The sequence below is a fragment of the Pseudomonas sp. zfem003 genome (assembly GCF_032621675.1).
Lineage (GTDB): Bacteria > Pseudomonadota > Gammaproteobacteria > Pseudomonadales > Pseudomonadaceae > Metapseudomonas > Metapseudomonas otitidis.
This window is the reverse complement of record NZ_JAVYJG010000008.1, coordinates 57,406-171,191: the sequence shown is the minus strand read 5'-3', so window position 1 is coordinate 171,191 and position 113,786 is coordinate 57,406. Positions and strand designations below refer to the sequence as shown.

Annotated in this window: 102 protein-coding genes and 1 tRNA gene (2 of these 103 only partly in view); 36 read left to right on the top strand and 67 right to left on the bottom strand. The window is 66.8% G+C overall.

The window, feature by feature from the left end:
- The 6 genes from RTK35_RS20230 to RTK35_RS20205 form a co-directional block, all read right to left on the bottom strand.
- Positions 1–4,597 carry the 5' portion of a DNA repair ATPase gene (locus tag RTK35_RS20230; RefSeq protein WP_316908821.1) on the bottom strand. 647 nt of this gene lie to the left of the window's left edge, so only the first 4,597 of its 5,244 coding nucleotides appear in the window; its start codon is at positions 4,595–4,597; the stop codon falls past the left edge of the window.
- An 83-nt stretch (positions 4,598–4,680) separates the two neighbouring features.
- Positions 4,681–4,920, bottom strand: a complete 240-nt coding sequence (locus RTK35_RS20225; RefSeq protein ID WP_044405865.1) for a hypothetical protein — start codon at positions 4,918–4,920, stop codon at positions 4,681–4,683.
- Positions 4,921–5,022: 102 nt separating this feature from the next.
- Entirely contained in the window at positions 5,023–7,071 is a 2,049-nt protein-coding gene (locus tag RTK35_RS20220) for a flotillin family protein (RefSeq protein ID WP_316908820.1), read from the bottom strand.
- A 37-nt stretch (positions 7,072–7,108) separates the two neighbouring features.
- A complete protein-coding gene (locus tag RTK35_RS20215) occupies positions 7,109–7,750 on the bottom strand; it encodes an OB-fold-containig protein (RefSeq protein WP_044405869.1) in 642 nt (213 codons plus the stop codon).
- A 47-nt stretch (positions 7,751–7,797) separates the two neighbouring features.
- Positions 7,798–8,484, bottom strand: coding sequence for a PspA/IM30 family protein (locus RTK35_RS20210; protein ID WP_301153156.1), 687 nt, complete (start codon positions 8,482–8,484; stop codon positions 7,798–7,800).
- A gap of 14 nt (positions 8,485–8,498) precedes the next feature.
- Complete coding sequence (locus RTK35_RS20205; protein WP_044405874.1) at positions 8,499–9,116, bottom strand: YjfI family protein; 618 nt, start codon at positions 9,114–9,116, stop codon at positions 8,499–8,501.
- Positions 9,117–9,342: 226 nt separating this feature from the next.
- On the opposite strand from RTK35_RS20205, the gene RTK35_RS20200 reads away from it, so the two are divergent.
- Both RTK35_RS20200 and RTK35_RS20195 read left to right on the top strand, forming a co-directional pair.
- Positions 9,343–10,542, top strand: a complete 1,200-nt coding sequence (locus RTK35_RS20200) for a CaiB/BaiF CoA transferase family protein (RefSeq protein WP_069559275.1) — start codon at positions 9,343–9,345, stop codon at positions 10,540–10,542.
- 186 nt (positions 10,543–10,728) lie between these two features.
- Positions 10,729–11,289, top strand: a complete 561-nt coding sequence (locus RTK35_RS20195; protein ID WP_172434529.1) for an RNA polymerase sigma factor — start codon at positions 10,729–10,731, stop codon at positions 11,287–11,289.
- Between the two features lie 43 nt (positions 11,290–11,332).
- Here the strand turns inward: RTK35_RS20195 and RTK35_RS20190 are convergent, their stop codons facing one another.
- Positions 11,333–12,028, bottom strand: coding sequence for an EndoU domain-containing protein (locus tag RTK35_RS20190; protein ID WP_308724814.1), 696 nt, complete (start codon positions 12,026–12,028; stop codon positions 11,333–11,335).
- A gap of 188 nt (positions 12,029–12,216) precedes the next feature.
- Here RTK35_RS20190 and RTK35_RS20185 point away from each other — a divergent pair, with 188 nt between their 5' ends.
- The 3 genes from RTK35_RS20185 (at position 12,217) to RTK35_RS20175 (ending at position 13,843) form a co-directional block, all read left to right on the top strand.
- A complete protein-coding gene (locus RTK35_RS20185) occupies positions 12,217–12,840 on the top strand; it encodes a hypothetical protein (RefSeq protein ID WP_044405879.1) in 624 nt (207 codons plus the stop codon).
- 200 nt (positions 12,841–13,040) lie between these two features.
- A complete protein-coding gene (locus RTK35_RS20180; RefSeq protein WP_160481955.1) occupies positions 13,041–13,379 on the top strand; it encodes a hypothetical protein in 339 nt (112 codons plus the stop codon).
- Between the two features lie 161 nt (positions 13,380–13,540).
- Positions 13,541–13,843 (top strand): hypothetical protein, encoded by a 303-nt coding sequence (locus RTK35_RS20175; RefSeq protein WP_316908819.1) that lies wholly within the window; start codon positions 13,541–13,543, stop codon positions 13,841–13,843.
- Positions 13,844–13,910: 67 nt separating this feature from the next.
- On the opposite strand, the gene thrC is transcribed toward RTK35_RS20175, so the two are convergent.
- The 4 genes from thrC to xerD form a co-directional block, all read right to left on the bottom strand.
- Positions 13,911–15,320 (bottom strand): threonine synthase, encoded by a 1,410-nt coding sequence (gene thrC / locus RTK35_RS20170; RefSeq protein WP_074970934.1) that lies wholly within the window; start codon positions 15,318–15,320, stop codon positions 13,911–13,913.
- Positions 15,321–15,408: 88 nt separating this feature from the next.
- Positions 15,409–16,713 carry a homoserine dehydrogenase gene (locus RTK35_RS20165; RefSeq protein ID WP_044405888.1) on the bottom strand — a complete coding sequence of 435 codons (1,305 nt, stop codon included), beginning with the start codon at positions 16,711–16,713 and terminating at the stop codon, positions 15,409–15,411.
- 111 nt (positions 16,714–16,824) lie between these two features.
- Entirely contained in the window at positions 16,825–17,556 is a 732-nt protein-coding gene (locus tag RTK35_RS20160; protein WP_074970932.1) for a disulfide isomerase DsbC N-terminal domain-containing protein, read from the bottom strand.
- A gap of 350 nt (positions 17,557–17,906) precedes the next feature.
- Positions 17,907–18,803 (bottom strand): site-specific tyrosine recombinase XerD, encoded by an 897-nt coding sequence (xerD, locus tag RTK35_RS20155; RefSeq protein ID WP_044405893.1) that lies wholly within the window; start codon positions 18,801–18,803, stop codon positions 17,907–17,909.
- Positions 18,804–18,878: 75 nt separating this feature from the next.
- Here xerD and RTK35_RS20150 point away from each other — a divergent pair, with 75 nt between their 5' ends.
- Together RTK35_RS20150 and RTK35_RS20145 are read left to right on the top strand one after the other, a co-directional pair.
- Positions 18,879–20,693 (top strand): sodium:proton antiporter, encoded by a 1,815-nt coding sequence (locus RTK35_RS20150; protein ID WP_316908818.1) that lies wholly within the window; start codon positions 18,879–18,881, stop codon positions 20,691–20,693.
- 98 nt (positions 20,694–20,791) lie between these two features.
- Positions 20,792–21,469, top strand: coding sequence for a hypothetical protein (locus RTK35_RS20145; protein ID WP_044405897.1), 678 nt, complete (start codon positions 20,792–20,794; stop codon positions 21,467–21,469).
- Between the two features lie 15 nt (positions 21,470–21,484).
- Here the strand turns inward: RTK35_RS20145 and RTK35_RS20140 are convergent, their stop codons facing one another.
- Positions 21,485–21,907 carry an acyl-CoA thioesterase gene (locus RTK35_RS20140; protein WP_074970929.1) on the bottom strand — a complete coding sequence of 141 codons (423 nt, stop codon included), beginning with the start codon at positions 21,905–21,907 and terminating at the stop codon, positions 21,485–21,487.
- Between the two features lie 492 nt (positions 21,908–22,399).
- On the opposite strand from RTK35_RS20140, the gene RTK35_RS20135 reads away from it, so the two are divergent.
- Entirely contained in the window at positions 22,400–26,056 is a 3,657-nt protein-coding gene (locus RTK35_RS20135) for a transporter substrate-binding domain-containing protein (RefSeq protein WP_316908817.1), read from the top strand.
- 286 nt (positions 26,057–26,342) lie between these two features.
- Here RTK35_RS20135 and rplS read toward each other — a convergent pair whose 3' ends face one another.
- From rplS to ffh, 5 genes are all read right to left on the bottom strand, one after another.
- On the bottom strand, positions 26,343–26,693 hold the full coding sequence (gene rplS, locus RTK35_RS20130; protein ID WP_044405904.1) for a 50S ribosomal protein L19: 351 nt from the start codon (positions 26,691–26,693) through the stop codon (positions 26,343–26,345).
- A 44-nt stretch (positions 26,694–26,737) separates the two neighbouring features.
- Positions 26,738–27,490, bottom strand: coding sequence for a tRNA (guanosine(37)-N1)-methyltransferase TrmD (gene trmD / locus RTK35_RS20125; protein ID WP_044405907.1), 753 nt, complete (start codon positions 27,488–27,490; stop codon positions 26,738–26,740).
- A 10-nt stretch (positions 27,491–27,500) separates the two neighbouring features.
- The gene (gene rimM, locus RTK35_RS20120) at positions 27,501–28,037 is read right to left on the bottom strand and encodes a ribosome maturation factor RimM (RefSeq protein WP_044405908.1); all 537 of its coding nucleotides are present in this window, start codon (positions 28,035–28,037) and stop codon (positions 27,501–27,503) included.
- 9 nt (positions 28,038–28,046) lie between these two features.
- Positions 28,047–28,298 (bottom strand): 30S ribosomal protein S16, encoded by a 252-nt coding sequence (rpsP, locus tag RTK35_RS20115; RefSeq protein ID WP_044405910.1) that lies wholly within the window; start codon positions 28,296–28,298, stop codon positions 28,047–28,049.
- Positions 28,299–28,509: 211 nt separating this feature from the next.
- Positions 28,510–29,883, bottom strand: coding sequence for a signal recognition particle protein (gene ffh, locus RTK35_RS20110; RefSeq protein ID WP_044405912.1), 1,374 nt, complete (start codon positions 29,881–29,883; stop codon positions 28,510–28,512).
- A gap of 156 nt (positions 29,884–30,039) precedes the next feature.
- On the opposite strand from ffh, the gene RTK35_RS20105 reads away from it, so the two are divergent.
- From RTK35_RS20105 to RTK35_RS20095, 3 genes are all read left to right on the top strand, one after another.
- Complete coding sequence (locus RTK35_RS20105) at positions 30,040–30,840, top strand: inner membrane protein YpjD (RefSeq protein ID WP_074970922.1); 801 nt, start codon at positions 30,040–30,042, stop codon at positions 30,838–30,840.
- A gap of 1 nt (position 30,841) precedes the next feature.
- Positions 30,842–31,657: a transporter associated domain-containing protein gene (locus tag RTK35_RS20100; protein WP_074970919.1), complete on the top strand. Its 816-nt coding sequence runs from the start codon at positions 30,842–30,844 to the stop codon at positions 31,655–31,657.
- Positions 31,658–31,910: 253 nt separating this feature from the next.
- The gene (locus tag RTK35_RS20095; protein ID WP_222900160.1) at positions 31,911–33,227 is read left to right on the top strand and encodes an MFS transporter; all 1,317 of its coding nucleotides are present in this window, start codon (positions 31,911–31,913) and stop codon (positions 33,225–33,227) included.
- On the opposite strand, the gene RTK35_RS20090 is transcribed toward RTK35_RS20095, so the two are convergent.
- From RTK35_RS20090 to RTK35_RS20070, 5 genes are all read right to left on the bottom strand, one after another.
- Complete coding sequence (locus RTK35_RS20090; RefSeq protein ID WP_410478696.1) at positions 33,224–33,985, bottom strand: SGNH/GDSL hydrolase family protein; 762 nt, start codon at positions 33,983–33,985, stop codon at positions 33,224–33,226. The genes RTK35_RS20095 and RTK35_RS20090 overlap by 4 nt on opposite strands.
- A complete protein-coding gene (gene purT / locus RTK35_RS20085) occupies positions 33,982–35,163 on the bottom strand; it encodes a formate-dependent phosphoribosylglycinamide formyltransferase (RefSeq protein ID WP_316908815.1) in 1,182 nt (393 codons plus the stop codon). Before purT ends, RTK35_RS20090 begins: the two co-directional genes overlap by 4 nt.
- 61 nt (positions 35,164–35,224) lie before the next feature.
- Entirely contained in the window at positions 35,225–35,416 is a 192-nt protein-coding gene (locus RTK35_RS20080; protein ID WP_170832296.1) for a DUF1289 domain-containing protein, read from the bottom strand.
- The gene (locus RTK35_RS20075; protein ID WP_074970909.1) at positions 35,416–35,940 is read right to left on the bottom strand and encodes a gamma carbonic anhydrase family protein; all 525 of its coding nucleotides are present in this window, start codon (positions 35,938–35,940) and stop codon (positions 35,416–35,418) included. The genes RTK35_RS20080 and RTK35_RS20075 overlap by 1 nt, the downstream gene beginning before the upstream one ends.
- A 22-nt stretch (positions 35,941–35,962) precedes the next feature.
- Complete coding sequence (locus RTK35_RS20070) at positions 35,963–36,565, bottom strand: CoA pyrophosphatase (RefSeq protein WP_074970907.1); 603 nt, start codon at positions 36,563–36,565, stop codon at positions 35,963–35,965.
- A gap of 152 nt (positions 36,566–36,717) precedes the next feature.
- Here RTK35_RS20070 and RTK35_RS20065 point away from each other — a divergent pair, with 152 nt between their 5' ends.
- Together RTK35_RS20065 and RTK35_RS20060 are read left to right on the top strand one after the other, a co-directional pair.
- Positions 36,718–37,272 (top strand): NUDIX hydrolase, encoded by a 555-nt coding sequence (locus RTK35_RS20065; protein WP_044405930.1) that lies wholly within the window; start codon positions 36,718–36,720, stop codon positions 37,270–37,272.
- Positions 37,273–37,306: 34 nt separating this feature from the next.
- On the top strand, positions 37,307–37,810 hold the full coding sequence (locus RTK35_RS20060) for a murein L,D-transpeptidase family protein (RefSeq protein WP_069559298.1): 504 nt from the start codon (positions 37,307–37,309) through the stop codon (positions 37,808–37,810).
- A gap of 59 nt (positions 37,811–37,869) precedes the next feature.
- Here RTK35_RS20060 and RTK35_RS20055 read toward each other — a convergent pair whose 3' ends face one another.
- From RTK35_RS20055 to purL, 3 genes are all read right to left on the bottom strand, one after another.
- On the bottom strand, positions 37,870–38,187 hold the full coding sequence (locus RTK35_RS20055; RefSeq protein ID WP_044405934.1) for a YqfO family protein: 318 nt from the start codon (positions 38,185–38,187) through the stop codon (positions 37,870–37,872).
- Positions 38,188–38,345: 158 nt separating this feature from the next.
- Complete coding sequence (locus RTK35_RS20050) at positions 38,346–38,561, bottom strand: CDGSH iron-sulfur domain-containing protein (protein WP_244165697.1); 216 nt, start codon at positions 38,559–38,561, stop codon at positions 38,346–38,348.
- Positions 38,562–38,637: 76 nt separating this feature from the next.
- Positions 38,638–42,534, bottom strand: coding sequence for a phosphoribosylformylglycinamidine synthase (gene purL / locus RTK35_RS20045; protein ID WP_316908814.1), 3,897 nt, complete (start codon positions 42,532–42,534; stop codon positions 38,638–38,640).
- Between the two features lie 211 nt (positions 42,535–42,745).
- On the opposite strand from purL, the gene mltF reads away from it, so the two are divergent.
- Entirely contained in the window at positions 42,746–44,206 is a 1,461-nt protein-coding gene (mltF, locus tag RTK35_RS20040; protein ID WP_044405939.1) for a membrane-bound lytic murein transglycosylase MltF, read from the top strand.
- Between the two features lie 61 nt (positions 44,207–44,267).
- On the opposite strand, the gene RTK35_RS20035 is transcribed toward mltF, so the two are convergent.
- The 8 genes from RTK35_RS20035 to RTK35_RS20000 form a co-directional block, all read right to left on the bottom strand.
- Positions 44,268–45,524 carry an amino acid permease gene (locus tag RTK35_RS20035; protein ID WP_044405941.1) on the bottom strand — a complete coding sequence of 419 codons (1,257 nt, stop codon included), beginning with the start codon at positions 45,522–45,524 and terminating at the stop codon, positions 44,268–44,270.
- A 240-nt stretch (positions 45,525–45,764) separates the two neighbouring features.
- Entirely contained in the window at positions 45,765–46,256 is a 492-nt protein-coding gene (gene tadA, locus RTK35_RS20030; RefSeq protein WP_142014977.1) for a tRNA adenosine(34) deaminase TadA, read from the bottom strand.
- Positions 46,257–46,258: 2 nt separating this feature from the next.
- Positions 46,259–47,626 (bottom strand): multicopper oxidase family protein, encoded by a 1,368-nt coding sequence (locus RTK35_RS20025; RefSeq protein ID WP_074970901.1) that lies wholly within the window; start codon positions 47,624–47,626, stop codon positions 46,259–46,261.
- 166 nt (positions 47,627–47,792) lie between these two features.
- Entirely contained in the window at positions 47,793–49,274 is a 1,482-nt protein-coding gene (locus RTK35_RS20020; RefSeq protein ID WP_232060875.1) for an ABC transporter permease, read from the bottom strand.
- A 98-nt stretch (positions 49,275–49,372) separates the two neighbouring features.
- Positions 49,373–50,392, bottom strand: coding sequence for an iron ABC transporter substrate-binding protein (locus tag RTK35_RS20015; protein ID WP_044405948.1), 1,020 nt, complete (start codon positions 50,390–50,392; stop codon positions 49,373–49,375).
- A gap of 186 nt (positions 50,393–50,578) precedes the next feature.
- On the bottom strand, positions 50,579–52,159 hold the full coding sequence (gene guaA, locus RTK35_RS20010; RefSeq protein ID WP_160480932.1) for a glutamine-hydrolyzing GMP synthase: 1,581 nt from the start codon (positions 52,157–52,159) through the stop codon (positions 50,579–50,581).
- Positions 52,160–52,257: 98 nt separating this feature from the next.
- Positions 52,258–53,727 carry an IMP dehydrogenase gene (gene guaB / locus RTK35_RS20005; protein ID WP_044405951.1) on the bottom strand — a complete coding sequence of 490 codons (1,470 nt, stop codon included), beginning with the start codon at positions 53,725–53,727 and terminating at the stop codon, positions 52,258–52,260.
- A gap of 94 nt (positions 53,728–53,821) precedes the next feature.
- Positions 53,822–54,598 carry a sulfite exporter TauE/SafE family protein gene (locus RTK35_RS20000; protein WP_316908813.1) on the bottom strand — a complete coding sequence of 259 codons (777 nt, stop codon included), beginning with the start codon at positions 54,596–54,598 and terminating at the stop codon, positions 53,822–53,824.
- Between the two features lie 100 nt (positions 54,599–54,698).
- On the opposite strand from RTK35_RS20000, the gene RTK35_RS19995 reads away from it, so the two are divergent.
- The 7 genes from RTK35_RS19995 (at position 54,699) to leuA (ending at position 63,546) form a co-directional block, all read left to right on the top strand.
- The gene (locus tag RTK35_RS19995; RefSeq protein WP_316908812.1) at positions 54,699–55,613 is read left to right on the top strand and encodes a LysR family transcriptional regulator; all 915 of its coding nucleotides are present in this window, start codon (positions 54,699–54,701) and stop codon (positions 55,611–55,613) included.
- A gap of 51 nt (positions 55,614–55,664) precedes the next feature.
- Positions 55,665–56,216, top strand: a complete 552-nt coding sequence (locus RTK35_RS19990; RefSeq protein WP_107330739.1) for a sugar ABC transporter ATPase — start codon at positions 55,665–55,667, stop codon at positions 56,214–56,216.
- Positions 56,217–56,263: 47 nt separating this feature from the next.
- Positions 56,264–57,643 (top strand): exodeoxyribonuclease VII large subunit, encoded by a 1,380-nt coding sequence (gene xseA, locus RTK35_RS19985; protein ID WP_182850887.1) that lies wholly within the window; start codon positions 56,264–56,266, stop codon positions 57,641–57,643.
- A 3-nt stretch (positions 57,644–57,646) separates the two neighbouring features.
- On the top strand, positions 57,647–58,468 hold the full coding sequence (locus RTK35_RS19980) for a peptidoglycan DD-metalloendopeptidase family protein (RefSeq protein ID WP_316908811.1): 822 nt from the start codon (positions 57,647–57,649) through the stop codon (positions 58,466–58,468).
- A 130-nt stretch (positions 58,469–58,598) separates the two neighbouring features.
- On the top strand, positions 58,599–59,834 hold the full coding sequence (locus tag RTK35_RS19975) for a mechanosensitive ion channel family protein (RefSeq protein WP_074970887.1): 1,236 nt from the start codon (positions 58,599–58,601) through the stop codon (positions 59,832–59,834).
- 84 nt (positions 59,835–59,918) lie between these two features.
- A complete protein-coding gene (locus RTK35_RS19970; protein WP_316908931.1) occupies positions 59,919–61,592 on the top strand; it encodes a flagellinolysin in 1,674 nt (557 codons plus the stop codon).
- A 283-nt stretch (positions 61,593–61,875) separates the two neighbouring features.
- On the top strand, positions 61,876–63,546 hold the full coding sequence (leuA, locus tag RTK35_RS19965; protein ID WP_074970883.1) for a 2-isopropylmalate synthase: 1,671 nt from the start codon (positions 61,876–61,878) through the stop codon (positions 63,544–63,546).
- A 67-nt stretch (positions 63,547–63,613) separates the two neighbouring features.
- Here the strand turns inward: leuA and RTK35_RS19960 are convergent, their stop codons facing one another.
- From RTK35_RS19960 to trmJ, 23 genes are all read right to left on the bottom strand, one after another.
- The gene (locus tag RTK35_RS19960) at positions 63,614–65,335 is read right to left on the bottom strand and encodes a GEVED domain-containing protein (protein ID WP_316908810.1); all 1,722 of its coding nucleotides are present in this window, start codon (positions 65,333–65,335) and stop codon (positions 63,614–63,616) included.
- A 154-nt stretch (positions 65,336–65,489) separates the two neighbouring features.
- Positions 65,490–65,855 (bottom strand): winged helix-turn-helix transcriptional regulator, encoded by a 366-nt coding sequence (locus RTK35_RS19955; protein ID WP_044405973.1) that lies wholly within the window; start codon positions 65,853–65,855, stop codon positions 65,490–65,492.
- Between the two features lie 30 nt (positions 65,856–65,885).
- On the bottom strand, positions 65,886–66,680 hold the full coding sequence (locus RTK35_RS19950) for an amidohydrolase (protein ID WP_316908809.1): 795 nt from the start codon (positions 66,678–66,680) through the stop codon (positions 65,886–65,888).
- Complete coding sequence (locus RTK35_RS19945) at positions 66,668–67,816, bottom strand: pyridoxal phosphate-dependent aminotransferase (protein ID WP_316908808.1); 1,149 nt, start codon at positions 67,814–67,816, stop codon at positions 66,668–66,670. Before RTK35_RS19945 ends, RTK35_RS19950 begins: the two co-directional genes overlap by 13 nt.
- Positions 67,817–67,940: 124 nt before the next feature.
- A complete protein-coding gene (gene der, locus RTK35_RS19940; protein ID WP_107329403.1) occupies positions 67,941–69,419 on the bottom strand; it encodes a ribosome biogenesis GTPase Der in 1,479 nt (492 codons plus the stop codon).
- A gap of 78 nt (positions 69,420–69,497) precedes the next feature.
- Positions 69,498–70,637, bottom strand: a complete 1,140-nt coding sequence (bamB, locus tag RTK35_RS19935; RefSeq protein ID WP_074970873.1) for an outer membrane protein assembly factor BamB — start codon at positions 70,635–70,637, stop codon at positions 69,498–69,500.
- A gap of 2 nt (positions 70,638–70,639) precedes the next feature.
- Entirely contained in the window at positions 70,640–71,284 is a 645-nt protein-coding gene (locus RTK35_RS19930) for a YfgM family protein (protein WP_044405983.1), read from the bottom strand.
- A 26-nt stretch (positions 71,285–71,310) separates the two neighbouring features.
- Positions 71,311–72,600 carry a histidine--tRNA ligase gene (hisS, locus tag RTK35_RS19925; RefSeq protein WP_316908807.1) on the bottom strand — a complete coding sequence of 430 codons (1,290 nt, stop codon included), beginning with the start codon at positions 72,598–72,600 and terminating at the stop codon, positions 71,311–71,313.
- Positions 72,601–72,614: 14 nt separating this feature from the next.
- Positions 72,615–73,727 carry a flavodoxin-dependent (E)-4-hydroxy-3-methylbut-2-enyl-diphosphate synthase gene (gene ispG / locus RTK35_RS19920; protein ID WP_044405987.1) on the bottom strand — a complete coding sequence of 371 codons (1,113 nt, stop codon included), beginning with the start codon at positions 73,725–73,727 and terminating at the stop codon, positions 72,615–72,617.
- Between the two features lie 3 nt (positions 73,728–73,730).
- A complete protein-coding gene (locus RTK35_RS19915; protein ID WP_284547119.1) occupies positions 73,731–74,747 on the bottom strand; it encodes a helix-turn-helix domain-containing protein in 1,017 nt (338 codons plus the stop codon).
- Entirely contained in the window at positions 74,744–75,499 is a 756-nt protein-coding gene (pilW, locus tag RTK35_RS19910; RefSeq protein WP_253123685.1) for a type IV pilus biogenesis/stability protein PilW, read from the bottom strand. Before pilW ends, RTK35_RS19915 begins: the two co-directional genes overlap by 4 nt.
- A 13-nt stretch (positions 75,500–75,512) precedes the next feature.
- Positions 75,513–76,661, bottom strand: a complete 1,149-nt coding sequence (gene rlmN, locus RTK35_RS19905) for a 23S rRNA (adenine(2503)-C(2))-methyltransferase RlmN (protein ID WP_044405992.1) — start codon at positions 76,659–76,661, stop codon at positions 75,513–75,515.
- A 24-nt stretch (positions 76,662–76,685) separates the two neighbouring features.
- A complete protein-coding gene (ndk, locus tag RTK35_RS19900; protein WP_044405994.1) occupies positions 76,686–77,117 on the bottom strand; it encodes a nucleoside-diphosphate kinase in 432 nt (143 codons plus the stop codon).
- Positions 77,118–77,211: 94 nt separating this feature from the next.
- Positions 77,212–77,412, bottom strand: coding sequence for a Fe-S cluster assembly protein IscX (gene iscX / locus RTK35_RS19895; protein WP_044405996.1), 201 nt, complete (start codon positions 77,410–77,412; stop codon positions 77,212–77,214).
- A gap of 10 nt (positions 77,413–77,422) precedes the next feature.
- On the bottom strand, positions 77,423–77,761 hold the full coding sequence (gene fdx / locus RTK35_RS19890) for an ISC system 2Fe-2S type ferredoxin (protein ID WP_044405997.1): 339 nt from the start codon (positions 77,759–77,761) through the stop codon (positions 77,423–77,425).
- Between the two features lie 4 nt (positions 77,762–77,765).
- Positions 77,766–79,625, bottom strand: a complete 1,860-nt coding sequence (hscA, locus tag RTK35_RS19885; RefSeq protein ID WP_316908806.1) for a Fe-S protein assembly chaperone HscA — start codon at positions 79,623–79,625, stop codon at positions 77,766–77,768.
- A 49-nt stretch (positions 79,626–79,674) separates the two neighbouring features.
- Positions 79,675–80,196 (bottom strand): co-chaperone HscB, encoded by a 522-nt coding sequence (hscB, locus tag RTK35_RS19880; protein WP_044406001.1) that lies wholly within the window; start codon positions 80,194–80,196, stop codon positions 79,675–79,677.
- A gap of 8 nt (positions 80,197–80,204) precedes the next feature.
- Positions 80,205–80,528 carry an iron-sulfur cluster assembly protein IscA gene (gene iscA, locus RTK35_RS19875; protein ID WP_044406003.1) on the bottom strand — a complete coding sequence of 108 codons (324 nt, stop codon included), beginning with the start codon at positions 80,526–80,528 and terminating at the stop codon, positions 80,205–80,207.
- A gap of 16 nt (positions 80,529–80,544) precedes the next feature.
- Complete coding sequence (iscU, locus tag RTK35_RS19870) at positions 80,545–80,931, bottom strand: Fe-S cluster assembly scaffold IscU (protein WP_044406005.1); 387 nt, start codon at positions 80,929–80,931, stop codon at positions 80,545–80,547.
- 30 nt (positions 80,932–80,961) lie between these two features.
- A complete protein-coding gene (locus tag RTK35_RS19865; protein WP_316908805.1) occupies positions 80,962–82,176 on the bottom strand; it encodes an IscS subfamily cysteine desulfurase in 1,215 nt (404 codons plus the stop codon).
- Between the two features lie 30 nt (positions 82,177–82,206).
- Positions 82,207–82,713 (bottom strand): Fe-S cluster assembly transcriptional regulator IscR, encoded by a 507-nt coding sequence (gene iscR, locus RTK35_RS19860; protein ID WP_044406009.1) that lies wholly within the window; start codon positions 82,711–82,713, stop codon positions 82,207–82,209.
- Positions 82,714–82,851: 138 nt separating this feature from the next.
- Entirely contained in the window at positions 82,852–83,628 is a 777-nt protein-coding gene (gene cysE / locus RTK35_RS19855; protein WP_044406011.1) for a serine O-acetyltransferase, read from the bottom strand.
- Positions 83,628–84,401, bottom strand: coding sequence for a tRNA (cytosine(32)/uridine(32)-2'-O)-methyltransferase TrmJ (gene trmJ, locus RTK35_RS19850; protein ID WP_074970859.1), 774 nt, complete (start codon positions 84,399–84,401; stop codon positions 83,628–83,630). Before trmJ ends, cysE begins: the two co-directional genes overlap by 1 nt.
- 152 nt (positions 84,402–84,553) lie before the next feature.
- On the opposite strand from trmJ, the gene suhB reads away from it, so the two are divergent.
- Positions 84,554–85,369 carry an inositol-phosphate phosphatase gene (gene suhB, locus RTK35_RS19845; protein ID WP_316908804.1) on the top strand — a complete coding sequence of 272 codons (816 nt, stop codon included), beginning with the start codon at positions 84,554–84,556 and terminating at the stop codon, positions 85,367–85,369.
- A gap of 60 nt (positions 85,370–85,429) precedes the next feature.
- Here the strand turns inward: suhB and RTK35_RS19840 are convergent, their stop codons facing one another.
- The 6 genes from RTK35_RS19840 to queA all read right to left on the bottom strand — a co-directional run bounded on the left by RTK35_RS19840 (position 85,430) and on the right by queA (position 91,593).
- Entirely contained in the window at positions 85,430–85,996 is a 567-nt protein-coding gene (locus RTK35_RS19840) for a glycine zipper 2TM domain-containing protein (protein ID WP_044406016.1), read from the bottom strand.
- Between the two features lie 173 nt (positions 85,997–86,169).
- Positions 86,170–87,084: a protein translocase subunit SecF gene (gene secF / locus RTK35_RS19835; protein ID WP_074970857.1), complete on the bottom strand. Its 915-nt coding sequence runs from the start codon at positions 87,082–87,084 to the stop codon at positions 86,170–86,172.
- Positions 87,085–87,091: 7 nt separating this feature from the next.
- On the bottom strand, positions 87,092–88,954 hold the full coding sequence (gene secD, locus RTK35_RS19830) for a protein translocase subunit SecD (RefSeq protein WP_044406018.1): 1,863 nt from the start codon (positions 88,952–88,954) through the stop codon (positions 87,092–87,094).
- A 60-nt stretch (positions 88,955–89,014) separates the two neighbouring features.
- Positions 89,015–89,356 (bottom strand): preprotein translocase subunit YajC, encoded by a 342-nt coding sequence (gene yajC / locus RTK35_RS19825; protein WP_044406020.1) that lies wholly within the window; start codon positions 89,354–89,356, stop codon positions 89,015–89,017.
- A 57-nt stretch (positions 89,357–89,413) separates the two neighbouring features.
- Positions 89,414–90,529, bottom strand: coding sequence for a tRNA guanosine(34) transglycosylase Tgt (gene tgt / locus RTK35_RS19820; RefSeq protein WP_162484937.1), 1,116 nt, complete (start codon positions 90,527–90,529; stop codon positions 89,414–89,416).
- A 14-nt stretch (positions 90,530–90,543) separates the two neighbouring features.
- The gene (queA, locus tag RTK35_RS19815) at positions 90,544–91,593 is read right to left on the bottom strand and encodes a tRNA preQ1(34) S-adenosylmethionine ribosyltransferase-isomerase QueA (protein WP_316908803.1); all 1,050 of its coding nucleotides are present in this window, start codon (positions 91,591–91,593) and stop codon (positions 90,544–90,546) included.
- Between the two features lie 106 nt (positions 91,594–91,699).
- On the opposite strand from queA, the gene RTK35_RS19810 reads away from it, so the two are divergent.
- The 3 genes from RTK35_RS19810 to RTK35_RS19800 all read left to right on the top strand — a co-directional run bounded on the left by RTK35_RS19810 (position 91,700) and on the right by RTK35_RS19800 (position 92,928).
- Positions 91,700–91,785 (top strand) — tRNA-Leu (locus RTK35_RS19810).
- A 327-nt stretch (positions 91,786–92,112) separates the two neighbouring features.
- Positions 92,113–92,325: a cold-shock protein gene (locus tag RTK35_RS19805; RefSeq protein WP_044406025.1), complete on the top strand. Its 213-nt coding sequence runs from the start codon at positions 92,113–92,115 to the stop codon at positions 92,323–92,325.
- A gap of 105 nt (positions 92,326–92,430) precedes the next feature.
- On the top strand, positions 92,431–92,928 hold the full coding sequence (locus RTK35_RS19800) for an RDD family protein (RefSeq protein ID WP_172434559.1): 498 nt from the start codon (positions 92,431–92,433) through the stop codon (positions 92,926–92,928).
- A 49-nt stretch (positions 92,929–92,977) separates the two neighbouring features.
- Here RTK35_RS19800 and lptG read toward each other — a convergent pair whose 3' ends face one another.
- Both lptG and lptF read right to left on the bottom strand, forming a co-directional pair.
- On the bottom strand, positions 92,978–94,039 hold the full coding sequence (gene lptG / locus RTK35_RS19795; RefSeq protein WP_074970853.1) for an LPS export ABC transporter permease LptG: 1,062 nt from the start codon (positions 94,037–94,039) through the stop codon (positions 92,978–92,980).
- Positions 94,032–95,150, bottom strand: coding sequence for an LPS export ABC transporter permease LptF (gene lptF, locus RTK35_RS19790; protein ID WP_044406030.1), 1,119 nt, complete (start codon positions 95,148–95,150; stop codon positions 94,032–94,034). The genes lptG and lptF overlap by 8 nt, the downstream gene beginning before the upstream one ends.
- A 141-nt stretch (positions 95,151–95,291) precedes the next feature.
- Between lptF and RTK35_RS19785 the strand changes: the two genes are divergently transcribed.
- The 8 genes from RTK35_RS19785 (at position 95,292) to RTK35_RS19750 (ending at position 104,835) form a co-directional block, all read left to right on the top strand.
- Positions 95,292–96,776, top strand: coding sequence for a leucyl aminopeptidase (locus tag RTK35_RS19785; protein WP_316908802.1), 1,485 nt, complete (start codon positions 95,292–95,294; stop codon positions 96,774–96,776).
- 57 nt (positions 96,777–96,833) lie between these two features.
- The gene (locus tag RTK35_RS19780; protein WP_069559346.1) at positions 96,834–97,253 is read left to right on the top strand and encodes a DNA polymerase III subunit chi; all 420 of its coding nucleotides are present in this window, start codon (positions 96,834–96,836) and stop codon (positions 97,251–97,253) included.
- An 8-nt stretch (positions 97,254–97,261) separates the two neighbouring features.
- A complete protein-coding gene (locus RTK35_RS19775; RefSeq protein WP_182850904.1) occupies positions 97,262–97,774 on the top strand; it encodes a DNA polymerase III subunit chi in 513 nt (170 codons plus the stop codon).
- A gap of 90 nt (positions 97,775–97,864) precedes the next feature.
- Positions 97,865–100,714 carry a valine--tRNA ligase gene (locus tag RTK35_RS19770; RefSeq protein WP_208276412.1) on the top strand — a complete coding sequence of 950 codons (2,850 nt, stop codon included), beginning with the start codon at positions 97,865–97,867 and terminating at the stop codon, positions 100,712–100,714.
- Positions 100,715–100,793: 79 nt separating this feature from the next.
- Positions 100,794–102,143, top strand: coding sequence for a sodium:proton antiporter NhaD (gene nhaD, locus RTK35_RS19765; protein ID WP_316908801.1), 1,350 nt, complete (start codon positions 100,794–100,796; stop codon positions 102,141–102,143).
- A gap of 14 nt (positions 102,144–102,157) precedes the next feature.
- Positions 102,158–102,622 carry a hypothetical protein gene (locus RTK35_RS19760; RefSeq protein WP_316908800.1) on the top strand — a complete coding sequence of 155 codons (465 nt, stop codon included), beginning with the start codon at positions 102,158–102,160 and terminating at the stop codon, positions 102,620–102,622.
- A gap of 51 nt (positions 102,623–102,673) precedes the next feature.
- A complete protein-coding gene (locus RTK35_RS19755; protein WP_142014889.1) occupies positions 102,674–102,970 on the top strand; it encodes a helix-turn-helix domain-containing protein in 297 nt (98 codons plus the stop codon).
- 35 nt (positions 102,971–103,005) lie between these two features.
- Positions 103,006–104,835 (top strand): SLC13 family permease, encoded by a 1,830-nt coding sequence (locus RTK35_RS19750; protein ID WP_316908798.1) that lies wholly within the window; start codon positions 103,006–103,008, stop codon positions 104,833–104,835.
- 12 nt (positions 104,836–104,847) lie between these two features.
- Here RTK35_RS19750 and RTK35_RS19745 read toward each other — a convergent pair whose 3' ends face one another.
- Positions 104,848–105,309 (bottom strand): bacteriohemerythrin, encoded by a 462-nt coding sequence (locus RTK35_RS19745; RefSeq protein ID WP_165677086.1) that lies wholly within the window; start codon positions 105,307–105,309, stop codon positions 104,848–104,850.
- Between the two features lie 207 nt (positions 105,310–105,516).
- Here RTK35_RS19745 and rlmF point away from each other — a divergent pair, with 207 nt between their 5' ends.
- Positions 105,517–106,503: a 23S rRNA (adenine(1618)-N(6))-methyltransferase RlmF gene (rlmF, locus tag RTK35_RS19740; protein ID WP_316908797.1), complete on the top strand. Its 987-nt coding sequence runs from the start codon at positions 105,517–105,519 to the stop codon at positions 106,501–106,503.
- Between the two features lie 140 nt (positions 106,504–106,643).
- Here rlmF and sbcC read toward each other — a convergent pair whose 3' ends face one another.
- Complete coding sequence (gene sbcC / locus RTK35_RS19735; RefSeq protein ID WP_316908796.1) at positions 106,644–110,066, bottom strand: exonuclease subunit SbcC; 3,423 nt, start codon at positions 110,064–110,066, stop codon at positions 106,644–106,646.
- 152 nt (positions 110,067–110,218) lie between these two features.
- Here sbcC and RTK35_RS19730 point away from each other — a divergent pair, with 152 nt between their 5' ends.
- On the top strand, positions 110,219–111,703 hold the full coding sequence (locus RTK35_RS19730) for a PLP-dependent aminotransferase family protein (protein WP_316908795.1): 1,485 nt from the start codon (positions 110,219–110,221) through the stop codon (positions 111,701–111,703).
- Between the two features lie 4 nt (positions 111,704–111,707).
- Here the strand turns inward: RTK35_RS19730 and sbcD are convergent, their stop codons facing one another.
- Positions 111,708–112,928: an exonuclease subunit SbcD gene (sbcD, locus tag RTK35_RS19725; protein WP_316908794.1), complete on the bottom strand. Its 1,221-nt coding sequence runs from the start codon at positions 112,926–112,928 to the stop codon at positions 111,708–111,710.
- Positions 112,929–113,066: 138 nt separating this feature from the next.
- Here sbcD and RTK35_RS19720 point away from each other — a divergent pair, with 138 nt between their 5' ends.
- Positions 113,067–113,786, top strand: the 5' portion of a protein-coding gene (locus RTK35_RS19720) for a TAXI family TRAP transporter solute-binding subunit (protein ID WP_316908793.1). Its footprint extends 621 nt past the window's final position; 720 of the gene's 1,341 nt are visible here — the first part of the coding sequence; its start codon is at positions 113,067–113,069; its stop codon lies off the right edge, out of view.

Sequence of the window (113,786 nt, the reverse complement as noted above, 5' to 3'; positions counted from 1 at the left end):
ACTGGTCGGCCTGGGCGGCGCTGGCGATGTACTGCTGGTTGACCTTGAGCACCACGTCGCGCACCTGCATGAGGCGTTGCAGGGTGGTGGTGATCTCGTTGATCTCGGCGCCACTATAGCTGTGGCCCAGTTCGTTGGCGGAGAAGGGCTTGCCCTCGGCGCGGTCGACGAAGCGGTAGACGTCGGCCATGTCGCGGGTGGCCAGGGGCGCCAGCACCGGGTTGGAGGTCAGGGCGTTCTCGATGTAGCTGAGGGCGAAGGCGTCCTGCATGCCGCCCAGGGTGTCGCCGAGGTTATAGATGTCGGCGCGGTTGGCGAGCATGTCGGGGATGCGGAACACATCGCCGGACTCGGTGTAGGGGTTGCCGGACATCACCACGCAGAACTTCTTGCCGCGCATGTCGTAGGTCTTGGTGCGGCCCTTCCACACGCCCTCGATGCGCCGGGTACCGTCGCAAAGAGAGATGAATTTCTGCAGGAACTCCGGGTGGGTGTGCTGGATGTCGTCCACGTAGAGCATCACGTTGTTGCCCATCTCCAGGGCCAGGTTGAGCTTCTCCAGCTCCTGGCGCGAAGTGGCGTCGGGCGCCTGGGCCGGGTCCAGCGAGCGCACCTCGTGGCCCAGGGCCGGGCCGTTGATCTTCATGAAGATCAGGCCGAGGCGGTGGGCGACGTACTCCATCAGGGTGGTCTTGCCGTAGCCGGGGGGCGAGATGAGCATCAGGAGGCCCATCAGGTCGGTGCGCTTGTTCTCGCCGACGGTACCCATCTGCTTGGCCAGGTTGTCGCCGATGATGCCGAGGTAGACGTCGTTGATCAGTTTGTTGCGCACGAAGGAGGTCAGCGGGCGCGGCTTGAACTCGGCCAGGCGCAGGGCCTCGCGCTGGCGGGCGACCAGGGCCTGGCGCAGCGCCTGGTACTGGCGCAGGCCGGGCAGCACCTGCTCGCGGTGCTCGCGCAGGCGGCCGAAGAAGTCGTCCACCGCCAGCGCCAGGCTGTGGTCCTGGATGCGCGGGTGCTCGCCCATCAGGCCGCTGACGCTGAAGCGCAGGTCCACTTCGGTGAAGCGCTGCGGGAAGTCGGCACGCAGCAGCGCCAGGGCCACGGCTTCGGCGCGGTAATCGGCGAGACCGGCGAAGCCCTCTTCGCCGCAGAGGCCGTCGAGCCAGTGGCCGACCAGCGCCCACTGGGCCGCCGGGCGCCCGTCCAGGCGGCCCACGGCGGCCTGGTAGTCGTCCCACATGCGCGCGCCTTGCAGGCGCAGCTTGAGCCCTTCGTGCAGCTGGCGGGCGTACTTGCTGAAGGTGAATTCGATGCGCTCGGCGGCCAGTTCCTGCACCAGGTACTCGGCGGCCTCGGCGACCTGGCCCGGCTGCAGGGGCAGCGGGTGCTCGGCAAGGAAGGCCTGCAGGGCGTCGGTCACTTCGGCCTGCAGCGCCAGCAGGCCGTCGGCGCGGCCGAACAGCTGCTGGATGTGCCGGCTGGTGCGGGCACGTTCCGGCCAGGCGGTGCCGCTCTCGCCCTGCCGGGCGGCGTCCCAGAACAGCGTGGCGAAGGCCCGGGGCACGGCGCCGAAGCGCAGCAGCCCGGCGCTTTCGCGCAGGGGCAGCAGGTGCTGGAGGATGGCGGCGGCGTCGTGGTCGTGGATGCCCTTCTCGTAGCCGTCGCGGTAGCGCGGGGCGGCGAAGTCGCGCACCACCCGGGCCAGTTCCTCGGGCTGCGCCAGCAGGGCCTTGAGGCCGTCCAGGCTGAGGCCTTCGCGCTGGCCGTCAGCGGCGTCGAGGACTTCGCCGGCCAGGTATTCGGCGCGGTAGAGGCGCTCGGACTCGGACTCCAGCGCCACCTGCCAGTAGGCCTTGAGGGCGTCCAGCTCGGGGTCGTGCAGGGGTTCGAGGAAGTCGGTGCCGGTGAGGTGCAGGTAGAGCCCGTCGCCCCGGGGCAGCAGGGTCAGGTCCAGCTCCTGGGTGTTGACGCTGAAGCGGTGGCGCGGGCCGAGCTTGATGACGTTGCCGCCGGCTTCGAACAGTTCGCTCTTGTCGCGCAGGGCGCGCACGGCCTGGTCGCGGGCGCCCTTGAGGCGGGCTTCGACGTCGTCGGCCTTGACGCTGTCGTTGAGCTCGCGCAAGCGCTGGGCCAGTTCGCGCAGCTTGAGGATCAGCGGGTCGGCGGCGAAGAAGGCGTTGAGTTCCTCGGCCTGGGTGAATTTGGCGGTGCGTCGGCCGAGGCTGTCGAGGATGCGCCGGGCGGCGTCCTGCAGGCCCTGGGCCTTGCGCTGGCGCTCGTCGAGCAGGGATTGCTTGTGGGCCTCGAAGGTTTCCAGCAGCTCCTCGCGCTTGCTGAGGATGTCGCCGAGGAACTGCTCGTGGTCGCCGAAGCGGCTTTCCAATTCCTCCAGCTGCACCAGCAGGCGCGACAGCTGCTCGTCGCAGCGCTCGGGGTCCTGGGCCTGGGCCAGGGCGTTGACGATGCCCTGGCCGAACAGCTTGAACTGGGCGCCGAACTGGGCCACCGATTCGGTGGAGCCGAGGGCCTTGCGGCGCTGCTCGGCGCGGGCCTTGGCCTGGTTGAGGCGGGCGTAGATCTCGGAGATGGACTCGATGATGCGGGTGCGCTGGGTGGCGTCGTCGATCTGCAGCGAGCCCATCAGGTTGGACAGCATGTCCAGGTCGCCGGCCATGGCCTGCAGGGCCTCCAGCGGCGGTGCCAGGAGGGCGACGGTCTCGGCCTTCTGCGCGTCGGCGTCCAGCGTCTCCAGGCGGGTGACGAAGGGCTGCAGGGCCTGGTCGCTGGCGAGGAAGGTGGCGGTGGCGGCCGCGGTGCGCGCCTGGGCCTCCTGCAGCTCGGCCTCCATGGCGTCGATGCGGGCGACGTCGATGTAGCGGTAGTCACGGATGGTCAGCAGCAGGCCGCGCTGGGCGGTGATGCCGTTGAGGGCGTCGACGTAGTCCTGGGCCTGTTCCCAGCCGGCGGCCTGGAGGCGCCCGAGCAGGGCCTTCTGCTGCGCTTCGGCGCCGGCCATGGCCTGGTCGGACTGGCGGCGGATGCTCTCGACCTTCTCGTATTCGTCCAGCACCCGTTCGGCGGTGGCGGCCACTTCCCGCAGCAGCGGGGCGAGCCCGTCGAGCTCGTCGCTGCCGAGCCAGTGGTAGACGTCGAACAGGCGACGGGTGCCCTGGCACAGCTGGGTGTAGCGCTGCACCGAGACGGAGGGGGTCTCGATCTCGCGGCACAGGCCGTACAGGTCGGAGACGCCGCGCACCAGTTCGGCGTTGCCGATGCGCCCGAAGAAGCCGCTGCGGGCCGGCTGGCGGGCGGCGTACTCCTCGGTGAAGAACGGGGTCTGCCAGATCTGCATGGGGTGGATGCGGGTCGGCTCGTCGCCCTCGGCGGCGAAGATCACCATGCGCCCGTCTTCCAGGCGCGCGTAGCCGTGGCCGAACAGCGGGTTCTGCAGCTGGCGGCTGATGAGGTTGTAGGTGAGCAGGACCGAACGGCCCTCCTCGGGGTGGTAGAAGATGTACTGCACGTCTTCGCCGTTGGGCGAGCGCACGCTGCGCTTGAAGCGCATGCCGGCCATGGAGGCGTCGAAGGTCTTGTATTCGCCGTTCTGCAGGTAGCAGCCGCCGGGGAAGATGATGCCGTGGTCCTCGGGCAGCTGGACGCAGGCCTGGCCGATGGCGTCGATGCGCTCCACCTGGCGGGTCAGGCTGTTGTAGACCAGGTAGCGCCACTGCTCCTCGCGGTAGGGCAGCACCTTGAGCAGCACCAGGCTGCCGAGGCGGGCGAATTCGATCTGGGCGTCGTCGAGGGACTGGGTCTTGTCCACCACCTCTTCGCGGTAGATGCCGAGGCCGTCCTCGGTGTTGTTCTCCACCTTGATGGTGAGGTCGCCACCGATGGTCTCGACGAACACGGTGTCGAGGATGTTCAGGTGCGGGTGGCGGCCCTGGACCACCATCTCGCGGGTGGCCTTCTTCCATTCGAAGTCGAAGGGCGACGGCAGGGCGATGTCGCGCTCGCCGCGGTTGTCGATGTAGCGCACCTCGCGCCCGTCGCTGGAGAGGGACCAGCGGAACACGCGGATGTCGGTGATGCGCTCGCCGATCTGGAAGCTCGCCAGCAGCTTGCCGTCGCGGATGGCCAGCTGCAGCAGGCGGGTGTTCTTGTAGTAGGTGTAGAGCTCGTTGAAGTCGTTGAGGAAGCCCTGGGCGGCGAGGAAGGTGCCTTCCAGCGGCACCGGTTCGGCCTCATAGCCCTCCTCCCCTTCCACCAGGCGGTAGAGGGAGAAGACGTCGGCGATGCCGGTTTCCTTCCTCAGGCCGATGAAGACGTTGTAGCCGAACAGCAGGCAGTCGCCGACCTGGACGATGTCGCGGGCGATGCAGTTGTTCTCGGTGCGGATGCGCACCCGGCCGACCACGTCCATGCGGCTGTCGCCGAAGGCTTCGAGGCGGCGCTGGTTGAGGCTGTCGGTGGTCTGCCGCAGGCGCTGCCCCTGGTCCTGCAGGCGCTTGTGCAGCACCTCGTAGGCGCCGCCTTCGGCGACGGCCTTGTCCAATACATCCTGTGCGGGGGTTGCGGCGGTGACGTCCGACATCGTGTTCTTCCTGAATCTGCTGGGTCTGCGAACAGGGCCCCTCGGGCGGAGGGGCCGGGTACGCGGGGGCGCGGGGCCTGGGCTCAGGCGCCGATCTTGCGGGCGACTTCGGCCATCTGCTCGCGCAGGGCGGGGTCGATTTCCTCGGGCCTGACGTGGGCGAGGATCTTCTTCAGCACGCGCTTCTCGTTGTCGTCGATGACGCCGTCGCGCTCGGCGATGGCCAGCAGGGCGGCCAGTTCGTGCACGTCCAGGCGGCCGTCGTTGGCGAAGCAGTGGATGGAGCGGAAGGACAGCTCCAGGTAGTCACGGGATTCGGCCATGGCGAGGTTCCTCTTGGCGGGTAGGCGGGCCCGGCCCCTTTCGCAAGGCGGGGCGGACCCTCTGCGCGGCGTCGGGCCCCGGGGGTTCCGGGGCCCGCTCGATCAGGCTTCGGCAGCCGGGGCGGCGTCAGCCTTGGGCGCGACGGCCGGGGAGCGGCCGTTGAGCAGGCGGGCAAGCACGTCCTGCACCACGGGGCTCTTGCCCACCACGCCTTCGATGGCCTTGCCGACGGAGAGCGACTTGGCGAAGGAGTTGAAGAAGTCGCCTTCGCCGCCGACGATCTCGATCTTCGCCTTGCCCAGGGCGGTGGCGAGCACCTCGGCCTGGTCCTTGGCGATGTCCTTGTTGGCGGCGATGGCGGCCATGGCTTCCTCGAAGCTCTTCTCCAGCTGCATGCGGAACTCTTCGTGCTGGCGGGCGCTGTCGCTGAGGGCGTCGAGGGCGCTGAACTTCTTGCCCAGGCCTTCGGCCTCGGCGTTGAGGCGCTGCAGGAGGATTTCCGCTTCCGCCGAACCCAGGTCCTTGGTGGCCTTGGCCTTGGCGGCGCCGAGCTGTTCTTCGCCTCGGGCCTGGGCGCCGAGCTTCTCTTCCAGCACCTTGGCTTCGGCGAGACCGTCCTTCTCCTTGGCGGCGGCCTGGGCTTCGAGGATGCGGGCTTCGGCGAGGCCCTTCTCCTGCTCGCCACGGGCTTCGGCGATCAGCTGTTCGGCGCGCACGCGGGCGTCGGCCAGGCCGTCCTTCTCCTTCGCGGTGGCGGTCGCTTCCAGCACGCGGGCATCGGCCAGGCCGGGGGCGGCGCGCTCGGCCTCGATGCCTTCGGCCATGCGTTTCTTGGCTTCGGCCTGCTTGGCGGCAGCTTCCAGTTCGGCCTGGGCGAGGTTGTTGATCTCGACGGCCTTGTGCTTGGAGCGGGTCTCGTCGGCTTCGGCCTGCTTGACCTGGCGCACCAGCTCCTGCTCGGCTTCGGCCTGTGCCTGGAGCACGATGACCTGCTTGGCGCGCTCGGCTTCGGAGACTTCACGCACTTCCTTGATGCGCTCTTCTTCCTGCGCCACGGTCTTCTCGACGGCGACGCGCTCGCGGATCACGTTGGCGATGTTCTTGCGCTGTTCTTCCAGCGCCTTTTCCTTCTCGATGCGCTGCAGCTCGACTTCGCGCTCACGGGCGACCACTTCCAGGTCCTTGGCGCGGGTGACCTTCTCCACCTCGATGACCACGGCGCGCTGGCGGTTCTGCTGGGCCACTTCCACTTCGCGCTGGTGGTTCTCGACGCGGATGTCGATTTCCTGCTGGGCCTGGATGCGGGCCTGCTCGGCCTTGAGGCGTTCCTCTTCCTTGACCTTGGCGGTCTCGGCTTCCTCGCGGGCGCGGATGGTCTCGATCTCGCGCTTCTGCCGTGCCTCGGCGTCGGCCTGCTGGCGTTCGAGGGCCAGGGCGGCTTCGCGGGTCTCGACGTTCTTCTTCTGGATCGCCAGTTCCTGGTTGCGCTCCAGCTCGTTGGTGATGACGTTCTGGTTGGCGGTCAGTTCGGTGATCTTGCGGATGCCTTCCGCGTCGAGGATGTTGCTCGGGTCGAGGGAGTGCTTGGCGGTCTGTTCCAGGTAGTCGATGGCGACGTCTTCCAGCACGTAGCCGTTCAGGTCGTTGCCGATCACTTCGATGATGCGGTCGCGGAAGTCCTGGCGGTTCTCGAACAGTTCGACGAAGTCGAACTGCTTGCCGACGGTCTTCAGCGCTTCGGAGAACTTGGCGTTGAACAGTTCGTTCACCGCGCCCCGGTCGGAGGCGCGGTCGACACCGATGGCCTTGGCCACCTTGAGCACGTCCTGCTGGGTTTCGTTGACGCGCAGGTAGAAGGCGACGGTGATGTCGGCGCGCATGTTGTCACGGCAGATGAGGCCGTCCTTGCCACGGCGGTCCACTTCCAGGGTGATCAGCGAGATGCGCATGAACTCCTTGAGGTGGATGACCGGGTACACCAGGGCGCCGGTGAAGTGCACCTTGGGGGTGGAGGACATGTCGTTGACGATCAGTGCGGTGCCCTGCGGGACCTTGATGTAGAAGGCCTTGAACAGGGCCAGGAGCCCGACGACCACGAGGACGACGAGACCGACGCCGATCAGGATGGGCAGCAGCGAGGCTAGGTTCATTGCAATCATTCTCCTTTGATGCTGAGGCACACCGGGGTCAGAGCCCGCGGAATTCGTCCTCGGTGATGACCCGATAGGCGTGCTGCGCCTCCAGGTATTCCAGTAACACGACACGGTCGCCGCGCTTGAGCCCGAGGGCTTCGTCGGCACGGACCTTGAGGATCAGCCCGGCGCCACCGTCCTCCAGCACGGCTTCGCCCTGCCCGGCGGTGACGCGGCCACTGCGCACCACGGCCGTCTGGCCGATGACGCTGCGGGTGCTGGTGGCCTCGGCCTTGAGGAACAGCGGGCGCAGGGGGCGGCACAGGGTGGAGGCGATGGGCACGGCCAGTACCAGGGCGCCGATCATCACCACCAGGCCAAGCGGGTAGCGCAGCCAGCCGAGGGGCAATTGGCCGAGCAGCCAGAGTTCGACGAAGTAGCTGATGAACCAGCCGAAGAAGAACAGCAGGGTCAGCACCAGGGTGACCGGCACGCCGTTGAGCTTGAGCTTGGACAGCAGGCCGGCGAGGCCTTCGGCGTTGCCGTGGCCTTCGAGCAGGGAGTCGGCCTCGACATCCAGCAGGTCCACCTCCAGCAGGCCGAAGGCGACCACGGTCCAGTAGATGACCGCGATGAGCAGCAGGAAGCTGAACACCACGGTGGGGAACGAGAGGGCGGTGATCAGGAAGAGGTCCATCGTTTCCAGTCCTTGAAACAGGGCGGGCGGGGCCGCGGTCGGGTGGGTCAGCGTTTGTCCCGCAGCCTCGCCAGGACGCTGTCGGCGCTGCTGGGCCCGGTGGCGATGCCGGCGGCCCGCAGGCGCGCTTCCAGGTCGTCGCCGCGCTCGGCACTGGCCAGTTCGTCGGCCGCCTCCAGCCGCGCGGCACGCTCGGCCTGCTGGCGCTTGAGGCGCTCCAGCGAGTCCAGGGCGGTGCCCAGGCGGCTGTGGGTATCGCCCTGGCGCTGGGCCACGGCCTGCTGGGCACGCTGCACGCTTTCGGTGGCCTTGACCGTGTCCACCTGTTGCTTGAGGTGGCGGATGTTGGCCTCGGCCTGGGTCACGGCCTTGCGCAACTGGGCGACCTGCGCGCTGAAGCCTTCGGCCTGGTCGCGCTCGCTCTGGTGCTGCGCTTCCAGCTCGGCGATCTTCTCCGCCACTTCACGGGCCAGGGCCTCGTTGCCGCTTTCCAGGGCCTTGAGGGCATAGCCTTCGTATTCGTCGACCTTGGCCTGGCACTGGGCGGCGCGCTCGTCGGCGAGCTTCTGCCGGGCCATGACGCCGGCCAGGGCTTCGCGGGCCTGGCGCAGGGCCTGGTCGGCGTCGCGGATCTCCTGGTCGAGGATGCGCAGGGCCTGGCTGTCCACCAGGGCGTCGCCGGCTTCGCCGAGGCCGCCACGCAGGGCGTCGATCAGCTTGCTCCATACGTTCATGGGTTTCTCCGGGGTCAGGCCTGGGGCGCCAGGTAGCCTTCGTAGGCTTCCGTGGCGCGGATGACGTTGCTGGCCAGGGTCTCGATCTCGAACACCACGTTGGACAGGATCGAACGGGCGCTCAAGGCGCCGAACATGATGTAGCAACGCTCGCCGCCGGGACGCGTCTCCAGGCCGATGCTGGAGAGCGGAAAGAGCTGGCGGCTGAGCAGGATTTCTTCGTTGAAGCGCGCCACGTCGCGGACTTCGGACTGGGGCCAGAGCAGTGCCTCGACGAGGATCTGCTCGCCGTGCACGGCGAGGAACAGGGGCAGGTCGCCGAACTCGCGCATGGTCACCAGCAGGCTCGGCTCGGCGCCTTCGATCAGTTCCACCTGGGCCTCGCCCTGGCGGAACAGCTCGGTGGCGGCCAGGGCGTCGCACAGCGCGCGGGCGTTCCAGATCTGCGGCATCTCCATCGCATTCTCCTGTTCCAGGTGGACCGGCCCCGGCTGGGGCTGGCGCAGCGTCCGCTCCACCGCGAGCAGCGCGCGGGCGTTCTCGGGGAGGATCCAGACCTCTTTCTTGACCAGCCCCTGGTCACGCAGGCGCTGGCGGAAGAGTCGCTGGTAGTGGGCGGATGATTTCTGCATGGGGTCGGAGCCTAGACCATCACATGTGAGCCCGCAATAGCTCACATGTAATAGGCGAACACAAATTCACACCACCGATTCCCGAGCCGATTAGACCTGCCGATGCCGGCCAGGGACAGCACGGATGTCCCGGGGCGCGACGGGGTTCGCGTTACGCCGGTGGCTGCCAGGGGCGAAGGGATCGTCTAGGCTAGCGCGACCTTTTCCACTGCCCTCCCGGACGACCATGGACACCTCCCGCAAGCCCCTCGCCGGCCTGAAAGTGATCGAACTCGGCACGCTGATCGCCGGCCCCTTCGCCTCCCGCCTGTGCGCCGAGTTCGGTGCCGAGGTGATCAAGGTGGAGTCGCCCGATGGCGGCGACCCGCTGCGCAAGTGGCGCAAGCTCTACGAAGGCACCTCGCTGTGGTGGTTCGTGCAGGCGCGCAACAAGAAGTCCATCACCCTCAACCTCAAGCACGCCGAGGGCCTGGAGGTGCTCAAGCGCCTGCTGGCGGAGGCGGACATCCTCATCGAGAACTTCCGCCCCGGCGTGCTGGAGAAGCTGGGGCTGAGCTGGGAGGTGATCCACGCACTGAATCCGAAGCTGGTGATGGTGCGCCTGTCCGGCTTCGGCCAGACCGGGCCGATGAAGGACCAGCCGGGCTTCGGCGCGGTGGGCGAGTCCATGGGCGGACTGCGCTACATCACCGGCTTCGAGGATCGCCCGCCGGTGCGCACCGGCATCTCCATCGGCGACTCCATCGCCGCGCTGTGGGCGGTGATCGGCGCGCTGATGGCCCTGCGGCACCGGGAGGTGAACGGCGGGCTCGGCCAGGTGGTGGATGTGGCGCTCTACGAGGCGGTGTTCGCGATGATGGAGTCGATGGTCCCGGAGTTCGACGTGTTCGGCTTCATCCGCGAACGCACCGGCAACATCATGCCCGGCATCACCCCCTCCTCCATCCACACCAGCGCGGACGGCCGGCACGTGCAGATCGGCGCCAACGGCGATGCGATCTTCAAGCGCTTCATGCTCGCCATCGGCCGCGAGGACCTGGCCAACGATCCGCAACTGGCCAGCAACGACGGCCGCGATGCGCGCCGCGACGAGCTCTACGGGGTGATCGACCGCTGGGTGGCGGCGCTGCCGCTGGAGCAGGTGCTGGAGACGCTGAACCGTGCCGAGGTGCCGGCCAGCCGCATCTACTCCGCCGAGGACATGTTCAGCGACCCGCAGTTCCTCGCCCGGGAGATGCTGCTGCAGGCCCGCCTGCCGGACGGCCAGCCGTTCCGCATGCCGGGCATCGTGCCCAAGCTCTCGGACACCCCTGGCTCGGCGGACTGGATCGGCCCGGAGCTGGGCCAGCACAACGCCGAGGTGCTCGGCGAGCTGGGCTACGACGCGGCCCGCATCGACGCCCTGCGTGCCGCCGGGGCGATCTGACGCCCCTGCCCTTCCCCTAACGTTCTCTCCGCGCGCCCTGCCCATCGGGGCGCCATCCGCTCCCTCGTACGCCCCCTTCGTCCCCTTCACAAACCCGGGAAACCTTTCGTCCTGCTTGCTCCAGCCGGCCTGGCAAGGGCTGCCCCTGCAGCACCGCCACCGGCACCAACAAGGAAAGGTACGAGCATGGCGAGCAACCCGGACGCGAGCCTCGAGACAGGCACGCCGCATCATGTGTGGAAACTGCTGATCGAACATGAACCCGTGCTGCGCAGACGCTGCCAGCAACTCACCGCCAACCGCCAGGATGCCGAGGACGCCCTCAGCGAACTGCGCCTGCGGCTCTTCACCCTGCTGCTGCGCGAGCCCCAGCGCCTGGAGCGCATCGAGAACCTCCCTGCGTGGTTGCGACGGGTGGCCAGCAACCACTGCATCGACCGGCTGCGCAGCACCCCGAGCACCTGCAGCCTCGACTGGCTGGACCTGCACCCGGCCGACAGCGCCGGCAACGAACCCGAACGCCAGGCCTGCCTGCGGGAGGCGATGGAGACCCTCGGCAAGGCGCTCCACCAACTGCCGCCCAACCTCGGCGATGCACTCTGGCAGCACTGCGTGGACGGCATGGCCTACGGCGAGCTGGCGCGCCACCTGCAGATCAAGGAGCCCAACCTGCGCAAGCGGGTGCAACTGGCCCGCGATCAGCTGAGGCAACAGGTCGGCGGGTTGTGCCAGGGGCTGCAGCCCTGAGGGGCGCCGGAGAGCCCACCTCGCACGCGAGGTGGGCCCAGGTTCAGAAGCTGGCGATGGGGTAGACCGTGCTCAGCGTCCAGAGCCCCGCGACCTGCTTGATGTAGCCCCCGACAGTAAAGGGATTGCCCCCTTCACCGGTGCAGTAGCCCACGGCGCCGATCGAGGGAGCCGACGGGCCGGCAAAGAAGTTGGCATACGGGGGACGTGCAGGGCCACCAGGCGGCGGCGGAGGAACGAATGGGCCGACATCCTTGAAGGGATGGGTATAGGCGTAGCGGATCGAGGCGATCACCTGTACCTGGCTGCAGCTGTCCGGAAAGAAGGTGGACGGAGCAGCCTTGGGCACCATCACACCAGCGGCATTGGCCACCTGAATCCCTCTGCCCAGGTAGCGATAGGGGCCGGGGTGGTTGATGCCAGGCTGGACGATGTAATGCACCCCGGCGGTGATCCGGGCGGCGAAGGGCGCGCCAGGCGCTGCCCCCAACAGTGGGTCATGGCTGTTGGGCCGCGAGTGAAAGCCCGTCGCGACCCCGGCAGCATTGACCTCGCCACAGAAGACGTGGCGCTGGCTGATCTGCGGGTTCAGACGGCTGTTGGCCAAGCCAGCACCGATCTGCACCGGCACCGGGTTGACCCCGGCGGCACCGGCCGAGCAGTCGATCTGGGCGAGGGCCGGGAGGCTGCAGCAGGCAGCCAGCAGGCCGAGCGGCAATGCGTTAACGAAGCGATCCATGGCATTTCTCCTTTACTGGACTGGGCGGAAGGTGCCCAACAGGCAAGACGCAACGCGGCTGCATCCGTGAAGGCCGCACCGGCACCCAGCACGCGACGGCACGGCACTTCACAGCCGCCCCTGCCGGCCGTCAGGGAGACAGACCCGGGCATTCGCCGGGGTCACAACGGAACCAAGGAGAAAAGGACATGACGACTTTCAACGTGAACTTCAATGTGGACGACATGGAAGGCAAGACCGTGCTGGTCTTCCTCAAGCCGCAGAACCCGCAGCGCGACTACCGCGTCCACGCCTGGCAGGTGCTGACCGGCTCGGCCGGTGCCACGGAGTCCTTCGACTACGAGGCGGTGATCGAGACCGACGTGAGCAGCCTCGGCGAGAAGGCCGGCAACCAGATCATCTCCGGGCGCCGCCCCATCCTGCCCGGCCAGCTGCTGCAGGCGGTCAGCCCGAGCGGCCTGTCGCCGCAACTGGAGCCGGCCTCCACGTCGCTGGCGCTGGAGAAACTGACGCCCCAGCAGTGCGGGGTGATCAACAAGACCAACCCCTACACCCAGTTCGACAGCAACTGGTACGTCAACGGCCGCCCGGTGGTGACCATGCCCAAGGTGGACTCGCGCATGACCGTGAGCTTCGAGTACGAGCCCAACTTCTACTTCATGGTCGCCACCCCGCCCATGATCGGGCAGACCTACATCGTGCAGAACTTCTCGGACATGACCCGCTACGTGGCGCCCATCACCGCCACCGAAGTGGACGTGACCCTGACCCGCCCGAGCGGCCTGTGGACCTTCGACTTCATCGCCCGCTGAAGCCCTGGCGCACCCCATGAAGAAGCCCCCGGCGAGTGATCGCCGGGGGCTTCTTGGCATCTGGCATCCTGCGGCATTCACCCGGCATGCCGTGGGATGGCTCGGAACAGCAGGGGCGTGGCGCCGGAGTCCGTAGCACCTGGGGTAGGATCGGGGCCCGACGTCAGCACTGCGCCACCAGGCGCCAGGAGAGGTGAAAAATGGAACGTTTTACCGAGGATCTGGCCCGACTGGATCACTTCGTACTGCGCGCACTGCGCTTCCAGGCCATGGCCCTGGTCTTTCTGATGCTGGGCCTGCTGCCGGGGATCGCAGGCTTCTACATGCTGGAAGGCCTGGACTGGCACGAGGCCACGCTGAACGCCCTCTCCATGCTGGGTTCGGTGGGACTGACCCATACGCCCAGCAGCCTGGCCGGGAAGTACTTCGTTGCGCTGTACGGGCTGTTCCTGGACAGCGTCTTCCTGGTGGCGCTCGGTGTGGTGGTCACCCCGTTCGCCCACCGCCTGCTGCACCGCTGGAACCTGGCCAACGACTGAGCCTGCCATCAACCGTTTCCCGTACCTGAAAAAGGCCGGCTCCCTGAGGGGAGCCGGCCTTTTTCAGGTTGCATCTGTGAACAGCCATCAACCGGCAAAGGGGTGGGGACTGGCCCATGATCAGTGCTCGCACCGTTCGCGGGGCCCGATGGAGAAGGCACATGGAATACACACACAAGATCGACATCGATGCAGACGCCATCCAGCGCCTTGAGAAGCCGAAATACACGATCATCACAGCCAAGAAACCGGGCAGTTCATGCAACCCGGTCTGGTGCGCACCGACGCCCGCGGCGCCGCCCACGTGGATCGACTTCGACGCCGGCTACAGCCTCTACAAGGGTGACAAGACCGGTGAAGGCTTCGCGCCTGTCCACGTAGATGCAGCGAAGCTGGAGCCTTCGCCCCACGAGGCGCTGCCCCTGACGGAGCGGGACAACGCGGGAAAAGACCAGACGGACTGATCCCGGCACCAGAAACTGAAAAGCCCCTGGCGATCGCTCGCCAGGGGCTTTTTCATGGCCGTTCAGCTCAGAGCGGCTTGCCGCGGTTGCCGTGGGCCGCAACGAAGGCCTGGACCTGCTTGAGGTCGTTGGCCAGCACGGTGCAACGCTCTTCGCGCTGGAACAGGTCGGACAGGTGTGCCGGCAGTGCCGGGGCCTGGCCAACGCCGGCCTTCTCCACCGCTTCGGGGAACTTGACCGGGTGTGCGGTGCCCAGGGTGACCATGGGGGTGGACAGGCTGCGGCGGCATTCGCGGGCGGCGCGTACGCCGATGGCGGTGTGCGGGTCCAGCAGCTCGCCGCACTCCTTGTAGACCTCGGCGATGGTCTCGCAGGTCTGCTCGTCGGTCACGGCGAGGGAGTCGAACAGCTTGCGGGCTTCGGTCCAGCGGTCCTGCTCGACGCTGAAGCCGCCACCCTGCTTGAAGGTGTCCATCAACTGGGCGATGGCGGCGCCGTTGCGGCCGTGCAGGTCGAACAGCAGGCGCTCGAAGTTGGACGAGACCATGATGTCCATGGACGGCGACAGGGTCGGGTGCAGGGTTTCCTTGACGTACTGATTGCCGCTCATGAAGCGGTGCAGGATGTCGTTGCGGTTGGTGGCGACGATCAGCTGGCTGATCGGCAGGCCCATGTTGCGCGCCAGGTAGCCGGCGAAGATGTCGCCGAAGTTGCCGGTGGGCACAGAGAAGGCCACGGAACGCGCCGGGCCGCCCAGCTGCAGGGCGGCGTGGAAGTAGTAGACGATCTGGGCCATGATCCGCGCCCAGTTGATCGAGTTCACGGCCACCAGGCGGGTGCCCTTGAGGAAGCCCTGGTCGGCGAAGCTGGCCTTCACCATTTCCTGGCAGTCGTCGAAGTTGCCTTCGATGGCGATGTTGTGGATGTTCTCGCCGAGGATGGTGGTCATCTGCCGACGCTGCACCTCGGACACGCGGTTGTGCGGGTGCATGATGAAGATGTCGACGTTGTCGCAGCGGCGGCAGCCTTCGATGGCAGCCGAGCCGGTGTCGCCGGAGGTGGCGCCCATGATCACCACGCGCTCGCCGCGCTTGGCCAGGACGTAGTCCAGCAGGCGACCGAGCAGTTGCAGAGCGAAGTCCTTGAAGGCCAGGGTCGGGCCGTGGAACAGCTCCAGCACCCACTCGTTGCCGTTGAGCTGGCGCAGCGGCGCGACGGCGTTGTGGGCGAAGACGCCGTAGGTTTCCTCGAGGATCTTCTTGAAGTCGGCGTCCGGGATGCTGCCGGTCACGAAGGGGCGCATCACCTGGAAGGCCAGTTCGTGGTAGGGCAGGCCGGCCCAGGAGGCGATTTCCTCCTGGGTGAAGCGCGGCAGGTTTTCCGGGACGTAGAGGCCGCCGTCGCTGGCGAGGCCGGCCAGCAGGACGTCTTCGAAGTTCAGGGCCGGGGCCTGGCCGCGGGTGCTGATATAGCGCATTTCTTCAAACCTTCGGTTCGAGCCGCCGGCAGCGCGGCGCCCGGCGGCGTCTGAGCACCAGGCGGGCCTGCGCGCGGGCGGCTCCGAGTTAATTGAGCTGTTCGACGCGGATGCGGACTACGCTGCCCACCACGTCGTCGAGGGCTTCCAGTGCGGCGATGGCGTCGTTAACGCGCGCTTCGACGACCCGGTGGGTAACCAGAATCATCGGCACCAGGCCATCCTGCTCTTCGACTTCCTTCTGCATGATGGATTCGATGTTGATGCCACGTTCGGACAGGATGGTGGCCACCTGGGCCAGTACGCCCGGGTGGTCCTTGGCCTGGATGCGCAGGTAGTAGGCGCTCTCGCAGGCTTCGATCGGCAGGATCGGGTGATCGGACAGCGCATCCGGCTGGAAGGCCAGGTGCGGTACGTGGTTCTCCGGGTCGGCGGTCAGGGCGCGGACCACGTCCACCACGTCGGCGACCACGGCAGAGGCGGTGGCCTCCATGCCGGCACCGGCACCGTAGTAGAGGGTGCTGCCGGCAGCGTCGCCGTTGACCATCACGGCGTTCATCACGCCGTTGACGTTGGCGATCAGGCGGTCGGCCGGGATCAGGGTCGGGTGTACGCGCAGCTCGATGCCGCTGCTGGTGCGGCGGGCCACGCCCAGGTGCTTGATGCGGTAGCCCAGGGCTTCGGCGTAGTTGACGTCGGCGCTGGTGAGCTTGGAGATGCCCTCGGTGTAGGCCTTGTCGAACTGCAGCGGGATGCCGAAGGCGATGGACGCGAGGATGGTCAGCTTGTGGGCGGCGTCGATGCCTTCGACGTCGAAGGTCGGGTCGGCTTCAGCATAGCCCAGGGCCTGGGCTTCCTTGAGGACGTCCTCGAAGGCACGGCCCTTCTCGCGCATTTCGGTGAGGATGAAGTTGCCGGTGCCGTTGATGATGCCGGCCAGCCAGTTGATGCGGTTGGCGGCCAGGCCCTCGCGGATCGCCTTGATCACCGGGATGCCACCGGCGACGGCGGCTTCGAAGGCGACGATGACGCCCTTCTCGCGGGCCTTGGCGAAGATCTCGTTGCCGTGTACGGCGATCAGCGCCTTGTTGGCGGTGACCACGTGCTTGCCGTTCTCGATGGCCTTGAGCACCAGGTCGCGGGCCAGGGTGTAGCCCCCGATCAGCTCGATGACGATGTCGATCTCAGGGTTGTTGGCCACGTCGAAGATGTCGGCGGTGATGGGGGTGGCACCGGTTTCGCACTTCGGGTTGGGGCGACGGGCAGCGATCTGGGCAACCTCGATTCCACGCCCGGCACGGCGGGCAATCTCCTCGGCGTTGCGTTTGAGTACGTTGAAAGTGCCGCCACCGACGGTCCCCAGGCCACAGATGCCTACTTTTACCGGCTTCACGCTGAACTCCCCATTTCACTGCGAAAAACGGCCGGCGAATCGCCGGCCGTATAAAAGAACCGCACTTTACGAAGCGCCCGATTGTTGGTCAATCGAGCTGGCGCCCTCGCCTCACTTGGCGTCGAGCGCGAGCTTGGCCAGTTGCGGGGCGGGCTGGTAGCCCGGAATCAGTTGGCCGTTGCCGAGAACGATGGCAGGGGTGCCGTTCACACCGATCATCTGGCCCAGTTCGAACTGCTTGGCCACCGGGTTATCACACTTGGCGGCGGGCACGTCGAGGCGGGACTTGGCCTGGTTCATGGCAGCCTGGCGGTCCTTGCTGCACCAGACGCTGACCAGGGTGTTGTAGCCATGGCTGCCGATGCCCTGGCGCGGGAAGGCGACGTAGCGCACTTCGATGCCGCGACGGTTCAGCTCGGGTACTTCGCTGTGCAGTTTCTGGCAGTAGCCGCAATCGGTGTCGGTGAAGACGGTGATGTGGGCCTTGGCCGGCTGGTCCTTGGGTGCGAAGACCACCATTTCACCGGCGGGAATCGCATTGATTTCCTTGGCGATGGAGCGGCTTTCGGACTGCTCGGTGAGGTTCACCGGCTTGCCGTTCTGCACGTGGTACAGGTAGCCCTGCATCAGGTACTGGCCGTCGGCGCTGGTGTAGAGCATGCGGCCGCCCTTGAGCTGGACCTGGTAGATGCCGTCCAGCGGGCTTTCGCCGATGGATTCGACGGGCAGGCCGAGGTCAAGGCTGGCGAGGGTCTTGCGGATGGCCTGGTCCGGATCGTCGGCAAGGCTGATGGAGCTGACCAGGCCGAGGGCCATGGCCGCGAAAAGGCGGGTCACGCGCATGGTTACTCCTGTGGAGCGGCGACTGTCGGATAGGTGCGAAAGCCTAACACAGAAGGCCTGCCGGGCCGTGCAGAGGAGCCGAACGGTGGCTCGCCGGGGACGGCTGGGCGGTGCTGTGAGGGCTGCGCGGAGCTTGGAGGCGGTGTGGGCGGCCAGGTTCCCTGAAGCAGCCCTCGGAGGATGCAGGCGGCGGCCTTGGGGGGGTGTAGGCAAAAAGCGGGGCGACGCGGAGCGAAGTAGAGCGCCGTGCAAGACGTCCCTGTCGGGGCCACATCGCTCCGTTGAACCCCGGCCCGGCTATCCATGGCCGGTCGTTCTCCGGGGCGACGCATGCGTCGCCTTTTTCCGGCTCACCCCCTCGGGTGGTGGCGGGCGTGGAGGTCCTTGAGGCGGGCCTGGGCGATGTGGGTGTAGATCTGGGTGGTGGACAGGTCGGCGTGGCCGAGCAGCATCTGCACCACCCGCAGGTCGGCACCGTGGTTGAGCAGGTGGGTGGCGAAGGCGTGCCGCAGGGTGTGGGGCGACAGGGGCTTGAGGATGCCGGCCACCTTCGCCTGGTGCTTGATGCGGTGCCAGAAGGTCTGGCGGGTCATCTGCTCGCCGCGCAGGCTGGGGAAGAGTACGTCGCTGGGCTTGCCATCCAGCAGGAAGGGCCGCGCTTCGCGGACGTAGCGCTCGATCCAGGCGATGGCTTCCTCGCCCAGCGGCACCAGGCGCTCCTTGCTGCCCTTGCCGAAGACCTTGACCACGCCCTGGCGCAGGTTCACCTGCTCCAGGGTCAGCCCCACCAGTTCGCTGACCCGCAGACCGCAGGCGTAGAGCACCTCCAGCATGGCGCGGTCACGCAGGCCGATGGGGTCTTCCAGGTCCGGCGCCTCCAGCAGGGCCTCCACATCGGCTTCGGACAGCGACTTGGGCAGCGGCCGGCCCAGCAGCGGCATCTCCACCTGCAGGGTCGGGTCCTCGGCGATCTCGCCCTCGGCCAGCAGGAAGCGGTAGAAGCCTCGCGCGCCGGACAGGAAGCGTGCCGTGGAGCGGGCCTTGTAGCCCTGCTCCAGGCGCCAGGCGAGGTGATCCAACAATACGTCGCGCCCGGCCTCCGCCAGGTTGCAGCCGCGCTCGTGCAGCCAGCCATTGAAATGCGCCAGGTCGCTGCGGTAGGCGGAGCGGGTGTGGGGCGAAAGGCCTTTCTCCAGCCAGAGGGCGTCGAGAAAGCGGTCGATCAGGGGGTGGTCGAGTGCAGGCATGGGGAACGCTGGTGGGATGAACGGCGTCTAGTCTTCCACAAGGTTCCCGCCCCTCACCAGCGACAAGGAGTCCTGATGGACGAAACCCGCATCCTCCTGGCCCTCGGCGGCATCGGCCTGGCCGCGCTGTGCAGCCAGTGGCTGGCCTGGCGCCTGCGCCTGCCGGCGATCCTCTTCCTGTTGCTGTCGGGCATCCTCGCCGGGCCGGTGCTCGGCGTGCTGGACCCGGGCGCGCTGTTCGGCCCCCTGCTCTTCCCGCTAACGTCCCTGGCGGTGGCGCTGATCCTCTTCGAGGGCAGCCTGACGCTGCACCTGTCGGAATGGCGCGAGATCGGCTCGGTGGTCCGCCGCATGGTGACCCTGGGGGCACTGGCGACCTGGGTGGTGATCGCCGTGGCCACGCACCTGCTGCTGGGCTTCTCGTGGGAGCTGGCGGTGCTGTTCGGCTCGCTGACACTGGTAACCGGGCCGACGGTGATCGTGCCGATGCTGCGGGTGGTGCGGCCCAGGGCCTCGGTGGCGAACATCCTGCGCTGGGAAGGCATCGTCATCGACCCCATCGGCGCCCTGGCGGCGGTGGTGACCTTCAGCTTCATCGTCAGCCGCGACCAGGGCGGCTGGAGCCAGAGCCTGGCGACCTTCGCCGGGGTGATCGGCTGCGGCACGCTGCTCGGCGTGCTGGGCGGCTGGGCGCTCGGCGTGGTGCTGCGCCGCCACTGGCTGCCGGAGTACCTGCACAACCTGGCGGCGCTGGCGGCGGTGCTGGGTGTGTTCATCGCCTCCAACCTGCTGGTGCACGAGTCGGGCCTTTTGGCAGTGACGCTGATGGGGATGTGGCTGGCGAACATGCGTGGGGTCGATGTGAAGCCGATCCTGCACTTCAAGGAAAACCTCAGCGTGCTGCTGATCTCGGGGCTGTTCATCCTGCTGGCGGCGCGGCTCGACCTGAAGGCGCTGCTGGCCCTGGGACCGGCCACCCTGGCGCTGCTGGCGGTGATCCAGTTCGTCGCACGGCCGCTGAACATCGGCCTGAGCACCCTGGGCTCGGCTCTGGGCTGGCGCGAGCGGGCGCTGCTGGCGTGGATCGCACCCCGCGGCATCGTGGCAGCGGCGGTGTCCGCCATCTTCGCCCTGCGGCTGCAGGAGCACGGCGACCCGAATGCCCAGTTGCTGGTGCCACTGACCTTCCTGGTGATCATCGGCACGGTGGTGCTGCAGAGCGCCACCGCCCGCCCCCTCGCGCGCCTGCTGGGGGTGGCCGAGCCCGCACCGGCAGGCTTCCTGATCATCGGTGCCAACCCGGTGGCACGGGCGCTGGGCAAGGCGCTGAACCAGCTCGGCAGCCGGGTGCTGCTCACCGATTCCAGTTGGGAGAACATCCGCGCGGCGCGCATGGACGGCCTGCCCACCTACTTCGGCAACCCCACCTCCCAGCATGCCGACGCCCACCTGGACTTGGTGGGGCTCGGGCACCTGCTGGCGCTGTCACCCTCCAGCGAGATGAACGCCCTGGCCTGCATGCGCTTTCGCCACGATTTCGCCGAGCCTCGCCGCTTCACCCTGCCCAGCGGGGCGGACAGCCGGCGCAGCGACAAGCACCGCAGCAGCGAGCAGGTTCGCGGCCGTGAGCTGGGCCTGCCGGCACTCACCTATCCACAGTTCGCCAGCCGCCTCGGCCGTGGGGCGGAGATCCGCATCACCACGCTGACGGAGGCCTTCGACTGGGCGGCCTACCAGGCGTTCCACGGGAACCGTGCGACCTTGCTGCTGGCCCGTGACACCCGGGGCTGGGTGCACATCGCCGGGCCTTCGCAGGCGCTGGAACCCCAGCCGGGCTGGAGCCTGGTGGCCCTGGTGGATGCCGACACTGTCAGCGACGCGGAGTCATAGACCGATGGCGATGTAAGCCTATCCTTCGTTGGGTGACAGCCTCTTCCCACAAGAGGATGATTCTACCTTGCCACTATCCCTGCCCTGGTCCTGCCCCCATGTCCAACCATCAGAACTCGCGTCTTGGCCAGATCCTGGTCAACAAGGGACTGATCACCACCCAGCAGCTGGATGCTGCCATCAAGGTTCAGCTCACCAGCGACAAACGCCTGGGTGAGGTGCTCATCGAGCAGGGCCTGCTCAGCAAGCGGCAACTGGAGAAGGCGCTCAAGCGCCAGAGCAACCTGCGACTGGCGGCGACACTGGTGGCGGCGCTGCTGAGCCCGTTCCAGATGATCAGCGCCCAGGCCCAGCAACTGCCCAGCGCCATGAGCCAGGACTACGTGCCGCCCGGCATGCAGCCGCTGAGCGAAGCGGAGATGAGCAGCGTGAGTGCCCAGGGCCTGGACGATGTGCTGCAGGGGCTGTTCGTGCAGGCGGAGGCAGGCGACGGCATCGCCACGGTGCAGAGCCTGGCGCGCCTGGTGATGCCGGTGCTGAACAGCCTGGAGGCGGAAACTTCGATGAAGGGCGTGGTCTACGACACCTCGCGGCTGACCTCGACGATGAACGCCGACGGTTCCATCAACGTGCGCCTGCCCAGCTCCATCGGCGAGCTGCGCTTCGACAACATCCGCGTGGCCGGCAGCGGCCCGAACGCCGGGAGCTTCGGCAGCCTGACGCTGCACGACATCGACCTCTCCCAGGCGTCCCTGAAAATCGCCATGCGCCCCTGAAGGCAGCCCGCCGACTCAGTCGGCGGGGATTGCCGCTTCCGGCAGCACAGGCACCGGGCGCTTGTCGTCGTCGATGGCGACGAAGCTGAACGCGCCGCTGATGGCGCGCTCGCGCCCGGCCTCGTACATCCCTTCGACGAACACCTCGACCTCCACCTTGAGGCTGGTGTTGCCCACCTTCACCACACGCCCGATCAGCTCGACGATGGAGCCGGCCGGTATCGGGTGCTTGAAGTCGATGCGGTCGGTGGAAACCGTCACCAGCGGCAGCCGGCAGAAGCGGGTGGCGCAGATGAAGGACACCTCGTCCATCCAGGCCAGCGCGGTGCCGCCGAACAGGGTGTTGTGGTGGTTGGTGGTCGGCGGGAACACCGCCTTGGTCACACGGCTCTCGGACAAGGCGATGCGCCGTTCTATCTCTCGTTCTCTCGGGGTCATGCCACGACTACCTCGGTGAATCCCACTGTGGCGGCCACGTTTCGGTGACGGCTGGGCTTGCATGTGCACCCTGCGGTATACGCAGGGCCTCCACGCGCCTGTCGATCATCGGCAGGAGCGCTCTCCCCACGACCAGGCCGGGGGGCGCGGATTATTCCACAGCCACCGCCTCGACGATGGGGTGAGGAGCCGACGACGGGATACCCCTCCCTTGAGAAGGTCAGGTTCCGGCAACTGACAACGGTCTTTCCCGAAATCCGGCCCTGTATCAGCCGGGTCTCTCGCCCCTTGCAGGCACTTGCGCCGGACATGCTCGGAATAACCAGAATTTCCGACTTCAGGTAAGTAACGTCCGATCAAAAAGCGGGAAAAACCTGAAACATGCTCATTCCCCCTCCCCCTGCATAGGCCCGACCGGGGCACTGGGATATTTTCTCTGCGCGGCGCCCAGGGTCTGCAATCCAGACCGCCCGCCACCATTAGGAAACGACCATGTGCCTCCGTCTGCTCAAGCCCCTCGTGCTTCTCGCACTCACCGTGCCCCTGCTGGCGCAAGCCGCCTCCCAGTCGATTCCCCTCGGTGCCCGTCCCCTTGCACTGGAAGAGGACATCACCCTGGAGCCCGAGGAACGGGCCTGGCTCGCCCAGCGCGGTGAGCTGCGGCTGGCCATTGCGGACGACCTGCCCCCCTTCGACATCACGTCCAGCGGCCGCGACTTCGAGGGCATCACTGCCGACGTCGCCGGCCTGCTGTCGCGCCAGTTGCAGGTGCCCGTCCGTGTCGAACGCTACCCCAGTCGGAGCGCAGCCTTGCGCGCAGTGAGCAGTGGAGAGGCCGACCTGCTCAGTGCGTCCAACGACTTCGAAGGCCGCGAGCAGGCACTGGCCTTGAGCCTTCCCTATGCCCCCGACCAGCCCAGCCTGGTCGCCCGGCAACAGGACAAGCGCGACTGGCCCCGGGACCTGGACAGCCTGCGCATCGCCATCGTCGGCAACTACCTGCCCCTGGACATGGTGCAGAACCGCTATCCGGACGCCATCCTGACGCTCTACCCCTCCACCAGCGCGGCCCTCAACTCGGTGGTCGACGGCGACAACGACCTGTACCTGGGGGACCTGATCAGCGCGAACTACCAGATCAACCAAGTCTATGACGACCACCTGCACATCGTCCGCCTGGCAGACCTGAAGGCCAGCGGCATCAGCTTCGCCAGCGCACGCGGCAACACCCGCCTGCTGGCGCTGGTGAACAAGGTCCTGCAGCGCTTGCCAACGGGCAACCGCACGCCGCTGATCAAGCGCTGGAGCGGCGGCGCCAGCCCGAGCCTGCTGGACCCGGAACTGCCGTTCACCGAAGAGGAGCGCGCCTGGCTGGCGGCGCATCCGGTCATACGCGTCGCCACCTACGGCAACTACGCGCCGGTGTCGTTCTTCGACAATGAGGGCAACTACCACGGCATCACGGCCGACATCCTCGACCAGATCCGCATCCGCACCGGCCTGCGCTTCGAGATCGTCCGCACTCCCCAGCCCGAAGACATGATGAATGCCGTGCTGAACGGCGAAGCCGACATCGTCGGCGCTGACGGCATAGCCCGCATCCGCCAGCGCGACATGGCCTATTCGCGCCCCTACATGCACGTGCCGTTCGCCACCATCACCCTCAACGACGCGAAGTCCCCGTCCCGACTCAGCGAGTTGCACGGCCAGCGCCTGGCGGTGATCCGCGGCTACTTCCTCAACGACTACATCCGCAGCCGCTACCCCGGTATTCGCCTGGTGGAGACCAGCTCGCTGCTGGACTGCCTGGTGGCCGTCGCCAACGGCGAGGCGGAGGGCGCCGTGATGTCCACCATCGTCGCCGAGTACTACATCCGCCGGATGTTCCCGGAGCAGCTGCGCATCTCCGAACTCATCGACGTGCCCCAGGAAAGCATCGCCTTCGCCATGCGCAAGGAAGACACCCTGCTGCAGTCCATCCTCGACAAGGCAACCGCTGCCATCCCGCCGGATGAGCTGGCGGTACTGGTCAAGCAACGATGGCGTTCGAACGTCGAGATCAGCGGCACGCGCACCACGGTGAACCGTGAGCTGATCATGCAGATCCTCTCCATTTCGGGGCTCCTGCTGCTGGTGTCGCTGGGCTGGATCCTCTACCTCAGGCGCCAGATCGGCCGCCGGAAGAAAGCCGAGCAAGCCCTCAACGACCAGTTCCACCTGATGGAGGCACTGGTCAACGGTACGCCGCACCCGATCTACGTTCGCGATCGCGATGGCCGCCTGCTGATGTGCAACGACAACTACCTGCAGGCCCTGGCCCTCCGGCGCGAGGACGTGATCGGGCAACCGCCGCCCGCCGCCAAGCTGGGCAGCGAGGGGCAGCGCCAGACGCTGCTGGACGACTACCGCAAGGTGACCGAGTCCGGTGTGCCGTTGCGCTGCGACCGGGAGCTGTACAGCCAGGCCGGCCCCCTCAGCATCTATCACTGGATCGAGCCGTACCGGGACTTCCGTGGCGAGATCAAGGGCGTGGTCAGCGGCTGGATCGACATCAGCGAGCGCCTGCAACTGGTGGAGGACCTGCAGGCCGCCAAGGAGCGGGCCGATGACGCCAACCGGGCCAAGAGCACCTTCCTGGCCACCATGAGCCACGAGATCCGCACGCCGATGAACGCCGTGATCGGCATGCTGGAACTGGCCCTCGAACGGGCCGACCAGGGCCAGTGGGACCGCGCCGCCATCGAGATCGCCCACGGCTCCGCGCGGGACCTCCTGGAGCTCATCGGCAACATCCTCGACATCGCCCGCATCGAGTCGGGGCGTCTCAGCCTGTCTCCGGTGCGCAGCAACCTGCGGGAGCAGGCGGAAGCGGTGATCCGGGTGTTCGACGGCCTGGCCCGGCAGAAGAACCTGCGACTGACCCTGGAGTTCGACCACCGCGCGGGTGGTGACGTGCTGGTCGACCCGGTGCGCTTCCGCCAAATCCTCACGAACCTGGTGGGCAACGCCATCAAGTTCACCGACGCCGGCGGGGTCTCCATCGACATCCAGGCACAACCGCGCCCGGACAAGCGCCTGGGCATCCTGCTCAAGGTCGAGGACAGTGGCCGCGGCATCTCCGACGAGGACCAGGCACAGCTGTTCCAAGCCTTCAGCCAGGGCAGCGTAGGCGCCGACGAGGCACGCCGGGGCACCGGCCTGGGCCTGGTGATCTGTCGCGTGCTTTGCGAAATGATGGGCGGCACCATCCGCCTCGAAAGCGAACTGGGCCGGGGCACCTGCATCTGGGTGGAGCTGGACCTGCTGGAGCTGGACCCGCTCCCCCGCCACGCCCGCCAGGAGGAAGAAGACGCCCCCGTGGCACGGCAGGTGCCGCTGGACGTGCTGGTGGTGGACGACAACCCCGCGAACCGCGAACTGCTCAAGCAGCAGCTGACCTTCCTCGGCCACCGCGTCACCGAGGCGGTGGACGGCCGCGATGGGCTGGACCACTGGAGCAAGGGCCACTTCGACCTGGTGATCAGCGACTGCAACATGCCGGTGATGAACGGCTACGCCCTGGCCCGCGCCGTGCGGGAGGAAGAAGCCCGCCGGGAAAGCGGACGGGTACACTTCATCGGCTACACCGCCAACGCCCAGAGCGAGGAACACGAGCGCTGCCGCAAGGCGGGCATGGACGCCTGCCTGTTCAAACCCATCAGCCTGCGTCAACTGGCCCGGCAGCTGGCCACCCTGCAGCCCTCACAGGCGCTGGAGCCCATTGAGATGCCGGAGCTTCCGGCACTGCCGGCGACGCACCCGGAGGGCCTCTTCGGCATGAAGGAATTCCTGCAACTGGCCGGCAGCGACCCGGCACTGCGCCAGCGCCTGCTGGACACCCTGCTGACTGCCAATCGCGAGGACCTCGATCAGTTGCATCGCAGCCTGGGTGAGAAAGACTGGGAGGAAGTCGCCGCAGCTGCCCACAAGATCAAGGGCGCCGCGCGGATCGTCCATGCACAGCCCCTGGTCAGCTGTTGCGAGGCCCTGGAAGAAGCCTGGGAAGGTCGGCAGCCCGAGGACGTGATGGAGCAGCTCGCCCACGACGTCACCCAGGAAGTCGAACGCCTGGAGCAGGCACTGCTGGAGTTCTGCGCCGAGCCGGTATGAGCCCCGCCCCAACGGCGTGCCGATGGCCGCCTCGGGGGTGGCTCCCTACCAACCCGGCCCGCCGGCGTGACGAGCGCCGGCGGTCAACCGCCTACAACCATGCAAACAACGCCAGATGACGATAAGGCTCGTTTGCTACGACAAGAGCCAACCCCCGACTTCCACTGCCACTTCCTCAAAAGCTCGAACCCCCTGCCTACCCGAGTGCCTGCATATCGCTTTCTGCAGGGCAACAAAAAGCCCGCCGCGGTTTCCCGGGGCGGGCCTTTTGTTGTGGAAGCGGGTCTTAGACCAGCTTCTCCTTGATGCGAGCAGCCTTGCCGGACAGGTCGCGGAGGTAGTACAGCTTGGCCTTGCGCACGTCGCCGCGGCGCTTGACGGTCAGGCTGTCGACCAGGGGGGAGTAGGTCTGGAAGGTACGCTCAACGCCAACGCCGTTGGAGATCTTGCGTACGGTGAAGGCGCTGTTCAGGCCGCGGTTACGCTTGCCGATGACCACACCTTCGAAGGCCTGCAGACGGGAACGCTCGCCTTCCTTCACTTTCACTTGCACAATCACGGTGTCGCCAGGGGCGAACGCCGGGATCTCTTTGTTCATTTGTTCAGCTTCGATCTGCTGAATGATCTTGTTGGTCATCGCTGTGCTCCTAAGACAGGCCTTTCGGGCGTGCCATCGATACGTTAACTATCGTCCCGCTGGCGGATGTACTCCTCCAGCAGCTTTTTCTCTTCTCCAGAAAGCGAGCGGCAATCCAGAAGATCGGCCCGACGTTCCCAGGTGCGCCCAAGCGCCTGCTGCAAACGCCATCGCCGGATGTGTTCGTGGTTGCCGCTGAGCAGCACTTCAGGAACACGCTTATCCGCGTACACCTCAGGTCGGGTGTAGTGAGGACAATCGAGCAGGCCGTCCGTGAACGAGTCCTCCTCGGCGGAGTCCGCGTGGCCCAGCGCGCCGGGCAGCAATCGCGTTACCGCGTCGATCAGCACCATGGCCGGCAGCTCACCGCCGGACAGGACGTAATCGCCAATCGACCATTCCTCGTCGACATGCGTCTCGATGAAACGCTCGTCAATGCCTTCGTAGCGACCGGCGATGAGGATGAGGGCTTCCTCCTGCGCCAGTTCGCGCACGGCCGCCTGCTTCAGCTGGCGCCCCTGCGGCGAAAGGTAGATCACCTTCGCCCGATCTCCCGCTGCGGCCTTGGCGGCTGCCAGTGCCCGTTCCAGCGGTTCGATCTTCATCACCATCCCGGGTCCACCACCGAAAGGCCGATCATCCACCGTCTGGTGGCGATCCTCGGTGAAGCTCCGTGGGTTCCAGCAATTGAGCTTCAGGAGCCCTTGCTTGACCGCGCGGCTGGTGATGCCGTACTCGCTGATGGCGGCGAACATCTCCGGGAAGATGCTGATGACTTCGACCTGCATGCTTTTCATGTCATGCGGCTCAGAAGTCGGCGTCCCAGTCCACCCTCATTTCACCCGCATCCAGGTCGATCGCTTGCACGCATTGCTCCGTGTAGGGCAACAGGCGTTCGCGGTCATCCAGGCTGCCGGTGCAGGGCTTGACCACCATCACGTCGTTGGCGCCGGTCTCCAGCAGATGATCGACCTTGCCGAGCAGCTGCCCGTCCTGGTTGATCACGGAGAGACCTTCCAACTGGTGCCAGTAGAACTCGTCTTCCTCAAGTTCAGGCAGCTCGCTTTCGGGAACACGGATTTCAAAACCCGCGTAGGTCCTGGCAACATCGCGGTCGTCCAGCCCTTTCAGCTTCACTACCAGGAACTTGCCTTGGACACGTCCGCTGGCAACTTCGACTTGCTTGACCTCGCCGTCACGCGTGAGCGTCCAGCGGGGGTAATCGAGCACGTTATCCAGTGGATCCGTGAAGGAATACACCTTCACCTCGCCACGTACGCCGTGCACCGAGAAAATCTTGCCGAGAACGATCAGTTCATCGGCGGCGGCCGGCGTCGCGCTCATGGGAGTTGCTTAGGCAGCAGCCTTGGCAGCTTCCTTCAGCAGCTGAGCAACGCGCTCAGACGGCTGGGCGCCTTGGCTCAGCCAGTAGCTGACGCGCTCCTGGTTGACGGACAGCTTGACTTCGGAACCCTGGGCAACCGGGTTGAAGAAACCGATGCGCTCAACAAAGCGGCCATCGCGCGCGTTGCGGCTGTTGGTCACGGTCAGGTGGTAGAAGGGGCGCTTCTTGGAGCCGCCACGGGCAAGACGGATGGTTACCATTGAACTTCGTTCCTGTAGGTCGGTGCTTTTCAAGCGTGTGTGCACACATGGGCCATGGGCCCGAAAGGCCGCATATTCTAAGGATTATCCGGCCGAATGCAAATCTGTTTGTACGCGCCACCTGTCGGTGGCCCCGAAAGCCGCGCCCCGGGCGGGGCCTGGAGGCGCTGGCGCCTCACCACGGCTGACGGAGAGGACCGCTGGCGCGGTCTTACATCTTCGGCATGCCGCCGGGGAACATGCCGCCCATGCCACGCATCATGCGCGACAGGCCGCCCTTGGCGGTGACCTTCTTCATCATCTTCTGCATCTGCTTGTGCTGCTTGATGAGTCGGCCGACGTCCTGCACCTGGGTACCGGAGCCGAGGGCGATGCGGCGCTTGCGCGAGCCGCTGATCATCTCGGGATCACGGCGCTCGGCGGGCGTCATGGAGTTGATGATGGCTTCCATCTGCTTGAACTGCTTCTCGGCGGCATTCTGCGCCCCCCCCATCTGGGAGAGGTTGACGCCACCGAGCATGGGCAGCTTGTCCATGAGGCTGCCGAGGCCGCCCATGTTCTTCATCTGCTGCAGCTGGTCACGGAAGTCTTCGAGGTCGAAGCCCTTGCCCTTCTTGATCTTCTTGGCGAGCTTCTCGGCCTTCTCGCGGTCGAGGCCCTGCTCGGCCTGTTCGATCAGGCTGAGCACGTCGCCCATGCCGAGGATGCGCGACGCCACGCGATCGGGGTGGAACGGATCGAGCGCTTCGCTCTTCTCGCCCATGCCGAGGAACTTGATCGGCTTGCCGGTGATGGCACGGACCGAAAGAGCGGCACCGCCACGGGCGTCACCGTCGACCTTGGTCAGCACCACGCCGGTCAGCGGCAGTGCATCGTTGAAGGCCTTGGCGGTGTTGGCCGCGTCCTGGCCGGTCATGGCGTCGACCACGAACAGGGTCTCCACCGGCTTGATCGCCGCGTGGACCTGCTTGATCTCCTCCATCATCTCGCCGTCGACGTGCAGGCGACCGGCGGTGTCGACGATGACCACGTCGATGAACTTCAGCTTGGCTTCGCGGATCGCCGCCTGGGCGATGTCCACCGGCTTCTGGCTGGTGTCGGAGGGGAAGAAGGTCACCTCCAGGTCATTGGCCAGGGTTTCCAGCTGCTTGATCGCCGCCGGGCGGTAGACGTCGGCGGACACCACCAGGACCGACTTCTTCTTGCGCTCCTTGAGGAAGCGCGCGAGCTTGCCGACGGTGGTGGTCTTGCCCGCGCCCTGCAGGCCGGCCATGAGGATGACCGCCGGCGGTGCGGCATTCAGCGCCAGGTCTTCGTTGGCGGCGCCCATCAGGTCGACCAGTTCGGCCTGGACGATCTTCACGAAGGCCTGGCCCGGGGTCAGGCTCTTGGAGACCTCGGTCCCGACCGCGCGTTCCTTGACCTTGTTGACGAAGTCCTTGACGACGGGCAGCGCCACGTCGGCTTCGAGCAGCGCCATGCGCACTTCGCGCAGGGTGTCCTTGATGTTGTCCTCGGTCAGCTTGGCCTTGCCGGTGACGTGGCGCAGCGTCTGCGAGAGGCGGTCTGTGAGATTTTCGAACATGCGCGATCCTTTCAGGCCCTGGAGGCCCCGGGTGAGCTTGCGGCAGGCGGCGGAGTATAGCGAAGAGCGGGCGGCGCCGACACCGCCAGCGGTCTTTCGTGAGCACGCCGTTCTGTGCCACACTCAGCGCCTTTCGGGCTTGCCTTACAAGGACTTATGCACCCTCTGCTGCCCAGCCTCCTGGCTGCCTTCCTCTATGTAGGCGGCGCCATCCACCAGGGCCTTCGCCTGCGCGAGCGCAAGACGCCGGACAAGCGCATGCTCGCCGTGCTCGGCCTGCTGGCCCTGATCAGCCATGCCACTGCGCTGTTCTTCCAGCTCATCGCCCCGGCCGGCCTGACCCTCGACTTCTTCAACGCCGCGAGCCTCATCGCCGCCGCCGTGATCGGCCTCACACTCCTGGCCTGCAGCCGCATGCCGGTGGAGAACCTGCTCCTGCTGTTGTATCCGCTTGGCGCGCTCACGGTGCTGCTGGCGATCTTCGTGCCCTCGGGCACGGTGCAGCCGATCGACGAGGAGCCGGGCATCCTCGCCCACATCCTGCTGTCGATCCTGGCCTACGGCATGCTGACCATTGCCGTGTTCCAGTCCCTGCTGCTGCTGCTCCAGGACCACCAGCTCAAGCACAAGCACCCGTCCGGACTGATCCGCAACTTCCCCGCCCTGCAAACCATGGAAAGCCTGCTGTTCGGCTTCCTCTGGGCCGGCTGGGGCCTGCTGTCGCTGTCACTGATCTCGGGCTGGCTGTTCGTCGAGAACCTCTTCGCCCAGCACCTGGCGCACAAGACCATCCTCTCCTGCTTCGCCTGGGTGGTGTTCGCCGTGCTGCTCTGGGGCCGCCACCAGCTGGGTTGGCGTGGCCACAAGGCGATCCGCTGGACCCTGGCGGGCTTCTGCCTGCTGATGCTGGCCTACTTCGGCAGCAAGCTGGTCCGCGAATTCATCCTGCACATCTGAGATGCCCGCCCCCGGCCTCCTCCTTGGCCTGATCCTCGGCCTGCTGATCGCCTCGGCAGGCGCCTGGGTGCTGGCGCGCCGCAAGCCGGCTCCCGAGCGCATCCAGGAAGACGAGAGCCCCCAGCAACGCCTGCCCCACGAGCTGACCCGCGCCCTGCAACGGGTCACCATCAGCGAGATCATGGTTCCGCGCAGCGAGATTCAGGGCATCGACATCGCCCAGTCGCCGGAGCGCATCCTGGAACAACTGCGGGCCACCACCCACACCCGCCTGCCGGTGTACCGCGAGGACATCAACCAGGTGGAAGGCATGCTGCACATGCGCCAGGTGGCGCGGCTGCTGCCCAAGACCGGGATCACCGCCGACGAGTTGCTCGGCGTGTGCCGCGAGACCTACTTCATCCCCGAGAGCACGCCCTTGCTGACCCAGCTGGTGAACTTCCAGAAGGAGCAGCGCCGCGTCGCCATCGTGGTCGACGAATACGGCGACGTGATCGGCCTGGTGAGCCTGGAGGACATCTTCCAGGAGCTGATCGGCGAGTTCGGCAGCCTGGAGGACTTCGCCCCCACCCGCACCATCACCCCGGCCGAGGACGGCAGCTACGAACTCGATGGCAGCCTGCACCTGCGCGAGCTCAACCGCCTGCTCGGCTGGCACCTGCCGTGCGACGGCCCCAAGACCCTCAATGGCCTGATCACCGAAGCCCTGGAACAACTGCCCGATGCCAGCGCCTGCCTGAAGATCGGCCGCTACCGACTGGAAATCCTCGAATCCGGCGAGAACCGGATCCAGCGTGTGCGCGCCTGGCGAACCTGACCGCCTTGCCGGCTTTTTCCCGGCCTTCCTATAATCGCCCTCGGCTCATCCAGCCCCTCTCGCGCACCGGCTACCCGCCCCCGCCACGGCCAGACCCGGCCACCTGAGACCACCCTGCCCTGTCGCCACCCGCCGCAATGGAGCAGTCGCAAGGCCCTGAAGCCGGCTATCCGCCGACCTCGCCCCAGCCCCTCAGTCCACACGCCAATACCAGGGGCGCCGCCCGTGCCGACGCCCGCCAGGGGACAACCGCATGACTTCCACTGCCTGCACCGAGACTCCGGCCACCACGCCTCCCGCGAACTCACCCGCCCGCGTCGCCACGGCCAGCTTCATCGGCACGGCCATCGAGTTCTACGACTTCTATATCTACGCCACCGCCGCCGCCCTGGTGATCGGCCCGGTGTTCTTCCCCCAGGGCTCGCCGACCGCGCAGATGCTCTCGGCCTTCCTCACCTTCGGCATCGCGTTCCTCGCGCGGCCGCTGGGTTCGGCCCTGTTCGGGCACTTCGGCGACCGTATCGGACGCAAGTCGACCCTGGTGGCCTCGCTGCTGCTGATGGGGGTTTCCACCACCCTGATCGGTGTGCTGCCCGGCTACGACAGCATCGGCGCCTGGGCACCGATCCTGCTGTGCCTGCTGCGCTTCGGCCAGGGCCTGGGGCTGGGGGGCGAATGGGGCGGTGCGGCACTGCTGGCCACCGAGAATGCACCGCCGGGCAAGCGCGCCTGGTTCGGCATGTTCCCGCAACTCGGCCCCTCCATCGGCTTCCTCGCCGCCAACGGTCTGTTCCTCTCCCTGGCGCTGCTGCTCAGTGACGAGCAGTTCCGTGCCTGGGGCTGGCGCATTCCCTTCCTGCTCAGTGCCGTGCTGGTGATGGTCGGTCTCTATGTGCGCCTGAAGCTGGAGGAAACGCCGGTCTTCGCCCAGGCCCTGGCCCAGCATCGCCAGGTGAAGCTGCCGGTGGTGGAAGCCTTTGCCAGCCACTGGCGCCCGATCCTGCTGGGCGCCCTGGCGATGGTGGTGTGCTACGCGCTGTTCTACATCTCCACGGTGTTTTCCCTCAGCCACGGCGTGGCGAGCCTCGGCTACAGCCGCGAGAGCTTCCTCGGCATGCTGTGCTTCGCGGTGCTGTTCATGGCGGCGGCCACCCCGCTCTCGGCCTGGCTCAGCGACCGCTTCGGGCGCAAGCCGGTGCTGATCGGCGGCTGTGTGCTGGCGATCCTCTCCGGTTTCACCATGGAGCCACTGCTGACCCAGGGGTCCACCCTTTCGGTGACCCTGTTCCTCAGCCTGGAGCTGTTCCTGATGGGGGTGACCTTTGCCCCCATGGGCGCGCTGCTGCCCGAGCTGTTTCCCACCCCGGTGCGCTACACCGGCGCGTCGGCGGCCTACAACCTGGGGGGCATCGTGGGCGCTTCGGTGGCGCCGTTCTTCGCCCAGAAGCTGGTCAGCCTCGGCGGCCTGTCATGGGTGGGGGGCTATGTATCGGCAGCTGCGCTGCTCAGCCTGCTGGCCGTGCTGTGCCTGAAGGAGACTCGCGACCGGGACCTGTCCGGCCCCCGTTAACCGGCTGCCGCAGCCAAGGGCGGTTGCGGCACCATCTCGAGCCACAGGCGGTCGGCCAGCAGGCCGGCCCAGACCTCGCAGCCCAGCTCTGACGGGTGGTAGCCATCAATCGCCAGGTAGTCGGGGCGCATCGCCAGGGTGGCGGTGCAATGAAGGGCGCCCAGGGGGCTGGCCGTCTCCGCCAGCACCCGGTCCATCAAGCGCGCACGCCAGCCCAGCAGCAGGCGCAGCGGCCAGGGCAAGGCCCGGAAGTGCCCGAGCGGCGGCACGGCGGAAAAGGCCACGCAGGCGCCACGCTGGAGAAAGGGCCTGCCCAGCCCTTCCAGCGCCTGGCGCCAACGGGATCGCGAAGTGAAATGGGTGGTGTCGTTGACGCCGAAGGCCATCACCACCAGGTCGGGTGCCTCGTCGGCCACCTGCGGCAACAGGCGCTCGCAGGCCTCCACGGCGGTGATGCCGTTCTCCCCACAGGCCCGCCAGGCTACCGGGCGCTCCAGGCGGCGCGACAGCGCATTCGCCAGTTGCCCCGGAAGTGCCCGTTCGAGCAGGTCGACTCCGACACCCGCGACGGTGGACTCGCCGATCACCAGCAGCCGCAGCGGCTCACCGGCGAACCCCACGCCCGCCACCCCCTGCTCGGGGCCTGCTGCCGGCGGCAGGCGCAGGGCGGTGCGCCGGGTATGCAGGGCGAGGGGCAGCATGAGGGGCATCAGCGTGACCGCCGATGCCCACCAGAGCGCCCCGGCCCAGCGGCTCACAGCTTGACGTCGACCGCCTGGGCGGAACGGGTCGCCTTGGCGCGGGCCAGGTCGGTGGACTCGTCGCGCGCCAGGGCTACGCCCATGCGGCGCTGGCCATCGACTTCCGGCTTGCCGAACAGGCGCAGCGCGGTGTCCGGCTCGCTCAGTGCGTCGGCGAGGTTGCCGAAGCTGACTTCGCCGGACTTGCCTTCCACCAGGATGACGGCGGAAGCCGACGGCCCCTGCTGGCGGATGGCCGGGATCGGCAGGCCGAGGATGGCGCGCGCGTGCAGGGCGAACTCGGAGAGGTCCTGGGAGATCAGGGTCACCAGGCCGGTGTCATGGGGGCGCGGCGAGACCTCGCTGAACCACACCTGGTCGCCCTTGACGAACAGCTCCACGCCGAACAGGCCACGGCCGCCCAGTGCCTCGGTCACGGCCTTGGCCACGCGCTCGGACTCGGCCAGTGCCTTCGGGTTCATGGCCTGGGGCTGCCAGGACTCGTGGTAGTCGCCCTTCACCTGGCGGTGGCCGATGGGCGCGCAGAAGGTGGTGCCGCCGATGTGACGCACGGTGAGCAGGGTGATCTCGTAGTCGAAGTCGATGAAGCCCTCGACGATGACCCGGCCCTTGCCAGCCCGGCCGCCTTCCTGGGCGTAGTCCCAGGCGGTCTGCAGGTCGGCGTCGCTCTTCAGAACGGACTGGCCCTTGCCGGAGGAGCTCATGATCGGCTTGACCACGCAGGGGTAGCCGACGCTGGCCACGGCGGCGCGGTAGTCCTCGAAGGTATCGGCGAAGTGGTAGGGCGAGGTGGGCAGGCCCAGTTCCTCGGCCGCCAGGCGGCGGATGCCCTCGCGGTTCATGGTCAACTGCGCGGCACGGGCAGTGGGAATGACGGTGTAGCCCTCGGCCTCCAGCTCCACCAGGGTGGCGGTGGCGATGGCTTCGATCTCCGGCACGATGTAGTGCGGCTTTTCCAGCTCGATGACACGGCGCAGGGCCTCGCCGTCCAGCATGCTGATGACGTGGCTGCGGTGGGCGACCTGCATGGCCGGTGCGTTCTCGTAGCGGTCCACGGCGATGACTTCAACGCCCAGGCGTTGCAGTTCGATCACCACTTCCTTGCCCAGCTCGCCAGAGCCGCAGAGCAGTACACGGGTCGCGCTCGGCGACAGCGGGGTTCCAATACGGGGCATCGGTGTTTCCTCGAAGGATGAAGAGTCGGTGAGGCGCCGGCGCGACCGGCGCCTGGAAGGGTCAGGCCATCAGCTGGCCCTTGTCGCGCGCGCGCTCCAGGCAACGGGCCAGGACCTCGCGGCGCTCGGTGTTGTCCATGCGCCCCCAGCGGCTGATTTCATCAATGCTGCGCTGGCACCCTAGGCAGGTATCGTCATCGTCCAGCGCACAGACGTGTACGCAAGGGGACGGTACGGGGCGTTCGATTTCCATCAGTCTTCCTGTTCGACCAGCTCGCGGGCGTAGCGCTGGGCGTTGTGTACGTAGTGGGCGGCACTGGCTTCGAGCATTTTCTTCTGTGGCTCGGTCAGCTCGCGGACGATTTTACCGGGAGAGCCCATCACCAGCGAGCCATCGGGTATTTCCTTACCCTCGGCGATCAGCGCGTTGGCGCCGATGATGCAGTACTTGCCGATCTTCGCCCCGTTGAGGATCACCGCATTGATGCCGACCAGGCTGTAGTCGCCGACCGTGCAGCCGTGGAGCATGGCGTTGTGACCGACGGTGACGCCCTTGCCGAGGGTCAGCGGGTAGCCCATGTCGGTGTGCATCACCGCGCCGTCCTGCACGTTGCAGTGCTCGCCGATGTGGATCAGCTCGTTGTCGCCGCGCAGCACGGCACCGAACCAGACGCTGGCGCCCGCCTCCAGGCGCACCTTGCCGATCACCGAGGCGTCGGGGGCGATCCAGCTGTCTGGATGGGTTTCGACACGGGCGTTGCCCAGGCGGTATTTCATCAGGCGCTCCTGTATGCGGGACTCAGGTGAGTTTGACGAAGGATTCCGGCGGCTCGCGCAGCTCGATGCCGGCATCGAAGATGAGGTTGACCAGCTCCACCACCATGATCGCGGTGAGGCCCCAGATCTTGTACCCGTCGTAGTGATAGCTGGGCACGTACCAGCTCTGCCCGAGGTAGTCGATGCGGTGGGTGACCTCGCGGGGGTCATCACGGAAGAACGACAGCGGCACGCTGAACACCGAGTCGATCTCGCCCCGGTTGGCGTGGTACTCGACGTAATCGGGCACCAGCCCGACATAGGGCGTGACCTTGATGCCGTGGCGGGACACCAGGGTGCTCAAGGGCCCGACCACTTCCACCAGGCCTGGCGGCAGGCCGATCTCCTCTTCCGCCTCGCGCAGGGCGGTGTGGATCAGGTCGTGGTCCTCGGGGTCACGTCGTCCACCGGGAAAGGCCACCTCGCCGCCATGGGTGGACAAGCCACTGGCGCGCAGGGTCAGGATCAGTTCGGGGTCGTCGCTGCGGGTCACCGGCACCAGCACCGCCGCTTCGGGAAAGCTGCGCTCGATGGGCAGGTCGGTGGGGGAATGGCTCCGCACCCGGCGGAGAAGCTCATCCAGCATGGAAGGTCTCGGTCTCTTGTTGTGCCGGGCATCATGGCACGAACCGCCAGGGGCCCCCAAGCCCCGTTCCGCCCTTCGATCCGGCCACCCGCCCCGCTTGCCGAGCCCCTGGCCGGCGCGCCAAGATGACGACCTCCAACCGAGGGCCCCCGATGAAGTTCTGCAGCCAGTGCGGCACCCCCGTGGTGCAACGCATCCCCCAGGGCGACAACCGCCTGCGTCACGTCTGCGATGCCTGCGACACGGTGCACTACCAGAACCCGCGCATCGTCTCCGGCTGCCTGCCGGTCTGGGGCCAGCAGGTGCTGCTGTGCCGCCGGGCCATCGAGCCCCGCCGTGGCTACTGGACGCTGCCGGCCGGCTTCATGGAGAACGGCGAGACCATGGAACAGGCCGCCGCCCGGGAAACCGCCGAGGAGGCCTGCGCCCGGGTCCACAACCTGCGCCTGTACACGCTGTTCGACCTGCCCCACATCAGCCAGGTCTACACCCTGTTCCTCGCCGACCTCACCGACCTGGACTTCGCCGCTGGCGAGGAAAGCCTTGAGGTGCGGCTGTTCCACGAGCACGAGATCCCTTGGTCCGAGCTGGCTTTTCCCACTGTGGGCCGTACCTTAGAATGCTTCTTCGCCGACCGGGTGCAGCAGGTCTACCCGGTGCGCAACGAACCGCTGGCCCCTCTGGTGGCCCATGACAAGAAAGCCTGATCGCTGCCAACACGTGTTCCCGGGGATGCTGTAGATGCGCTGGATGCTCCTAGCCTTTGTTTTCCTGTTCACCACCCTTTCCCACGCCAGCGCTGCACCCGCCCTGGGCGGCAAGCCCATCGACAAAGTGCTGGTGGTGAAGTCCGAGCGCAAGCTGCTGCTCATGAATCGCGGCGACATCCTCAAGAGCTACCGCATCTCCCTGGGCAAGCAGCCCAACGGGCCGAAGCTGCGCGAGGGCGACCAGCGCACCCCCGAGGGCTTCTACTGGATCGACTGGCGCAAGACCAGCGACAAGTTCAACCTGGCCATGCACATCTCCTACCCCAATGCCCGCGACGCCAAACTGGCCCGCGAGAAGGGCGTGCCCCCGGGCGGCATGATCATGATCCACGGCACCCCGTTGGACGAGGAGTACCCCGAGTGGTACTTCCACACCCTCGACTGGACCGAAGGCTGCATCGCCATGAAGAACGCCGACATGCGCGAGATCTGGAGCCTGGTGAAGGACGGGACGCTGATCGAGATCCGCCCCTGAGCCCAGCCCCAATAGAAAAGGCGCCTTGAAGGCGCCTTTTTCATGCCTGGCCGATCAGTTCAGAACACCAGGTCCGACAACCGCCACACCTCGAAGGCCGGGGTCTCGTAGGGATGGGCCTTCTTCAGGGCCCGCACCGCATCGTGGATCAGCTCGTCGGCTACCACCATCTCCACCTTCCACTCGGGCAGGTGCTCGACCTGCCCCACCTGGCCGATGAACGGATCGGCGCCATCGAGGGGCCTGAACTGCCCCTGACCCAGGGCCTGCCAGGAGCAGCTGTCATAGGCGCCGATGCGCCCTCCACCCGCTGCGAAGACCGCCTGCTTGACGGGTTCGACATGGGACTCCGGCACATAGAAGCACAGCTTGTACATCAATAACTCCGTCAGGAAATTACAGGCTGGACAGTGATGGCACGATGATGCCACTTAATCGAGGCCGTCCGCCAAGATTTTATGAATCCGTGGAATCGACCCGCCATTCGACTAACGGGAAGGTGTCGCGTTCAGCCGGGTCCGGAAAAAACGACGGTTCACCGTCCGGCCCAGAAGCGCCGCCAACGCGCCTTGAAACCGACGGCTTCGGGCGCATGGCTGCCATCGCACCAGGGCAGGCGACGGGATCGACCACAACGACAGAGCAGGAGGATACGCGGGCGCTCGACCTGGAAGGCGAGCCCTTGTCGACAATCGAGGGGACAGTCGGGAAGCCGGGGCGAATGCCCACAGCGGCAGAGCAGGAGGCGCACGCCAGGCTCGACCTGGCGCACTTCGGGCAGCCTGCCCTCCTCCCCCGGGGCCGGGAGAGGAGGACCGGCAGGGTCGTCAGTCGACCCAGACACGCGCGTTGCGGAACATGCGCATCCAGCCGGCGTCTTCCTGCCACTCGTCGGGGCGCCAGGAGTTCTGCACGGCGCGGAACACGCGCTCCGGGTGCGGCATCATGATGGTCACGCGGCCGTCGCGGCTGGTGAGGCCGGTGATGCCACGGGGCGAACCGTTGGGGTTGGCCGGGTAGTTCTCGGTGACCTTGCCGTGGTTGTCGACGAAGCGCAGGGACACGCAACCGGACAGGTCCGCTTCCAGCAGGGCTTCCTCGCTCTCGAACTCGGCATGGCCTTCACCGTGGGCGATGGCGATGGGCATGCGCGAACCGGCCATGCCACGCAGGAAGATCGAGGCCGACTCCTGCACCTGCACCATGGCGACGCGCGCCTCGAACTGCTCAGAGCGGTTGCGCACGAAGTGCGGCCAGAACTCGGTGCCGGGGATCAGCTCGTGCAGGTTGGACATCATCTGGCAACCGTTGCACACGCCCAGGGCGAAGCTGTCCTTACGCTCGAAGAAGGCCTGGAAGCCATCGCGGGCACGGGCGTTGAAGAGGATGGACTTGGCCCAGCCTTCGCCGGCGCCGAGCACGTCGCCGTAGGAGAAGCCACCGCAGGCCACCAGGCCCTTGAAGTCTTCCAGACTGATGCGGCCGGCGAGGATGTCGCTCATGTGCACGTCGATGGCCGAGAAGCCGGCGCGGTCGAACGCCGCCGCCATCTCCACCTGGCCGTTGACGCCCTGCTCACGCAGGATCGCCACCTGGGGACGCACACCCTTCTTGATGTAGGGCGCGGCGATGTCCTGGTTGACGTCGAAGGACAGCTTGGCGCTCAGGCCGGGGTTCTCTTCGTCGAGGAGAACGTCGAACTCCTGGTCGGCACACACGGCATTGTCCCGCAGGCGCTGGATCTGGTAGCTGGTCTCGGCCCACTGGCGCTGCAGCATGCGGCGCTCGCCGGTGAAGACCGCCTCGCCATTGAAGGCGATGGCGACGCTGGCACTGTTGAGCGGACGGCCGATCACCGCCACGCAATCGCCCAGGCCGGCAGCGCTGAACTGGGCCAGCACCTCGGCGGTGGCGCCCTGCTGAACCTGGATGACGGCACCCAGCTCCTCGTTGAACAGCACGGCCGGCAGCTCGGCGGCGGCATCGGCCAGGGCGTCCAGTTGCAGGTCCAGGCCACAGTGGCCGGCGAAGGCCATTTCCAGCACGGTGGTCATCAGGCCACCGTCGGAACGGTCGTGGTAGGCCAGCAGCAGGCCGTCCTGGTTCAGGCCCTGGATCACCGCGAAGAAGGCCTTCAGGTCCTCGGCATCATCCACGTCCGGCGCGGCCTGGCCGAGCTTGGCGTAGGTCTGGGCGAGGATCGAGCCGCCCATGCGGTTCTGGCCACGGCCCAGGTCGATGAGGATCAGGTCGGTGTCGCCCTTGTCCAGGCGCAGCTGCGGGGTCAGGGTGCGGCGCACGTCCTGCACCGGGGCGAAACCGGAGATGACCAGGGACAGCGGCGAGGTGACGGACTTGTCCACACCTTCGTCCTGCCAGCGGGTCTTCATGGACATGGAATCCTTGCCCACCGGGATGGTGATGCCCAGCGCCGGGCACAGCTCCATGCCCACGGCCTTGACCGTGTCGTACAGGCGCGCGTCTTCGCCGGGGTGGCCGGCGGCGGCCATCCAGTTGGCGGACAGCTTGATGTCGGAAAGCTTCTCGATGCGTGCCGCCGCCAGGTTGGTGATGGCCTCGCCGACGGCCATGCGGCCGGACGCCGGGGCGTCCAGCAGGGCCAGCGGGGTGCGCTCGCCCATGGCCATGGCTTCGCCGGTGTAGACGTCGAAGCTGGTGGCGGTCACGGCGCAGTCGGCCACCGGCACCTGCCAGGGGCCGACCATCTGGTCGCGGGCCACCAGGCCGGTGATGGTGCGGTCGCCGATGGTGATCAGGAAGCTCTTGCTGGCCACGGCCGGGTGGCGCAGCACGCGGGACACGGCGTCTTCCAGCGCAACGGTGGTGGCGTCGAAGTCATCGCCCTGCTCGGCTTCACGGGTGACGCTGCGGTGCATGCGCGGCGGCTTGCCCAGCAGCACGTTGAGCGGCATGTCCACCGGCTTGTTGCCGAAGTGGCTGTCGGCCACGGTGAGGTGCGGCTCTTCGATGGCCTCGCCGACCACCGCGAAGGGGCAGCGCTCGCGTTCGCAGATGGCCTTGAAGCGCTCGAAGTCAGCGGCGTCGACCGAGAGCACATAGCGCTCCTGGGACTCGTTGCACCAGATTTCCAGCGGGCTCATGCCCGGCTCGTCGTTGGGCACGGCGCGCAGTTCGAAGCGACCACCGCGGCCGCCGTCGTTGATCAGCTCCGGCAGGGCGTTGGAGATGCCGCCGGCACCCACGTCGTGGATGAACTTGATGGGGTTCTCGGCGCCCAGTTGCCAGCAGCGGTCGATCACTTCCTGGCAGCGACGCTCCATCTCGGGGTTGTCACGCTGCACGGAGGCGAAGTCCAGGTCGGCGGAGCTGGCGCCCGTGGCCATGGAGGACGCAGCGCCACCACCCAGGCCGATGAGCATGGCCGGGCCACCGAGGACGATCAGCTTGGCGCCGATGGAGATCTCGGCCTTCTGCACGTGGTCCGCACGGATGTTGCCCATGCCGCCAGCCAGCATGATCGGCTTGTGGTAGCCACGCACTTCTTCACCACGGGGCGACTGGACCGCCTGCTCGAAGGTGCGGAAGTAGCCGTTCAGCGCAGGGCGGCCGAACTCGTTGTTGAACGCGGCACCGCCCAGCGGGCCCTCGATCATGATGTCCAGCGCGGTGACGATGCGCTCGGGCTTGCCGTAGGGCTTCTCCCAGGGCTGTTCGAAGCCGGGGATCTGCAGGTTGGAGACGGTGAAGCCGGTCAGGCCGGCCTTCGGCTTGGCACCGCGACCGGTAGCGCCTTCGTCACGGATCTCGCCACCGGAGCCGGTGGAGGCACCGGGGAACGGGGCGATGGCGGTCGGGTGGTTGTGGGTCTCCACCTTCATCAGGATATGCACGGGCTCTTCGGTCGCGCCGTACTGGCGGGTGGCCGGGTCGGGGAAGAAGCGGCCGGCGGTGAAGCCCTCGATGACCGACGCGTTGTCCTTGTAGGCGGACAGCACGCCTTCGCGGTTCATCTCGTAGGTGTTCTTGATCATGCCGAACAGGCTCTTCTCCTGCGCCTGGCCGTCGATGTCCCAGCTGGCGTTGAAGATCTTGTGGCGGCAGTGCTCGGAGTTGGCCTGGGCGAACATCATCAGCTCGACGTCATGGGGGTTGCGCCCCATTTCGTTGAAGCTCTTCACCAGGTAATCGATCTCGTCATCGGCCAGGGCCAGCCCCAGCTCGACGTTGGCCTTCTCCAGGGCGGCGCGACCGCCCCCCAGGACGTCCACCACGGTGAGCGGCTTGGGCTCGGCATGGCTGAACAGGGCGGACGCGGCTTCCAGCTCGCCCAGCACCAGCTGGGTCATGCGGTCGTGCAGGACGCTGGCGATCAGTTGTGCATCGGCGTCCGACAACTGGCCGGCAACGTAATAGGCGATGCCGCGCTCGATGCGCTGGATCTTCGCCAGGCCGCAGTTGCGGGCGATGTCGGTGGCCTTGCTGGACCAGGGCGAGATGGTGCCGAAACGCGGGACCACCAGGAACAGGCGCCCTGCGGGCTCCTGCACCGGTACGCTCGGCCCGTACTGGAGCAGCCGTGCCAGCACCTTCTCCTCAGCGGCGTCGAGCACGCCGGTGACTTCGGCAAAGTGGGCGAACTCGGCGTACAGACCGGAGACGGCGGGTACCTTCTGGGTCAGTTGCTCGAGCAGTTTGCCGTGACGGAAGGCGGAAAGAGCGGGGGCACCGCGCAGGATCAACATCGTCGGGACAGCCTCTGGGAAGGGGTGTACTTGGAGGCCGTGCATTCTAGCCTAAAGGACCTCTTTTCGGCACCTTCGACAAGGCGGGACGACAGCAGGCTCTGAGGACGCTGTATTCCCCGTCCCACGGCGCCTCAAGCCGTTTCGGTTAGCAGAGAAGAATCTCGCTGTCGAGATATGGCAAGAAACGGCGTTTGCGTATACTGCGCCGATGTTCACCCCACCCGTGTTCCGCACGCGCCGTGCCCTGTGGCTGATGGCGACCGGAATCCTCCTGCTGCTCGGCGGCTGCAAACAGCCCAATACCCTCGAGCGCATCCAGGAGGAGGGCGTCCTACGCGTGGTCACCCGCAACAGCCCCGCCACCTACTTCCAGGACCGCAACGGCGAAACCGGTTTCGAGTACGAACTGGTCAAGCGCTTCGCCGACGACCTGGGCGTGCGCCTGGAAATCGAGACCGCCGACAACATCGATGACCTCTTCGGCCGCCTCGGCCAGGCCAAGGGTCCGGTGCTGGCCGCCGCCGGCCTGGTGGCCAGCGATGCCCGCCAGCGCCAGGTGCGCTTTTCCCACCCGTACCTGGAGGTCACCCCCCAGGTCATCTACCGCAACGGCGAACGCCGCCCTACCCGCCCGGAAGACCTGGTGGGCCAGCGCATCCTCGTGCTCAAGGGCAGCAGCCATGCCGAACAGCTCGCTGCCCTCAAGGCCCAGTACCCGGAGCTGAACTACGAGGAATCCGACGAAGTCGAGATCGTCGACCTGCTGCGCATGGTGGATGAGGGCCAGATCGACCTGACCCTGGTGGACTCCAACGAGCTGGCCATGAACCAGGTCTACTTCCCCAACGTGCGCGTCGCCTTCGACCTGGGCGACGCCAGCAACCTGGCCTGGGCCGTCGCCCCCGGCGAGGACAACAGCCTGCTCGACCAGGTCAACGGCTTCCTCGACAAGGCCAAGCAGAACGGCACCCTGCAGCGCCTGAAGGATCGCTACTACGGCCATGTCGACGTCCTCGGCTACGTCGGTGCCTACACCTTCGCCAAGCACCTGCAGCAACGCTTGCCCAAGTACGAACAGCACTTCCGCCAGGCCTCCCAGAGCAACCAGGTGGACTGGCGCCTGCTGGCCGCCATCGGCTACCAGGAGTCGCTCTGGCAGCCCACCGCCACCTCCAAGACCGGCGTGCGCGGCCTGATGATGCTGACCCAGGACACCGCCAAGGCCATGGGCGTGTCCAACCGGCTGGACGCCCGCCAGAGCATCGGCGGCGGCAGCAAGTACTTCGCCATGATCAAGGAAGGCCTCTCGGACGACCTCAAGGAGCCGGATCGCACCTGGTTCGCCCTGGCCGCCTACAACATCGGCATCGCCCACCTGGGCGACGCCCGCAAGCTGGCGGAAGCCGAAGGACTGAACCCCAACAAGTGGCTCGACGTGAAGCAGATGCTGCCGCGTCTCTCGCAGAAGCAGTGGTACCGCAAGACCCGCTACGGCTATGCACGGGGCGGCGAGACGGTGCAGTTCGTGCAGAACATCCGCCGCTACTACGACATCCTCACCTGGGTGACCCAGCCGCAGATGGAAGGCACCGAAGTGGCCGAGGGCAGCCTCCACGTGCCGGGCATCGACAAGACGCCGCCAGCGGACGGTGCCAACGAGAAGCTCTGAAGCTCGAACCACCCCCACAAAAAAGCCCGGCAGATGCCGGGCTTTCTCGTACCTGGGGGTCTTACCAACCCGAAGGCAGCAGGTTCAGCGCGCTGCAGATCGCATAGGCTGCGCTGGCCAGATAGATCATCACGATCACCACCTGGATGGCCGGGTGGGCGATCCAGCCACAGGACCACGCCGGCTGCAGGTCGCCCTGGCGGCGGGCCGAGCGCAGCATCAGGATCGGCATGATGGAGAGGATCACGCCACTGAAGGCACCGGCGAAGTACAGGGCGTTCACGAAACCGACCATGCCGCTGTAGGCCAGCACGAAGGGCGGCACGCAGACGATGCCCAGCACCACCAGGCGGGTCTTGGGCTGGGACTCGGAGCCGAGGGCATGGAACTTGTCGAAGATGTTGGTCAGGAAGCTGCCGCCCAGGCCCCAGTAGGAGGTGAGCATGGCGCACAGGGCGAAGGTGTTGGCGGTGTAGAACGCCCACTGGCCCAGCGCCTCGCCCCAGGCCAGGGTGGCCACCTCGGTCTGGCCGTCCAGGCCGGTCAGGGCGATCACCGACATCGGCACGATGGCCAGCAGGCAGAAGGTCAGCACCATGCCGGTGATCACCGCCTTGGGCAGTTGCTCCGGCGCATGGCTGAACCCTCGGGCCATCTCCGGGACGATGTACTGCGCGGAGAAGCAGAACACGGCGATGTTGAACACCGGCACCATGTAGATCCAGTCACCTTCCAGCAGGCGCGCCACGTCGGTGTGCTCGTTGAGCAGGGTCGCCACCACCAGCAACACGATCATGCTGACCATGCCGATGCTGATGAACTTCTCACCCTTGCCGATGGCACCCAGGCCCAGGTAGAGCACCAGCGCAGCCGGAATGAAGAACACCAGGCTGCCAACCGCCGGGCTGATGCCGAGGAAGGCCGCGAGGATCTTGCCGCTGCCGCTCATGTAGGCGATCAGTGCACCGATGCTGTTGACCGCCACCGACAGGAAGATCGCCCAGGAGCCAAACGAGCCCACGTAGCGCTGGGCCAGGCCGCTCAACTGGGAGTGGGTGCGGGTGCGCAGGGCCGTCTCGGAGACGTAGAGCATGGAGATGGTGGTGAACACGCCGGCCACCGCCAGCCACAGCAACAGCGGCATGAAGCCGGCCTTGCGGCTGGCGTAGGCCATGGACAGCACGCCGGCGCCGATGTTGGTGCCCACGATCATGGCCACCGCTTCGAGGAAGGTCAGTCGCTTGACCTCCAGCCCGGACGCATCGACCGCGCCCTCTTCCGCCGCCCCGAGGTGGGACCGCACTTGCGTTTCACTCATCACAGCACCCTCGACAACATTCAACGGATCAGGAGGGCCACACCGAACTGCCACGGCCTTGCGTCATCGTCGAAAACGGGCACTGCGGGACAACGGTACTGCGGGCGCCTCCTGGCAATGCAACCTCCCAGCTCGATTCACCAAAGAACCGCTCTAGGACGCCACTTCTGGCGGCCGCGCACCTTAACACAGCATTTCTGTAGGACAAGACTGACAGCCTGCGACCTTGGTCGCAGGCTGTCAGCTCTCCCGACGGGCGGCGCGACGGGCCTGGAAGAAACCGGACAGCAGTTCGCTGCAGGCCTCCCCCAGCACCCCGCCTTCCACCAGCACCCGGTGATTGAGGAAGGCCTGCTCGAAGAACTGGCCACGGCTGATCGCCACCCCGGCCTTCGGCTCGGTGGCACCGTAGACCACCCGGGCGATGCGCGAGTGGACGATGAGCCCGGCGCACATGCTGCAGGGCTCCAGGGTGACGTAGAGGGTGGCCCCCACCAGCCGGTAGTTCTCCAGCGCCTGGGCCGCGTCGCGGATCGCCACCATCTCGGCATGGGCGCTGGGGTCGTGGCGGGAAATGGGGCAGTTGAAGCCGCGCCCCACCACCTGCCCGTCGTGCACCACCACCGCGCCCACGGGCACCTCGCCCAGGGCCGCACCCTCGGCGGCCAGCGCCAGCGCCTCCTGCATGAAGCGCTCGTCCTGAGTGCGGTCGATGAACATCGGCTGGCGCACGGTCAGGCCACCTCGATGGCGGCCATGAGGCCGGTTTCCATGTGGTCGATCACGTGGCAGTGGAACATCCACACACCGGGGTTATCCGCCACCAGCGCGATGCGCGCGGTCTCGTTCTTGCCCAGCAGGTAGGTGTCGGTGAAGTACGGGATGATCGACTTGCGGTCCGAATCCAGCACCTTGAACGACATGCCGTGCAGGTGGATGGGGTGCAGGTACTGGGCCATGTTGCGCAGCTCGAAGATGTAGTGCCCGCCCTTCTTCAGGGTCGCGATGGGCCGGTCGGCGCAGGTCTTGTCGTTGATGTCCCAGGCCTTGCCGTTGATCTGCCAGTAGTTGCTGGGCTTGCCGGCAGCGCTGACCAGGGTGGCGGCCCACTCGAAGCGGAAGCTCAGCGTCTCGGCCTTGGCCAGGTCGGGCTCGGGAATCGGGTTCGGCGGCAGTGCAGCCGGCCAGTCACCGGCCGGCTCGTTGCTCGGCACGCTGCGCAGGGTGGCCAGGCGCAGCGGCCCGTTGCGCATGGACAGCTCCTGGCCCGCCTCCGGCACCTTGATGCCCAGCTCGATGCGCATGCCCGGGCCCAGCCAGTATTCCTTGCCCAGCGGGCGCGGCTCGATGGGGTGGCCGTCCAGGGCGTAGATGCGCACCTCGGCGCCCGGCAGGTTGAGCCGGTAGGTGATGGTGCTGTCCAGGTTCAGCAGGCGCAGGCGGACCACCTGCCCGGCCGGCAGGTCGAGAGTCGGCGTGGGCTTGCCGTTGATGGTGGTGAGCCGGCCCCGGGTGCCTTCGCGCGCGGCCTCGCGGGGCACGCTGAAGGCGGTGAAAGCGCCTTCCTGATCCACGTGCCAGGTCTTCAGCGAGAGCACCTGCTCATGACGGAAGCCGGACGGCTCGCGCTCCTCGACGATCAGCGGCCCGACCAGCCCGCGCCCGAGCTGCACCGCACTGGACTCGTGGGGGTGGTACCAGAAGCTGCCGGCATCGTCGGTGCGGAAGCGGTAGTCGAAGTACTCGCCCGGCAGCACCGGCAGCTGCGACACATAGGGCACACCGTCCATCTCCAGCGGCAGGCGGATGCCATGCCAGTGGACAGTGGTGGGTTCGTCCAGCTTGTTGATGAAGCGCACCCGCAGCCAGTCGCCCTGGCGCGAGCGCAGTTCCACGCCCGGCGCCTGGCCGCCATAGCCCCAGGCGGGGGTGGTGTGGCCGGGGACCAGTTCGAGGTCGAAGGGGGCGGCGATCAGTTCGTAATCGTGGGTCTTGGCATCGAGGGAACGGCCCAGCCAGTAGCGGGCGGCGCCACCGGCACCAAGGCCGACCACGCCGAGGCCGACGAGGCCACCGAGAATCTGTCTGCGGGTGAATGACACGGGTGCAGGCTCCTGTGAGTAAGGCATCGGGCCCATCAGGCGTTACGCGGCCACTCTGTTGGCGGCCTCATCATCGCGGCCCGGGGGCCGCTCGCAGGTCGCGCATTTTCGCACAGCCCTCCCCTTGCGGGGCGGCCGCCCGCCGTGGCGCGATGCCACAGCGGGATCAGCCACGGCGCCCGAGGTAGGCGCGCGTGGTCAGCAGGTACACCGGCAGGCCGGACACCAGCACGATCAGCGCCGCATAGGGCGCCGCCGCGGCGTATTCCAGGTTGGCCGTGTGAGACCACACGGCGGTCGCCAGGGTGTCCAGCCCGGTGGGGCCGAGGATCAGGGTGGCGGTCAGCTCCTTCATGCAATCGAGGAACACCAGCACGAAGCCGGCACCAATGGCCGGGAAGATGATCGGCAGGGTCACCCGCAGGAAGGCCAGGAACGGCGTCTGCCCCAGGGTCCGGGCGGCTTCCTCCAGCTGTGGCGAGGCTTTCTCCAGGGCCACTCGCAACGGCGACTGGGCCATGGGCATGAACAGCAGGGCGTAGGCCACCAGCAGCAGCAGGGTGGTCTGGTACAGCGACGGCGCATAACCCAGTGCGAAGAACACCAGGGACAGCGCGATGACCAGCCCCGGCAGCGCATGCAGCAGGTACGGCAGGCGATCGGCCAGACGCGCCAGGCGCCCGTGGTAGCGCACCACCACCAGGCACACCGGCAGGGCCAGCAGGCAGCTGATCAGCGCCCCGCCAAAGGAAAGATAGAGGGACGAGCCGAGGGTGCGGAGGATGTCACCGAGCGGGAAGGCGGCGGAGCTGCCTTCATGAATCCAGAAGCCCAGGGTCACCAGCGGCACCAGCGAACCCACCACCACCAGGGCCACCAATACCCCCTGCACCAGCCAGTCCCAGTGCCCCAGGCGCACCGGCGCGATGCGCCGCGCCACGCCCTGCCCGGTGCGTGCATGGCCACGGCCACGCAGGCGCAGCTCCAGGCCCATCAGCAGCATGCACAAGGCCAGCAGCAGGGCGGAGAGCATCGCCGCGTTGGCGTTGCTGAACTCCAGTTCGAACTGTTGATAGATGGCGGTGGTGAAGGTCTGGTAGCGCATGATCGACGGCGCGCCGAACTCCACCAGCATGTGCAGCGCCACCAGCAGGCTGGTGCCCATCAGCACCGGGCGCAGCAGCGGCAGGGTCACCCGCCAGAACACCTGGCGCCGGGTGTAGCCGAGCATGCGCGCGGACTCTTCCAGGGCCGGGTCGAGGTTGCGCAGGGTGGCCATCACCGGCAGGTACACCAGCGGGTACTTGGACAGCACCATCACCAGCACCGTGCCCCACAGCCCCTCGAACAGCGGGCTGAGGGAAATCCAGCTGAAGCCGGCGACGAAGGCCGGGATGGCGAACGGCAGGCAGAGCAGCACGTTCCACTGCCGGCGACCGCGCAGGTCGCTGCGCTCCACGCACCAGGCCAGCGCCAGGCCGAGCAGCGCGCAGCCGGCAGTGACCGCCACCATCAGCTTCAGGGTGTTGCCCAGCAGGTGGAACACGAAGGGCCGCCACAGCAGCTGCCAGGCGGTGTGCCAGCCGGACTCCCAGCTACGCACCGCCACGTAGAACAGCGGCAGGGCCGCCACCAGCAGCAGCGCCATGACCGGCACCTGCAGCCAGATCGGCGGCGTGCGTCGCCGGCGGCTGGGCACCAGCGAGGGTGTGTCCGGCAGCGCCGGGTCGACGGCTTCGGCGTGCATCAGTTCAGCCCGACCTCGCGTTCGAGTTCCAGGGCATCCTCGGCCAGGCCGATGTCGGAGGCGCTGAGTTTCGGCGGGCGCAGCTGGTCGTAGGGCTTGAGCAGCGGATCAGCCGGCACCTTCGGGTTCACCGGGTATTCGGCCGACTGGCTGAGGATGGCCTTCTGGCCTTCTTCGCTGAGCATGAAGGCCACGAACTGCTGGGCCTCCTTCGGGTGCTTGCTGGCCTTCACCACGGCCACGCCGGAAACGCTGGCCAGGCCGCCGGCATCGCCATCGGCGAAGTAGTGCAGCTTGCTGTTCAGCTCGCCCTTCTCCTTCTTCAGCGCCATCCAGTAGTAGCTGTTGATCAGGGCGGCGGCGACTTCGCCGTTCTCCACCGCCTTCATGGCGATGACGTTGTTGGTGTAGGTGGAGCCGAAGGCCTTCAGGCCGGTCAGCCACTCCTCGGCCTTCTCGCGGCCCTGCAGCTTGATGATCGCGGCCACCTGGCCGAGGAACTCACCGCTGCTGGGCACGAAGGCGATCTTGCCGCTCCACTCCGGATCGGCGACATCGAGCACGCTCTGCGGCAGAGGCTGGTCGCCCAGCTCCTTGGGGTTGTAGGCCAGCACGCGGACCCGGGAGGTGACACCGATCCAGTGGCCGGCAGGGTCGGCGTACTGCGGCTCGACCTGCTTGAGCAGCGCGTCGTCCACCTTGGCCAGCAGACCCTGGTTGGCCAGCTTGATCAGCGGCGGCGCTTCCTCGGTGTAGATGATGTCGGCGGGCGAGCGCTCGCCTTCCTCGGCGATCTGGTTGGCCAACTGGCCACCACCGCCCTTGCGGATGCGCACCTGGATGCCGGTGGCCTTGGTGAAGGCCTCAGCCACGGCCTTGCCGGTGGCTTCGTGCTGCCCGTTGTAGAGGGTCAGGGTCACTGCGTCATCGGCGCGGGCCGCCAGCGGCAGCAGCAGGCCGAGGGACAGCAGGCCGGCGCCACAGGCGCGGGCCAACGCAGTTGCGAGACGTACCGACATGTAACCACTCCTCTGAACTCAGCAATGATCTGTAATGATTATACGGATCAACTGCTGCTCATTCTCAAGAAATGTCTGCGACACAAGGCATCAGGCGAGGGACGGTCGCAGGGCCACCACACGAAAAAGGCGCGGATCGCCTGAGCGGTCCGCGCCTTCGTTCATCCAGCGTTCAGGGGAGCTGGATCACTCCCACTCGATGGTCGCCGGCGGCTTGCTCGACACGTCGTAGGTGACGCGGGAGATGCCTTCGATCTCGTTGATGATGCGGTTGGAAACCTTCTCCAGCAGCTCGTAGGGCAGGTGCGCCCAGCGTGCGGTCATGAAGTCGATGGTTTCCACGGCGCGCAGGGCGACGACCCAGGCGTAGCGACGGCCGTCACCGACCACGCCTACGGATTTCACCGGCTGGAACACCACGAAGGCCTGGCTGGTCTTGTGGTACCAGTCGAAGGCACGCAGTTCCTCGATGAAGATGTGGTCCGCGCGACGCAGCAGGTCGGCGTACTCCTTCTTCACCTCGCCGAGGATGCGCACGCCCAGGCCCGGGCCCGGGAACGGGTGGCGGTAGACCATGTCGTAGGGCAGGCCCAGTTCGAGGCCGATCTTGCGCACCTCGTCCTTGAACAGCTCGCGCAGCGGCTCGACCAGTTCGAACTGCATGTCTTCCGGCAGGCCGCCGACGTTGTGGTGGGACTTGATCACGTGGGCCTTGCCGGTTTTGGCGCCAGCCGACTCGATCACGTCCGGGTAGATGGTACCCTGGGCGAGGAACTTCACGTCCTGCAGCTTGGTGGCTTCCTCATCGAAGACTTCGATGAAGGTGCGGCCGATGATCTTGCGCTTCTCTTCCGGGTCGGCAACGCCGGCCAGGCGGCCCAGGAACTTGTCCTCGGCGTTGGCGCGGATGACCTTCACGCCCATGTTCTCGGCGAACATGGCCATCACCTGGTCACCTTCGTGCAGGCGCAGCAGGCCGTTGTCGACGAAGACGCAGGTCAGCTGGTCGCCGATGGCCTTGTGCAGCAGGGCCGCGACCACGGAGGAGTCGACGCCGCCGGACAGGCCCAGCAGCACCTTGTTGCTGCCTACCTGGGCGCGCACGGTGGCGATGGCGTCTTCGACGATGTTCGACGGGGTCCACAGCGCGGCGCAGCCGCAGATATCCAGCACGAAGCGGGAGAGGATGCGGCCGCCCTGCTTGGTGTGGGTCACTTCCGGGTGGAACTGCACGCCGTAGTAGGCGCGGCTGTCATCGGCCATGGCGGCGATGGGGCAGCTCGGGGTGCTGGCGAGGATGTGGAAACCCTCGGGCATGGCGGTGACCTTGTCGCCGTGGCTCATCCACACGTCCAGGCCCAGCAGGCCGTCCGCGTCGACGTGGTCTTCGATGCCGTCCAGCAGGCGCGCCTTGCCGACCACGTCGACACGGGCGTAGCCGAATTCGCGCAGGTCGGAACCCTGCACCTTGCCACCCAGTTGCTCGGCCATGGTCTGCATGCCGTAGCAGATGCCGAACAGCGGGACGTTGAGGTCGAACACCGCCTGCGGGGCGCGCGGGCTGTTGGCCTCATGCACCGACTCCGGGCCGCCGGCAAGGATGATGCCCTTGGGCGCGAAGGCGCGGATGGCATCGTTTTCCATGTCGAACGGGTGGATCTCGCAGTACACGCCGATCTCGCGAACGCGGCGGGCGATCAGTTGGGTGTACTGGGAACCAAAGTCGAGGATCAGGATGCGGTGAGCGTGGATGTCTTGATGAGCCATGTGCTTCCCCTGGGAAAGTGGCTGAAACGCTGAAGGCTGAAGGCTGGACGAAACCCTGTCCGTCCAGCCCCCAGCCTCCAGCTCCAGTGAAGTGTCAGTTAGCCGACCCGGTAGTTCGGCGCTTCCTTGGTGATCTGCACGTCATGCACGTGGGACTCGGCCATGCCGGCACCGGTGATGCGCACGAACTGCGGCTTGGTGCGCATCTCTTCGACGGTGGCGCAGCCGGTGTAGCCCATGGAGGCGCGCAGGCCGCCCATCAGCTGGTGGACGATGGCGGTCAGGCTGCCCTTGTACGGCACGCGGCCTTCGATGCCTTCCGGTACCAGCTTCTCGGCACCGGCGGCGGAATCCTGGAAGTAGCGGTCGGACGAGCCCTGGGACTGCGCCATGGCACCCAGCGAGCCCATGCCGCGGTAGGCCTTGTAGGAGCGACCCTGGAACAGCTCAACCTCGCCCGGCGCCTCTTCGGTACCGGCGAACATGGAGCCCATCATCACGCAGGACGCGCCGGCCACGATGGCCTTGGACAGGTCGCCGGAGAAGCGGATGCCGCCGTCGGCGATCAGCGGAACGCCAGTGCCGGCCAGAGCGGCGGCAACGTTGGCGATGGCGGAGATCTGCGGTACACCGACGCCGGCGACGATACGGGTGGTGCAGATGGAGCCCGGGCCGATGCCGACCTTGACCGCATCGGCGCCGGCCTCGGCCAGGGCCTTGGCGGCTTCGCCGGTGGCGATGTTGCCGCCGATCACCTGGACTTGCGGGTAGGTTTCCTTGACCCAGCGAACGCGGTCGATCACGCCCTTGGAGTGGCCGTGAGCGGTGTCCACCACCACCACGTCGACGCCTGCGGCAACCAGGGCTGCGACGCGCTCGCCGGTGTCGGCACCGGTGCCGACCGCTGCGCCGACGCGCAGGCGGCCCTGCTCGTCCTTGGAGGCCAGCGGGTAGGTCTTGGCCTTCTCGATGTCACGGAAGGTCACCAGGCCACGCAGGTAGAAGTTCTCGTCCACCACCAGCATCTTCTCGATGCGGTTCTCGTAGAGCTTGGCCTTGATGTCGTCCAGCGGGGTGCCCTCGTGGACGGTGACCAGCTTGTCCTTGGGGGTCATGATCGCTGCCACGGTGTCGCCGACGTTCGGCTTCACGCGCAGGTCGCGACCGGTGACGATGCCGACCAGCTCGCCCTCTTCCACCACCGGGAAGCCGGAGAAGCCGCACTCGCGGGCGATCTGCAGCAGTTCGAGGATCTTGGTGGAGGGGGTGACGGTGACCGGATCACGGACGATGGCGGTCTCGTGACGCTTGACCTTGCGGACCTCGGAAGCCTGCTGCTCGATGGTCATGTTCTTGTGAACGATGCCGATGCCGCCTTCCTGAGCCATGGCGATGGCCAGCCGGGCTTCGGTCACGGTATCCATCGCGGCGGATACCAGGGGAATGTTCAGTTCGATGCCACGGGTCAGTCGGGTCTTGAGACTGACGTCCTTCGGCAGGACCTCGGAATACCCCGGGATCAGGAGTACGTCGTCGAAGGTAAGGGCTTCTTGGCTGATGCGCAGCATGGCGGGGGCTCCCAGGCGGGAAAATTGGAAGCGCGGCATTATATCCCAGCTGCGCACGGGCGCTCAATTGGCCATCACACACCGACGACAGGTCTCATGCCTGCGTCAGATAACGCGCCACCAGCGCCACCCCACTGCACAGCACCAGCCAGGTCACCAGCCGGACGAACGCCTCCCGCGACAGGCGCAACGTCACCCGCCGCCCCACCCACAACCCGGCGGCCATCCCCGGCAGCAGGCACAGGGCGATCAGCAGCAACGAGGCATCGGCATAGAAGCCCGCCAGCAGGAACAACCCCAGGCGGACGAAGGTGCTGCACCCGATCAGCGCGCTCTGGGTGGCGCGGATCTGCTCCTTCGCCTCCAGCCGCCCGCTCAGGTAGAGGGAATAGAGGAAGCCGCCACTGCCGAACAAGGCCCCGAACACACCGCCGAACAGCCCGAAGGGCACCACCCAGCCCACCGCCATCGGCGCACGGCGCACCGGCTGGAGGAACAGCGAATACACGGCATAGAGGCAGACGAACACCCCCAGCAGCAGCATCAACAGCTCCGAGCGCAAGGTCGCCAGACCATAGACCCCTACCCCGCAACCCAACGCCATCAAGGGCAGCAGCCGGCGCAATTCGCTACCCGACACCGACCGACGCGCCGGCAGCCAGTTGCCGAACGAGGCGGCGAAATCCAGCAGCACCAGCAACGGGATCACCTGGGACAACGGCAGCCAACCCACCAGCAAGGGCGCGGCCACCAGCGCCGTGCCGAACCCGGCGATGCCGAAGACCACATAGGCCAGCGCGATGACACTCTCCAGCAGCAGCCACTCCAGCGGCGTGAACGGCAGCGCCCCCAACAGCTCGAACAGGTGCATGAACGACTCCTTCCGAAAAACAGGTGGACTCTAGCGAGCACGCCTGCCATCTCACCAATACAATCCAAGCCCTCTCTCTATCTCGAAAAGGCATGGATCGATGATCTCCATCCGCCAACTGCGCTACTTCGTGGAAATCGTCGACGCCGGCAGCCTCAGCCGTGCGGCGGAGCGCCTGTTCATCGCCCAATCAGCCCTGAGCCGCCAACTGCGGGAGTTGGAGGACGACCTGGGCACCGAACTGCTGCTGCGCGGCCCGCGCCAGGTGACGCTGACCGAAGCCGGCCAGGCCTTCCTGCCCCGGGCCCGGCGCCTGCTGCTGGACCTGGAAGCCGCCAGCGACCTGGCCCGCCAGGTCGGCAAGGGGCAGCACGGCAGCCTGCGCCTGGGCCACTCCAGCTCCGTGCCGCTGGTCGCCCCGCTGCAGGCGGCACTGTGCAGCTACCTGGAAGCGCACCCCGGCGTCAGCCTCGACCTCATCCAGCAATCCTCCGAACAACAACTGGCGGACCTGCGCGAAGGACGCCTGGATGCCTGCCTGCTGCGCCTGCCGGTCCTGCGCCAGCACCCCGGGTTGAGTCTCCGCCCGCTGTACCGCGAGCCCCTGCTGCTGGCGGTCGCCGTCGACCACCCGCTGGCGCGACGCGACGAGCCGGTGCCCCTGGCCGATCTGCGTGAAGAGGCCTTCGTCTCCATCCCCCACCTGCAACGGGGAGGGCTGAGCTACCGCGCTGCCGAACTGTGCCTGCGGGAAGGCTTCTTTCCCCGTGCCGCGCGGGTGGTGTCGCGCAAGACCAGCCAGTTGCACCTGATCGAAGCCGGCCTTGGCGTGGCTCTGGTGGCGACCTCCATGAGCCGCATCGCCCCTGTCGGCGTGCGCTTCCTGCCGCTGGCCGATCCCCAGGCCGACAGCGAGGTCGCCCTGGCCTGGCGCAGCGAGACCCGCGCCCTGGACCGGGGCCTGGTGGAGCACCTCTGCCAGCACCTCGCCAGCGACCCGACCACCGCCGATTGACGAGGCCGGCGGGGCGGGTAAGCTGCGCGCCCTCGTCCACCGGAGCCGGCCATGGAAACCCGTCAGCTGATCATCGTTCCCCAGGTCTCCAGCGTGCCCGGCCACCAGGCCCTGGCCGGGCGCCTGCTGCGCTGGCTGGTGCAGAGCGGCGTGGTCGAGGCGGTACCGAGCGCCTTCGGCCGGGGCGGCAACCGCGCACTGCACGCCCCTGCTGCCGGTGCCCGCCGCGTGGTGGAACATCCCGAGCGCCTGCCCATCGGCCAGCCGGGCTGCGGCCTGGAGATCGTCGACAAGCGCTGCATCTATACCCCGGTGCGCGGCTTCCTCAACGAAGCCGGCTGCCCGGAATGCCGCCGGGAGATCGGCGAGCCGCTGTTCGACAGCCTGGAAGCCTGGTGGCCGGGCGAGACGGACAACTTCACCTGCCCCGAATGCGGCTTCGAGGACGACATCAACGGCTTCCTCTACCTGCAGCCCTGCGGCTTCTCCAACCTGGCCTTCATCTTCAACCACTGGGTAGAGGCCGGCTTCACCCGCGCCTTCCTCGACGGCTTCGCCGACCGCCTGGGTTTCCCCGTGCGCGTGGTGCGCGTCGAAGACTGACGCGTGCGCATTGGCGCCGTCCCCCTGCGCCCGTATCATCCCGCGCCATGTACAAGGACCCCTTCCAACGGCTGGGCCTCGATCGCGAGGTGCTGACCGTCAGCCAACTGAACCAGCGTGCCCGCCACCTGCTGGAGGACGTGTTCCCCCAGGTCTGGGTGGAAGGCGAGATCTCCAACCTCGCCCGGCCCGCATCCGGCCACCTCTATTTCACCCTCAAGGACAGCCAGGCCCAGGTGCGCTGTGCGCTGTTCCGGCAGAACGCCCTCAAGGTGCGCCAAGCCCTGCGTGACGGGCTGGCGGTGAAGGTGCGGGGCAAGGTCTCGCTGTTCGAAGGCCGTGGCGACTACCAGATGATCGCCGACGCCGTGGAGCCCGCCGGTGACGGCGCCCTGCGCCTGGCCTTCGAAGCGCTCAAGGAGAAGCTCGCCGGCGAGGGCCTGTTCGCCACCGAGCGCAAGCGCCCGCTGCCGGCCCATCCCCAGCGCGTGGGCATCGTCACCTCCCCCACCGGCGCGGTGATCCGAGACATCATCAGCGTGTTCCGCCGCCGTGCGCCCCAGGTCAGCCTGACCCTGGTGCCCACCGCCGTGCAGGGCCGCGAGGCCACCGCGCAGATCGTCCGCGCCCTGGCCCTGGCGGATGCCCAGGGCTTCGACGCGCTCATCCTGGCCCGGGGCGGCGGCTCCCTCGAAGACCTCTGGTGCTTCAACGAAGAGGCCGTGGCCCGCGCCGTCGCCGCCTGCAAGACCCCCATCGTCAGCGCCGTGGGCCACGAGACGGATGTGTCCATCAGCGACTTCGTCGCCGACGTTCGCGCGCCGACGCCCTCTGCGGCCGCCGAGCTGCTGGCACCGGATTCCAGCGGCCTGCGCCAGCGCCTGGAGGGCCTGGAGCGCCGCCTGCTGCTGCGCATGCGCCAGCTGATCGCCCACCAGCACCTGCGCCTGGACGGGCTGACCCGACGCCTGCGCCACCCGGGCGAACGGCTGCGCCAGCAGGCCCAGCGCCTGGATGACCTGGAGATGCGCCTGCAACGCGCCCTCGACCGCCAAGTGAGCCAGCGCCGCGAGCGCCTGGCCCGCCTGGAGACGCGCCTGGCGGCCCAGCACCCGGGGCGCGCCCTCGGCCTGCTGCGCCAGCGCCTCGACGCCCTGGCCGCGCGACTGCCCCGAGCCATGCGCGAAACCCTCGGTACCCGTCGCCTGGAACTGCAAAGCCAGGTGCAGACGCTGCACGCCTTCAGTCCCCTGGCCACCCTCGGCCGCGGCTACAGCATCCTCCTCGACGAGCGCGGCCAGGCCATCCGCAGCGCCAGCCAGACCCAACCCGGCCAACGCCTCAAGGCACGTCTCGGCGAAGGTGAGCTGGAGGTACGGGTCGAGGACAACCACCTGGCCCCCGTCACCCTCTCACTGCTGGACTGATCGATGCGCCTGTTGCTCGCCCTGCTTCTTCTCGTTGCCCTCCCGGTCCAGGCCGAGGGCTTCATCACCCGCCTGCTGGACAAGCCGGTGCCCGGCGGTGTCGCCGTGGTCCAGCTCGGCCAGGGCGCCCAGGCGCCCACGGCCCGCTACCAGGGCAAGCCGGTGCTGGTGGTCAAGGAGGAAGGGCGCGACTGGATCGCCATCGTCGGCATTCCGCTGGGCACCGCCGCTGGCGAACAGCGTATCGAGGTGAGCGACGGTCGCCGCCTGGCCTTCACGGTCGGCACCCGCCACTACAAGGAACAGCGCATCACCCTGAAGAACACCCGCCAGGTGAACCCGCTGCCCGAGGACCTGAAGCGCATCGACCGCGAATTGGCGGAACAGACCCGCGCCTACCGCAGCTTCAGCCCCGGCACGCCAAGCAACCTGCTGTTCGACAAGCCGGTGAACGGCCCGCTCTCCAGCCCCTTCGGCCTGCGCCGCTTCTTCAACGGCGAGGAGCGCAACCCGCACTCCGGCCTGGACTTCGCGGTGGGAGCCGGCACCCCGATCAAGGCCCCGGCGGCCGGCAAGGTCATCCTCATCGGCGACTACTTCTTCAACGGCAAGACGGTTTTCGTCGATCACGGCCAGGGGCTGATCAGCATGTTCTGCCACCTGTCCAAGGTGGACGTTAAGCTCGGCCAGGCACTACCGCGCGGCGGCGTGGTGGGGCGCGTCGGCGCCACCGGCCGGGCCACCGGGCCGCACATGCACTGGAACGTCAGCCTGAATGACGTGCGGGTAGACCCGGCCATCTTCATCGGTGCCTACACGCACTGAACATGACGGCCCAGGGCGCAGCGACACCTGCGCTTACACCCCCGGGCTTGGGCCGCCGGGCTGCGTTTTGCTAAGGTCCGGCGGTTTTGGGGCAGACCCCCACCCATCGGAACCCTGAAGGGAGCAGCCCATGCAAGACACGTTCAACCATTCCCTGGAGTGGCTGCGACAGCACCCGGAACTGCACACGCTCGTCGCCTCCTCCGTCCTCCTCCTGCTGGCCTGGCTGTCCAACTGGATCGTCCGGCGCATCCTCCTCAAGGGCCTGCTGCGCCTCGTCGGCGGGCAGATCCAGGACCAGGGGCTGATCAAGCGCCTGGCCAACGTCGTCCCCGCGCTGGTGCTGACCGCCGGGGTGAAGGTGGTGCCCGGCCTGCCCGCTGCGCTGGTGACGGTGGTCACCAATGTCTGCGCGGCGTTCATCATCCTCACCCTGGCCCTAGCGATCAGCGCCCTGCTGGACATCGTCAACAGCCTCTACAACCGCCGCCCAGACGCGCACCTGCGGCCCATCAAGGGCTACCTGCAGGTGCTGAAGATCGCTGTGTTCGCCATCGCCGCGATCCTCATGGTGGCCAGCCTGATCGACCGCTCGCCGCTGATCCTGCTGTCCGGCCTCGGCGCCATGGCCGCAGTGCTGATGCTGATCTTCCAGGACACCCTGCTGTCCCTGGTGGCCAGCGTGCAGATCACCTCCAACGACATCATCCGTGTCGGCGACTGGGTGGAAATGCCCCAGCTGAACGCCGACGGCGACGTGATCGACATCGCCCTGCACACGGTGAAGGTGCAGAACTGGGACAAGACCATCACCACCATCCCCACCAAGCGCTTCATCACCGACTCGTTCAAGAACTGGCGGGGCATGCAAGAGTCGGGCGGACGGCGGATCAAGCGCAGCCTCTACCTGGACCAGAACAGCGTGCATTTCCTCAGCGCCGACGAGCAGGCCGGCCTGCGCCGTTTCCGCCTGCTGGACAGTTACCTCAAGGCCAAGGAAAGCGAGCTGCTGAGCTGGAATGCCCAGCTGGACGAGTCGGCCCGCCTGCCGGTCAACAGCCGTCAGCTGACCAACATCGGCACCTTCCGCGCCTACGTGGAGCAGTACCTGCGCCACCACCCGGAGATCCGCCAGGACATGACCCTGCTGGTGCGGCAGATGGCGCCGACCGCCGACGGCCTGCCGCTGGAGCTGTACTGCTTCACCAGCACCACGGCCTGGGCCCGCTACGAGGCGATCCAGTCGGACATCTTCGACCACCTCCTGGCGATCCTCCCGGAGTTCGGCCTGCGGGTCTTCCAGCATCCCAGCGGTGCGGACCTGCGCGAACTGCAGCGCCCGCGTCCCCGCCATTCGTCGGCCTGAGACGGACGGCCATCAAGAAGCCAGCACGACCGCCGATGACCCTGACGAGCCGGAATTTCCCGGCCTCAGGGTCCGAGCGATCGACTGATGCTGACGGTCAACACCAACACCGCCTCATCGTTCACGCAGCGGCAACTGGGCGACACCAACAAGACGCTCGACAGGGCCATGCAGCGCCTCTCTACCGGCCAGCGCATCAACAGCGCCAAGGACGATGCGGCCGGCCTGCAGATCTCCAATGCCCTCACGTCTCAGGTGCGCGGCCTCGGTATTGCCGTGCGGAACGCCAATGACGGCCTGTCCATGCTGCAGGTGGGCGAAGGCGCGCTGCAAAGCGTGACCGGTGCGCTGCAGCGCATCCGCACGCTCGGGCTGCAGGCCATGAACGGCTCCAACACCGCCACCGAGCGCGCCGCGCTCAACCAGGAGGCGCAGCAGCTCCTGCAGGAGATCAACCGGGTCAACGAAACCACCACCTTCGGCGGCCGCCAGGTGTTCAACCAAGACAACAGCTCACGCCTGGGCAAGCTCGATGAACGCGCCGTGCTCAACTCGCTGCAGGGGTTCTGGATCGGCGAAGGCGAAAAGCGCGTGCTGGATGCCTACGGACTGAAGGCGGACGGTGCTCCGCTGACCATCACCCTGACCAATGATCCGTCGAGCAACGCACTGGCCTCCGTCTCCGGCACCCCGGGGGCTGGCGGCAAGTACTACGACCAGGTGCTGAACGTGAACCTGGCCTATTTCGATGGCTCTACCCTGCCCAACGGCGGCACCAACCCCGGCCAGTACACCGACCGCGTGCTGGCCCACGAGATGGTGCACGCGGTGATGGGGCGGACGATGAATTTCAACGCCCTGCCCGGCTGGTTCAAGGAGGGCACGGCAGAGGCCGCCCAGGGCGCCGACGAGCGCCTGGCTGCCGACATCGCCGCCAGCGGCATCGGCGGGGTGATGGGCGCCTTCGGCAGCATCGCCAGCAGCGCCGGCTATTCGGCCTCCTACGCGGCCGTGCGCTACATGCACGCCGAGATCAAGGCAGCCGGCGGACTGGGCATTCGCGACGTGATGCAATACCTCGCCGGCCACGCCAACTCCACCCTGGACGACGCCCTGGCCAACGCCAGCCGCGGGGCCTTCGCCAGCACGGCGGACTTCACCACGAAATTCAACACCGATGGCGCGGCCTTCATCGCCGCCATGAACCTGACCAACGCTGACACCGGCGCCATCGGCGGCTTCGATGCCGATGGCGGCGACGTGCTGACCGCCGAGAACGTGCTGCCCAACCGAGGCGTTGGCGTGCCAGGCTCCATCGGCTTCAAGCTCATCCCACCCAAGCTGTTCGACCCCAACGCCACCGGTGGCGGGACCCAGGTTTCCCTGCAGGTGGGCGCCAAGGCCTTTGAAACCATCGACGTGGGGCTGGACGCGTTCAACGTCGGCGCCATGGCACTGAACAACATCGACCTTATCAAGACACCCGGCCTGGCGGTGATGGACATCGACGATGCGCTGGCCTACGTCGACAGCCAACGTGCCTACATGGGCGCCATCCAGAACCGCCTGGACGCCACCATCTCCAACCTGCAGAACATCGGCGAGAACGTCAGCGCCAGCCGCTCGCGCATCCTCGACGCCGACTACGCCAGCGAAACCGCCACCCTCGCCTCCCAGCAGATCCTGCGCCAGGCCGCCCAGAGCGTGCTGGTGCAGGCCAACCAGATACCGCAGTCGGTCCTGACGCTGCTCCGCTGACGCGCAATTCCCCTCAAGCAACGCCCACCCAGAAAGCATAAAAACCCTTTAAAAATCCGCTTTAAGCTGCTTTCCACCAATTTTTCCGCAAGACTTGCCATCCACAACCCGAATCAATAGGGTTGTCCGCATGCAAAACGCTCACACCCTCATCCTCCTCCGGCAGCATGCCTGCCTCCGCCTGGTCAGCCCGCGACTGCGTAGCTGAACAGCGTCGCCTCATCCCGGCTTTTTCATTCGCCCAGGGCCCCGCAACGACCAGGCCCAACACAAGGATTTCGCCATGAGCATGCTCAAAGACCCGTCCAGCAAGTACCGTCCGTTCCCCGCCATCAACCTGCCGGACCGCACCTGGCCGTCGAAGACCATCACCGAAGTGCCGATCTGGTGCAGCTCCGACCTGCGCGACGGCAACCAGTCGCTGATCGAACCGATGGATGCGCAGAAGAAGATGCGCTTCTTCAAGACCCTGGTGCAGGTGGGCCTGAAGGAGATCGAGGTGGCCTTCCCCTCCGCCTCCGACACCGACTTCAACTTCGTCCGCGAGCTGATCGAAGGCGGCCACATCCCCGATGACGTGACCATCCAGGTGCTGACCCAGGCCCGCGAAGACCTGATCACCCGCACCTTCGAATCCCTCAAGGGCGCGAAGAAGGCCATCGTCCACGTCTACAACGCCACCGCGCCGTCCTTCCGCCGCATCGTCTTCAACCAGGACCGCCAGGGCGTGATCGACATCGCCACCAACGCCGCGCGTCTGATCAAGCAACTCGCCGCCGAACAACCCGAAACCCAGTGGACCTTCCAGTACTCGCCGGAAATCTTCAGCTCCACCGAGCAGGACTTCTCCCTGGCGGTGTGCAACGCGGTGATCGACGTCTGGGAACCGACCCCGACCAACAAGATCATCCTCAACCTGCCCGCCACCGTTGAGTGCGCCACGCCGAACGTCTACGCCGACCAGATCGAGTGGTTCGGCCGCCACATCAACAAGCGCGACAGCGTGATCATCAGCCTGCATACCCACAACGACCGCGGCACCGGCGTGGCCGCCACCGAGCTGGGCCTGCTGGCCGGCGCCGACCGCGTGGAAGGCTGCCTGTTCGGCAACGGCGAACGCACCGGCAACGTCGACCTGGTGACCCTGGCGCTGAACATGTACACCCAGGGCCTGCACCCGAAGCTGGACTTCTCCGACATCGACGCCGTGCGCAAGGTGGTGGAAGAGTGCAACCAGCTGCCGGTCCACCCGCGCCACCCCTACGTGGGTGACCTGGTGCATACCGCCTTCTCCGGCTCACACCAGGACGCCATCCGCAAGGGCTTCGCCCAGCAGCAGGACGGCGCGCTCTGGGAGGTGCCCTACCTGCCGATCGACCCGGCCGACATCGGCCGCAGCTACGAGGCGGTCATCCGCGTCAACAGCCAGTCGGGCAAGGGCGGCATCACCTTCCTGCTGGAGCAGGAATACGGCATCAGCCTGCCGCGCCGCATGCAGATCGAGTTCAGCCAGGTGGTGCAGAAGGAAACCGACCGCCTCGGCCTGGAAATGACCGCCGAGCAGATCCACAAGCTGCTCGACGCCGAGTACCTGCAGGCCACCACGCCCTACACCCTGAAAGGCCATCGCCTGCAGGAAGAGAACGGCACCAGCGCGGTGGACATCGAGGTCCAGGTCAAGGGCGAGACCCAGCACCTGCGCGGTATGGGCAAGGGCCCGCTGGAAGCGCTGGTGGCCAGCCTGCCGGTGAAGGTGGAAGTGATGGACTACTCCGAGCACGCCATCGGGGCCGGCAGCAACGCCAAGGCCGCTGCCTACATCGAGCTGCGGGTGAACGGCGGCCGCGCCCTGCACGGCATCGGCATCGACGAGAACCTGACCACCGCCAGCTTCCGCGCCCTGTTCAGCGCCCTCAACCGCGCCCTGAGCCAGGCCGAGGCCGAAGCGGCCTGAGTGCAACCGCGCTGAAAAAAGAACCCCGCCGATTGGCGGGGTTCTTCGTTTCAGGGGAGCGTCGGACTCAGTAGCTGACCACCGGCGACACCCGCTGGTAGCGGCCATCGATGAACGCCTTCAGCCAGGTGCGGTAGCGCTTGCCCAGGGTGTAGGCGAAGTAGTGGTAGCTCAGCTCGTTCTCTGCACCTCGCTCCAGCACGATCTGGCCATCCTCTTCGATCACCCAGGTCAACATGGTGTGCGTGCCCTGGGTGCGGGTCAGGTTCTGACTGCCGTCAACCGACAACTGGTAGAGCGGCAGGTAGTCCTCGACCGGTGCCGCGGCCCGACCGTAACGCACCACGTTGGATACGCGCTGGTAGTAGCCGTTCTCGAAGCGGGTCAGCCAGACACGGTAGCGCTTGGTGGGATAGAAGGGCGAGTAGGTGAAGCTCAGTTCGTTCGCTGCATTGCGCTGCAGCACGGTATTGCCGTCCTCTTCGATCACCCAGGTCAGGGGATCGTTGAGGCTGCCGCTGCGAGTCAACTGATTGTTCGCGCCAATGGTCAGCTGGAAGAGATCGGTGAGCCCCGGTGAGAAGTACTCGGCATCGGAGACCTGCACCGATTCGCCCCCAACGGTCTGTTCGATCCAGACCTTGTACTGGCGCCCCTTCTGGAAGGGATAGCGCAGTTCGGACGCACCGCCGGTGGGCTGGCGCAGGACTTCGACGCCGTTCTCGCGGATGACCCAGCTCAGCGGCTTGCCGCTCGGGCCGTTATGGCGGAGCTGGAAGTCCGCCTCCACCTCCAGGTCGATGTAGGGCGACGGGAACCCCTCGCGGAAGGCCAGCGGGACGGAGATCGCCTCATCCTTGCCATTCACGTTGGCCTCGGCCCAGACCTGGTAGCGCTCGCCATAGGTGAAGGCGAACTGCAACGGAACGCCCGCCTGGGCCGGCTGGCGCACCACCTCGGCCCCTTGGCGGGCAATCACCCAGTTGCCCTGGAACGCGGCCGAAGGGCTGATGCTGCCCTGGCTGGCATCACGGGTCAGTACCACGCGATCGGTTACACCGGGCTGGTAGCTGACGGTATTGGACACGGTCTTGTAACCATCACCGTTGTTGGCTTCGAGCCAGATTCGGTAGCGACTTCCAGCGAGGTTGCGCCAGTACCGATCACGCAGATTGCCGGCAGCATTGCGGTCGAGAACGCGCTCACCGTCCATCTCCACGATCATGCCCAGCTTGTCTCCCAGCTCACCGCTACGGGTCACCCAGAAACCAGGCTCCAAGGTGAGGGTGTAGGGGAACGTGGACGGTGCCGGGCCATCCGGCAGCTTGACGGTGTAGTCCTCGGTCTCACCGTAGCCAATGCTGCCGCAGGGCTGGGCCGCAGAGCCCCAGCGCATCTGCACGCGCATGCGCGTGGTGCCGGTGACGCCGGAGGGAATGGCGATGGGGGCGGACACAGCCGCGCTGCCCTGGGCGGTCAGGACCTTTTCGCTGGCCTCGAAGGTGCCGTTCTGGTTGAAGTCGATCCAGGCACCCCAGTTCTCGTTGTATTGGGAACCACGGAAGCCGGGACGCAGCTCCAGGCGGTCGCCCTTGCCAGTGAGCTGGAAAGGTGGCTTGCCGGTGGCATCCAGGTAGCCACCGTCATTGCCGGAGGCCTGGTTCACGCCATTCACGCTGACCCCGGCCATCCACTCGCTGCTGCTGTTGCCACGGCTGTCGCAGTAGGTGGCGGCCATCACCGGGCCCATCGCCAGGCAGGTGCCCAGCGCCATGAGTATCTTGTGCATTGAATTCGCTCCTTGCGTTCATGTTGGGCAGGGAGCGGCAATACCACACCAGGCACACCCTGTGACCTGTCATCGACGCATCCCTGCATCGGCCATGTTAAGGGCTACGGCAACGGCTTTCCGGGAATTATTGGCAAACTGCCATCACGACGATTCAGCCCTGTTGCTGCCAGTGGCACTTGCCCCAGGCGCACATTGCATCGAGCACCGGGCGCAGGCTGAGGCCGTGCTCGGTGAGGCTGTACTCCACCCGTGGCGGCACTTCGGCGTACACGGTGCGGGTGACCACGCCGTCGCGCTCCAGCTCCCGCAGTTGCTGGGCGAGCATCTTCTCGGTGATGTCCGGTACCAGGCGCTTGAGTTCGGAAAAGCGCCGGGTCTGCCCCATCAGGTGGTAGACCAGCAGCGCTTTCCACTTGCCCCCGACCACCGCGAGGGTGACCTCCACCGGTGTGTTGAACACCCGGTCTCCCAGCACCAGCCGGGGCCCGGAGGCAGGGAGCGGCTTCTGTTCGCTCATGCTTGATCCTCTTCCGTCGTCGCCTGGTACTCAGGGCGCAAGCTGGAAGCCGTCGGCGTCGAGGTAGGCCGGGAAACGCTCACGGTAGGCGGCCAGTGCGGTGGCCGACAGGGTCGTGCGGAAAACGCCATCGCCGTCATCGGCATTCAGCAAGGGCTCCCCCTGGAAATCGAGCACCTGACTATCGCCGCTGTAGGGGTGGCCTTTTCCGTCGCTGCCTACACGGTTGACGGCGGCGACGTAGCAGAGGTTCTCGATGGCACGGGCGGGGATCAGACGGTTCCAGTGATGACGGCGAGCAGCAGGCCAGTTGGCGGTGTACAGCAGCAGGTCGGTGTCGTGCGGGTCACGGCTCCAGACCGGGAAGCGCAGGTCGTAGCAGATCAGCGGGCGTACCCGCCAACCCTTGAGCTCGAACAACGCCTGGGTCTCCCCCGGGCTGTAGTGCTTGTGCTCACCGGCCATACGGAACAGGTGGCGCTTGTCGTAATGCAGCACCTCGCCGTCCGGGCGGGCCCAGAGCAAGCGGTTGCGGTGATTGCCGTCGGCAGCACGGATGATGACGCTGCCGGTGATCACGGCACCCAGCCGGGCAGCCTGGACCTTGAGCCAGGCATGGGTGGGGCCCTGTTCGGGTTCGGCGAGTGCTTCGGAGTCCATGGAGAAGCCGGTGGTGAACATCTCCGGCAGGATCACCAGGTCAGCGCCTTGCGCGGAATCCAGCAGGGTTTCGAACCGCGCCAGGTTGGCGTCGCGGTCGTGCCAGGCCAGGGTGGTCTGAACCAGGGCCAGCTTCAGGTCGGGCAGAAGGCTCAGATCGCGCATAGTTTTTCCGCTGCCTGGCGCAGCGTCTCCTCACGTTTGGCGAAGCAGAAGCGCACCAGCCGCAGGTCGGCCGGGGCGTGCTGGTAGAACACCGAGACGGGAATCGCGGCCACGCCGTGCTCACGGGTGAGCCACTCGGACATGGCGACATCGTCCAGGTCGGGGCGGATGCCGCTGTAGTCGACCAGCTGGAAATAGGTGCCCGCGGCGCGGGTGAAGCGGAAGCGCGAGTCGGCCAGCAGGTCGCAGAAGAGGTCGCGCTTGGCCTGGTAGAAGCCGGGCAGCTCAGCCAGATGCTCGGGGTGGGCGGCCATGAAATCGGCCAGCGCCCACTGAAGCGGGGTAACGCCGCAGAAGTTGACGTACTGGTGGACCTTGCGCAGCTCGGCGGAGAGCGCCGGGGGCGCCACCACGTAGCCGGTCTTCCAGCCGGTGACGTGGTAGGTCTTGCCGAAGGAGCTGACCACGAAGGCGCGGGCATAGAGCTCGTCATGGGCCAGCACGCTGACGTGCTGGACGCCATCGAACACCAGATGTTCGTAGACCTCGTCGGACACCAGGTAGATGTCGCGGCCGCGGATCAGCGCTGCCAACTGGTCCAGCTCGGCACGGGAGATCAGCGCGCCGCTGGGGTTGTGCGGGCTGTTGAGGATGATCATGCGGGTGCGCGGACTGAGCGCATCCTGCATCCGCTGCCAATCGATGGCGAAACCCGGCAGGGCCAGCGGTACGTGCACGCAGCGCCCACCTGCCAGTTCCACCGAGGGCTCGTAGCTGTCGTAGCAGGGGTCAAGGACGATGACCTCGTCACCGGCGCGGACCACCGCCTGGATGGCGCAGAAAATGGCCTCGGTGGCGCCGGGGGTGATGGTCACTTCGCTGTCGGCGCTGACCGTGCGGCCGTAGAAGGTCGCCACCTTGGCGGCGACCTGCTCGCGCAGCGCCGGCAGCCCGGTCATGGGCGCGTACTGGTTGTGCCCCTGGGTGATGTGCTGGCCGACGGCATCGCACAGCGCGGCGGGTGCGGCAAAGTCAGGAAAGCCCTGAGACAGGTTGATGGCGCCGACTTCGGCGGCCAGTTGCGACATGCGGGTGAAGATGGTGGTGCCGACGTTGGGCAGCTTGCTGGTGATCATTGCAATCCGGCTGTTGGCGACTGGGAAATGCGCCATAGCTTAAGCGCTGCGCGGGCTGCCGACCACAGCCGACGCGCCCCATGAAAAAGGGCGCCCCCAGGCGCCCTCTTCCAACCGGCAGGGATCAGCGCTTCTTGTCGCGGCGCTTTTTCTCGGCCTTCTTGTGGTGCGACATGAGGCGACGCTTCTTGTTCACCTGGCGCTCGGTGAGCTTGTTCTTCTTGCCCTCGAAGGGGTTTTCACCACCCTTGTACTCGATGCGGATCGGCGTACCGACCAGCCGCAGGACCCGGCGGTAGGTGTTCTCCAGGTAACGGGTGTAGGACTTGGGCACCGCCTCCACCTGGTTGCCGTGGATCACGATCAGCGGCGGGTTGGCGCCGCCCAGGTGGGCGTAGCGCAGCTTGATGCGGCGACCGTTGACCAGCGGTGGCTGGTGCTCCTGCACCGCGTCCTCGAGGATCTGGGTCAGGCGGCTGGTGGGCCAGCGGGTGATGGCGGAGTGGAAGGCGGCCTGGACGGACTTGTACAGGTGGCCCACGCCCGTGCCGTGCAGGGCGGAGATGAAGTGGATGTCGGCGAAGTCGACGAAGAACAGCCGGCGCTCCAGCTCGGTCTTCACGTAGTCGCGCTCGCCCGCCTCCATGCCGTCCCATTTGTTCAGGGCGATGACCAGGGCACGACCCGTCTCCAGCACGAAGCCCAGTAGGTTGAGGTCGTGCTCGACCACGCCTTCGCGGGCGTCCATGACGAAAATCACCACGTTGGCGTCCTGGATCGCCTGGAGGGTCTTCACCACCGAGAACTTTTCCACCGCCTCGAAGATCTTGCCGCGACGGCGCACGCCGGCGGTGTCGATCAGGGTGTACTTCTCTTCGTTGCGCTCGAAGGGGATGTAGATGCTGTCGCGGGTGGTGCCGGCCTGGTCGTAGACGATCACCCGCTCCTCGCCGAGCATGCGGTTCACCAGGGTGGACTTGCCGACGTTGGGGCGGCCGATGATGGCGATCTTGATGCCGTCCTTCTCGCTCGGGCCGGGGATGCGCGTGGCCTCCTCGCCTTCGGCGACCTCTTCGGTCTCGGCGGCTTCCTGCTCGTCGGCATCGTCGTCACGGGGGAACTCGCCGAGGGCGGCCTGCAGCATCTGGCTGATGCCCCGGCCGTGGGCGGCGGCGATGGGCAGTGCGTCCCCCAGGCCCAAGGGGCTGAACTCGGCACGGGCCAGGTCCGGGTCGACGGTGTCGACCTTGTTGGCCACCAGGAAGGTGCGCTTGTTGCGGCGGCGCAGGTGCTCGGCGATAGACTGGTCGGCAGCGCTCATGCCGGCACGGGAGTCCACCATGAACAGCACGGCATCGGCTTCCTCGATCGCCTGGAGGGACTGCTCGGCCATCTTCGCGTCGATGCCTTGCTCGTCACCCGAGATACCACCGGTGTCGATGACGATGTAGGTGCGTCCCTGCCACTTCGCCTCGCCGTACTGGCGATCACGGGTCAGACCGGCGTACTCCGCGACGATGGCGTTGCGGGTCTTGGTCAGGCGGTTGAACAGGGTGGACTTGCCGACGTTCGGGCGGCCCACCAGGGCGATTACGGGAACCATGAGGCTCTCCACTGCATTTTTCAGAAAACACAACGGCCGCTGCCGTCGAACGGCAGCGGCCGGACATTGAACACCAGCTTAGCGGATGGTCAGGGCAACCAGCTTCCCACCGTTGCCGAAGGCGTAGAGCATGTCGCCCACCACCAGCGGACGGGCGCGCAGGCCATCGCCGTCGATCTTCTCGCGACCGACGAAGTGGCCGTCCACCTGGCTCAGCAGGTGCAGGTAGCCTTCGAAGTCACCGACCGCCACGTAGCTGGAGAACACCTCGGGGGCCGAGAGCTGGCGACGGGCCAGGGAGTCGTTGCTCCACAGGGCCGAGGTCGAACGCTCGTCGATGCCTTCGATGGTGCCGCTGGCCTGGCTGACGTAGACGCTGCCGAAGCCCTGGGCGACGCCCACGTAGCTGGACGCTTCGCGCTGCCACAGCACGCGACCGCTTTCCAGGTCCAGGCCGGCGACGCGGCCCTGGTAGGTGGAGACGTACAGGGTGCCACCGGACAGCAGCAGGCCACCGTCGATGTCCACCACGCGATCCAGCTCGGAACGGCCCTGGGGCACAGCGACACGCTGCTCCCACACCGGCAGGCCGCGCTGCACGTCGAGGGCGATCACCTTGCCGGACGACAGGCCGGCCACCGCCAGACGGTTGGTCACGACCGGTGCACCGGTGCCACGCAGAGTCAGCACCGCCGGGGTGTTCTCGTAGATCCAGCGCTGGTTGCCAGTAGAGGCGTCGAAGCCGAACAGGGTGTCGTTCTGGGTCTGCACGACCACCACGTCACCGTTGGTGGCCGGCGGAGCCAGCACCTCGCCGTTGACGCGGGCACGCCAGCGCTCTTCACCATTGCTGGAGTCGAGGGCGATGACCTCGCCCTTCAGGGTTCCCACCAACACCAGGCCATAGCCGGCACCGACCGCGCCGGACACCGGCAGGTCGAGTTCCTTGGTCCACAGCTTGTCGCCGGTCATGCGGTCCATGGCGACCACCAGGCCTTCGACGTCACCGGCATAGATGACCTCGCCGTCGACGGCGGGCACCAGCATGTTGTAGGTCTCGCCCTGGCCTTCGCCGATGGAGCGGCTCCAGACTTCCTTGAGCTGGACCTCTTCGGTGATCTTCGGCAGCTCGGCCGGCGGCAGTTCCTTCTTGCTGTTGCTGCTGCAACCGGCGGCCAGGACGGCCAGGGCCAGCAGTGCGGCGAATTTCCAGCGCATCGTCATGCGTCCCCTTTGGCGAGGTCGTCGAGCTTCATCTGCAGGCCACCGACTGCGGCGTCATCCGACAGCGCGGCCTTGGCCTTCTCGTAAGCGGCATGGGCATCATCGGCACGGCCCAGCTGGACCAGCAGATCACCCTTGAGTTCTTCACGGCTGGCGAGGAACGCCTTGGTGGCGTCGCCTTCCAACAGCTTCAGGGCGTCATCGACCTTGCCCTGGGCCGCCAGGACACGGGCCAGGCGCTGGCGTGCCAGCTCGCCCAGGGTCGGGTCGGCCGGCTTGTCGACGATGGCCTTGAGCTCGGCGGCCGCGTCGTCCAGCTTGCCGGACTCCACCGCCACCTTGGCGACGAACAGGCTGCCGTACTGGGCATAGTGAGTGCCGCCGAAATCGCTCTTCAGCTTGTTGGCCAGCTCCGCGACCTTGCCGGCATCGGGCTTGCCGCTGGGGTTCAGGGCCGTCTCCAGCAGTTGCTGGTAGACGATGGAAGCGCCCTGGGACTGGTTGGTCTGGTACTTCTGCCAGGCCTGCCAGCCGAACACCACGGCCAGCGCCAGTGCGCCGCCAGTGACGAGGGGCTTGCCGTTGCGCTGCCACCAATCCTTGATCGCCGCCAGTTCTTCGTCTTCGCTACGCGTGCTCACCCCAATCAACTCCTATGTTCCAAAGCTCAAGCCTGTTGCAGGCAGGCGGCCAGGTGCTCGGTCAGAGCATCCCAGGCAATGTTCTGTTGTTCCTGGTCTTCGCGCAGGGGTTTGAAACCTACCACGCGCTTGGCCAGTTCGTCCTCACCCAGGATCAGCACATACCGTGCGCCGCTCTTGTCGGCTTTCTTGAACTGGCTCTTGAAGCTGCCGGCGGCGGCATTGACCAGCAGGCGAAGGCCCGGCAGGCCATCGCGCAGGCGCTCGGCCAGGGCCAGGGCAGCCAGCTCGGCCGGCTCGCCGAAGGCGCAGATGTAGACGTCGGCCGGGGCGTTGAGGGTGTCGGGGATCTGCTGCAGGGTCTCCAGCAGCAGCACCAGGCGCTCGACGCCCATGGCGAAGCCCACGCCCGGGGTCGGCTTGCCACCGAACTGGCTGACCAGCCCGTCGTAGCGGCCACCGGCACAGACGGTGCCCTGGGCGCCGAGCTTGTCGGTCACCCACTCGAAGACGGTGCGGCTGTAGTAGTCGAGGCCGCGTACCAGCTTCTGGTTGATCTCGTAGCGGATACCGACGGCATCCAGGCGCGCCTTGAGGCCTTCGAAGTGCGCGACGGACTCTTCGTCCAGGTAGTCGTGCAGCGTCGGCGCATCCACCAGCAGTGCCTGGGTATCGGCATTCTTGCTGTCGAGGATGCGCAGCGGGTTGGTGGTGAGGCGACGCTGGCTGTCTTCGTCGAGGCGGTCGAAACGCTCCTGCAGGTAGGCCACCAGGGCGTCACGGTAGCGCGCACGGGCCTCGCTGGAACCCAGGCTGTTCAGCTGCAGGGTCACGGCGTCGGCAATGCCGAGCTTCTGCCACAGGCGCCAGGTGAGGACGATCAGCTCGGCGTCGATGTCCGGCCCCGGGAGGTTGAACACTTCCACACCGATCTGGTGGAACTGGCGGTAGCGGCCTTTCTGCGGCTTCTCGTAGCGGAACATCGGGCCGGCGTACCACAGCTTCTGCACCTGGCCGCCACCAGTGAGGCCGTGTTCGAGGACGGCACGCACGCAACCGGCTGTGCCTTCGGGGCGCAGGGTCAGCGACTCTTCGTTGCGGTCGAGGAAGGTGTACATCTCCTTGTCGACCACGTCGGTGCCCTCGCCGATGCCCCGGGCGAACAGCTCGGTGAACTCGAGGATGGGCAGGCGGATTTCCTTGTAGCCATAGCCGTCGAGCAGCGTGGCGAAGGTGTTTTCCAGGTAGCGCCAGGCAGGGGTCTGCTCCGGCAGGATGTCGTTCATGCCACGGATGGCTTGGAGGGTCTTGCTCACGGGGTGTCCTTAATTCAGCTGCGGGCGATGACGGCCGCGTCAGCCTCGGCCTTCTCGGCCGCCTTGCGACGGATCAGCCTCTCCAGCTCATCCACCAGGTTCTCGTTCTGCAGTTTCTGCGCCGGCTTGCCGTCGATGTAGACCAGGTTGTTCGGCGTACCGCCGGTGAGGCCGACATGGGCCTCCTTGGCTTCGCCGGGGCCGTTGACCACGCAACCGATGACGGCGACGTCCAGCGGGACCAGCAGGTCCTCCAGGCGCCCTTCCAGTTCGTTCATGGTCTTGACCACATCGAAGTTCTGCCGCGAGCAACTCGGGCAGGCGATGAAGTTGATACCACGGGAGCGCAGGCGCAGGGACTTGAGGATATCGAAACCGACCTTGATCTCTTCCACCGGGTCGGCGGCCAGGGAGATGCGGATGGTGTCGCCGATGCCTTCGGCGAGCAGCATGCCCAGTCCGACCGCCGACTTGACGGTACCCGAGCGCAGGCCACCGGCCTCGGTGATGCCGAGGTGCAGGGGCTGCTCGATCTGCTTGGCCAGCAGGCGATAGGCGGCGACGGCCATGAACACGTCGGAGGCCTTCACGCTGACCTTGAAGTTCTGGAAGTCCAGCTTGTCGAGGTAGTCCACATGGCGCATGGCCGATTCGAGCAGGGCTTCCGGGGTAGGCTCGCCGTATTTCTTCTGCAGGTCCTTCTCCAGGGAACCGGCGTTGACGCCGATGCGGATCGGGATATTGCGGTCACGGGCGGCGTCGACCACGGCCTTGACGCGGTCCTCGCGGCCGATGTTGCCGGGGTTGATCCGCAGGCAGTCGACACCCAGTTCCGCCACGCGTAGGGCGATCTTGTAGTCGAAGTGGATATCGGCCACCAGCGGGACACGGACCTGCTGCTTGATCAGGCCGAAGGCTTCGGCTGCCTCCATGTCCGGCACGGATACACGGACGATATCGGCACCGGCTTCCTCCAGGCGACGGATCTGGCCGACGGTGGCGGCGACGTCGCAGGTGTCGGTGTTGGTCATGCTCTGCACGGCGATGGGGGCATCGCCCCCCACCGGCACGGAGCCGACCCAGATCTTGCGGGAGGGGCGGCGTTTGATCGGGGATTCGCAATGCATCGTTTATTGACCCAGTTTCAGGCGAGCGGTCTCGCCATGGATGAACGGCGCGATATCCACGGGCTGGCCGTTGTAGCTGACCTGGGCGCCTCGGGCATAGCCCAGTCGCAGTTCGAGGGGGGCCTTGCCGGCAGCCTCAATGCTCTCGCCGGAGCGCTTGATCCCGCTCTGCAGCACAGCGCCGCCAGCATCGGTGAGCTGGAACCAGCAGTTGGCGGTGAACTGCACACGCACCACGCCTTCACCGGCAGCGGCCACGACCGGGGCACTGGGCGACGCGGCAGGCGCGGGAGCCTGGGCCGGGACAGCGGGCTGGGCCGGCGCAGTGGCAGGTGCTGCGGTGCTCGGTTGCGCGGGCTGAGCGGCAGGGGAATTGACGGTAGGGTTGGTTGCGGTAGCAGCCGGCGCCTGGGACGGCGTAGCGGGCTGTTGCGACGAAACCGGGGGAACAGCGGCGGTCTCGCTACCGGCGGCCTGGGCTTCCTGCTCGGCTTCGACAACGGCCTGGTCTTCCGGCTCGTCCAGCGGGTGGATCTGGGTGGTACCGTCGGCACTCTCGACTTCCACGTGCTCCAGGCTCAGCTCGCTGTTGTCGCTGGCGCGACGCTCGGCCTGGTCCTGCCACCAGAGGAAGCCGATGACGCCGAGGGCGACGAGGATCGCGAAGCTGACGAAACGAAGCACACTCTGGGACAGGCGAACCGGTTCCTCGATACGACCGAGGCTGTGTACGTTGCTGCCGGTGGCATCGGTACCGGTGTAACGATCGAACTCGGCAACCAGTTCAGCCTGGTCGAGCCCGATTAGCTTGGCGTAGGCGCGGATGTAACCGCGCGCGAAGGTGTGCCCGGGAAGCTGCTCGAAAGAGCCGGCCTCCAGTTGGCGCAACGCGTATTCGGTCAGGTTCAGCTGGCGGGCGATGTCGGCCAGGTCCAGGCCCTGGTTCTCTCGCGCCTGGCGCAGCACTTCGCCCGGATTGCCCCGGGTCGCTGCAACAGGTTCGGGTTGCGACGATTTCATCTTTGCTCCGACAGGTATTGCTGGTACTCGGGCGTACCGGGATAGAGGCGTTTGAGCTGCAGGCCCAGGCTGGCGGCCTGGTCACGGTCGTCGAAGACCGTGGCGATGCGCACGCCGAGCAGGAGGCTGCGGGCTGTCTGGGGGGCGATCTTGGTGTAACGCTCGTAGTAGTCACGGGCGGGGACGTATTGCTTCTCGTCGAACGAGAGGCTGGCCATTTCCAGCAATGCCACAGGCTGCTGGACGTTCAGGCGCAGGGACTTGTCGAAATACTGCTTGGCCTGGTCGGTACGCTTCATGCGCAGGGCCGTCAGGCCGAGGTTCTCGAATACTCGGGAACGCTCGGGGTAGAGACTGTCTTCCGCTGCTTCCTGGAAACGCTCAAGGGCTTCCTCGTAGCGCTTCTGCTCGAAGAGAAATCCGCCGTAGTTGTTGAGAATCCGCGCATCACGGCGGGACGAGAGCGCCTTGCGGTAGTGCTCGTCGGCCAGCTTGGGCTCCATCTCGGTCTGGAAAACCAGGGCCAGCGCAGCGTTGGCATCCGCGCTTGAGGAATCAAGTTCGAGGGCCTTGCGCAGCGGAACCTTTGCACGCTCCGCAGCCCCCTGCTGCAGGTAGCCGAGGCCCAGCTGGATGTAGGCATCCCGGGCCTTTTCACGCCCCTCCGCGGTCCTCATCGGGTCCACCGAACCGGTGGATACGCAGCCAGCCAGGCCAGCGAGTACGAGAATGAGCGCAGCGCGCAGGGTCATGGGGTTCCTCCCTTCAGTTTCGATTGGCGGCGTTCAGGCCGGCGTCCGCATCGGTATCGAGCTGACGCAGGGCGATGTAACGCTCACTGCGGCGGGTACGGTCCATGACCTGCCCGACCAGTTGCCCACACGCGGCGTCGATGTCGTCGCCACGGGTGGTGCGAACGGTGACGTTGTGGCCGGCCTTGTGCAACAGGTCCTGGAAACGGCGAATGGCGTTGTTGCTCGGCCGCTCGTACCCGGAGAAGGGGAAGGGATTAAACGGAATGAGGTTGATCTTGCAAGGAAAATCCTTGAGGAGTGCGATCATCTGCTCAGCATGGACAGGCTGATCGTTCACATCCTTGAGCAGCGTGTACTCGATGGTCAGGAAGCGCTTCTCGCCAAGGCGGGAGATGTAGCGATTGCAGGCATCCAGTACCACCGCGAGGGGGTACTTCTTGTTGATCGGTACCAGCTCGTTACGCAGTTCGTCATTGGGCGCGTGCAGGGACAGCGCCAGGGACACGTCGGTGACTTCAGCGAGCTTGTCGATCATCGGCGCCACGCCCGAGGTGGACAGGGTTACCTTGCGCTTGGAAATGCCGTAGCCGAGGTCGTCCATCATGATGGTCATGGCGGCGACGACGTTGTCGAAGTTCAGCAGCGGCTCGCCCATGCCCATCATCACCACGTTGGTGATGGCGCGGTCGATCTTGGCCGGCACGGTGCCGAAGGATTTGTTGGCGATCCAGACCTGGCCGATGATTTCGGCGGCGGTGAGGTCACTGTTGAAGCCTTGCTTGCCCGTGGAGCAGAAGCTGCAGTCCAGCGCGCAACCAGCCTGGGACGAGACGCACAGCGTGCCGCGCCCTCCCTGGGGGATGTAGACGGTCTCGACGCAGCTGCCCGACGCCACCCGGACCACCCACTTGCGGGTGCCATCGCTGGAAATGTCCTGGCTGACCACTTCCGGGCCACGGATCTCGGCAGAGGCCTTGAGCTTTTCGCGCAAGGCCTTGCCGATATTGCTCATGGCGTCGAAATCCTCGACGCCGAAGTGGTGAATCCACTTCATCACCTGACCGGCGCGGAAGCGTTTCTCCCCGATGGTTTCGAAGAAGCTTTCCAGTTGCGGCTGGGTCAGACCCAGCAGGTTCACTTTACCGGTCGATGCAGTCATGGCTTCACCCTCTCCCAGCCGCGATCAGCGGATGCGAGCGCACACCTCGGTGGCGGCGAAGAAGTAGGCGATCTCGCGAGCAGCGGAGGCCTCGGAGTCGGAACCGTGTACGGCGTTCTCGTCGATGGAAACGGCGAAATCAGCGCGGATGGTGCCGGCGTCGGCTTTCTTCGGATCGGTAGCGCCCATCAGTTCACGGTTCTTGGCAATGGCGCCTTCGCCTTCCAGGACCTGGACAACGACCGGACCGGAAGTCATGAAGGACACCAGGTCCTTGAAGAAGGGGCGCTCTTTGTGCTCGGCGTAGAAACCACCGGCTTCACGCTCGGACAGCTGGACCATCTTGGCGGCAACGACGCGCAGGCCGGCCTTTTCGAAGCGGGTGACGATCTCGCCGATGACGTTCTTGGAAACGGCGTCCGGCTTGATGATGGAGAGGGTACGTTCAACAGCCATGGAATTACTCCGGAAACTATGGATTAAAGCGAAAAATTAAACCCGCGAATTATACGCGGGTTCCTGTTAAATGCGTAGGGTGGCTGAGCAGGCCTCAGTCGGCCTCTTCGATCCAGGCCGCCTGGATCGCCTCCAGGACCTTCTCCCCGCCTCGCTGGGTGTCATCGTCGAACTCGGGCAGGCTGGTCACCCAGTTGTGGAGATCGACGAAATTGACGTAGCGCGGATCCACGTCAGGCTTGCTTTCGGCGAGCTGGATGGCGATTTCCAGCACATCGACCCATTTCAGACTCATGGCGCGGCCCTCAGTGCTTTTCCGAAACCTGGTTGATGGTGTACTTCGGAATCTCCACCACCAGGTCCTCTTCGCCTACGACGGCCTGGCAGGACAGGCGCGACTCGGCCTCAAGCCCCCAGGCCTTGTCCAGCATGTCGTCCTCCAGCTCGTCGGAGGGCTCCATGGAGGCGAAGCCTTCACGCACGACCACGTGGCAGGTGGTGCAGGCGCAGGACATCTCGCAGGCATGCTCGATCTCCAGGCCGTTGCGCAGCGCCGCCGCGATGATGGTCTCGCCCGGCTGGGCCTCTACCACCAGCCCTTCGGGGCAGTGCTCGGCGTGGGGCAGGAATACGATCTGCGGCATGGGGTCATTCCTCGATTTCATTCAGTCGGCGCCCGGCGAGGGCTGCCTTGACACTGGCATCCATGCGCCGCGCCGCGAAGGCGTCGGTCACCTGGACCAGTCGTTTGGTCTGCTGCTCGATCGCCACGCCGTCACTGCCTTCGAGCAGCTCGCGCAGTTGATCCAGTTGGTAGGCGATGGCGGCACGTTCGTCGGCGTCCAGCAGGGTGTCGCCGTCAGCCTGGACAGCCGCCTCGACTGCTTCGATCAGGCGGCGGGCCTCGACCTGGTGCTCACGCAGCACTCGGGCCTGCTTGTCGTCATTGGCGTACTGGAAAGAGTCCTGCAGCATGCGGGCGATCTCGCCATCGGTCAGGCCGTAGGACGGCTTGACCTGGATGCTCGCCTCGACACCAGAGCCCAGCTCGCGCGCGGTCACGCCCAGCAGGCCGTCGGCGTCCACCTGGAAGGTGACGCGGATCTTGGCCGCACCCGCCACCATCGGCGGAATGCCGCGTAGCTCGAAGCGGGCCAGGGAGCGGCAATCCTTGACCAATTCGCGCTCGCCCTGGAGCACGTGGATCATCATGGCGGTCTGGCCATCGCGGTAGGTGGTGAAGTCTTGCGCGCGCGCTACCGGGATGGTGGTGTTGCGCGGGATGACCTTCTCCATCAGTCCGCCCATGGTCTCGAGGCCAAGGGACAGCGGGATCACGTCGAGCAACAACAGCTCTTCGCCACGCTTGTTGCCCGCCAGAATGTCAGCCTGGATGGCGGCGCCGATGGCCACCACCTGGTCCGGATCGATATCAGTGAGCGGCTCACGCCCGAACAGGCCGCCCACCGCCTCGCGAACGCGGGGCACGCGGGTCGAGCCGCCGACCATCACCACCGCCTCCACATCCTCGACTTCAATGCCGGCGTCCCGCACGGCACGCCGACAGGCCTTGAGGCTGCGCGCCACCATGGGCTCGATCAGCGACTCGAAGTGGGCACGGGTCAGGCTGGAGGTCCAGCCACGGTAGGCAACATCTACCTGGTCGGCCGTGGTAAGCGCTTCCTTGGCAGCGCAGGCCACCTGCAGCAGGTTGCGCTGGGCACCGGCATCCAGGTCAGCGGAAAGCCCGGCCTGCTCGACGATCCAGCCAGCGATGGCATGGTCGAAGTCATCACCGCCGAGGGCGCTGTCACCGCCGGTGGCCAGGACCTCGAAGACGCCACGGGTCAGGCGAAGGATGGAAACGTCGAAGGTGCCGCCGCCCAGGTCATAGATGGCGACAACACCCTGGGCCTGCTTGTCCAGACCGTAGGCGACCGCTGCCGCCGTCGGCTCATTGAGCAGACGCAGCACATTCAGACCAGCCAGGCGCGCGGCGTCCTTGGTGGCCTGCCGCTGGGCGTCATCGAAATAGGCCGGCACGGTAATGACCGCACCCACCAGTTCGCCCCCCAGGCTCGACTCGGCACGCTGGCGCAATGCGCGAAGGATCTCGGCGGACACCTCGACCGGACTGCGGACGCCCTGCACGGTCTCGATGAACGGCATGTGGGATTCGCCCGCGACGAAGCGGTAGGGCAGGTGCTCGCCGAGGTGCTTCACATCCTCCAGGCCACGCCCCATCAGGCGCTTGACGGAGAGGATGGTGTTCAGCGGATCTTCAAGGGCGGTGTCACGGGCGGTACGCCCGACCTCGACCCGGTCGGCATGGTAGCGAACGGCCGAAGGGACGATCACGTCGCCCTGTGCATCGGACAGGGGCTCGGCGACACCGCTTCTGACGGCGGCGACAAGGGAATTGGTGGTGCCGAGGTCGATCCCCACGGCCAGGCGACGCTGGTGCGGCTTGGGGCTCAGTCCGGGTTCGGCGATCTGCAGTAGGGCCATGCTGGTCTGCTAGTCAGGCGGCGCCCCCGCCATGGCGAGGGCGACAGGGTTAGTCGTCGAGGCGCTCTTCGAGTTGGCGCACTTCCTGGGCGAGCTTGTCAAGGAACTGCATGCGGCGCACGAGGCGCTCGGCTTCATCGCGGCGGGCTTCGTCATCCCAGCAGGCGGCAAACGCCGACTCAAGCTCGGCCTGGGCCGAGCGCAGGCGGCGCTTGAACGAGGCCACGCCATCGAGATCAGCAGAGTCCTGAAGGTCTTCCAGCTCTTCGCGCCACTGCATCTGCTGCAGCAGGAAGCCGGGATCCTGGACGGTCGCCTCCAGCGGCAGCTCGCGCCCCTTCAGCGCCAACAGGTAGAGCGCGCGCCGCGGGGCACTGCGCAGGACCTGGTAGGCCTCGTTTAGCTGGGCGGCATGCTCAAGCGCCAGACGCTGCTCGCGCTCGGGCGCATCGACGAAGCGGTCGGGGTGGACGGTACGGGCCAGCTCGCGATAGCGAACCGCCAGGCGCTCCGGATCGATCTCGAAGCCGGGCTTGAGATCGAACAGCGCGAAGTGACAGGGACTACCCACACCGAACCTCAGACGTTGAAGCTTTCGCCGCAACCGCACTCGCCGCGAACGTTCGGGTTATTGAACTTGAAGCCCTCGTTGAGGCCTTCGCGGACGAAGTCCAGTTCGGTGCCGTCGAGGTAGGCCAGGCTCTTGGGATCGATGATCACCTTGACCCCGTGGCTCTCGTAGACGAGATCCTCGGACGCCACCTCGTCGACGAACTCCAGCACGTAGGCCAGGCCGGAGCAGCCGGTGGTGCGGACGCCGAGTCGGATGCCCTCGCCCTTGCCGCGCCCTTCGAGAGAGCGACGGACATGGCTGGCGGCGGCTTCGGTCATGCTGATGGCCATAACGACTCCTCGATGATCAGATCAGACCCTTCTTCTGCTTGTAGTCCTGGACGGCCGCCTTGATGGCGTCCTCGGCCAGGACCGAGCAGTGGATCTTCACCGGCGGCAGTGCCAGCTCTTCGGCAATGGTGGTGTTCTTGATGGCAGCGGCCTCGTCCAGGGTCTTGCCCTTCATCCACTCGGTGGCGAGGGAGCTGGAGGCGATGGCGGAACCGCAGCCGTAGGTCTTGAACTTGGCGTCTTCGATCACGCCCTGCTCGTTGACCTTGATCTGCAGGCGCATCACGTCGCCGCATGCCGGGGCGCCGACCATGCCGGTGCCGACGTTCGGGTCCTCGGCGTCGAGCTTGCCGACGTTCCGGGGGTTCTCGTAGTGGTCGATGACCTTTTCGCTGTATGCCATGTGCTTATTCCTCGCTCATCAGGGGTAGCGTCAGTGCGCCTGCCATTCGACCTTGGAGAGGTCGACGCCCTCTTTGTACATGTCCCACAGGGGGGACAATTCACGGAGTTTGTCCACCGCCTCGCGCACCTTGGCGGCCGCGTAGACGACCTCTTCCTCGGTGGTGAAGCGGCCGAAGGTGAAGCGGATGGAGCTGTGCGCCAACTCGTCGTTACGGCCCAGGGCACGCAGCACGTAGGACGGCTCGAGGGAGGCGGAGGTGCAGGCCGACCCCGAGGACACGGCCAGGTCCTTGAGCGCCATGATCAGCGACTCACCTTCGACGTAGTTGAAGCTGAGGTTCAGGTTGTGCGGAACGCGGGCGGTGGCGCTGCCGTTCAGGTACAGCTCTTCCATACCTTCCAGGGCAGCCCAGAAGCGCTGGCTGAGACCACGGATGCGCTCGTTCTCGGAGGCCATTTCCTGCTTGGCGATCTGGAAGGCTTCGCCCATGCCGACGATCTGGTGGGTGGCCAGGGTGCCGGAACGCATGCCGCGCTCGTGACCGCCGCCGTGCATCATCGCCTCCAGGCGCACGCGCGGCTTGCGGCGTACGTAGAGAGCGCCGATGCCTTTCGGGCCGTAGGTCTTGTGGGCGGAGAAGGACATCAGGTCGACCTTGAGCTTCTCCAGGTCGATTTCCACCTTGCCGGTGGACTGGGCCGCATCCACGTGGAACAGGATGCCGCGGGCGCGGGTCAGCTCGCCGATGGCGGCGATGTCGTTGACGGTGCCGATCTCGTTGTTCACGTGCATGACAGAGACGAGGATGGTGTCGTCGCGCAGGGCCGCCTCGACCATCGCCGGGGTGATCAGACCGTCTTCACCGGGTTCCAGGTAGGTGACCTCGAAGCCTTCGCGCTCCAGCTGGCGAGTGGTGTCCAGGACCGCTTTGTGCTCGATCTTGGAGGTGATCAGGTGCTTGCCCTTGCTCTGGTAGAAGTGCGCGACACCCTTGATGGCGAGGTTGTCGGACTCGGTGGCACCGGAGGTCCAGACGATTTCGCGGGGGTCGGCATTGACCAGTTCAGCCACCTGGCGACGGGCGTTCTCCACCGCCTCTTCGGCTTTCCAGCCGAACACGTGGGAGCGGGAAGCGGGGTTACCGAAGTTGCCGTCGGCCAGCAGGCAATCGCTCATCTTCTGAGCAACGCGGGGGTCGACCGGAGTGGTTGCGGAGTAATCCAGGTAAATCGGCAATCTCATCGGTTGTCTCCTATCAGGCGGGTGCCCTGCTCATTCGATGGCGGACACTTCAATCTTTTCGGGGCTCGAATTCCGTCCACTGGGACGACGCTGGCCATGGCGCTCGTTCTGACGCTGGGCGACTTCCTGGACCTCGTTGCGACTGACGATGTCGCTCAGGCTGATGCTGCTGAGGAAGTCGTGGATCTGGAGGCTGAGGTCATCCCACAGGTGGTGGGTCAGGCAGGCACCGCCAGAGGAGTCGCAGTTGCCCTGGCCCTGGCAGCGGGTGACATCGACGGACTCGTTGACCGCATCGATGACCTGCGCCACGTAGATGCTGGAAACGTCGCGGGACAGCTGGTAGCCGCCGCCCGGGCCGCGAACGCTGCTGACCAGGTTGCCACGGCGCAACTTGGCGAACAGCTGCTCGAGATAAGAGAGGGAGATGCCCTGACGCTCGGAAATATCTGCCAGAGAAACCGGACCTTGCTGCGAGTGCAAAGCCAGGTCGAGCATGGCTGTGACGGCGTAGCGGCCTTTGGTGGTCAGTCGCATGGGAAGTCCACGGTTCGCTGAAGTGCGAGCGAGTATGCTATTCCCGACTATTTAAGTCAACTATAAGCCTGATTAAATAAGTCGGGTATTGCGCTAGGCAGGGGCGCGAATGATATCAGAATTTCACCCCCTCGCCTATCAGACCGCCGGACGCTCCGTGGCGCCCTTTTCATCCTCGAAGGCCTCGCAACGCAACTCGGGCAGGGCTGTCGCGCGGTAGTCGCTACCCAGCTCGGTGAGCGCCTTGCACATGCCATCGAGGCGCTGATCCACCGCCTGGACGTGATCGAGCAGTTGACCGATGGCGCGCGCCACCGGATCCGGCATGTCCTGACCGACGCCATAGGCATCGAAGCCGAAGCGTTCGGCGAGAGCCTGGCGCCGCGCAGCCTGCTCGGAATCCTCCTTGATGATGATCCGCGCAGGAATGCCGACCGCCGTTGCGCCAGCCGGGACGGCCTTGGTCACCACCGCATTGGAGCCGATCTTGGCACCCGCCCCGACCGTGAACGGGCCAAGCACCTTGGCCCCCGCTCCCACCACCACGCCATCTTCAAGAGTCGGGTGGCGCTTGCCCTTGTTCCAGCTGGTGCCACCCAGGGTCACACCCTGGTAGAGAGTGACGTCGTCACCGATTTCGGCCGTCTCGCCAATGACGATGCCCATGCCGTGGTCGATGAAGAAGCGCCGACCGATCCGCGCACCGGGGTGGATCTCGATACCGGTCAACCAGCGACCGAAGTTCGACACCAGCCGCGCCGCCCACTTCCACCCGGCAACCCACAGCGCGTGCGCGACGCGATGCAGCCAGATGGCGTGCAGCCCCGGGTAGCAGGTGAGCACCTCGAAGGCCGTGCGCGCTGCCGGGTCACGGTGAAATACACCCCGGATGTCTTCTCGCATGCGAGCCAGCATCACTTCTCCCTCCGCTTCTGGATCTCGCCGCGCGCTGCCTTCTGCGTCTCGGTGAGGATGCCGCGCAGGATGTTCATCTCGAGCTTGCTGATGGAGGCGCGCCCGTAGAGGCGGCGCAGGCGGGTCATCAGGTGGCGGGGACGCTCAGGGTCGAGGAAGGCGATGTCCACCAGGGTCTGCTCCAGGTGACCGAAGAAGCGCTCGAGCTCGTCGACCGTCACCGGCTGCACATTCTCCTCGGCCGTGAGCTCCACCTTCTCCATCTTGGTCGGCTGACCCTGGACCTGCAGCCAGGCCATGCGCGCCTCGTAGGTCAGCACCTGCACGGCGGACGCCAGGTTCAGGGAGCCAAAGGCCGGGTCGGACGGGATATGCACATGGAACTGGCAACGCTGCAGCTCGTCGTTCGTCAGGCCGGCGTATTCGCGCCCGAAAACAAGGGCGACCTCGGCCCCGTCGCTGATCTGCTCGACACAACTGGCCGCGCACTCGCGAGGGTCCAGCAGCGGCCAAGGTATATGGCGATCCCGCGCGCTGGTGCCATAGACCAGGCTGCAGCCCACCAACGCCTGCTCCAGGGTATCCACCACCAGGGCGGATTCGAGGATATCGTCGGCACCCGAGGCGCGGGCATAGGCCTCGCGATCGGGGAACTGCTCCGGCTGGACCAGCACGAGCTTCGACAGGCCCATGTTCTTCATCGCCCGCGCGGCACCACCGATGTTGCCGGGATGACTGGTTCCGACCAGCACCACACGAATGTTCTGCAGCACGCCCGCCTGCTCCCACCTGGACTACAAAAGGGTGGCAAATCTTACAGAAACAGTCGGGTAAACACCACGAAGGCCGATGGGCGCATCTACATGGCCCGGCCTTTTCTGCTAGAATTCGCGGCTTTCTTTAACGACCCCAGGTATACGCCCCCATGCAGCCCATGCTGAACATCGCCCTGCGCGCCGCTCGCAGCGCCGGCGAATTGATCTTCCGTTCGATCGAGCGCCTGGACGTGATCGCCATCAACGAGAAGGACGCCAAGGACTACGTCACCGAAGTCGACCGCGCTGCCGAGGAAACCATCATCCAGGCCCTGCGCAAGGCGTATCCGACCCACGGCATCCTGGGCGAGGAAGGCACCTCCATCGCCGGCACCGGCGAAGGCGCCGACTACCAGTGGATCATCGACCCGCTGGACGGCACCACCAACTTCATCCGCGGCGTCCCGCACTTCGCCGTCAGCATCGCCTGCAAATACAAGGGCCGCCTGGAACATGCCGTGGTCCTCGATCCGGTCCGCCAGGAAGAGTTCACCGCCAGCCGTGGCCGTGGCGCCGCCCTGAATGGCCGCCGCCTGCGCGTCAGCAACCGCAAGAGCCTGGAAGGCGCCCTGCTCGGCACCGGCTTCCCCTTCCGTGACAGCCAGCTCGACCACCTGGACAACTACCTGAACATGTTCCGCAGCCTGGTCGGCCAGACCGCAGGCCTGCGCCGCGCCGGCTCCGCGAGCCTGGATCTGGCCTATGTCGCCACCGGCCGCTTCGATGCGTTCTGGGAGTTCGGCCTGTCCGAGTGGGACATGGCAGCAGGCGCCCTGCTGGTTCAGGAAGCCGGCGGCCTGGTGAGCGACTTCACCGGCGGTCACGACTTCCTGGAAAAGGGCCACGTCGTGGCCGGCAACACCAAGTGCTTCAAGGCCGTGCTGACTGCCATCCAGCCGCACCTGCCGCCTTCGCTGAAGCGCTGAACCGCGACTGCAACGAAAAAGGCGCCTTACGGCGCCTTTTTCATGGGCGAGAACCAGCGGTTACTGGTTAACGCCGGCCTGCTGCAACGGCTGGCGCTGCGACAGGATCAGGCGACCGTCCTTGCCCACCGGGATCTGAGCACCCGGATCGTGATCCATGCGCACCTGGTTCACACGGCCGTCCAGCTGGTACTGCACGTCATAGCCGACCACCTTCTCGCTGGTCTCGTGCACGGTGTTGCAGCGGGTTTCGGTGGTGGTGTAGGTGTCGCTGTTCTGCATGTGCTCCTGCACCTTGTTACCCGCATAACCGCCGCCCACGGCGCCAGCCACGGTGGCGATCTTCTTGCCGTTGCCGCCGCCGACCTGGTTGCCCAGCAAGCCACCCGCCACCGCGCCGAGCACGGTGCCGGCGATCTGGTGCTGGTCCTGGACCGGCCGTTGACGGGTCACGGCGACATCCTTGCAGACCTCGCGCGGGGTCTTGATGGTCTCCTTGACGGGCTGTACCGCGAGCACCTCGGCGTATTCCGGGCTATTGCCCACAAGGCTGTAGGTTGCGACGGCGCCACCGGCGGTTACACCGACCGCACCCAGCACCGCGCCGACGAGCATCGACTTGTTCACTTGAACCTCCTGGTTTCACTCCGGGCTTTCGCCCTATGCCTTGCCTTGGATTACACGCACTCACCCAAGTTCCTACAGACCGACCAGCAACACAGCCAATGGGATGTCTTTCACAAAGCCAGAAACGAGAAAGGCCCGCTTTCGCGGGCCTTTCCGATGAAGCACACCTGCTGTCAGGGGCGCTCGTCCACTTCGGCAGTCGCGGCCGGCGGGATAAGGTCCTCGGAGGTCAGCTTCAGCCAGATGAGCACCGGCGCACTGATGTAGATCGAGGAGTAGGTCCCCACCACGACACCCACCATCAGCGACAGGGCAAAGCCGTGCAGGCTGTCGCCACCGAACAGCAGCAGCGCCAGCAGGGCCAATGCCGTGGAGGTGGAAGTGGCGATGGTACGCAGCAGCGTCTGGGTGCAAGACACGTCGATGTTCTCGATCAGGTCCGCCTTACGCAGGACGCGAAAGTTCTCGCGGATCCGGTCGAAGATGATGATGGTGTCGTTGAGCGAGTAACCGATCATCGCCAGCACCGCCGCCAGCACCGTCAGGTCGAACGGCACCTGGAAGAACGCCAGGATGCCCAGGGTGACGATCACGTCGTGGATCAGCGATGCCACCGCACCAACGCCGAACTTCCACTGGAAGCGGAAGCCGAGGTACAGCAGGATGCCGCCCAGCGCCAGGAGCATCGCCAGGCCGCCCTGGTCGCGCAGCTCCTCACCCACTTGCGGGCCGACGAACTCGACGCGCTTCACGGTGAACTGGGTGTCGGCGTCGATCTTGCGCAGCGAAGCCGCCACCTGGTTACCTAGCTGCGGGTCTTCGCCAGCCAGGCGGACCAGCACGTCGGTGGTGGCGCCGAAGCTCTGCACCACCGCATCGCGGTAACCGGCCTGCCCCAGCTCTTCCTTGATGCGCTCGAGGTTGGCCGGTTTCTCGTAGGACAGCTCGATCAGGGTCCCGCCGGTGAAGTCCAGGCCGAAGTTCAGGCCCTTCATGAACAGGGCACCGATGCCGATCAGGCTGATGACGACGGTGATGGCGAACGCGAGGTTGCGGATCGCCATGAAGCGAATGGTTGACTTGATCATGGCTGCCTCAGATCCACAGTTTCTTGAAGTTGCGGCCACCGAAGATCAGGTTGACCTGGCCTCGGGTGAACATGATCGCGGTGAACATCGAGGTGACGATACCCAGCGACATGGTGACGGCGAAGCCCTTGATCGGCCCGGTACCCAGGGCGAAGAGGATGCCGCCCACCAGCAGGGTGGTCAGGTTCGAGTCGACGATCGCGGTGTAGGCACGGTCGAAGCCTTCGTGGATCGCACGCTGGACCCCCATCCCATTGGCCAGCTCCTCGCGTATCCGCGAGTAGATCAGCACGTTGGCGTCCACCGCCATGCCCAGGGTCAGGACGATACCGGCGATACCCGGCAGGGTCAGGGTGGCACCGATCACCGACATCAGGCCGACCAGCAGCACCAGGTTGAATGCCAGAGCCACGGTGGCCAGCACACCGAAGAAGCGGTAGATCGCGATGATGAACAGCGACACGAAGACCATCGCCCACTCGGTGGACTCGATGCCCTTGACGATGTTCTCGGCACCCAGGCTCGGGCCGATGGTGCGCTCTTCGGCGAAGTACATCGGCGCAGCCAGGCCACCGGCACGCAGCAGCAGGGCCAGTTCGGAGGACTCGCCCTGGCCGTTCAGGCCGGTGATACGGAACTGGCTGCCCAGCGGCGACTGGATGGTCGCCAGGCTGATGATCTTCTTCTCTTCCTTGAAGCTCTGGACCTCGACTTCCTTCTCGACGCCATCCACCACCTGCTTCACGTAGCGGCTCTGCGGACGTTGCTCGATGAAGATCACCGCCATGCTGCGGCCCACGTTGTTGCGGGTGGCACGGTTCATCAGCTCGCCACCGTGGCCATCGAGGCGGATGTTCACCTGCGGGCGGCCATTCTCGTCGTAGCTCGCCTGGGCATCGGTGACCTGGTCACCGGTGATGATCAAGCTGCGCTCCAGCGGCACCGGCGGACGACCCGGCTCGCGGAATTCGAAGGACTCGGTGCTGGCCTTGTTGGCATCGGCCGCAGCCGCCAGGCGGAACTCGAGGTTGGCGGTCTTGCCGAGGATACGCTTGGCTTCGGCAGTGTCCTGCACGCCGGGCAGTTCCACCACGATGCGGTTGGCGCCCTGGCGCTGGACCAGCGGCTCGGCGACGCCCAGCTCGTTCACGCGGTTGCGGACGGTGGTGAGGTTCTGCTTGATGGAGTATTCGCGGATCTCGGTGACCTTGGCCTGGGTCAGGGTGAGGGTCAGGACTTGCTGGTCGCCGCGCTCGCCGGTCTTCAGGTCGAAGTCATTGAAGGTCTTGCGGATCAGGGACTGGGCCTTGTCCAGGCTCTCCTGGTCGCTGAAGCCCAGCTGGAAGCCGTTGTCGACGCCCGGCAGGCTACGGTAGCGCACGCGCTCCTTGCGCAGCAGGGTGCGGACTTCGCCTTCGTAGATTTTCAGGCGCGAGGTCAGGGCCTTCTCCATGTCCACTTCCAGCAGGAAGTGCACACCACCGGAGAGGTCGAGGCCCAGCTTCATCGGCGAGGCACCCAGGCTGCGCAGCCACTGGGGCGTGGTGGGGGCCAGATTGAGGGCAACCACGTAGTCGTCACCCAGTGCACGGCGGATGGCGTCCTTGGCCGGCAGCTGGTCGCCCAGCTTGGTCAGACGGAACAGGCCGCCACGCTCGCTGATGCTGGAGCTCTTGACCTCGATGCCGGCTTCCTTCAGCGCCGCCAGCGCGCGGTCCACATCGGGCTGCTGGATCTTCAGCGCGGTGCTGGTACCGGAAATCTGGATCGCCGGATCATCGGGGTAGAGGTTGGGTGCGGAATAGATGAGGCCGACGGTGAGGACCGCCAGGATCAGCAGGTACTTCCACAGGGGATATTTGTTGAGCATGACACCGCCCGTTATGACGCGGGGCGCCCAAGGCGCCCCGTGAATGGTGAAGATGATTCGTTAGATGGCTTTCAGCGTGCCTTTCGGCAGAGTCGCGGCGATAGCGACCTTCTGGATCTTCAGCTCGACGGTGTCGGACACCTCGATGACCACGAAGTCATCGGACACCTTGACCACCTTGCCGGCGATGCCGCCGGAGGTGACCACTTCGTCACCTTTCTGCAGGCCGGAGAGCAGGTTCTTGTGCTCCTTGGCGCGCTTGGACTGGGGACGCCAGATCATCAGGTAGAAGATGACCAGGAAACCGATCAGGAAAACCCACTCGAAGCCGGTGCCGGCAGGACCTGCGGCGGCGGCCGGAGCGGCTGCGTCGGCGTAGGCGGCGGGGATCAGAAAGCTCATGTAGCACTCCTGTTGCGGAAATTTGAAAAGTGTTCGGCTTGGAAAAATGCGGCGTTATCAGTCCAGGGGCGGTGTCGGTAGTCCGCGCCGGGCGTAGAAGGCATCGACGAAGTCGGCCAATTTACCCTGTTGAATAGCCTCGCGCAAACCAGCCATCAGGCGCTGGTAATGCCGCAAGTTGTGGATTGTATTCAACATGCTGCCGAGCATTTCGCCGCATTTATCCAGATGGTGGAGATAAGCCCGTGAGAAGTGTTTGCAGGTGTAACAGTCGCAGCCAGGTTCCAGCGGCGAATCATCGTGACGGTGCACGGCGTTGCGGATTTTCAGCACGCCGGTGTCGATGAACAGGTGGCCGTTGCGCGCGTTGCGGGTGGGCATCACGCAGTCGAACATGTCGACGCCACGGCGCACGCCTTCCACCAGGTCCTCCGGCTTGCCGACACCCATGAGGTAGCGCGGCTTGTCCGCCGGCAGGTGCGGCGGGAGGAAGTCGAGCACGCGGATCATCTCTTCCTTGGGCTCGCCCACCGACAACCCGCCGATGGCCAGGCCGTCGAAGCCGATTTCCAGCAGGCCTTCGAGGGAGCGCAGACGAAGCTCCTCGTGCATGCCGCCCTGGACGATGCCGAACAGCGCGGCGGTGTTCTCGCCATGGGCAGCCTTGGAACGCTTGGCCCAGCGCAGCGACAGCTCCATGGAGCGCTTCGCGGTGTCGAAGTCCGCCGGGTACGGGGTGCATTCGTCGAAGATCATCACGATGTCGGAGCCCAGGTCACGCTGGACCTGCATGGACTCCTCGGGCCCCATGAACACCTTGGCGCCATCCACCGGCGAGGCGAAGGTCACGCCCTCTTCCTTGATCTTGCGCATCGCCCCCAGGCTGAACACCTGGAAGCCGCCGGAGTCGGTGAGGATCGGGCCCTGCCACTGCATGAAGTCGTGCAGGTCGCCGTGGCGCTTGATCACCTCGGTACCCGGGCGCAGCCAGAGGTGGAAGGTGTTGCCGAGGATGATCTGCGCACCGATGCCTTCGATATCACGCGGCAGCATCCCCTTCACCGTGCCGTAGGTGCCTACGGGCATGAAGGCGGGCGTCTCGACCACGCCACGGGGGAAAGTCAGGCGCCCGCGACGGGCCTTGCCCTCGGTGGCGAGCAGTTCGAAGCTCATGCGGCAGGTGCGCGTCATGCGAGGTCCTCGGGCCCGCGCGGAGCGGGATTGCGGGTGATGAACATGGCATCACCGTAGCTGAAGAAGCGATAGCCCTGCTCCACCGCCGCCCCGTAGGCGGCCATGGTCTCCGGATAGCCGGCGAAGGCCGAGACCAGCATCAGCAGGGTGGATTCGGGCAGGTGGAAATTGGTGACCAGGGAATCCACCACATGGAAGGGTCGCCCGGGGTACAGGAAAATGTCGGTGTCGCCACTGAAGGGCTTGAGCTGACCATCCCGCGCGGCGCTTTCCAGCGAACGCACGCTGGTGGTGCCGACGGCGATCACGCGCCCGCCGCGCGCCCGGCAGGCGGCGACGGCATTCACCACATCCTGCTTCACCTCGAGCCACTCGCTGTGCATATGGTGGTCCTCGATACGCTCCACCCGTACCGGCTGGAAGGTACCGGCCCCCACGTGCAGGGTGACGAAGGCACGCTCGACGCCCTTGGCGGCGATGGCCTCCAGCAGGGCCTGGTCGAAATGCAGGCCCGCAGTGGGCGCCGCGACGGCACCGGCGTGCTGCGCGTAAACCGTCTGGTAGCGCTCGCGGTCGGCGTCCTCGTCAGGGCGATCTATATAAGGAGGCAACGGCATGTGCCCGACCCGCTCCAGCAGCGGCAGCACCTCTTCGGCGAAGCCCAGCTCGAACAGCGCGTCATGGCGAGCCAGCATGGTGACCTCGGCGCTGCCGTCGATGAGAATCTTCGAACCCGGCTTGGGCGACTTGCTCGAACGGACGTGGGCTAGCACGCGATGGCTGTCCAGCACACGCTCCACCAGGATTTCCAGCTTGCCTCCCGAAGCCTTCTGCCCGAACAGGCGCGCCGGGATCACCCGGGTGTTGTTGAACACCATCAGGTCGCCAGGGCGCAGGTAGTCGAGCAGATCGGCGAAGCCACGGTGGGCCATTTCGCCGCTGACGCCATCAAGCACGAGCAGGCGACTGGCACGTCGCTCGCTCAGCGGGTGGCGGGCGATCAGGTGTTCGGGAAGGTCGAAATGGAAATCGGCAACGCGCATGGTGGGTCGTCTCACAGGGGCGCGAATAGTAGCGGAATTACGCAAATCTGACCACGCAGGCGGATTGACCGCCCCAGGCGCCCTCCCTATACTGCGCCGCCATCGTGCCTCGGTGGCGGAATGGTAGACGCGGCGGATTCAAAATCCGTTTCTGGCGACAGAGTGAGAGTTCGAGTCTCTCCCGGGGCACCACGATCCTTAGGTCGCAAGACCACCTCCCCTCGCATCAATTCGTCCTTGTCTGCGCTGTTCAGCGTTCCCAGAACGACATGTCGTCGCTTGCGCACATGCCGCGTCGAAACTCGCCCGCACGGGGGATTGGCAGCCCCGGACAGTTAGCGTAGAGTGTCACGCACTGTGTTTGCATGGGTCGCTGTTGAATCGTGACCTGATGCAGTAGATCCGACAGATCCGCTACATCCCGCTCGACTTCTCTTACTCTTTGCAACCAGTTCCTAGCCCTCGGCCCAATGTCGGGCAGAGGCTGAAAATCAACTCCAGTTCCAAGGAAATTGAGACATGTCGAATCGTCAAACCGGCACCGTTAAGTGGTTCAACGACGAGAAGGGCTTTGGCTTCATCACCCCCGAGAGCGGTCCGGATCTGTTCGTACACTTCCGCGCCATCGAAGGCAGCGGCTTCCGCAGCCTGAAGGAAGGCCAGAAGGTTACCTTCGAAGCCGTCCAAGGCCAGAAAGGCATGCAAGCTGACAAAGTCCAAGTCCTGGCCTAAGTCGCTGCAAGAGAACCCCTGATGTTTCATCAGGGGTTTTTTTATGCCCGCGTTTCAGTGCCTGCCCTTAGAATGCGGCGTCTTCACACGTCACAAGGGCCCTCCATGCCGAAACACATCCTGCGCCCGGAAGGCGAGTTCCCCACAGCCGGGGCCGTTCGCCGCTTCGCCGCCATCTTCTATGACTTCCTCCTCAGCGTCGCCCTGCTGATGGTGGTCACCCTCTTCTACCAGCAGGTCATCCTGCGCTCGATCTACGGCGGCGAGCGCCTGCGGGAAATGGCCGAGCAGGGCCTGCTGGCCCACGACCCAGTCCTGTCCACCTTGCTGCTCTTCAGCCTGTTCGCCTTCTTCGCCAAGTTCTGGACCCACAACGGCCAGACCCTCGGCATGCAGGTGTGGGGCGTGCGCATCCAGAATCGCGACGGCTCGGCGGTCAGCCTGTGGCAGGCCCTGCTGCGCTTCGTGGTCGCCATGGGTTCCTGGCTCTGCTTCGGCCTCGGCTTCCTGTGGATGCTCTGGGACAAGGACAAACGCACCTGGCACGACCGCTACTCGGAGAGCATCGTGGTGCAACTTCCCAAGAGCGCTCACAAGAAATAGCGAACACAAAAAAGCCGGCTCGAAGCCGGCTTTTTCATGAGCGATCTGATCAGCCAGCCCGGCGCAACAGCCAGACACCTGCCAACGCACAGATACCCGCAGGAATCAGCACCGCCAGGAACGGCGGGAAGCCGAACACCAGGCTCGACGGTCCCAGCAGATCCTGACTGATACGCACCACGAAACCGATGACCACACCGGTGAAGATGCGCTGCCCCAGGGTCACCGAACGCAGCGGCCCGAAGATGAACGAAATCGCCATCAGCACCAGCGCCCCCGTCACCAATGGCTGCAGCAGCTTGGTCCAGAAGGCCAGCCAGTAACGGCTGTTGTTCAGCCCCTGCTCCGCCAGGTAGTGCACATAGCTCCACAAGCCACTGATGGACAAGGCCTCGGGCTCCATCACCACCGTACTGAGCAGTTGCGGGTTGAGCTGGATGTCCCAGCGCTCGCTGCCCGCCTCTACCACCTCGGTGTGGTCGCCACGGAAGTGCGTGGTGGTCACCTCCTCCAACTGCCAGTGATCACCCTGGTACAACGCACGCCGGGCGAAGCTGGCGGCCTGCATGTGCCGCTCACCGTCGAACTCATAGCGGGTCACGCCATAGAGCACGCCATTGGGCTGCACGGCGTTGATGTGCACGAACTCGTTGCCCTGGCGGTGCCACAGGCCGCGCTTGGAGGTCTGGGCCTCGCCGCCGCCCTGCGCCAGGGCGCGGTTGGCCTGGGCCAGGTTCTCGCTCCAGGGCGCCACGTACTCGCCCAGCAGGATGCCCGCCAGCATCAGTACCAGCAGCGGCTTCATCACTGCCCAGACGATACGGCCGATGGAAACACCGGCCGCCCGCATGATGGTCAGCTCACTGCTGCTGGCCAGGGTACCGAGGCCGATCAGGCTGCCGATCAGCGCCGCCATGGGCAGCATCTCGTAGGCGCGGCGCGGCGCGGTGAGCAGCACGTAGCAGATGGCGTCCATCAGGGTGTAGCTGCCCTGGATGTCGCCCAACTCATCGATGAAGGCGAACAGCAGCGCCAGGCTGACGATCACACCCAGCACCGCCAGGATGCCGAAGAACACGCTGGTACCGATGTACCTGTCCAGCTTAGCCATGGGCCACCTCACGAGCGGAACGACGGGCAGCCCACTTCAGGCGGAGCGGTTCCCAGTAGAGCAACAGCAGCCCCACGCTCAGGAAGATGCCATGCACCCACCACAAGCCGAGGGCCATCGGGATCTTGCCCTTGTCGAGCTGGCCACGGGCGGCGATCAGCATCGACAGGTAAGCCATATAAAGAAGGATCGCCGGCAGCAGCTTGAGGAAGCGCCCCTGGCGCGGATTCACCCGCGACAGCGGCACCGCCAGCAGGGTCACCACGAACACCAGCACCGGGATGGACAGGCGCCACTGCAGCTCAGCCTGGTAGCGCGGGTTGTCGCTACCCAGCAGGTCGCGGGTCGGGATCGCCTCGCGCTCGCCGATCTCGGCACTGATCTCCGGCTTCGGCAGGAGAATGCCGTAGGTCCCGTACTTGATGGCCCGGTAGTCGGCCTTGCCCGGATTACCGTCGTAGCGGTAGCCGTTCTCCAGGATCAGGTAACGACTGCCATCCTCATGGATGACCTGGCGCCCGCTCTCAGCCACCAGCACCCCGATGCCCTGCTCCTTGTTGTCCTGGGACAGGCGCTTCTCGGAGATGAACACCCCGCCCAGCTCGCCACGGTCCGCCGACAGGCTCTCGGTGTAGGTCACCCGGTTGCCATTCTTCAGGGTCTGGAAGCGCCCCGGCACCAGGGTGTCGAACTCGGTCAGCGCGTCCTGCTGGTTGAGGATGCGGCCCACCGCCGTCACGCCCTGGGGCGCCAGGCCCAGGCTCAGCCAGGCCACCATCAGTGCGACCAGCGTCGCCGGCGCCAGGCTATACGCCATCAGGCGCTGCTGACTCATGCCAGTGGCGGAAAGCACCGTCATCTCGCTGTCCAGGTACAGCCGACCGTAGGCCAGCAGGAAGCCGAGGAACAGGCCAAGCGGCAGGATCAGCTGGAGGAAGCCCGGTATGCGGTAACCCATGATCAGGAACAGCACGCCAGGGTCCAGGGCACCCTGCGCCGCCTGGGCCAGGTACTTGATGAATCGACCGCTCATGATGATCACCAGCAACACGGCGCTCACCGCGCTGAGGGTCACCAGGACTTCGCGGGACAGGTAACGGAAGACGATCAAACCAGACACTCCAGGGTTGTCAGGCTCAGGCGGCTACGCTCAAACTAGCCGCTTTGTGGCCGGCACGCCCGAACGGGCACGCCACGGAAAATGGCCGGCATTATACCCTGCAATCCCGACTCTTTGTCTTGGGGACATCACATGGAATTCCTCGTCAAAAGCGCACGCCCGGAAACCCTGAAGACCGCCACCCTGGTGGTCGCCGTCGGCGAAGGCCGCAAGCTCGGCACCGCTGCCGGCGCGCTGGACACCGCCACCGGCGGCGTCATCGCCACCCTGCTCAAGCGCGGCGACCTGGCCGGCAAGGTCGGCCAGACCCTGCTGCTGCACAGCCTGCCCAACCTGAAGGCCGACCGCGTGCTGCTGGTCGGCGTCGGCAAGGAGCGCGAGCTGACCGACCATCAGTTCCGCAAGGTGGCCGCTGCCGTTGGCGGCGTGCTCAAGGGCCTGGGCGGCAGCGATGCCGTGCTCACCCTCGGTGAACTCAAGGTCAAGGGCCGCGATGCCTACAGCAAGGCCCGCCTGCTGGTGGAGACCCTGGCCGACGGCAGCTACCGCTTCGACCGTTTCAAGAGCACCAAGGCCGATGCCCCGGCCCTGAAGAAGATCACCCTGCTGGCCGAGAAGGCCGAGCAAGCCGACGTCGAGCGCGGCAGCCTGCACGCCCGCGCCATCGCCACCGGCATGGCCTACACCCGCGACCTGGGCAACCTGCCGCCGAACCTCTGCCACCCCAGCTTCCTCGCCGAGGAAGCCAAGGCCCTGGCCAAGGCCCACAAGAACCTCAAGGTCGAGGTGCTGGACGAGAAGAAGCTCAAGGAGCTCGGCGCCGGCGCCTTCCTTGCCGTCGCCCAAGGCAGCGAGCAGCCGCCACGGATGATCGTGCTCAACTACCAGGGCGGCAAGAAGGACGACAAACCCTTCGCCCTGGTCGGCAAGGGCATCACCTTCGACACCGGCGGCATCAGCATCAAGCCCGCCGCCGGCATGGACGAGATGAAGTACGACATGTGCGGCGCCGCCAGCGTCCTCGGCACCTTCCGTGCCGTGCTGGAGCTGCAGCTGCCGATCAACCTCGTCGGCCTGCTGGCCTGCGCCGAGAACATGCCCAGCGGTGGCGCCACCCGCCCCGGCGACATCGTCACCACCATGAGCGGCCAGACCGTCGAGATCCTCAACACCGACGCCGAAGGCCGCCTGGTGCTGTGCGACACCCTCACCTACGCCGAGCGCTTCAAGCCCCAGGCCGTGATCGACATCGCCACCCTCACCGGAGCCTGCATCGTCGCCCTGGGCGCCAACACCTCCGGCCTGATGGGCAACAACGACGCCCTGGTGAAGCAGATCCTCAAGGCCGGCGAGTACGCCGACGACCGCGCCTGGCAGCTGCCGCTGTTCGAGGAATACCAGGAGCAGCTCGACAGCCCCTTCGCCGACATCGCCAACATCGGCGGCCCCAAGGCCGGCACCATCACCGCCGGATGCTTCCTGTCGCGCTTCGCCAAGAAGTTCCACTGGGCCCACCTGGACATCGCCGGCACCGCCTGGGTCAGCGGCGGCAAGGACAAGGGCGCCACCGGCCGCCCGGTCCCGCTGCTCACCCAGTACCTGCTCGACCGTCTCTGATCCACTGCGACACCTCCCGGCGCCCCAGGCGCCGGGCCTCTTTCCAGGAACACCGAAATGACCCGCGTCGAGTTCTACGTCCTGTCCACCAGTACACCGGCAGACCGCCTGCGCGCCGCCTGCCAGCTGGCCGGCAAGGCCTGGCGCCACGGCATGCCGGTGTTCGTCCGCTGCGCAGACGACGCCCAGGGCCAGGCCCTGGACGAACTGCTCTGGCAGTTCCGTGCCGAGACTTTCATCCCCCACGCCCAGCACGGGGAAGACCCGCACGCCCCGGTGGTCATCGGCCGGGACCAGCAACCCGGCGCCAGCCAGGGCCTGCTGATCAACCTCGACCCGACCCTCTCGCCCCACCTCGGCCACTTCAGCCGGGTCATCGAGATCGTCAACCAGGAGCCAGCCCTGCTTGCCGCCTGCCGGGAGAATTTCCGCACCTACCGGCAGCGGGGCTATGATCCCAAACGAGTCGAACTCTGAGCCGCACCATGGACAACCCCAGCCAGCCTCCCCGCCCGGCCCACCTGCTGGACGACCTCGAGTCCATCCGCGCCCTGCTCGATGAACACACCAGCAGCGAGCCGCCCCTGCTCACCGAATCGGTGGACCCTGCCAGCATCCCCCTGCTGTCCGAGATCGTCGAACCGCCGCCGTTCAGCCTCAGCCCCGCACCCGCGCCCCAGGCCGCCCAGCCTGCAACGCCCGCCGCCCCGCGCCCGGCGCAAGCGCCGACGCCCGCCCCCGTGAAGGCCGCCGACCCCGTATCGCCCGTCGCCCCGGCTCCTGCAGCGCCCAGTGCCGCCCAGCCCTCCGTGCGCGCCGGCGTAGAAGCCGCCACGCAAACCCAGCTCGATCGCCTGGACGGCGAGCTGCGCGCCGCCGCCCAACTGATCCTGCAGGACGTCATCGACGACTTCGTCCCGCAGATCGAAGCCGAGCTCAAGCGCCGCCTCAACGCCCGCCTCGCCCGCCTGCTTCCCCAACTGCCGCGACGCAGCTGACCGCCTGCTTAGCGGCCTTTGGCCGCCTGGGTTTTGCCCGTTATACTCGGCGGCTTTCCGATCAGTTGCCGACACGGTCCCGCCGCACACATGGACAAGACCTACCAGCCCCACGCCATCGAAACTTCCTGGTACCAGACCTGGGAGAAGAACAACTACTTCGCCCCGCAAGGTTCCGGCGAGCCCTACACCATCATGATCCCGCCGCCGAACGTCACCGGCAGCCTGCACATGGGCCACGGCTTCAACAACGCGATCATGGATGCGCTGATCCGCTTCCGCCGCATGCAGGGCCGCAACACCCTGTGGCAGCCCGGTACCGACCACGCCGGCATCGCCACCCAGATGGTGGTGGAGCGCCAACTGGCCGCCCAGGGCATCAGCCGCCATGACCTCGGCCGCGAGCAGTTCCTTGACAAGGTCTGGGAGTGGAAGGAACAGTCCGGCGGTACCATCACCCGCCAGATCCGCCGCCTCGGCTCCTCCGTCGACTGGTCGCGCGAGCGCTTCACCATGGACGACGGCCTCTCCGAAGCGGTCAAGGAAGCCTTCGTGCGCCTGCACGAAGACGGCCTGATCTACCGCGGCAAGCGCCTGGTCAACTGGGACACCAAGTTCCACACCGCCATCTCCGACCTCGAAGTGGAGAACCACGACGAGAAAGGCCACCTGTGGAACCTGCGCTACCCCCTGGCCGACGGCAAGAAGACCGCCGAAGGCAACGGCTACCTGATCGTCGCCACCACCCGCCCGGAAACCATGCTGGGTGACAGCGCCGTCGCCGTGCACCCGGAAGACGAACGCTACAAGGCCCTGATCGGCAGCTTCGTCGAACTGCCCCTGGTCGGCCGCCGCATCCCCATCGTCGCCGACGACTACTGCGACCCCGAGTTCGGCACCGGCTGCGTCAAGATCACCCCCGCCCACGACTTCAACGACTACGAAGTCGGCAAGCGCCACGACCTGCCGCTGATCAACATCTTCGACAAGAACGCCGCCGTGCTCGCCACCGCCCAGGTGTTCAACCTCGACGGCAGCGTCAACGACAGCCTCGACGCCACCCTCCCGGCCCAGTTCGCCGGCCTCGACCGCTTCGAAGCACGCAAGCAGATCGTCGCCGCCTTCGAACAGCTCGGCCTGCTGGAGAAGATCGAAGACCACGCCCTCAAGGTGCCCAAGGGCGACCGTTCCGGCACCGTCATCGAACCCTGGCTGACCGACCAGTGGTACGTCTCCACCAAGCCCCTGGCCGAACCGGCCATCGCCGCCGTGGAAGATGGCCGCATCCAGTTCGTGCCCAAGCAGTACGAGAACATGTACTTCTCCTGGATGCGTGACATCCAGGACTGGTGCATCAGCCGCCAGCTCTGGTGGGGCCACCGCATCCCCGCCTGGTACGACGAAGCCGGCAACGTCTACGTCGGCCGCGACGAGGCCGAAGTCCGCGCCAAGCACAACCTCGGCGACCAGCCGCTGCGCCAGGACGAAGACGTCCTCGACACCTGGTTCAGCTCCGGCCTGTGGACCTTCTCCACCCTCGGCTGGCCGGAACAGACCGAGTTCCTCAAGACCTTCCACCCCACCGACGTCCTGGTCACCGGCTTCGACATCATCTTCTTCTGGGTCGCCCGCATGATCATGCTGACCATGCACCTGGTGAAGAACGAGGACGGCACCCCGCAGGTGCCGTTCAAGACCGTCTACGTCCACGGCCTGGTGCGCGACGGCCAGGGCCAGAAGATGTCCAAGTCCAAGGGCAACGTCCTCGACCCGCTGGACATCGTCGACGGCATCACCCTCGACGCCCTGCTGGAGAAACGCACCAGCGGCATGATGCAGCCCAAGCTCGCCGAGAAGATCGCCAAGCAGACCCGCATCGAGTTCCCCGACGGCATCAACAGCTTCGGCACCGACGCCCTGCGCTTCACCTTCTGCTCGCTGGCCTCCACCGGTCGCGACATCAAGTTCGACATGGGCCGCGTCGAGGGCTACCGCAACTTCTGCAACAAGCTGTGGAACGCCGCCAACTTCGTCATCGAGAACACCGACGGCCAGGACACCGGCGTCAACGGCGAAGCCGTCGACCTCTCCTCCGTCGACCGCTGGATCATCAGCCAGCTGCAGCGCACCGAAGCCGAAGTCACCCGCCAGCTCGACGCCTTCCGCTTCGACCTGGCCGCCCAGGCCCTCTACGAGTTCGTCTGGGACGAGTACTGCGCCTGGTACCTCGAACTGGTCAAACCCGTGCTCTGGGACGAGAACGCCCCCATCGAGCGCCAGCGCGGCACCCGCCGTACCCTGGTGCGCGTACTGGAGGTCATCCTGCGCCTGGCCCACCCGTTCATGCCCTTCATCACCGAAGAGATCTGGCAGCGCATCAAGGGCCAGGCCGGCGTCAGCGGCGACACCCTCATGCTGCAGCCCTGGCCGGTGGCCAACGAAAGCCGCATCGACGCCGCTGCCGAAGGCGACATCGAATGGGTCAAGACCCTGATGCTCGGCGTGCGCCAGATCCGTGGCGAGATGAAGATCTCCATGGCCAAGCGCATCGACATCATCGTCGCCAACACCAATGCCGAAGACCTGCGCCGCCTGGCCGACTTCGAGCCCCTGCTGAACAAGCTGGCCAAGCTCGAATCCGTCCGCGTCCTGGCAAGCGGCGAGGAAGCCCCCATGTCCGCCACCGCCCTGGTGGGCGACATGCAGGTGCTGGTGCCCATGGCCGGCCTGATCGACAAGGACGCCGAACTGGCGCGCCTGGACAAGGAAATCCAGCGCCTGGACGGCGAGGTCAAGCGCGTCGGCGGCAAGCTCGCCAACGAAGGCTTCGTCGCCAAGGCCCCGGCCGAGGTGCTCGAGAAGGAGCGCGCCAAGCTGGCCGAGGCCGAACAGGCCCTGGCCAACCTCACCGAGCAGCGCGGGCGCATCGCCAGCCTGTGAAGCACAAGAGCCCGCCCATCGACAGATCGGCGGGCTTTTTACTCCCTGCGACCCCGTTCACCGCTGAAAGGATGTCCCCATGTACGCGCTGATGGCCCTGCTGTTCATCGCCGGTTACCTGTGCATCGCCCTGGAACACCCGCTCAAGGTGGACAAGGCCGCCTCGGCCCTGATCACCGCCGTCCTCTGCTGGACCGCCCTGGTCCTCGGCGTCGACAGCATCGCCCCCGGCCTGGCCCAGGGTGAGCACGGCGTCAGCGGCGAACTGCGCCACCACCTGGGGGAAATCTCCGAGATCCTGTTCTTCCTGCTCGGCGCCATGACCATCGTCGAACTGGTCGATGCCCACGAAGGCTTCAAGGTCATCACCGACCGCATCCAGACCCACAAGCGCGTCACCCTGCTCTGGCTGATCGGTTTCATCACCTTCTTCCTCTCCGCCGTGCTGGACAACCTCACCACCACCATCGTCATGGTGTCCCTGCTGCGCAAACTGATCCGCCACCAGCACGAACGCTGGTTCTACGCCGGCATCGTGGTGATCGCCGCCAACGCCGGCGGCGCCTGGTCCCCCATCGGCGACGTCACCACCACTATGCTCTGGATCGGCCACCAGATCAGCGCCAGCGGCATCATCACCAGCCTGTTCATCCCCAGCCTGGTGTGCCTGCTGGTCCCCCTCGTCATCCTCAGCTTCATCCTGCGGGGCGAATTCCAGCGTCCCGACGACGAAGCCGACGCCGCCGAGCACGACCCCACCACCCCCTTCGAGCGCAACCTGGTGTTCGTCCTCGGCCTCGGCGCCCTGCTCTTCGTCCCGGTGTTCAAGAGCATCACCCACCTGCCGCCGTACATGGGCATCCTCCTCGGCCTCGGCGTCCTCTGGGTCGTCACCGAATGGCTGCACCGTGGCAAGCACGACGAAGACAAGCACCCGCTCTCGGTGATCGGCGTCCTGCGGCGCATCGACACCCCCAGCATCCTGTTCTTCCTCGGCATCCTCCTGGCCGTCTCCAGCCTCGCCACCGCCGGCCACCTCACCCAGGTCGCCGCCGCCCTCAAGGACAGCCTCGGCAACGTCTACGCCATCAACATCGCCATCGGCCTGCTGTCCTCCGTGGTCGACAACGTGCCCCTGGTGGCCGGCGCCATGAAGATGTACCCGCTGGCCACCCCCGAGGCCGTCGCCGCAGCCGGCGACCAGGCCGGCTGGCTCGGCCACTTCGTCGTCGACGGCACCTTCTGGGAACTCCTCGCCTTCTGCGCCGGCACCGGCGGCAGCTGCCTCATCATCGGCTCCGCCGCCGGCGTCGCCGCCATGGGCATGGAGCGCATCGACTTCCTCTGGTACCTCAAGCGCATCAGCCTCCTGGCCCTGCTCGGCTACCTCGCCGGCGCCGCCACCTACATCGGCCTCGCCCAGCTCTGAAGGGAACGACACGGATGTCCAGCCCGATCCAGCTGCAATTCGAATCCACCCTGCCCATCACGGCAGAGACCGCCTGGCGCTGGATCACCGACGTCGACCTGCTGCGCGCGGAAATGCGCCCCTGGCTGCGCATGAGCGTCCCGCCCGGCGTCCGCTCCCTCGACGACCTCACCCTCATACCGGGACGCCCCCTGTTCACCAGCCGCCTCTGGCTGCTCGGCTGCCTGCCCATGGGCCACTCCCACCTCACGCTGGAATCCCTCGAACCCGGCCACGGCTTCGTCGAAGCCTCCCCCATGACCGGCATGCGCCTGTGGCGCCACGAACGCACCCTGCACGCCGTCGAAGGCGGCGTACGGCTCTGCGACCGGTTGACCTTCGAGCCCTACCTGGCCGCTACGCTGGTTCGCACCCTCACCCGTTTCTTCTTCAATCAACGCCACCGGGTACTCCGGCACCGAGCCACCACCACGAATTAGCGCCCCAGCCCCTGGCCCGACGCCCCTCGCCTGCCTCGACAAGGACCTGCCATGGAAACCAGCAAGACCCGCACCAGCTTCTACCGCCGCCTCTACGTCGCCTGGCTGATCGACAGCGGCACCGCCACCAGCGTCCCCGCGCTGATGGCGGCCACCGGCATGCCCCGCCGCACCGCCCAGGACACCCTCGCCGCCCTCGCCGAACTGGACATCGACTGCCGCTTCGACCAGGCCGAAGGCGAGCGCAACAACAGCGGCCACTACCGCATCCACGACTGGGGCCCCATCGACCCGGCCTGGATCGATGCCAACCTGAGCCCGATCAAGGCGGTGCTCGGCTATCCCTGACAAGCTGCCGCCGCGTCAGAAACAGGAAGCCCCGCGTGAACAACGACCTGCTGATGGTCCTCGGCCTGCTGGCCGGCGCCGTCACCCTATTCGCCCTCAACCGCCCGCGCATGGACGTGGTCGCCCTGCTGGTGCTCGTCGCCCTGCCCCTCACCGGCGTGCTCGACACCAGCGAAGCCCTGTCCGGCTTCAGCGACCCCAACGTGGTGCTGATCGCCGCCCTCTTCATCATCGGCGACGGCCTGGTGCGCACCGGCATCGCCTACCGCCTGGGCGACTGGCTGGTGGCCAGGGCCGGCAGCAGCGAAACGCGCCTGCTGGTCCTGCTGATGCTGGCCGCTGCCGGGCTCGGCTCGGTGATGAGCTCCACCGGCGTGGTGGCCATCTTCATCCCGGTTGCCCTCGGCGTCGCATCGCGCCTGCGCATTCCGCCGGGCCGGCTGATGATGCCGCTGGCCTTCGCCGGGCTCATCAGCGGCATGCTCACCCTGGTGGCCACCGCCCCCAACCTGGTGGTCCACGCCGAGCTCAAGCGCGCCGGCCTGGAGGGCTTCGGCTTCTTCAGCATGACCCCGGTGGGGCTCGCCGTACTGGTCCTCGGCATCGGCTACATGCTGCTGGTACGCCGCTGGCTCACCCCACGGGGCGATGACGGCAACGCCAATGCCCCACGCCTGACCCTCGCCGACCTCGCCCGTGCCTACCGCCTGGACGAACGCGAGCGACGCCTGCGGGTGCGCGCCGACTCGCCCCTGGCCTGCCAGGCCCTCAACGAACTGGAGCTGCGCAGCCAGTACGGCATCAACGTCATCGCCGTGGAACGCCAGCGGCGCTTCCGCACCCTGCTGCTGATGGCCACCGGCGACACCCAGCTGGAGCCCGGCGACGTGCTGCTGGTGGACCTGGCCAGCCCCGCCATCGGCCTGCTCGGCGCCTACCAGCAACTGGGGCTGGAACCCATGCCCCTGGCCGACTCCTACTTCAGCCTGCACGCCCACCAGCTCGGCCTGGCCGAAGTGGCCATGCCGCCGGAATCCCAACTGCCGGGCAAGACCATCCAGGAACTGGGCTTCCGCACCCGCCACAAGCTCAACGTGGTCGGCCTGCGCCGGAGCGGCAAGGCCCTGGAAGGGGTGCTGGTGGACGAGAAGCTCAAGGCCTCCGACACCCTGCTGGTGGCCGGCGAATGGCGGGCCATCCACCGCCTGCAGGGGCTGAGCCGCGACTTCCTGGTGCTCAGCCTGCCGGCCGAGGTGGACGAGGTCGCCCCCACTGCGCGCAAGGCGCCCTACGCCCTGCTCAGCCTGGGGGTGATGATCGCGCTGATGGTGTCCGGGCTGGTGCCCAACGTGCTCGCTGCACTGATCGGCTGCCTGCTGATGGGCGCCTTCCGCTGCATCGACCTGGACAGCGCCTACCGCGCCATCCACTGGCCGACCCTGGTGCTGATCGTAGGCATGCTGCCTTTCGCCACCGCCCTGCAGCGCACCGGCGGCATCGACCTCGCCGTACAGGGCCTGGTCGCCCTGCTCGGCAACGCCGGGCCGTACGCCATGCTGGCCAGCCTGTTCGCCGTCACCGCGCTGATCGGCCTGTTCATCTCCAACACCGCCACTGCCGTGCTCATGGGCCCGGTGGCCATCGCCACGGCGCAGCAACTGGGCGCCTCGCCGCTGCCCTTCGCGCTGATCGTCGCCCTTGCCGCCTCGGCCGCCTTCATGACGCCCATCTCCTCCCCGGTGAACACCCTGGTGGTCGGCCCCGGGCATTACCGCTTCGGCGACTTCGTGAAGATCGGCGTGCCCTTCACCCTGCTGGTGATGCTCGTCAGCGTGGTGCTGGTGCCCTGGCTGTTCCCGCTCTGAGCGGGCAGCCCGTCAGGCCGTGCGCAGGAAGAAGCGCTTGGTGGCGCGGCGCAGCCAGTTGGACTCGGCCGCCAGGCGGGTGAGGTTCTCGCGCACCGCACCCACGTAGTCACGGTCGTCGTTGAGGATGTGGTTGAACAGCCAGCGGCCCAGCAGGGACTTCAGCTCATCGGCCACGTCCTCGCCCCGTGCGAAGCGCTCGCGGTACTCCCCCACCCGGCGGATGAACAGCTCGTGCACGCGCTTGTGGGCACGGGTGAAGGCGTAGCCGGCCTCCTCCATCATCGATTCCTCGAAGGCGAAGTGGGACAGGGTGTAGTCCACCAGCTCCTCGATCACCGTGGCGACGACCCCGGCATCCGCCCGCAGCTGCGCCTCGTGGAGCTGGTTGATCATGTCGACGATGCGCCGGTGCTGGTCGTCGATCACGCTGATGCCACTGTCCAGCTCGTCACGCCATTGAAGAAAAGCCATGGTGTCCTCCTGATCTCGCGGTCTGCCCGACAACCTAAGCGGCCCGCCCCTCTCGCCCCATGACACGCATCAACAGAGTTCCCCTCGCCACGGCGTTGCACGGCAAAACAGGCGCTTCCCACAAGGCCCTGGCTGCGCATCCGACCGCTGACTTCAGCCTCCAGCCGTGGGAAAATCCCGCGCCCACCCCCAGCCGACAGCCGCCCCATGCCCCAGCCGCCGAAACGCCCCCGCACGCCTGAAGCCCAGGCCGGCAAGGGCGCCCTGCACCCGCGCAATCGCCACCAGGGCCGCTACGACTTTCCCACGCTGATCGCCGGCAGCCCCGAGCTGGGTGCCTTCGTCATCACCAACCCCTACGGCAAGCCGAGCATCGACTTCGCCAACCCCGAGGCGGTGAAGGTGTTCAACCGGGCCCTGCTCAAGCAGTTCTACAGCATCCGCCAATGGGACATCCCCGCCGGCTACCTGTGCCCGCCGATCCCCGGGCGTGCCGACTACCTGCACCACCTGGCCGACCTGCTCGGCGCCGCCCACGACGGCGTCATCCCCCAAGGCCCCGGCCTGCGCGGGCTGGACATCGGCGTCGGGGCCAACTGCGTCTACCCGCTGATCGGCCACCACGACTACGGCTGGCGCTTCGTCGGCGCCGACATCGACCCGCAGTCATTGGATTCTGCCGCCGCCATCCTCGCCGCCAACCCACGCTTCGGCGACGCCATCGAACTGCGTCGCCAGGAAAACCCGCAGCACATCTTCCAGGGCCTGGTGCAGGCGGACGAACGCTTCGACTTCACCCTCTGCAACCCGCCCTTCCACGCCTCCCTGGACGAAGCCCGCAGCGGCAGCACCCGCAAGTGGAAGAACCTCGGCAAGCAGGACCCGAGCCGCCAGCTGCCGGTGCTGAACTTCGGCGGCCAGTCCAACGAGCTGCATTGCGAAGGGGGCGAAGCCGCCTTCATCGCCCGCCTGGCCGACGAGAGCGCCGCCTTCGCCCAGCAGGTGTTCTGGTTCAGCACCCTGGTCTCCAAGGTCAGCAACGTCGCCCCCCTGCAGGAGCGCCTCAAGGCCCTCGGCGCCACCGACATCCGCGTGGTGCACATGGCCCAGGGTCAGAAGCAGAGCCGCTTCGTCGCCTGGACCTACCTGGAGAAGAACCAGCGCCGCGCCTGGCGCAAGGCACGCTGGCCATAAGCACCGCGCAGCCCAAACTGCCGTAGCCCGGACTTCAGTCCGGGAAACCCAAGCACACATCCCCGGGCTGAAGCCCGGGCTACAGGGATCGGCCACGAATGGCCCGCGCAACGGCCCACCCTGCGAACAGCCCTGCCCAGCTACACGGCGAAGCGTTGTTCCAGGCGGCTGTAGCCCATGCCGACGCCCTTGTGCACCTTGAGCTGCACGGGAATACGTTCCTTGAGGGCTTCGACGTGGCTGATGACGCCGATCATCTTGCCGCTGGCGTTGAGGGCATCCAGGGCGTCGAGGGCGATTTCCAGGGTCTCGCCGTCGAGGGTGCCGAAGCCTTCGTCGAGGAACAGCGAGTCGATGCTGGTCTTGTGGCTGACCAGGTCGGAGAGCGCCAGGGCCAGCGCGAGGCTGACCAGGAAGCTCTCGCCGCCGGAGAGGGTGCGGCAATCCCGGGCGACGTCGCCCTGCCAGGTGTCCAGCACCTCCAGCTCCAGTTCGCCCTCCGTCTTGCGTGCCAGCTGGTAGCGCCCATGCAGGCGTTGCAGCTGGCGGTTGGCCAGGTGCACCAGGTGATCCAGGGTCAGGCCCTGGGCGAAGCGCCGGTACTTGGCGCCGTCGGCGGCGCCGATGAGGCTGTTGAGGCGCTGCCAGAGGTCGTAGGCGGCGGTCTGCCGCTCGATCTCGGCGAACAGCGCCTGCTGCCCTTCCCGACGCTGGGCATCGGCGACCAGCAGCCCACGGACCTCGCCATGGCGCTGGGCCAGGCCACGGCGCTCCGCCTGCACGGCCTGCAGCTGTTCGTCGAGCTGGACCAGGGTCTGCTCGGTCTGCGGCGCCGCCAGCAGCGCATCCAGGGCCTCCCGGGCCGAGACTTCCAGGGCCCGGGCTTCGGTGGCGGTCTTGTCCAGGCGCGCCTGGAGGGCCAGCAACCGGTTGCGGGTGTCCTCGTCCAGCAGGGCCGCCCGGTACTGCGCCTCGTCGGCGAAGGGGCTGTGGGCCAGAGCCTGTTCCCAGGCGCTGCGCTGGGCGTCGAGGGAACCACGGGCGGCCTCGCCCTGCTCGACCAGGGTGTGCTCGCGCCCGACCAGGGCCTGGCTGCGTTCCTGGGCCAGCGCCAGGCGCTGCTCGGCCTGCTCCAGGGCGGCGACAGGGTTATCCACAGGGGCCAGGGGCTCGCCATCGGCCTGGCCGAGTTCGCGCCAGCGTTGCTGCCAGCGGCTGGCGGCGCTTTCTGCCGCCTGCAGCTCCACTCCCAACGCCTGTTCATCCCGCTCCAGGCGTTGTTGCAGGGTCTGGGCCTCGCGCCAGGTCCGGGCTTCGGCCTCGCGCTCGCTCAACCAGCCTTCGCCATCCTCGGGCAGGGCGTAGCCGAGTGCCTCCAGGGCGGCGCGCAGTTCTGCCTCCTGGCGGGCCTGCTGCGCCTGGAGCTGGCCCAGGTGTTCGGTGTTCTCCGCTTCGCGGCGGCGCAGGGCGTCCTGCTCCTGCACGGCCAGGGCGAGATTCTTGGCGGCCTCCTGTTGCTGCCGCTGCGCCTGCACATGCCGGGCACGGGCGTTTTCCAGGGCCTGCTTGAGGCCGTCCAGCTCACCCAGGCTGCGCTGCAAGGCGGCCAGGTCCGCCTGCTGCTGCGCCTGGGCCGCCTCCACCGCCTGGGCATCGGCCAGTGGCCGGTCCAGTGCCGCGCACAGCTGCTGCCACTGGGCCTGCAGCTGTTGCAATTCATCCTGCAGGCGCTGGGCATCCTGCTGCCGCTGGCGCAGTTGCGCCTCCAGGGCGGCCAGTTCGTCGCGCAGTGCCTCGCCGCGCTCGCGCACCTGGTCCTGCTCGGCGCGCTTGGCTTGCAGGGCCCGCTGGGTCTCCGAGGTGTCCAGCGCGCCGTAGGCCTCGATGGCCGGGTGTTCGCAGGAGCCGCACAGCGGGCAGGCCTCCCCCGGCTGCAGGGCCGCGCGGTGGGCCTCCAGCTTGAGGATGCGCTGCTCCTGTTCCAGCAGCTTTTCCTTGTCCTGGATCTGTTGCTTGAGGTCGATGAACTGCAGGCGCAGGGCATCCCGCGCCGCCGCCTTCTCCGCCTGGGCGCGGCTGTCGGCGTCGATGCCGGCCTGTGCCTCGGCCAGTTGACGCGCCAGGCGCGTGCGGGTGTCCGCCAGCTGCTGCAGACGGGTGAGCTGGTGGCCCTGGTCGCTGAGGCGCTGCCAGCGGTCACGCAACGCGGCTTCGGACTCACCGGCCAGCAAGTCGCCCAGGGCAGCCTGGGATTGCGCGTCGTCGGCGCGGGCCCGCTCCAGGTGCTGGTCACTGTCAGCCAGCGTGGCCTGGAGGCCGGCGATGCGCTGCGCCACGCGCTCCGCGTCCTGCTTGTCCTGCTGCTGGCGGGCCAGCGACTGGGCGATGGCCTGGGCCAGGTTGCGGCGCGCACCGAACTGCTCGCGCCAGGCGCCCAGGCGCTCGCCCAACAGGCCGTGCTGCGGGTTGGCCGCCAGTTGTGCCTCCACCTGCCGCCTCTGCCCGGCCAAGGCCTCGCATCGGGCAGCCAGGGCTGCCGCCCGCTGCTGGCTGTAGCCGCGCGCCCTCCACAGGCCGTCGGCCACCTCGCGGGCGGCCTCGGCCTTCTGTTCACGCACCTGTGCCAGGGCCGCCGCGGCTTCGGCAGCGGCCTGCTCGGCACGCTGCCAGTCGCGGTGGGCACTGCGCAGGCGCTCGGCCGGCTCGCTGGCGGCCAGCTGCTGCAGCTCCGGCTCGGCGGCGTCCCGTGCCTGCCGGGCGGCCTCGCCCTGGGCCTGGGCGGCGTGCAGGCGGGCCTCGGCGTTGGCCACGGCCTCGCGCCATTGGCGCTGACGCTGCAGGGCCTCCTGCTGCTGGCTGAGGGCGGCTTCGCGGGGGTCGAGGGCGGCGAGTTCGTCCTGCAGGCCCTGGCGCTGCGCGTCGTCGAGCAGTTCGACACCCTCGGCGCGGGCGCGGGTCTGCTCCAGGGCCGCCTTGGCTTCGCGGGTGGACTCGAACACCCGCTGGGAGATCAGCCCGTACACCTCGGTGCCGGTCAGCTCCTCCAGCAACTCGGCGCGCTGGTTGGCACTGGCTTCGAGGAAGGCGGCGAACCCACCCTGGGCCAGCAGCATGGACTTGGTGAAGCGCTCGAAATCGAGCCCGGTGAGGCTTTCGGTCTGCTTGAGCTTGTCGTTGATCTTGTCGGTGAGGATCTCCCCGTCGGCGATGCGCGCCAGCTCCACCTTGGGCGGCTGCAGCCCGCCGTCCACCTTGTCGCGGGCCCGGCGCTGGCTCCAGAAGGCGCGGTAGCCCACGCCCTTCACCTCGAACTCCACCTCGGCCAGGCAGTCGGCGGTGTGCCGCGTCATCAGCTCGTTGGCCGAGGCGGAGACGCTGCTCATGCGCGGCGTGCGGTGGTAGAGCGCCAGGCAGATGGCGTCCAGCAGGGTGGTCTTGCCGGCACCGGTGGGGCCGGTGATGGCGAACAGGCCGTTGCCGGCGAAGGGCTCGGCGGTGAAGTCGATCTTCCACTCGCCCTTGAGCGAGTTGAGGTTCTTCAGGCGCAGGCTGAGGATTTTCATGCGGGGGTCGTGCTCATCCGGGAAGCCGGCATTCTGTCATCCCCGCGCGCCCGTGCCGACCCGCATCCGCACCCGCGCAGCGGCCCTGCCCCATTGGCCTGCCAAAGCCTTACACTCGCCGGCTTCCTGCCAGACCACCCACAGGCCACGCCATGGCGACACGTTTCGAGCTGGACACCCTGAAGATGCGCATCGCCCAGGCCGAGCTGCAGCCCCTGGACCTGCACCAGCGCATCCAGCGGGCGCTGCAGGGGCTGATCCTCGACGGCACCCTGGCCCCCGGCCTGCGCCTGCCGGCCACCCGCAGCCTGGCCACTGCCCTGGGGGTGGCCCGCGACACGGTGGAGAACGCCTACGTGCAGCTCCAGCGCGACGGCTACATCGCCCGCCAGCAGGGCTCGGGGAGCTTCGTCTCCGACAGCCTCGGCCAGCGCCTGCGCGGCGCCCCCGCCCAGCGCCGGGCACCCCGCCCTGCCGCCACCACCAGCCCCACCAGCGGGCTGAGCCGGCGGGGTGAGGCGATCCTCGCCAGCGGCGGCATCCAGGACCACCGCCAGGTGCGTGCCTTCGCCACCGGCCTGCCGGAGACCCGCTCCTTCCCCCTCGCCACCTGGACGCGCCTGCAACGCCAGGCCCAGAAGGACCCGGCCGCCCTGCTGCACGGCGACCCGCAAGGCTGCGAGGCGCTGCGCACGGCCATCGCCACCTACCTGAACCTGGAGCGCGGCGCCCGCTGCAGCCCGGACCAGGTGCTGGTGCTGAGCAGCACCCGCCAGGGCCTGTTCCTCTGCGCCCAGCTGCTGGTGGACGAGGGTCGCCCGATCCTGCTGGAAGACCCGGGCTACATCGGCGCCCGCCGCGCCTTCGAGGCCGCCGGGACGCGGGTGCTGCCGGTCCCGGTGGACGCCCAGGGCCTGAGCACCGAGGCGCTGCGGGCCGACCGCAGCGGCGCCAGCTGCGTGTACGTGACGCCGTCGCACCAGTACCCCACCGGCGCCACCCTGCCGTTGCAGCGGCGCCTGGAGCTGATCGGCTGGGCCGCCGAGCGCCGGGGCTGGATCATCGAGGACGACTACGACAGCGAGTTCCACTACGACGGCCTGCCCACCGCCTGCGTCCAGGGCCTGGACGACCAGCAGCGCACCCTCTACCTGGGCACCCTCAGCAAGGCCCTGTACCCCGGCCTGCGCCTGGGCTACATGGTGCTGCCCCAGGCGCTGGTGCCCGCCTTCACCCACGCCCGCAGCATCATCGACGGCCACAGCCCGCAGGTGCTGCAGCTGACCCTGGCGCGCTTCATGGAGGACGGCCACTACAACGCCCACGTGCGCGCCATGCGCAAGCTCTACGCGCAACGCCAGGGGGTGCTGGTGGATGCCCTGGAGCGCCACCTGCCGAGCGTGGTCCAGGCCCTGCGGCCGCCGGGCGGCCTGCAACTGCCCTGCCTGCTCGCCGAGGGCTGGACGGAGGCGCGCACCCAGGCGCTCGCCGCCCGCGCCGGGCTGCTGCTGCCGGGGCTCAGTCGGTTGTACCTGGGGGCGGAGAAACGCCAGGGCTGGCTGCTGGGCTATTCGGCCCTCAGCGACCACGAGATCGAAGGGGCGGTGCGGCGCCTGGCCGACGCGCTGGGGGCGTGACGGCTCAGGCCGTGTCGTCGCGCACCTGCTCCAGCACCTGGCGGTAGAGGTCGGTCAGCCGCGCGGCCTCGGCCTCTTCCAGGGCCTCCAGCCCCAGACGGCGCTGGAACACCTCTTCCACGCTCAGCTCGTCGAGGGTTTCCCGCGCCTCGCCCTGCAGGCCGGGGCGTGCGGCACCGCGTTCGCGGCGGATGCGCAGCACCTCCACCGGCAGCCCGTCGCACAGCTGTGCCAGGCGGGCCTGGAGGTCATTGAGGTAGTCGTCCGTGGTCACCACCACCTCCAACCAGGCCGGGCGCTCCGGGGTGCCCTCGCGGGCGGCCTCGGCCAGGCGTTCGGGCAGCTCGGCGAGGCTGCCGCGCAGGCTCAGCAGCGGCTGGAAGCATGGCACCGGGAGCGCCTGCACCTCGCGCAGGCCGCTGCCGTCCAGCTCCACCAGCAGCACCTCCTTCTGCTGGCGCGCCTCGTCGAAGGCCAGGGGGATGGGCGAGCCGCTGTAGCGGATGTGCCCCAGGCCGCCGACCTTCTGCGGCCGGTGGATGTGCCCCAGGGCGATGTAGTCGGCCGCCGGGAAGGCGCTGGTGGGGAAGGCTTCCAGCGCACCGACGTAGATTTCCCGCACCGACTCGCTGGCACTGGCACCCACCGTGGTGAGGTGGCCGGTGGCGATGATCGGCAGGTCGCCGCCCGAGGCGGCGCGGCATTGCAGGGCACGCTCGAACAGCGCCTGGTAGTGGGCCTGGATGGCCTGCTGCAGGCCCAGCTGCTTGTCCTCGGCACTCTGCCCGGCCTGGCTCAGCAGCACATCGCGGGGGCGCACGAAGGGCACCGCGCAGAGCACTGCACCGGGCTGGCCATCGCGCCGGGGCAGCACCCGCACCTGTTCGTCCGGGTCGGCCACCACCGCCGGCACCACCCAGGTGTCCAGCTGGGCCAGCAGCTCGCGGCTCTCGCCGAGCATCGCCACCGAGTCATGGTTGCCCCCCAGCACCACCAGCCGCGCCCCGCTGGCGCGCAGGTCGACGATGAAGCGGTAGTACTGCTCGCGGGCGTAGCTGGGCGGCGCGCCGGTGTCGAATACATCGCCGGCCACCAGCACTGCGTCCACCTCATGCACCCGCACCTGCTCCAGCAGCCACTGGCAGAACGCCTGGTGCTCGGCCTGGCGGGTCTTGCCCATGAAATGCTGGCCCAGGTGCCAGTCGGAGGTGTGCAGGATGCGCATCGGAAACCACGCTGAAGACGATGAAGGCGGCCACCTTGTCATCGGCCACCGGCGCTGGCAACCACCGCAAGCGGCTCGTGCTGCCCAGCGCAGCGGCACGCACTATCCTGTAGCCGTCATACCCGCAACGGAGTCCCCATGCCGAGGCTGTTGAAAGACCTGAAGATCATGCTGCTGGCCAACCTGTGGACGGTGCCGGTGCTGGCTGCGCTGGTGGGCGCGCTGTTCTACTTCGTCGCCCCGCCGCCGCCCATGCACGCGCGCCTGGCCACCGGCGGTGCCAATGGTGGCTACGCGGTGTTCGGCCAGCGCCTCAAGGAAGAACTGGCGCGCCAGGGCTTCGACCTGGAGCTGGTGCCCAGCGACGGCTCGCTGGACAACCTGGACAAGCTGCGCAACGGCGAAGTGGAGATGGCCCTGGTGCAGAGCGGCCAGGAACTGACCCTGCCCGTGGAGGTGCGCCAGCGCCTGCACGGCCTCGGCGTGATGTACCAGGAGCCGCTGTGGCTGTTCCGCCGCGCCGACGTGGACATCGACAGCATGGCCGACCTGCAGCAGCTGCGGGTGGCCATCGGCAAGCCCGGCAGCGGCACCCGCGCCATCGCCGATGCGCTGTTCGCCGCCAACGCCATCCCCACGGAGAGCTACCCGGCCAGCTGGCAGGCCTACAGCGGCAGCCGCGCCGCCGAGCAGTTGCTGAATGGCGAGCTGGATGCGGCCTTCTTCGTCGGCCCGGCGGAGAACGCCGTGGTGCAGCGCCTGGCCGCCAGCCCGGGGGTGGACCTGGTGAGCTTCCGCCGCAGCGCCGCCTACCGCGCGCGGCTGCCCTACCTGACCCGCCTGGAAGTGGGCGAAGGG

What these genes read in the sequence shown, in the direction of transcription:
- RTK35_RS20225 (WP_044405865.1), bottom strand. Translation starts at nt 4,920, where the DNA reads ATGGCCGAATCCCGTGACTACCTGGAGCTGTCCTTCCGCTCCATCCAC.
- RTK35_RS20220 (WP_316908820.1), bottom strand. Translation starts at nt 7,071, where the DNA reads ATGAACCTAGCCTCGCTGCTGCCCATCCTGATCGGCGTCGGTCTCGTC.
- RTK35_RS20215 (WP_044405869.1), bottom strand. Translation starts at nt 7,750, where the DNA reads ATGGACCTCTTCCTGATCACCGCCCTCTCGTTCCCCACCGTGGTGTTC.
- RTK35_RS20210 (WP_301153156.1), bottom strand. Translation starts at nt 8,484, where the DNA reads ATGAACGTATGGAGCAAGCTGATCGACGCCCTGCGTGGCGGCCTCGGC.
- RTK35_RS20205 (WP_044405874.1), bottom strand. Translation starts at nt 9,116, where the DNA reads ATGCAGAAATCATCCGCCCACTACCAGCGACTCTTCCGCCAGCGCCTG.
- RTK35_RS20200 (WP_069559275.1), top strand. Translation starts at nt 9,343, where the DNA reads ATGGACACCTCCCGCAAGCCCCTCGCCGGCCTGAAAGTGATCGAACTC.
- RTK35_RS20195 (WP_172434529.1), top strand. Translation starts at nt 10,729, where the DNA reads ATGGCGAGCAACCCGGACGCGAGCCTCGAGACAGGCACGCCGCATCAT.
- RTK35_RS20190 (WP_308724814.1), bottom strand. Translation starts at nt 12,028, where the DNA reads ATGGATCGCTTCGTTAACGCATTGCCGCTCGGCCTGCTGGCTGCCTGC.
- RTK35_RS20185 (WP_044405879.1), top strand. Translation starts at nt 12,217, where the DNA reads ATGACGACTTTCAACGTGAACTTCAATGTGGACGACATGGAAGGCAAG.
- RTK35_RS20180 (WP_160481955.1), top strand. Translation starts at nt 13,041, where the DNA reads ATGGAACGTTTTACCGAGGATCTGGCCCGACTGGATCACTTCGTACTG.
- RTK35_RS20175 (WP_316908819.1), top strand. Translation starts at nt 13,541, where the DNA reads ATGGAATACACACACAAGATCGACATCGATGCAGACGCCATCCAGCGC.
- thrC (WP_074970934.1), bottom strand. Translation starts at nt 15,320, where the DNA reads ATGCGCTATATCAGCACCCGCGGCCAGGCCCCGGCCCTGAACTTCGAA.
- RTK35_RS20160 (WP_074970932.1), bottom strand. Translation starts at nt 17,556, where the DNA reads ATGCGCGTGACCCGCCTTTTCGCGGCCATGGCCCTCGGCCTGGTCAGC.
- xerD (WP_044405893.1), bottom strand. Translation starts at nt 18,803, where the DNA reads ATGCCTGCACTCGACCACCCCCTGATCGACCGCTTTCTCGACGCCCTC.
- RTK35_RS20150 (WP_316908818.1), top strand. Translation starts at nt 18,879, where the DNA reads ATGGACGAAACCCGCATCCTCCTGGCCCTCGGCGGCATCGGCCTGGCC.
- RTK35_RS20145 (WP_044405897.1), top strand. Translation starts at nt 20,792, where the DNA reads ATGTCCAACCATCAGAACTCGCGTCTTGGCCAGATCCTGGTCAACAAG.
- RTK35_RS20140 (WP_074970929.1), bottom strand. Translation starts at nt 21,907, where the DNA reads ATGACCCCGAGAGAACGAGAGATAGAACGGCGCATCGCCTTGTCCGAG.
- RTK35_RS20135 (WP_316908817.1), top strand. Translation starts at nt 22,400, where the DNA reads ATGTGCCTCCGTCTGCTCAAGCCCCTCGTGCTTCTCGCACTCACCGTG.
- rplS (WP_044405904.1), bottom strand. Translation starts at nt 26,693, where the DNA reads ATGACCAACAAGATCATTCAGCAGATCGAAGCTGAACAAATGAACAAA.
- trmD (WP_044405907.1), bottom strand. Translation starts at nt 27,490, where the DNA reads ATGAAAAGCATGCAGGTCGAAGTCATCAGCATCTTCCCGGAGATGTTC.
- rimM (WP_044405908.1), bottom strand. Translation starts at nt 28,037, where the DNA reads ATGAGCGCGACGCCGGCCGCCGCCGATGAACTGATCGTTCTCGGCAAG.
- rpsP (WP_044405910.1), bottom strand. Translation starts at nt 28,298, where the DNA reads ATGGTAACCATCCGTCTTGCCCGTGGCGGCTCCAAGAAGCGCCCCTTC.
- ffh (WP_044405912.1), bottom strand. Translation starts at nt 29,883, where the DNA reads ATGTTCGAAAATCTCACAGACCGCCTCTCGCAGACGCTGCGCCACGTC.
- RTK35_RS20105 (WP_074970922.1), top strand. Translation starts at nt 30,040, where the DNA reads ATGCACCCTCTGCTGCCCAGCCTCCTGGCTGCCTTCCTCTATGTAGGC.
- RTK35_RS20100 (WP_074970919.1), top strand. Translation starts at nt 30,842, where the DNA reads ATGCCCGCCCCCGGCCTCCTCCTTGGCCTGATCCTCGGCCTGCTGATC.
- RTK35_RS20095 (WP_222900160.1), top strand. Translation starts at nt 31,911, where the DNA reads ATGACTTCCACTGCCTGCACCGAGACTCCGGCCACCACGCCTCCCGCG.
- purT (WP_316908815.1), bottom strand. Translation starts at nt 35,163, where the DNA reads ATGCCCCGTATTGGAACCCCGCTGTCGCCGAGCGCGACCCGTGTACTG.
- RTK35_RS20080 (WP_170832296.1), bottom strand. Translation starts at nt 35,416, where the DNA reads ATGGAAATCGAACGCCCCGTACCGTCCCCTTGCGTACACGTCTGTGCG.
- RTK35_RS20075 (WP_074970909.1), bottom strand. Translation starts at nt 35,940, where the DNA reads ATGAAATACCGCCTGGGCAACGCCCGTGTCGAAACCCATCCAGACAGC.
- RTK35_RS20070 (WP_074970907.1), bottom strand. Translation starts at nt 36,565, where the DNA reads ATGCTGGATGAGCTTCTCCGCCGGGTGCGGAGCCATTCCCCCACCGAC.
- RTK35_RS20065 (WP_044405930.1), top strand. Translation starts at nt 36,718, where the DNA reads ATGAAGTTCTGCAGCCAGTGCGGCACCCCCGTGGTGCAACGCATCCCC.
- RTK35_RS20060 (WP_069559298.1), top strand. Translation starts at nt 37,307, where the DNA reads ATGCGCTGGATGCTCCTAGCCTTTGTTTTCCTGTTCACCACCCTTTCC.
- RTK35_RS20055 (WP_044405934.1), bottom strand. Translation starts at nt 38,187, where the DNA reads ATGTACAAGCTGTGCTTCTATGTGCCGGAGTCCCATGTCGAACCCGTC.
- purL (WP_316908814.1), bottom strand. Translation starts at nt 42,534, where the DNA reads ATGTTGATCCTGCGCGGTGCCCCCGCTCTTTCCGCCTTCCGTCACGGC.
- mltF (WP_044405939.1), top strand. Translation starts at nt 42,746, where the DNA reads ATGTTCACCCCACCCGTGTTCCGCACGCGCCGTGCCCTGTGGCTGATG.
- RTK35_RS20035 (WP_044405941.1), bottom strand. Translation starts at nt 45,524, where the DNA reads ATGAGTGAAACGCAAGTGCGGTCCCACCTCGGGGCGGCGGAAGAGGGC.
- RTK35_RS20020 (WP_232060875.1), bottom strand. Translation starts at nt 49,274, where the DNA reads ATGGCGCTGCTGCTGGTGGCGGCCCTGCCGCTGTTCTACGTGGCGGTG.
- RTK35_RS20015 (WP_044405948.1), bottom strand. Translation starts at nt 50,392, where the DNA reads ATGTCGGTACGTCTCGCAACTGCGTTGGCCCGCGCCTGTGGCGCCGGC.
- guaA (WP_160480932.1), bottom strand. Translation starts at nt 52,159, where the DNA reads ATGGCTCATCAAGACATCCACGCTCACCGCATCCTGATCCTCGACTTT.
- guaB (WP_044405951.1), bottom strand. Translation starts at nt 53,727, where the DNA reads ATGCTGCGCATCAGCCAAGAAGCCCTTACCTTCGACGACGTACTCCTG.
- RTK35_RS20000 (WP_316908813.1), bottom strand. Translation starts at nt 54,598, where the DNA reads ATGCACCTGTTCGAGCTGTTGGGGGCGCTGCCGTTCACGCCGCTGGAG.
- RTK35_RS19995 (WP_316908812.1), top strand. Translation starts at nt 54,699, where the DNA reads ATGATCTCCATCCGCCAACTGCGCTACTTCGTGGAAATCGTCGACGCC.
- RTK35_RS19990 (WP_107330739.1), top strand. Translation starts at nt 55,665, where the DNA reads ATGGAAACCCGTCAGCTGATCATCGTTCCCCAGGTCTCCAGCGTGCCC.
- xseA (WP_182850887.1), top strand. Translation starts at nt 56,264, where the DNA reads ATGTACAAGGACCCCTTCCAACGGCTGGGCCTCGATCGCGAGGTGCTG.
- RTK35_RS19980 (WP_316908811.1), top strand. Translation starts at nt 57,647, where the DNA reads ATGCGCCTGTTGCTCGCCCTGCTTCTTCTCGTTGCCCTCCCGGTCCAG.
- RTK35_RS19975 (WP_074970887.1), top strand. Translation starts at nt 58,599, where the DNA reads ATGCAAGACACGTTCAACCATTCCCTGGAGTGGCTGCGACAGCACCCG.
- leuA (WP_074970883.1), top strand. Translation starts at nt 61,876, where the DNA reads ATGAGCATGCTCAAAGACCCGTCCAGCAAGTACCGTCCGTTCCCCGCC.
- RTK35_RS19960 (WP_316908810.1), bottom strand. Translation starts at nt 65,335, where the DNA reads ATGCACAAGATACTCATGGCGCTGGGCACCTGCCTGGCGATGGGCCCG.
- RTK35_RS19955 (WP_044405973.1), bottom strand. Translation starts at nt 65,855, where the DNA reads ATGAGCGAACAGAAGCCGCTCCCTGCCTCCGGGCCCCGGCTGGTGCTG.
- RTK35_RS19950 (WP_316908809.1), bottom strand. Translation starts at nt 66,680, where the DNA reads ATGCGCGATCTGAGCCTTCTGCCCGACCTGAAGCTGGCCCTGGTTCAG.
- RTK35_RS19945 (WP_316908808.1), bottom strand. Translation starts at nt 67,816, where the DNA reads ATGATCACCAGCAAGCTGCCCAACGTCGGCACCACCATCTTCACCCGC.
- der (WP_107329403.1), bottom strand. Translation starts at nt 69,419, where the DNA reads ATGGTTCCCGTAATCGCCCTGGTGGGCCGCCCGAACGTCGGCAAGTCC.
- bamB (WP_074970873.1), bottom strand. Translation starts at nt 70,637, where the DNA reads ATGCGCTGGAAATTCGCCGCACTGCTGGCCCTGGCCGTCCTGGCCGCC.
- ispG (WP_044405987.1), bottom strand. Translation starts at nt 73,727, where the DNA reads ATGCATTGCGAATCCCCGATCAAACGCCGCCCCTCCCGCAAGATCTGG.
- RTK35_RS19915 (WP_284547119.1), bottom strand. Translation starts at nt 74,747, where the DNA reads ATGAAATCGTCGCAACCCGAACCTGTTGCAGCGACCCGGGGCAATCCG.
- pilW (WP_253123685.1), bottom strand. Translation starts at nt 75,499, where the DNA reads ATGACCCTGCGCGCTGCGCTCATTCTCGTACTCGCTGGCCTGGCTGGC.
- rlmN (WP_044405992.1), bottom strand. Translation starts at nt 76,661, where the DNA reads ATGACTGCATCGACCGGTAAAGTGAACCTGCTGGGTCTGACCCAGCCG.
- ndk (WP_044405994.1), bottom strand. Translation starts at nt 77,117, where the DNA reads ATGGCTGTTGAACGTACCCTCTCCATCATCAAGCCGGACGCCGTTTCC.
- iscX (WP_044405996.1), bottom strand. Translation starts at nt 77,412, where the DNA reads ATGAGTCTGAAATGGGTCGATGTGCTGGAAATCGCCATCCAGCTCGCC.
- fdx (WP_044405997.1), bottom strand. Translation starts at nt 77,761, where the DNA reads ATGCCGCAGATCGTATTCCTGCCCCACGCCGAGCACTGCCCCGAAGGG.
- hscA (WP_316908806.1), bottom strand. Translation starts at nt 79,625, where the DNA reads ATGGCCCTACTGCAGATCGCCGAACCCGGACTGAGCCCCAAGCCGCAC.
- iscA (WP_044406003.1), bottom strand. Translation starts at nt 80,528, where the DNA reads ATGGCCATCAGCATGACCGAAGCCGCCGCCAGCCATGTCCGTCGCTCT.
- iscU (WP_044406005.1), bottom strand. Translation starts at nt 80,931, where the DNA reads ATGGCATACAGCGAAAAGGTCATCGACCACTACGAGAACCCCCGGAAC.
- RTK35_RS19865 (WP_316908805.1), bottom strand. Translation starts at nt 82,176, where the DNA reads ATGAGATTGCCGATTTACCTGGATTACTCCGCAACCACTCCGGTCGAC.
- iscR (WP_044406009.1), bottom strand. Translation starts at nt 82,713, where the DNA reads ATGCGACTGACCACCAAAGGCCGCTACGCCGTCACAGCCATGCTCGAC.
- cysE (WP_044406011.1), bottom strand. Translation starts at nt 83,628, where the DNA reads ATGCTGGCTCGCATGCGAGAAGACATCCGGGGTGTATTTCACCGTGAC.
- suhB (WP_316908804.1), top strand. Translation starts at nt 84,554, where the DNA reads ATGCAGCCCATGCTGAACATCGCCCTGCGCGCCGCTCGCAGCGCCGGC.
- secF (WP_074970857.1), bottom strand. Translation starts at nt 87,084, where the DNA reads ATGATCAAGTCAACCATTCGCTTCATGGCGATCCGCAACCTCGCGTTC.
- secD (WP_044406018.1), bottom strand. Translation starts at nt 88,954, where the DNA reads ATGCTCAACAAATATCCCCTGTGGAAGTACCTGCTGATCCTGGCGGTC.
- yajC (WP_044406020.1), bottom strand. Translation starts at nt 89,356, where the DNA reads ATGAGCTTTCTGATCCCCGCCGCCTACGCCGACGCAGCCGCTCCGGCC.
- tgt (WP_162484937.1), bottom strand. Translation starts at nt 90,529, where the DNA reads ATGAGCTTCGAACTGCTCGCCACCGAGGGCAAGGCCCGTCGCGGGCGC.
- queA (WP_316908803.1), bottom strand. Translation starts at nt 91,593, where the DNA reads ATGCGCGTTGCCGATTTCCATTTCGACCTTCCCGAACACCTGATCGCC.
- RTK35_RS19805 (WP_044406025.1), top strand. Translation starts at nt 92,113, where the DNA reads ATGTCGAATCGTCAAACCGGCACCGTTAAGTGGTTCAACGACGAGAAG.
- RTK35_RS19800 (WP_172434559.1), top strand. Translation starts at nt 92,431, where the DNA reads ATGCCGAAACACATCCTGCGCCCGGAAGGCGAGTTCCCCACAGCCGGG.
- lptG (WP_074970853.1), bottom strand. Translation starts at nt 94,039, where the DNA reads ATGGCTAAGCTGGACAGGTACATCGGTACCAGCGTGTTCTTCGGCATC.
- RTK35_RS19785 (WP_316908802.1), top strand. Translation starts at nt 95,292, where the DNA reads ATGGAATTCCTCGTCAAAAGCGCACGCCCGGAAACCCTGAAGACCGCC.
- RTK35_RS19780 (WP_069559346.1), top strand. Translation starts at nt 96,834, where the DNA reads ATGACCCGCGTCGAGTTCTACGTCCTGTCCACCAGTACACCGGCAGAC.
- RTK35_RS19775 (WP_182850904.1), top strand. Translation starts at nt 97,262, where the DNA reads ATGGACAACCCCAGCCAGCCTCCCCGCCCGGCCCACCTGCTGGACGAC.
- RTK35_RS19770 (WP_208276412.1), top strand. Translation starts at nt 97,865, where the DNA reads ATGGACAAGACCTACCAGCCCCACGCCATCGAAACTTCCTGGTACCAG.
- nhaD (WP_316908801.1), top strand. Translation starts at nt 100,794, where the DNA reads ATGTACGCGCTGATGGCCCTGCTGTTCATCGCCGGTTACCTGTGCATC.
- RTK35_RS19760 (WP_316908800.1), top strand. Translation starts at nt 102,158, where the DNA reads ATGTCCAGCCCGATCCAGCTGCAATTCGAATCCACCCTGCCCATCACG.
- RTK35_RS19755 (WP_142014889.1), top strand. Translation starts at nt 102,674, where the DNA reads ATGGAAACCAGCAAGACCCGCACCAGCTTCTACCGCCGCCTCTACGTC.
- RTK35_RS19745 (WP_165677086.1), bottom strand. Translation starts at nt 105,309, where the DNA reads ATGGCTTTTCTTCAATGGCGTGACGAGCTGGACAGTGGCATCAGCGTG.
- rlmF (WP_316908797.1), top strand. Translation starts at nt 105,517, where the DNA reads ATGCCCCAGCCGCCGAAACGCCCCCGCACGCCTGAAGCCCAGGCCGGC.
- sbcC (WP_316908796.1), bottom strand. Translation starts at nt 110,066, where the DNA reads ATGAAAATCCTCAGCCTGCGCCTGAAGAACCTCAACTCGCTCAAGGGC.
- RTK35_RS19730 (WP_316908795.1), top strand. Translation starts at nt 110,219, where the DNA reads ATGGCGACACGTTTCGAGCTGGACACCCTGAAGATGCGCATCGCCCAG.
- sbcD (WP_316908794.1), bottom strand. Translation starts at nt 112,928, where the DNA reads ATGCGCATCCTGCACACCTCCGACTGGCACCTGGGCCAGCATTTCATG.